Source organism: Thiomicrorhabdus sediminis (assembly GCF_005885815.1).
GTDB lineage: Bacteria > Pseudomonadota > Gammaproteobacteria > Thiomicrospirales > Thiomicrospiraceae > Thiomicrorhabdus > Thiomicrorhabdus sediminis.
On the sequence record NZ_CP040602.1, the window covers coordinates 2,133,845 to 2,249,187 of the forward strand.

Here is a 115,343-nt window from a genome sequence, read left to right on the forward strand (position 1 = left end):
ACATCCGTGCCGTCGGCACCAATACCTTACGTAATGCCAAAAACAGTCGCGAGTTCCTGCATCAGGCAAAACAAGTGCTGGGTCACAGTGTGCAGATTATTTCCGGTCAGGAAGAAGCGCGCTTGATCTATCTCGGCGTCATGCTCGGTTTGCCTAGCGATAACGAGCAACGCCTGGTCATGGATATCGGTGGAGGCAGTACCGAGTATATTATCGGCAAAGAACTGGAAAACAGTCACTTGACCAGTACCGAAATGGGCTGCGTGAGCATTACCGAAGCATTTTTTGCCAATGATAGAATCACCGATGAGGCTTTTCATCAAGCGGTGGCCCATTGCCGTCAAATTCTTAGACCGCACCGCCGCACCTTGGAAAAAAAGGGCTGGGACAATGCCATCGGCTCTTCCGGTTCGATCAAATCGATTGGTCAAATTCTGGAAATCAACAGCTGGACCGAAAGCGGCATCAACCTGCAAGGCATGCACGAACTGAGCAAGGCATTAATTAAAGCCGGTTCATCGCGTGACGCGAAAATCGCGGGTCTTAAAGAAGAACGCCGTCCGGTACTGATTGGCGGGCTGGCGATTTTGGTTGCCACTTTCATTGAATTGAATATCGGCCAGATGCAGGTATCGCAAAATGCGTTACGTGAAGGCCTGCTGGCCGATACTTTTGGACGACTCAATAAATCCGATGCGCGCGATGCCAGTGTAATCGCCATGCAAAAATGGATGAAAGTCGATATTGAACAGGCGCAAGCGGTCGCCAAAACGGCTAAATCGCTGTTTAAACAAGCGCGTGATACTTGGCAGTTACGCTCGGATAGTTTCGATATCAAACGTCTGCTTAAGTGGACTTGTTTATTGCATGAGGTCGGCGTGGCAATCAGTTTTAAGCGCTCACGCCATCATAGCGCTTATATTATCGAGCAAGCCGACATGGCCGGATTCAACCAGCAGGAAAAGCTGATTTTAAGCACCTTGGCACTTAACCAACGCGGTAAATACAATGCCGATTCGATTGCCGATATTGATGAATCGGTGCAGTCGTTAATGCCTTATCTGATTATTCTGTTACGTTTGGCGGTACGCATTCACCGTGGACGCGACCTGGAAGATGTCGATCCATTGTTACGCATTGAAGACGACAACCAACTTTATTTGCAGTTTGCCGAAAACTGGCTCGATGAACACCCCTTGACCCGTCTCGATTTAGAAAGCGAAGCCAAATTGCTGGAACGCCTCGGCTGCCAGTTGCATATCAGTTAAGGCTTAATACACATCCAATTGCAGGCGGCGCTCTTTACGCAGTTGCTGCCAATAATCTTGCGCCTCATCCGGTGCCTTCTGACCCTGCTCGACAATTATCTGCAGCAATGCATTTTTCACCTCTTCCGCCATCACATTCTGATTGCCGCAGATATACAGGTGCGCTCCCTGTTCAAGCAACTGCCAAACGCTTGACGCCTGCTCTAGCAGACGGTGCTGAACATAGATTTTTTCTTTTTGGTCACGGGAAAAGGCAAGGCTGGCTTGCAATACACCTTGTTGTTGCCAAGCCTCGAGCTGCTCACAAAATAAACAGTGATCCTGTTTAGACACCTCTCCAAAAAACAGCCACGATAAACCGACATTTTCGCCCTGTTGCTGCTGCCAAGCACGCTGCTGCATAAAACCGATAAAGGGTGCCAAACCGGTGCCGGCGCCAATCATCATAATCGGCGTTGCGCTCTGCTCCGGTAATTTGAAAGTCGGATTGGCTTTGACCTCCACTTCAAGAATGTCTCCGGCCTTTAATTGTGCAAGATAATTCGAGGCCACACCGAAACGCTCTCGGCCATTGGTCTGGTAATGTACTGCACGATATAAAATGGCTATTTCGGTGTCACCCTTATCCGCCAAACAGGCACTGGCAATCGAATAGTAACGCGGTGCCAAGGGCGCCAGCAACTGCAAGAATTCGATACCTTGTTTTGCCAAGTTCGGAAACAGGTCAAGCAAATCGAGAATATCTTTGCCATAGGCAAAATCGATCATTGCCTGTCTATCGGCCCAGTCGCCCAAAGAATATTGACGCTGCACTTTACTTAAAATCGCCGGATTAAGCTGGGTGATTTCTAAATACTCGCTTAAAGCCTGCTGACTGCTGACTCGCCCGGCACGACGCAGTTCAATAGTTTCATCGCCATCTAGATTGAGACGTGCTAACAGTCGCTTGATTAAGGGTGTTGGATTTTTAACCGCAACGGTCAGCCAATCACCGGGCTCATATTGCAATGGCGTCGCGGCATCGGCAGATTCAAGTCTTAAGTAATAAACCGTTTTCAGATCAGAATTTGGCGTCAGACATTTTTGATCAACCACAACGACTTGCATAAAAGGAGCCTCAACCCGATAAAAAGAAATTTACAAATAGCGATTTTTAGCGCAATTGTATCATGCGCGACTGGGCGAAAAGAGCGAAGAAAAAGACTAAAGATAGCGGCTTAAGGGGATAAAAGCCGCCATACCTAAAGGATGGGGGGGTGTTAAAGGATTCGATTATCTGATATAGGTTTCGATAAATACCGTTAACCAAGGTGCTGTCGCCAAGATCGTGACCGCAGACATTAAACCGGCAATCAGACCGATACCGACCTGTGGCAGAAGATTGTTCTGCTGAATCTCGATATTGGAAACCTGACGCTCTACCGAAGAAAACAGATCAAGCTGTTTTTTCAACAAGCCATTCAAAGTACGAATCTGCTTAAATAATAGTTGCTGTTCTTTTTCTACCGCCAATCGTGATTTACGGTTCTTTTCATCCAGCTCATTCATCTGCTTCGCCAATTGACCGATAGAAGCATCCATCTGCTGAACGAGGCTTTGCACAGCACTCTTATCTTCTTTTAACCATTCGAAATCCGGCGTGATCATATCCATCATCGCATCGTCATCGTCGTACTTATTCTGCTGACGATTGTTGCGGTTACGACGCATGGCCTGCTCCAACAACACACTTTTTGAGCCTAATGGTTCCACTTCTCTTAAATCAATTGGCATAACGATTCCCTATCCTGTGTCTGTCATCGCCGCTCAACGGCAGCTGTCATTTTTTTGTCAATAATTCTTGTATAATGCGCCTATTATTTAATCGCTTGGCACTTTATCCGTTCTCATGCAGAAACCGTGCCAAACTAAAACAAAACTCTTCAAGCTATTGTGAAAACAGCCGAAATGAATGGTGTTTTCGCAAAATTGAGTCAAGTTCATAAAGTCATCAAACAAACAGGAAAGGCAATGAAATATATAGGCGCACACGTTTCAGCGGCAGGTGGCGTGGAAAACGCTCCGATTCGCGCTCACGAAATCGGCGCAACCGCCTTCGCTCTGTTTACCAAAAACCAACGTCAATGGGTTGCCAAACCTCTTAGCGAAAAAAGCATTGATGAATTCAAAGCCAACTGCGAAAAATTCGGCTACAGCGCCAAACAGATTTTGCCTCATGACAGTTATCTGATTAATCTCGGCCACCCGGATATCGATAAACGGCAAAAATCACTCGATGCTTTTATCGATGAATTGCAGCGCTGCGAACAATTGGGGATCGACCGTTTGAATTTTCATCCCGGTAGCCATCTGCGCGAAATCTCCGAAGAACACTGTTTGGATTTGATTGCCGAATCGGTCAATTTCGCGCTTGAGCAAACACAAGGCGTCTGCGCCGTGCTTGAAAATACCGCCGGTCAAGGTTCGAATCTGGGTTATCGCCATGAACAACTTGCCCATATTATTGATAAGGTCGAAGACAAAAGCCGCATTGGCGTCTGTATCGATACCTGCCATGCATTTGCCGCCGGGTACGATCTGAAAAACGACTATCAGGGATTTATGCAAGATCTGATTGACGTGGTCGGTTTGCAATACTTGAAAGGCATGCACCTCAACGACTCCAAAGCCAAACTCGGGCAGCGTCTCGATCGACACCATAGCTTGGGTCAAGGTGAGATCGGCTGGGATATGTTTGAACAACTGATGAAGGACCCGCGTATCGATGAAATTCCGATGACCTTGGAAACCATTGAACCTGCCATCTGGCCTGAAGAGATCGCACAACTCAAAGCCTGGGCCGGGCAGAGCCGGTAAAAGCCAATTATTTTCACCCACGTAAGTTTTTAAGCTCGCTTTTAGATACTTGCGTGATTATTTTTGAATAGAGTAAGATAAACGCTCAATCACAAAGTACATAGATTCAATGAACAAACATCAATTTATTGAATTCGTTATGCAAACCGGCGTTCTAAAGCTGGGCGAATTCACGCTTAAATCCGGACGAATCAGTCCTTATTTTTTCAATGCTGGCCTGTTTAATACCGGTGGACAACTGGCGACCTTGGCAAAGGGTTACGCCGGGGCGATTGCCGACGCTAAATTCGATTTCGATGTTTTGTTCGGTCCTGCTTATAAAGGCATTCCGCTAGCGGCAACCACGAGTGTTTCGTTGGCGCAAGACTTCAATATCGATAAACCTTATGCGTTCAACCGTAAAGAAGCCAAAGACCATGGCGAAGGCGGAAATATCGTCGGCCACGCACTTGAAGGCGATGTATTGATTATTGATGATGTCATTACCGCAGGTACCGCTATCCGTGAAGCGATGGATATTATCAAAGCCAATGGTGCTCGTCCCGCCGGTGTTGTTATCGCACTGGATCGCATGGAAAAGGGGCAATCTGATTTATCCGCGATTCAGGAAGTCGAACAAGAGTTTGGCATTCCGGTTATGAGCATTATCACCCTCAACGATATTATTGATTATCTGGCCGCAAAAAACGACGAACAGAGTCAGCAGTATCTGGATGCTATGAAAGCCTACCGTGCCGAGTACGGTATCGCTTAATCTAAATTGCGGAGAATAATGGATGGCCGGGCGACTTCGAGAGTTAATGCTGTTAAGACACGCCAAATCGGATTGGAAATCCGATAGCGAAGATGACATCTCGCGCCCACTTTCCGATAAGGGAAAAAAACATGCCAGCAAACTCGGTAAATGGTTATTCCAAAACCAATTGATGCCGGATTTGATTCTTGCTTCTCCTGCGATTCGCGCCCAACAGACCTTAAAACGCATCTGCAATGAATGTAGCGCCAGCGCCATTATTGTCGACAGTCTCTATAACGCAGATATCAGTCAGCTTAGACAAGTCCTTGCCGATGCGCCTTTTGCCGAGCGCATTATGCTGGTCGGACATAACCCCGGTTTGGAAGAGCTATTCAATCTACTGGTTTCCGAGCAGCAACCGGTGGAGCACGTTCAATTGTTCCCGACCTGCGCCATGGCACACTTTATTATGCCTAGCGACTGGTCACATCTGGAAGCCGGTGACGGCAAACTCCAGCAATTCATTACTCCCAAACAACTTAAAAACGCCTAACCTAGCCATTCAATGGGCGAATTCTGCAAAAAACTTTATTTTTTGCCTAAATTGGCCTAATTTCCTACTCATTTGATTAGCTTTTAGGCATAAATCCCTATTTTTTAAAAAAATATCGTGATATATTTTCTGTGAATAATTATTCATTCCTCCTAAATACAAAGGATACTTTCATGAAAACTAAACTACTTCCGCTTGCTGCGGTGATTGCTTTAGCTGCAGCGTCTAATGCACAAGCACACTCATCAGTAGATGCCAAGGGTGACATCATGGCTGAAGGCACCAGTGCCTATGTTGTCGATTCTTGGGGTCGTATTGTGCGTGACTCATCTAACCGTTGTGTACGCTCTATTGACTGGTCAAAAGAAACCGCTATCGCAGCTTGCGAAGGTTGGGCTGAACCAAAGCCTGAGCCAGTAGCAGCGCCTGCGCCAGCGCCAGCCCCAGCGCCAGAACCGGCTCCAGCCCCAGTAGTTGAAAAGCCTATGGCTCCAGCTAAGTTTGTCGGTCACTTTGATTTCGATCTAGCAGACCTTAAGGCTGCTGAAGTTCCTGAGCTAGATAACTTTGCCGCTTATTTGAATGAAGTTTCTGATGCCAAAGTTTCTATCGTCGGTCACACCGATTCTGTCGGTAGTTCGGCTTATAACCAGAAACTTTCTGAAAAACGTGCGCAAGATGTTGCTGACTACCTTGCTGGTAAAGGCATCGCTGCAGATCGTATGATGGTTTCAGGTATGGGTGAATCTTCACCTATCGCTGATAACTCAACAAAAGCAGGACGCGCTGAAAACCGTCGTGTTGAAGTGGAAATCGTTGAGTAAACCTCAAAAACGCCACTGTCAAAAATACCCGCCTTGTGCGGGTATTTTTTTATCCCCATCCACCAAACCGTCTTAGGGGTTGCAGTAAGGGCAGTTCCCCGGGTCGGCCAAACCGTTACCTTTTTCTGTTGGTTTTTCTTCTTGATAATCACATTTGACGCATCCATAGGTAACCGATTTCACTTCATGGGTAGGCGTATGACACCATGAGCAGGGCAATCCGGTATTGAACTTAATTCTCCCCCAACCTGGATTCTGACAATCGGGGCATAGGCTATTCAACTTATTCGCTAATACAACGCCAAGCTCAGCGATATTCTGCATTCTTGTCGGGTTCATATGCGCTCTCATATCCGTCTCGACCTGAACGCTCTTTTTACCGGAAAATCGCTGCAGTTCAAAAAAAGCCGCTTCCAGATCGACAAGCGCCCGAATTCCTTTGAAGATCGAACCTGCAGATTGTCTTGGCGATGGCCTGAGTATTAAACCATGCGATGGAAATAATGCCTTGTCGGCAAATCGATGCAGCGCTTCGATTGACGACACTTTCTGCATCGCATAATTGGTTTTGTAAAAAACCTCTTTCTGAATCACATGCAGATTTCTCGTTCTATCAATGAAATAGAGCATTTCCTCATTAATCGCCATGCTTCCCATTAGCGGATGACTGCCGAAACTGCCCTCGCTGGCGATCGCATAATCCACCTCCGTTCCGTCAAAAGCCAATGCGCATTTGCGTTTTGCGGTATCGCTCATCGAACCGGTTCGTTCTATTTCTCCGCAAAAAGTTCCCAAGCTATCTGTATCGACATCCCATTCAAGCAGATTCGCTCCAAGAACCTCTCTAAAAGGCTTTGCCAAAGCTTGTGCTTTTTGATGTTTGCTAGGCAGCACTATCTGCCTGTTTGCATAAAGTGACAACGACCCTTTTACACTGTCTTTCATAGTTGAGCTCCATATCAACCACACCACCCGATGGGAAATTACATTTTGGCATCCAGCAAATCGACATGCTCTAATAAATAATCAATGAAGGTTTGTGCCAATACGGACACCTCCTTATCTTGCAGTCGGACGATATACCAATGGCGCTTGATTGGAAAACCTTCCACGTCGAGGATGCATAGTTCGTTTTGATTAGCATCAATATTGACACTACTTTTCGACAGCAAGGACAACCCCATTCCTCCGGCAACAGCCTGCTTAATGGCTTCATTACTGCCTAACTCCATACGTACGTTAAGCTGCAAATTCAACTCATTGAATAATTTCTCCACCAACAGTCGGGTACCGGAGCCCTGTTCTCGCAAAATAAACGGTTCATTTTCCAACGCCGAGACGGGGATATTCTTTTGCTGAGCCAATGGATGGCCGCTTGGTGCGATAATCACCAGGGTATTTTTAATGAACGGTTCAGCGCTGACATCCTCAGTATCAGGCGGCACCCCCATAATGTAGATATCATCCTGGTTATGTTGCAACCTCTCCAGGACGCGGTTACGATTCAATACCTCTAAACTGACATCAATACCGGGATACTCTTGGCAAAACATTCCCAGGATTTTCGGCAGAAAGTATTTCACCGTGGTAACCGTAGAGATTTTTAATTTGCCTTGTTTAAGGCCTTTTATATTGGCGATCTTCTGCTCAAAAAACTCCCAACTGCTGATCCAGTCTATACAGGTTTTTTGCAGTTCCTGTCCCGCTTCGGTGAGATAAAGCTTTTTACCAATGATTTCAATCAATGGTAGTCCAATCTCTTCTTGCAACAACTTAATTTGTTTGGAAACGGTTGGCTGGCTGACACACATCTCTTCTGCTGCACGGGTAATGCTCAAAAGACGTGCCACCGCTTCAAATGTCTGTAATTGTCTTAAGGTTACTCGCCTCATACCGATCATCCTCAACCTATATTAATAGCCTAATGGCTATGATTGTCATCATAATATTTCATTTTTATCTATCTAACAACCATTCTAGAATAGGCTCCGTCACCTTAGAAGGTGGTTAACCAAGACACTTAAGGAGCAAACCTATGCAACAACAACATTCGGTTACAAGAAACATCAGTATATCCCGCTGCATCAAAACGGCTACCTATTACAAAAACTTAAGGACAAATCAATGCCTGACCTAAAGGCTGCTTTTTAAAAAGATAAATGAGGACCTGTTTATGGACTTTTCACTGTTAAACAATTTGATTGACCCTGCGATTTTGTTTTTCTTCTTTGGATTACTGGCCGCCAGCGTACGTTCCAATTTGGAAATCCCGGCTCCGATCGCTAAGTTCTTTTCTTTATACCTGTTAATCGCTATCGGTTTCAAAGGCGGTGTCGCGCTGTCAACCAGCGGTTTCACTTCCACGGCAATGATCGGTATTGGTGCCGCATTGCTGATGGCATTGCTGGTGCCTGCCTATAGCTTTCTGATTTTGCGCAACCGCACCAATCCATATAACGCCGCCGCTATTGCCGCGACTTATGGCTCAATCAGCGCGGTGACCTTTATCGCTGCACAACAATACTTGACTAAAAATGAGGTCGATTTCGGCGGCTACATGACCGTTGCCATGGTATTGATGGAGTCTCCGGCAATTATCATGGCGGTGTTGTTGGCCACACTGGTTAGAAAAAAAGAGACCTTCAATCCAGCTCACTCGGTAGGTGCGGCGGCAGTCAGCCAGAACAAACCAATCTCTTTGAAAGAAGTTCTACACGAAGCATTTACAGACGGCGCGCACCTGTTGCTTATCGGTAGTTTGGTCATCGGTTTTATCACAGGACCTGCCGGTAAAGAGATGATGGCACCTTTCACCTCGGAAATCTTCAAAGGTATCTTGGCCTTCTTCTTACTTGAAATGGGATTATTGGTTGCCCGTCAGTTACGCCAATCGAAAGACCTGGACAAGACCCTGGTGAGCTTTGCCTTGATCATGCCAATGGTAAATGCAGGCGTGGCGGTCACTTTGGCTTACACCTTAGGCATGTCGCAAGGTGATACATTGCTATTAGCCGTATTGGCTGCAAGTGGATCCTATATCGTTGTACCGGCTATCTGTCGTTATGCGATACCAGAGGCGAAACCCGGCGTGTATTTCAGCATGTCATTAGCCTTTACTTTCCCATTCAATATTGTGGTTGGTATTCCACTTTATTACACGATTATCGATGTACTTTGGAATTAACCATAAAAAGGAGATTGACATTATGAAACCCGTAAAGCGCGTGGAATTCATCATCGATTCGTTAATGGTAGAAACACTACTCGAGTCACTCTCTGAGATTAACATCACCAGCTACACCGTGATCCGAGAAGCCTATGGCAGCGGAGAACGCGGCGTGCGTGGCGGCGATATTTTCAGCGGAGCCTTTGACAACAGCTATGTGTTGATTGCCTGCACAGAGGACGAATCCAAACAGATTATTGAAACCGTACGACCGGTACTGAAGAACCTAGGAGGCATGTGCTTAGTATCTGATGCTCAATGGGTACTGCATTAATCAAGGCATGGATACTTAACTCAAAAAACAAGAACAGCCGTTACAAGCGCAACGCTTGTAACGGCTGTTTGTTAAGGCATCTATCCAAGCCAGGCTTTAAGAATTAAGGATATCCCAACCAAAAAGGTGACCACTTCAAAAGCACGCTTGACCAACTGATTGCCTTTAACGATTGCCAAATGCGCGCCTAAATAACCGCCTATTAAGGAACCGACGATAAGCGCCGGCAACCAGGACCACTCTATCGATCCTAAAATACCCAAGGTAACGGCTCCAGAACCGTTCCAGAAAATACCGACCAGAATCAATGTATAACCCACTGCGGTTTTGTAATCCAAGCCAAACCAGCGAATCAACCATAAGGTGACAAACAGTCCAGTACCGGAAGTTAAGGAACCGTTTAAAGCGCCTATTACAAACAAGACACCACCCCCGATCAGGTAACCGTTAAGATCACGATGACTGTCATGGCTGATTTGCCCTAATTCGGGTTTACGCCAGGAATAAATCGCCAATAACAACGTCAAAACCCCCAGTAAAAACTGGGAAATACGATCATCAACCTGCAAGATAATGCTTGCCCCGAGCACAACGCCGGGCAAACCGCACAACAGAATAAAAGCTGAAAAACGCCAATCGAACTGACCGGTTTTCAGATGGCGCAAGGTCGCCCCCAAACCGAGAAACACACTGGCCACCTTATGGGTGGCTAAAGCCACGCCAAAAGGCAAGCCCAGAAACAACAAAGCTGGCAGCTGCAGCAAACCCGCCCCACCACCGGCCAGTGCGGAAAAGAAATTTGCCGTTAACGAGATAATAAACAGCAGTATCTGGTCAAACCATGCCATTTACCCGATGCCTACTCGCTATCCGTCACAGGCATCGATTTAATATACACATCGTGTTTGCTGTACGGAATCTCGATATCGCGCTCGGCAAAGCCTTTATAGATTGCCGTATTCAAACTATCGACAACACGCCCTCGAATCTCCGGGTCATCGATCCAAACCAGCAGCTCCAAATCCAAACCGGAAGCACCAAACCGTCTAAAACGCACTCTTGGCTCCGGATCAAGGCAGATTTCCGCCTCTTCAGCGGCAATTTCCAACAATGCCTGTTTGGCGCGATCTATATCGGTTTGGTAAGAAACACTGACCGCAACACGGGTTCTCGATTTGATATGCCGACCGGAAGATTCATTAATAATCTTGCCGTTGGCGATAATCGCATTGGGCACATTGATCTCTAGATCGTCACGCGTCAGAATTCTCGTCGAACGAAGACCGATATGAGTCACCATCCCTCTTTCACCGCTATCAATGACAATATAGTCGCCAATTTTGTAGGGCGAGTCGGCAAGGATGAAGACGCCGGACAACAAGTTGGAAATGGTATCTTTGGCGGCAAAACCGACCGCAATACCAATCACCCCTGCCGAGGCCAGCCAGGCGGTCATATCAATATTCCAGCTGATAAACAACAAGTACATGGCAAGCAAAACAATAATTACCGATGCCCCGTTTTCAAATAACGGCAAGGTCTGCACGCGAATGAAGGCCCCTTCTTTGGCATTCACACTCAAGTGTTTCAGCGCAAAACGGGTACTGCGGAAAACAAACTGCCCCCAGATAACGATATCGATACTTTGCAAAATCTTCGGCGTCAACCCGATTAAGAATTCGGACAAGGCAAACAGGTTAATCGCCTGATGGATTGCCAACAAAACAATGGAAAGACTGATCGGTAAGCGAATCGCTTGAAAAACAAATGCCAGAATCGGGCGTTGCCTGGCTGTCGCTCCCCAAAGCAAGGTCCACTTAATGGTTTGACTGACAACAAACGCAATCAACACCGCGGCGATAATCAGCAAAACCGCATCCAACCATAGGCTTTCCGGTAAAGTGATCCAACTTCGAATTAATTCAATCATAATGCTTACCTAGCTGAATTAAAGACGGTCTAACATCCGTCACATCCATTCATAAAAAAGCCAGTGGCAAGTCGACACTTGAAACCACTGGCACTGTTTTCATCTTATCTCTAAAGCACTAGTCTTCAGTTTTATGTAAATGCACATCCATTTGCGGATAAGGAATGCTGATGCCTTGCTCATCAAAAGCCAGCTTCACTTTTTCATTCATATCCCAATACACTTTCCAGTAATCGCCAGAGTTAACCCAAGGACGGACAACAAAGTTAACACTGCTATCGCCAAGTTCGGATAAAGCAACCACCGGCTCCGGATCTTTAAGGATACGTTCATCTGCAGCGATCAGGTCTAACAGGATCTGTTTGGCTTTGCGTAGATCATCGTCATAGCCGATACCGAAAACCATGTCGACACGACGGGTATCACGCGCCGAATAGTTGGTAATTGGCCCGCCATAGATGCCGCCATTCGGAACAATGACTTCCTTATTGTCACCGGTGCGCATAACCGTACTGAAAATTTGTACTTTTTCAACCACTCCTAAAATGCCGCCTGCGTCGATAAAGTCACCGCTTTTGAAGGGTTTAAACACCAGAATCATCACTCCGGCGGCAAAGTTCTGCATTGAGCCCTGCAGGGCCAAGCCAATGGCAAGACCGGCGGCACCAATCAGCGCAACCAGAGAGGTGGTATCAACACCCAGTTGATCCAATGACGCAATAATGACGAATAAGATCAACAACGCATTAACGATCGAACCGATAAAATCAATCAGCATATCGTCGATCTTCTGCGAACGCTTCAATAGCTTTTTCAGCAAATCAACTACGATATGCACCACCCAGCGACCAATGACAAAAATCGCTAACGCCATCAATACCTTAATTCCCCAAGGAACCACATAGGCATTCATTATCATTTCAGCATCCACTTTTACACCCTCTCCAATAACAATTAAAAATTATTCTGCTGTAATTAAGGTACCGACACCTTCGTCGGTAAAGACTTCCAACATCACGGCATGCTCGACTCGACCATCAATGATATGTGCCGAGTGAACACCGTTCTGAACCGCTTCCAATGCACAACCGATCTTTGGCAGCATACCACCGTAGATGGTACCGTCTTCAATTAACTCATCAACGGTTTTTGAATTCAGCCCGGTTAATAACACCCCTTCTTTATTCAACAAGCCAGGTGTATTGGTCAATAGCATTAGCTTTTCGGCATTTAATGCCTCAGCCACCTTTCCGGCGACTAAATCGGCATTGATATTGTAGGAATGACCATCATCACCAACACCGACTGGTGCGATTACCGGAATGAAGTCATCAGAAATCAACATATCCAGCACCTTGGTATTAATGGCTTTCACTTCCCCAACATGACCCAAATCGATAATTTCCGAAGCACGCTCCGGCGCATCAAAAGCCATCTGCATCTTGGTCGCCTTGATCAGGTTACCGTCTTTACCGGTTAGACCGACCGCATTTCCGCCAGCCTGATGAATCAGGTTAACAATCTGCTTATTAACCTGACCACCTAATACCATTTCGACAATATCCATGGTTTCGGTGTCGGTGACTCGCATTCCTTGAATAAACTCAGACTGTTTTCCTACACGGTTCAATAGATCACCAATTTGAGGACCACCGCCATGAACCACAACCGGGTTCATGCCGACCAATTTCATCAACACGATATCACGCGCAAATCCACGTTGCAGTTCGGTATCAGTCATCGCATTACCGCCATATTTGACAACAATGGTCTTACCGGAAAAACGTTGGATGTAAGGCAGAGCTTCGGCCAATACCGAAGCGATGTTATGTGCTTGGTCTTTGTTTAAATTCATTGTTTTTTGTGCTCTCATCGCGGTCATCTCAAAAGAGGTGGGAACTCTTAATCTCTAAAATTATTGAACTGTAACGGCATCTCTAAATCTTCCATGCCGCGCAGTAGCTGCATCACCTGTTGCAGGTCATCACGCTTTTTACCGGTGACACGAACGCTATCGCCTTGGTTGGCAGCCTGTACTTTTAACTTGGAGTCTTTAATCGCCTTAATGATTTTTTTCGCCAACGGTGCATCAAGCCCTTCACGCATCTCAATCACCTGCTTGGCACTTTTGAGCTGAACATCAGGATCCTTCACATCCATGCACTTGACATCAATGCCGCGGCGATTGGCTTTTTGAACCAAAATATCATACATCTGGTTAAGCTGAAAATCGGATTCCGTTTTCAGCGTTACCGTATTGCCATTTAGATCGAAGCCGGAATCGGTTCCTTTAAAATCATAGCGGGTGGTGACTTCCTTATTAGCCTGATCAACTGCGTTCTGCAACTCATGCTTATCCAATTCAGAAACAATATCAAATGACGGCATATAAACTCCTCAACTTGCCTAGAACCCAACAATAGCGACATTTTTCCACCAATCGGCAGACAACATTTTGCCAAGCCCTATTCATACAGTACTTAGTTAAATTTTAATGCCAGCCATTTTACCACCTAGCTTCGCTAAGTTTCTAATTATGAATGTAAATAAATGCGCCCGGACAAGGCTTTGTTGTTTTATTTAGGCAAAGATCATCCGCGCGGCTTTTTCAATTTGCACAAGTCTCGGTAGAATAGTCACTATTCGATTCATTACGCTATAAGTTGTCAGCAATGCCATTTCACACCCCTATCGCCGAACACGCCAAACAGATCGCCCCTTTTCGGGTTATGAAGATTCTCGGTCAGGCTCGCAACCTGCAGCAGCAAGGCAGAGAAGTCATTCACCTAGAAGTCGGCGAGCCCGATTTTGCATCTCTTGACTGCCTTAACCACGCTGCCAATGAGGCCTTGGAACAGGGTTTAAGCCACTACACTCCCAGCCTTGGCCTACCTGAATTACGTCATAAGCTGGCCGACTTCTATAGCCATTTTTACAAGGCCTCTGTCAGCAGCAACAATATTATGCTTACACCCGGGGCTTCAGGTGCCTTGCAGGTCGTGCTCAGCGCAATATTGGATGCCGACGATAAGGTATTGATGGCCGATCCGACCTATCCGTGCAACCGTCAATTTGTCAGACTGCTTAATGCCAAGGTTTTATCGGTGGATGTTTCACATGAAACGCGCTTTCAACTCACGCTGAAGCTGGTTCAACAGGCCTGGCAAAAGGGCATTAAAGCGGTCATGATTGCCAGCCCCGCTAATCCGACCGGCACCGTGATAGAACAAGCAGAACTGGTTAAGATCGCCCGCTTCCTTGGCGAAAAACAAGCTTATCTTATTGTCGATGAGATCTATCAAGGGCTGGTCTATAATCGTCCCCCAGAAAGCATTCTCGCCAATCAAAACCTGCCAGAGAACATTATCGTAATCAATTCTTTTTCCAAGTATTTCGGCATGACCGGATGGCGTTTGGGTTGGTGTATCGCGCCAGATAAATTGATGCCGGTATTGGAGAGGCTGGCCCAAAACATTTATCTGGCAGCTCCAACTCCGGCGCAATATGCGGCCTTAAGAGTACTGGAAAAGGACGCCTTGCAAGCACTCGAAAAACGCCGCCTGATTTTCCTGCAACGTCGAGACACATTGATCGACGCATTAGAGGCGATCGGCCAAAAAATAGATTGCCACCCGGATGGCGCCTTCTACCTATACTGGAACATTTCCGCTTTCAGCAATAACAGTGAAGCTTTCTGCCAGGCGCTGCTTGAACAAACAGGCGTAGCCATCACTCCCGGTACGGATTTCAGCGATGCACAAGGCAAACACTATGTTCGCATCGCCTATACCAAAGAATGTCAAATCTTGATTCGAGCGGTAGAATTGATTGCACAATTCATTCAAGGATTGAAGACCCAAGCTTAAACTCAAATCCATCAGATTGAATAATGCTATAACCCTATAGTATGCATGCGTATTGCCAAGCACGGAAAACTGTGGTGATATAAAGCGAATGCAGGATATTGCGTGATGAATAATATTTTTTTCTTACTGCACTAGCAAAATATTACAGGCCAAATTTTGCAACTAATGGGCAATTCAATAGTCATGAACCGACAACAACTTTCAAAAACATACTGGATAAACCACTTAAATCTAGCCATGACTGCATTGGCTCTATATGCCTGTATGAGCCTGTTACCGGCATCAGCTACAGAAGCGGTCTTTAAGGCCGCGGTGCCGAAACACTTTCCACCACAATATTCGACACAACTAAATGGTGAACCGACCGGTTTTGCCATCGATGTGCTCAACGCTGTCGCGGCTCGTGCCAATATCAAAATCGACTATCAAACCTATGAAAGCTGGCCACAGGTAATGGCCGCCATCGATAATAATGAGGTCGATTTAATCCCTAATTTAGGCATTACCGACGCGCGAACACCACGCTATCTGTTCACCGATCCGATCGAAGCCTTTCCTATTGTCATTTTCGTTCGCGACACCAATAGCAAAAAAATCAAGAATATTGCCGATCTTGCTTACCATACGGTTGGTTTAGTCGCCGGAAACGTTGCCAAGAACCACTTAAAAGACAATGACAGCTTAACCAAGATCACCTATCCAAATGTACGCTTGGCCTTATTTGCTTTGCTTTCCGGTGAAGTCGATGCGGTAATCTATCCAAAACAGGCCTTTATAGGCATGGCGAATATCATCGGTGTGGATAATAAAATTAAAATTGCCGGAGAGCCCATTCTGGAGGTAAAGCGCGCCATAGCGACACGCAAAGACCATACAAAACTGATCAGCGTTCTCAATAGTCAACTCTCTTCTTTTATCGAGTCCAAAGAATTTGAAGAAATCTACTATAAATGGCACGGCAAGCCGAAACCTTACTGGAATATGGAACGTGTCAGCCTGCTGGTTATTGGCAGCTTGTTGGTAATCTTTATTTTTGTCGGTTTATGGCGTTATTTCTCGTTAAGTAAACTCAATAGCCGTCTGCGCGAAACCATTCGTCAGCGAGAAAAGGTAGAATCGGCCTTAACGGCAACACAGAATTTGCAACGCACCTTGCTTGATAACCTACCGGATCTGGTCTGGTTAAAAGACGGCAACGGCTTTTACCTCGACTGTAACACTCAATTTGAAAAGCTCATCGGCAAACGCCGTGAACAGATTATCGGTCACTCGGACTTTCAATTGGTATCCCACCAAGCCGCTCAGAACATGCGTACAGAAGACCTGAAATCGATTGCCAAAGGTTCGGCAATCACCAATGAAGAACATGTTGTCTACGCCGATGGAAGCGAAGTTGAGATCGAAACCATTAAGGCGCCTTTGTTTGACTATCAAGGAGACTTAATCGGTGTTTTAGGCGTTGGCCGCGATATCACCGAGCGTAAACATTATGAGGAACAGGTCACCCGTCAGGCACACTTCGATAACTTGACCAACCTGCCTAACCGCTTCCTGATTCTGGATCGTCTCTCTCAGATGATATTGGATGCAAAACGCGAAAATAAAATGGTCGGTACCATGTTTGTCGACCTGGATGATTTTAAAAAGGTCAATGATATCCTTGGTCATGATACCGGCGACGCCATTCTGCTTGAAGCCTCCAAACGTCTTTGCAGCACAATTCGCCAGGGCGATTCGGTAGGCCGCATCGGGAGCGATGAGTTTGTCCTTATTTTCGGCGGTCTGAGTGATGAGATTGGCCTGCAAATCATTGCCGAAAAACTGCTCTCCCGTTTTAAAGAGCCGTTTACCATCAAGGATCGAAAACTGGTGATTACCGCAAGTATCGGCATTTCACTTTACCCCAATGATACCGCCACCCCCGCTGACCTGCTGCGCAATGCCGATGCGGCGATGCTTTACGCTAAAAACGAAGGTCGCAATACTTACGCCTTCTTTACCAAGTCGATGAATGCTGGCGTGACTCGTCGTCTGCAGCTTGAAGAGCACCTTTACAATGCCATTAGCAATGACGAAATGCAGGTATTTTATCAGCCCAAAATCAACCTCAGTACACGACGCATTGTCGGCGCAGAAGCTTTGATTCGTTGGAGTAACGAGCAACTCGGCGCTATCTCGCCGGCCGAGTTTATTCCGCTGGCTGAGCAGACAGGAGTCATTAGCGAGATCGGTAAGTTTGTGATTAGCCACGCCTTGCAAACCGTCAGTGGCTGGCAAAAGCTTTATGATGAAACCTTCAATATTGCAATCAACCTGTCACCAAGACAGTTTAAAGACAATGGTCTGGTGCAGTTTATTGAACAAACCATGACCGCCCACCATATCAACGGCAGCACCATGGAGATGGAGATTACCGAAGGTGTGTTAATGAATGCCGGCCGACAGGTAAGCAATACTTTAACAAGTCTGAACGAGTTAGGGATCAAGTTATCTTTGGATGATTTCGGAACCGGTTATTCATCATTAAGTTATCTGCGCCACTACCCGTTTGATATCTTAAAAATTGATCGCAGCTTTATTAACGATATCAATAGCGACAGCGAAGACTATGCTCTCGTCCACGCCACTATCGACATGGCCCAAGCACTGAGCTTGACCGTAGTCGCCGAAGGCATTGAAACCGAAGAACAGTTGAGTGCTTTACAAGAGATGCAATGTCCGCTTGGACAGGGTTATCTGTTTGGCAAACCGATGCCCGCCAACGAGTTTGAAGCCTTGCTCAAGCAACAGTCAGAGCAAAACTAAGCATTCAGCCCTGACCATAACTCACTAGGTTAACGGCTGCCGGTCGAACCGAAGCCGCTTTGACCACGTTGCGTCGCCTCACCGAATTCGCTCACCTCGGTAAAGACTGGCTGCAATACCGGCACAATCACCATCTGCGCAATACGCTCACCAATCTCGACAGTATAGGCTGCTGAACCACGATTCCACATGGAGACCATTAAAGGCCCCTGATAATCGGAGTCAATCAAACCAACCAAATTACCCAAAACCATGCCATGTTTGTGACCAAGCCCGGAACGCGGCAACAACATCGCCGCCAAGCCCGGATCATCCAAGTGAATCGCCATACCGGTTGGAATCAAGACCGTTTGTCCCGGCTCGATAGTCATGGCTTCATCAATACAAGCTCTTAAATCCAATCCGGCCGAACCCGGGGTACCATAATGCGGCATTTCGATTTCATTGCCTAAGCGTTTATCCAAAATTTTATATTCAACTTGAATGGTCACGGAGTTTCCTTTAGTAACAGTTAACGATCTTAACGATTGCTTGATAAGATTTTATTCAACAGCACTTATTATGCAACCAATCACGACAAATGCACAGCGATACAGGAAAAACCTGAACGAAGGGCTTAAAAGGCTTCTGAGAAGGGGTTATATAAGACAAAGTACGCTTTATTTCTCAAGCGGCTGTCAATGTGCCAAAATATCCGCGTAAATACTAAGAATCACTCTTTAAAGGATACTCAATGGAGACCATCAATAGCATTTTGTCCACCGCCAGTAGTTGGGCATGGGGACCGGTCATGCTGGTATTGTTACTCGGTACCGGTGTTTATTTGACCATTAGGCTGAAATTTCTGCCTCTACGTCACCTGTTCTACGCTTTTTCTTTGATGTGGAAAGGCCGCGAATCTAAAAAAGAAGGGGATGTCAGTCCTTTCGCCGCCTTAATGACCGCGATGGCGGCTACGGTAGGTACCGGTAATATCGCCGGGGTGGCCGCAGCGCTATTTATCGGTGGTCCTGGTGCAATTTTCTGGATGTGGATTACCGCACTGGTCGGTATGGCAACCAAATACAGTGAAGCGCTGCTGGCGGTAAAATACCGTGAAGTGGATGAAGACGAACGCCATGTGGGCGGACCTATGTACTACATCAAAAACGGTATGGGAGAAAAATGGAAGCCGCTGGCCTTTGCTTTTGCCCTGTTCGGTACTATCGCCGCTTTCGGTATCGGCAATATGGTACAGGCCAATGCCGTCGCCGGTGCGCTAGAGACCGCCTTTGATATCGACAATAAAGTCACGGCTATCGGCTTGGTTATCCTCGTTGGTTTGGTTCTATTTGGTGGCATCAAGCGCATCTCGACAACCGCCTCCTTCTTGGTGCCGATTATGGCGGTACTCTATATCGTCGTTTCACTTTATATTCTTGTCTTACACATTGATGCCTTACCTAACGCCTTAATCACCATTGTCGAAAGTGCCTTTACCGGCCATGCCGCAGCGGGAGGCTTTGCCGGTGCGAGCATTATCCTAGCAATTCAGTTCGGTGTCGCTCGCGGGGTATTCTCCAATGAAGCCGGTCTGGGTACCGCACCTATCGCACATGCGGCCGCTAAAACCGACAATGCGGTTCAGCAGGGGCATATCGCCATGCTGGGAACATTTATCGATACTATTATCATCTGTACCATGACGGCCTTGGTAATTATGGTGACAGGTGTCTGGACAAGCGGTGAAACCGGTTCTCCATTGACCGCTTTGGCTTTCAGTACCGGTCTGGATTCTGATATTGGCGCCATGATTGTGGCTGTCGGTCTTGCGGTGTTTGCCTTTACCACCTTGATCGGTTGGAGTTACTACGGTGAACGTTGTGCCGAATATATTGCCGGTACCCAAGTCATTGGCGGTTACCGTGTGCTATGGATTGCCGCGATTTTTGCCGGTGCGGTTTTGTCGGATTACTTCAATACCGTATTGATTCTTGCCGATGTACTCAATGCCTTAATGGCGATTCCTAACCTGATTGCGTTGTTGGTGTTATCTCCGGTCATTATTAAAATGACTCAGGATTACCTTGATAATCAGCGTTAAATAAAAAGGCGGTGCATGGTATGTCATGCACCGCCTTTATCTTTTTTGTCTTTTATCTTCTGCCTTCTGCGCCTGGTCAGGCAAACTGCAAAAAACCATCTATAGCCTTAATTATTACCGGCAATAAACGCCAATAAGGCCAATGCCTGATCTTGCTTATCCGACAGAGGATTTTCCTCGACTTTATTGTTGGTAATGAAGGTCAACTGATTATCCTGCGCTTCAAACCCCAAACTCTCTCCAACCAGATTGGCACAAATCATGTCCAGGTTCTTACGTGCTAATTTATCCTTGGCATAGCCAATCAGATTATTGGTTTCGGCAGCAAAACCGACCACAAACGGTTTGTCTTTTTGCGCCGCGACCCACTGGATAATATCCGGGTTTTTCACCAGCTCGAGGGTTAATTCATCGACTCCATCCTGCTTTTTTATTTTCTCGTTGGCAGCTTCTTTGACGCGATAATCGGCAACCGCGGCGGCACCGATAAAACAATCCTGCTGCTGATAATGCTCTTTCACTGCGGCAAACATCTGTTCGGCACTGCGCACATCGACACGCTCGATATCCGGCGAACTCTTTAAGCTTACCGGCCCGGCAATCAAAGTGACCTGCGCCCCGGCTTTAGCGGCGGCTTCAGCAATGGCAAAGCCCATTTTTCCAGAACTGCGGTTGCCGATAAAACGCACCGGATCGATCGCTTCATGTGTCGGCCCGGCGGTAATCAATAATTTGCGCCCTTGCCAATAGTTGTTGAGCTTTTGCTGTCTTGTCGCATTCGCCGAGACCTTTGCCAACACCTCTTGACTGGCATTGAAAATCTGTTGCGGTTCCGGCAGACGGCCTTCACCGACTTCACCACAGGCCTGTTCGCCAGAACCGGGTGCCATAATCTGCAACCCTCGAGCCTTCAGCAGTTCAATATTCTCTTGAGTTGCGGCATTGGCCCACATCAAGCGGTTCATTGCCGGAGCAACCAATAGCGGACGATCACTGGCTAAAACCAATGTACTCAACAAGTCATCGGCACGGCCATGACATAAACGTGCCAAGGTTTCGGCCGAAGCCGGCGCTATAACAATAATATCCGCCCAACGCGCCAGCTCGATATGCCCCATACCGGCTTCCTGATTGGCATCGAATAAAGAGTCTCGCACCGGATTACCGGATAAGGCTTGGAAAGACAAGGGTTGAATAAACTCCTTGGCACCAGAGGTCATCACCACCTGCACCTCAAACCCTGCTTTTATGTATAAGCGGGTCAGTTCCAATGCTTTATAAGCGGCAATGCCACCGGTAACGCCAAGCAGTACTTTCATCTCTATTCGCTCAATAAATTATCAAAGTCGGCAAATGCGGTCGGGCGGCCTCGTTCGTTTAAGGCCACACCAATCACGTAGGCTTTCAACATCAATTTATCATCAGCCTTGCGGTAGATATTCTGCACAAATCCATACTTTACGCGAGATTCGCGCTTTAGCTCGACGGTGATATAGAAATCATCACCCGGCTGCAACGAATCTTTGTAATCGAGCTCGGCACGGATCACCATTAAATGAATCTTTTGTTTCGCCAAGGCGACAAAATCAATTTGATGATTCGTCAAAAATTCATGACGGCTATGTTCCAGATAATTTTGGTATACGGCGTTATTCACCACGCCTTGAATATCACATTCGTAATCGCGAACCCTTAAATCAACTCGAAACATTTGCCTTACTGCGCCTTTGTACTTAGTATAGAAGCTTAAAAATAGAGCAACATCTTATCAAATTCTTGAAATAAAAGGCGATATTTGGAGGTTGCAATGTCGATCCGAGACTGGCATCAAAATGACCGACCTCGCGAAAAACTATTGCAGTTTGGCGCAGAGTACCTCAGCGACAGTGAACTGCTGGCGATTTTTCTGCGTGTCGGTGTCAAAGGCTTAAGTGCGGTGGATTTGGCTGAACAATTATTAGGCGAATTTGGCAACCTGCATAACTTATTAAAGGCCGATGAAAAACAATTTTGTCAGGCCAAAGGTTTAGGCTCTGCCAAATATGCACAACTGCAAGCGGTACTGGAGATGTCACGGCGCCATTTTGAATCGGCACTGAAACAGACTGACAGTTTTTCCGAACCGGAATTGGCCGCCCAATATCTACAGCATCAATTGGCCAATCTTCAGCGGGAGAATTTCGGGCTTTTGCTACTCAATCAACAACATCAACTAATCCGATTGAGCATATTATTCGAAGGCACTTTAAATCAAGCTGAAGTGCATAGCCGAGAAGTCGTTAAAACCGCTTTGACGTATAATGCAGCGGCGGTCATCCTCACCCACAATCACCCATCCGGGGATCCGACACCGAGTCAATCCGATATAGAATTAACCCGTCATTTGAGCCAAGCGCTGAAACTGGTGGAAATCCGTACGTTGGATCATATTATTATCGGCAATCACGGACGCTGGCATTCGATGGCAGAGCACCAACAAATGCCCGATTAATTGCCCACAAAAGCAAATCGCCTAGGCCAAGGCTCAACAAAAGCCGCTAAGACCATAAATATCAACGATTAATCCGTTTTCGCCAAGATAAAATAAAACCGCAATAAACTTGCAATCGCGTCGGAATTTATGCATAATTCCGCTTCTTGTTTTTCTTGCTATGCAAATAGCTGGATTAATATAGAAATATTCGAATATTTTTATTTTGTTTGCCGACCGATTCAGGTTTGCAATTTGTTTTAGAGGGATTGTGAAATGTCTAGAGTATGCCAAGTTACTGGAAAGCGTCCAGTTGTAGGTAACAATGTTTCTCACTCTCACCGTAAAACTCGTCGTCGTTTCTTACCAAACTTGCATTCGCACCGTTTTTGGTCAGAAGCTGAAAGCCGTTTTGTAAAACTTCGCGTATCTTCTGCAGGTATGCGCATTATCGACAAGAACGGAATTGACGCTGTGATCGCAGATATGCGTTCACGTGGTGAGAAGGTCTAAGGAGACTAACCATGCGCGATAAAATTAAATTACAGTCTACAGAGTCTGCTTATTTTTATACTACGGATAAGAATAAAAAGAACATGGCTGGGAAATTCGAGATCAAGAAGTTCGACCCTGTCGTTCGTAAACATGTCTTGTTCAAAGAAGCCAAAATCAAATAAATCTTATCCAGATGGTTTGATACTAACCCGGTTCAAAAGACCGGGTTTTTTTATGCCTAAAAGAATCTTTTGGCGAATGAATTAGCCAAAAGCCTTACCGTATAAAACCTGCTTGGCAAATCTCATTGCTGGCGGAATTTTCTCAACAGTCGGAACAATCGATTTCTGTTCGAAATTGCGTTTTGCTTCATAAGCGGCGGCGCAGTCAACAAACGCCATAATTTCGCTGCCATCTTTTAAGACCACATAACATTGACCGTTATGTTCTACATTGTAGTGTGACATGTGCACCTCCCGGCAACTGTGATCAGTCGCGCTCTTGTATCTATTTGAGTTGCATGCCTTACACCTGAAAAGCGACCTTATAATTGTGAATATTTTCCCTTGGTGGTTTGCTTTCTGGCAAAGGTATTATTGTTCTGTTACTAACGTTATCGGCCAAATAACAAATTCATGAGCCTATTGCAAATCGCACAACACATTTGAGACCGGCGTTTATACGCCTTATTTTTAAAGCATTATCAATGCCATAAGCCTATTCAAGGCTGATGTCTTGAAACGCTAAAGCTTACTCAACAAAGCATAATTTCTATACAATACAGAGCTTATTAACAGCTATACCCGTAATCGAATCATGCCTGAATTACCAGAAGTCGAAACCACCCGCCAAGGCATTCGCCCTAATGCCGAAAAACAAACCATTGAGAAGATCATTATTCGCAATGGCAAACTGCGTTGGCCGGTTCCTGAAAAAATTGCCACCCTGCTCAAAGATACCACCATCGACAATATCGGTCGTCGCGGAAAATACCTGTTATTGCAAACCCCAAAAGGCACCTTGCTGATTCATTTGGGTATGTCGGGCAACCTACGCATTCTGCCACAGGGCAGCCCGGTGCAAAAACACGATCATGTCGACATAGTTTTGAAAAACGGCTTTGTCATCCGCTTAAACGACCCACGCCGTTTTGGTTCCGTGCTCTGGCACGATATCAACGAGGGGGGTGTCAGTGAACATAAATTGCTTAGCAAACTCGGTCCAGAACCTTTATCGGATGAGTTCAATAGCGATTATTTCTATCAACTGTCGCGCCAGCGCAAAATGAGCATTAAAAGCTTTGTCATGAACAGTAATATTGTCGTTGGCGCCGGTAATATCTATGCCAATGAATCGCTGTTTCTGAGTGGAATTCATCCCGAGAAATTGGCCGGCAAGCTGACTAAAAAACAGTGCGAAACCTTGGTTAACAATATTAAACAGGTTTTGGCCGCTGCTATTGAACAAGGCGGCACCACGCTGAAAGATTTTTTATCGCCATCTGGTAAACCCGGCTATTTTGTGCAAAAACTCAATGTCTACGGCAGGGATGGCGCAAGCTGCCCCCAGTGCGGCGCCACCATCGAACGCATTATACAAAACCAAAGAGCGAGCTTTTTCTGCCGTAAATGCCAGAAAAAATAGCCATGACACCTTTCGCTTTGCAACAGAATTGATATGATGAAAAGCAAAGCACTTTCCGCATACGGAGGCTGTCATGCAACCCAAACAGACGCAATTCTGGCATCATCTCAACCCTGATGAGTTGCAAATACGGTTGCAAAGCAATTATCAACACGGTCTGGATAGCAAAAGCGTCCTCAATCGCCAGCAGGAATATGGCGCCAACCAATTAACCCTTAAACAGCATCAAAGCCCGCTGATGCTGTTTCTGCTGCAATTCCATCAACCCCTTGTCTATATATTACTGCTCGCCGCAATTGTCACCTTTTTATTACAGGAATGGGTCAATAGCAGTGTCATTTTCGGCGTCATTCTGGTTAATGCCATTGTCGGTTTCATTCAAGAAAGCAAAGCCCTGCAAGCCATCGATGCTTTAAGTAAACACATGCAAGGCAGCGCCACCGTATTACGTGACGGTAAAAAAATCAGCGTAAATTCATCTCAACTGGTGCCTGGCGATGTGGTGTTACTGCAATCGGGTCAAAAAGTGCCGGCCGATATTCGTTTACTGCATTGTCGCAACCTGCAAATCGATGAATCCTCCTTGACCGGCGAATCCGTTGCGGTAAACAAACAGCAAATGACGCTCGCGGAGAACACTTTGCTAGCAGATCGCAGCAATATGGCCTACTTTTCTACGCTAGTCACCTATGGCACCGGCAAAGGGGTTGTCGTCAATATCGGCGATACGACCGAAATCGGCAAAATCAATCGACTGGTTGCCGAAGCACCGACATTAATGACCCCGCTTACCCATAAGATTTCGCTTTTCAGCCAACGTCTGCTAAAGATTATTTTACTGTTGGCGGCTTTGACGCTTGTCGCCGGTTGGCTAAGAGGGGATTCTCTCAGTGAGACCTTTATGGCATCGGTCGCCCTAGCGGTGGGAGCCATTCCCGAAGGCTTGCCTGCGGCCATTTCGATTATGCTTGCTATCGGGGTCAGCAAGATGGCGAAACATCATGCCATTATCCGTAGAATGCCGGCCACCGAGGCTTTAGGCAGCACTACCGTGATCTGCTCCGATAAAACCGGTACCCTGACACAAAATAAAATGACAGTTCAGCAACTCTATGCCGGCGACATCAATTACCAGTTAACCGGCAGCGGCTATGACGACAACGGCGAGATATTACCTGCGGAAAACTTGCCGAGCAATGAAGATAACCCTCTACAGAATCAAGCGCTATTAGAAACCCTCAAAGCCGGGCTTTTATGTAATGACACCCAGCTACTGCGCAACGCGGAAACCACCCTGGTGGAAGGCGACCCTACCGAAGCGGCCTTATTGATTTCAGCCGCCAAGGCAGGCTTTGATAGAACCTATTTACAGCAATCCTATCCGAGACTGGATAGCTTGGCTTTTGAATCCCAAACGCGCTATATGGCAAGCTTGCATCACTCTGCAGAAATTCAGCCAGCGCAAAATACCATCTATATCAAAGGCTCGGTGGAAAGCATTTTAAAGCGCTGCAAATATGCCCTGGATGCGGACAATCAATGGGTCGCATTGGATAGCGAAAAGATTCTCGACAATATCGATCACATGGCAAAAAAAGGTTTGCGGATACTGGCTTTTGCCAAAAAACATATTGCGCCGGAGATTACCCATTTAACCCATGAGTCAATCGATAACGATCTGATTTTTCTTGGCCTGCAAGCGATGATGGACCCACCCAGACCCGAGGCGATTACTGCAATACAAGCCTGCCAGCAAGCCGGTATTGAAGTCAAGATGATTACCGGAGACCATCTGATTACCGCCACAGCCATCGCCCGCCAAATTGGTCTGGTTGGTGCCAGCCAAAGCAAACAAGAGCATTATGCCTACAGCGGAAAGGATTTGGCCGAACTCAATGACGAAGAACTGCGCGCTGCCGCGCGATATTCATCGGTCTTCGCCCGCGTCATGCCGGAACAGAAGCTACGTCTTGTCGAAGCCTTGCAAGCCGATGGCCACGTGGTGGCTATGACCGGTGATGGTGTTAATGACGCCCCCGCACTCAAACAGGCCGATATCGGTATTGCCATGGGACAAGGAGGCACCGAAGTCGCTCAGGAAGCGGCCGACATGATTCTCACCGATGATAATTTCGCCACCATTGAAGCCGCTGTAGAAGAAGGACGCAATGTGTTTGACAATCTGGTCAAGTTCATTACTTGGACGCTACCGACCAATGCCGGGGAAGGCTTGGTGATTATGACGGCCATCGCACTCAATATCACCCTGCCGATTACGCCGGTGCAAATCCTGTGGATAAATATGACAACGGCATTGCTGCTTGGCATGATGCTCGCCTTTGAAAATAAAGAGCCCGGCATTATGAGCCGCAAACCGCGTAAGCCCAACGCGCCGATTATCAATGGCGAACTGTTTTTACGTATTATCACTGTAAGCGCCCTGATACTGATTTGCGCCTATGCTCTGTTTTACTGGGCCTTGTCCCATCAATACCCGATTGAAGTGGCAAGAACCTTGGCGGTGAATATGTTTGTTTTTGCCGAACTTTTCTATCTGTTCAACTGCCGTTCTTTACGGTATTCGATATTCCGTATCGGCTTTTTCTCCAACCCTTGGCTGCTGCTAGGAGTAGTGTTAATGATACTGGTACAGCTATTCTTTACCTACCACCCGATTATGAATCATCTGTTTGGCAGCTCACCTTTGAATCTTTTGCAATGGCTGGCGATTTTGCTGGCAAGCTTGATGATCTATGCAATTGTCGAGTTGGAAAAACGTTACCGTTATCAACGTGAAGGCTTAGGCCAGCCTTGAACAAGCATAAATGGTGTTAAACCGAAAAGATCAGTTGAGGATTGAGACTGATTTCAATGCGGCAATCCAATGCTGGCCAGGCTCTAACTGCAGTTTTTGCTGTGAACGCTTGGTCAATAGACACAAAAGCGGCCAAAGAGTATTTTCCAGGCGCAGTTTCAGCAACAAACTGTAATCATTATGCTCATCAATGCTTTCGATCATTACCGGCAGGTGATTCAACATCGAACTTTGCTGCGGTTGTTGCGCCATTAAACTGACCTGTTCAGCGGCAATCACGACTCGTACCGTTTGACCGACCGCCTCTTTGATATGCGGAATATAAAGCGTTTGCTCAGCGATCTGCAGCTCGGTCAGACCATCATCACAATGCTTGGTTACCTGTGCGGCCAATACCGCACGTGGTTGCTGGTTTTGATAGAGCGGGGTTCCGGCACGATTCAAGGCTTGTTCAATCGGCTCGATCTGGGTAATCGACCCGTCCTGCATAAATACCACTGTATCGGCAAGACGTTCGACCTCTTCAGGCGAATGGGTGATATAAACAATGGGAATATTCAACTCATCTCGAAGTCGTTCCAGATAAGGCATAATGGCGCGTTTGGCAAACAGGTCTAAAGCCGCCATAGGCTCGTCCATCAACAAAACCTTGGGCTGTGCCAACAAGGTTCGGGCAATCGCAACCCTTTGTCGCTCGCCACCGGATAAAGTTTGAACGCTGCGCGTCAATAGTTCCTGCAAACCCAACCAATCGACCACCTCACCGAAATGAATCTGGCATTCACGGTTTTTCGGCACGCGTTTTAAACCGTATTTAAGATTATCCAAAACATTCAAATGAGCGAAAAGGCTCGCTTCTTGAAAAACATAACCGAGCTGACGTTTATGAGTAGGTAACGAAGTCTGCTCATGGTGCCAAACCTCATCGACAAACTTCAGTCGGCCTTCAACTTCATTTTCAAAGCCCGCCAAGGCACGTAAAAAACTGGTTTTTCCGCTACCGGAATGACCGAAGATCGCGGTAAGCCCCTGCGAAGGAATAATAAACTCACCGGTATCCAGCACAAACTGGCCTCTGCGTAGTTTTAAGTTGCCCGCTAAACTCATGCCAGCTTTTTCTCTATTCGGCGATTGAGCCCGTAAACGACAATCAACACCAATAAACTGACCAGTAACAGAATCAGCGACAAGCCATGTGCCTGAGTATATTCCATCGCCTCGACATGATCATATACGGCAATTGAAGCCACCTGAGTCACCCCCGGAATATTGCCGCCAATCATCAGAACAACGCCAAACTCCCCCACCGTATGGGCAAACGTTAAGGTTGCGGCAACCAGATAATGACGACGGCACAAAGGCAGGGTGACACTGAAAAAACGGTCAACAGGCCCCGCTCCCAAAGTCGCGGCGACCTCAGACGGACGACTGCCCAATTGCTCAAATCCTTGCATTAAAGGTTGCACGGTAAAGGGCAGTGAATAGATTACCGAACCGATTACGATTCCCAAAAACGAGAAGGTCAAAGCATTAAAGCCGAACGCACTCCATAAAGAACCAATCGCGCCGTCGGGCGACATCGCCAGCAACAGATAAAAACCCAAGACAGTCGGCGGCAATACCAGAGGCAGAGCCACCAGCGCCTCAAACACGGCTTTTTTCGATCCGCTTATTCTTGCCAGCCAGAGCGCCAAAGGCGTGCCGATAATCAATAGCACAAGCGTGGTATAAAAAGCCACTTGCAAGGTAATCCAGAGAGCTTGAAAATCCTGATCAGTCAATAACATCTAGTGCGATCCATTAAAGGTTATCAACCACAGCATAACCATATTCTTCGATCAATCCTTGCATTCTCGGCGACTTGAAAAAACTCAAAAACTGCTCTACTTCAGCACTTTTACGCCCTTTCAAAACGACTGCCTGCTGTAACAGCGGCGGATACAATTTACTATCGATATCGAATACGTCACCATGGGTGACATGCTCAGGATTGACGACATAGGATTTGGCGACCAGACCAAGCTGTGCACTACCGGTCATCACATAATGAAAGGTCTTACCGATATTGGAACCTTGCACCAGTTTACCCTGCCGCTTAAGCTTGTCATAAAGGCCGTAATGCTTCAGGACTTCAATCGCGGCGACGCCGTATGGCGCCGTTTTAGGGTTGGCAATGGCGACAAAGCGCAAATTCTCATTGCTGAGATCAAAATTCGTTAAATCGGCACGCACTCTAGCCGGGTTCGGCGACCAAAGCACCAGTTGACCTTTAACATAATCAAAACGCGTACCCGGCTCGGTTAAACCTTTTTGCTCAAGCATTTTGGGGCGTTTCTGGTCGGCGGAAAAAAACAGATCAAACGGAGCACCACGCTGAATTTGTGCCGCCAGCATACCGGTCGCTCCGGAAGACAGATGCACTTCAATGCCGGTTTCATAGGTGAATTCACTGCTAATGGCGCGCAAAGTCGCCAGAAAATTGGCGGCAACGGCAATGTGGATGCTCTTTTCTTCAACGGCATTGGCCTGCGGACTGATAAAAGACAGTGTCGCCAACACGATAAAAAACATTGTCTTAATGCTTGCCAATTTAACTAAACGATAGCTGTTAAGGCGAGCTTTAAGACTCTTTAATTGCAAACCGCGTTTCATTATCTTCTACCTATAATTCAACTTTATAAAAATTTAATCGGTCTAATCGGCAACGGCCAATAATACCTGATTGGCATTGACCAATGCACAACTCGCTTTGCCTACCTGCAGCTCCAGTTCAGCTACACTTTGATTGCTAACTTGGGCACAGATTTTCTGTCCTTGTGACAAGCCGATCATGACTTCGCTATTGACCGCTCCTTGATCAATCTGCTCAACTTCCCCGCAAAATTGGTTGCCGGCACTGATCTGTATTTTGCCATCATTTTGCGGAGGATTCATCAATATGACCCAGCTGGCTTTTATCAGCGCGAACACACTGCTGCCTTGGACAATCTGTAATCGCTCCAAACTATCCAAGGTAATCTGCGCTCTGACCTCCAAACCGTCGGCGACCCGAACCAACACCTCTGCGTTCACAGCCCCCTGCTCAATTGCAGTCACGGTGCCATAAAACAGATTTCTGGCACTGGTACGCATCGACAGTTTTTTCATCAGTTCAAGCTGTCCCATCATTTCTGGCGACATCTCCTCTAATCGATGCAGCCATTTCTGCATCTGCTCATTGAACAGCTGATAAGCATTAAGCAAGGCACGGCCTTTTTCGCTCAGCAGCATGCCTCCTCCGCCAGAACCGCCTTTTTGCTTAATCACCAGCTCCTCACCGGCCAGCTGGTTCATCGCATCGACCGCCTGCCAAGCGCCTTTATAACTCATACTACAGGCCTTAGCGGCTGCATTTAATGAACCCAGCGCATCGATCTTGCCCAACAGCTCCAAACGGCGCTGACCTGACTGCGAATGTTTTGAGCCCATAATAAAGCTCTGCACCAACTGCTCAGAGGGCGATAATTGTGAAGTCATAAGCAAGCGTTATTACCTTAAGTACATATAGCTTTCATTATAGGGATTTAGCCGGTTCAGTCAATATCCCTCGCCGTTATACACTTGCCTTCCCATGGTTAGCTCAGTACCATGATTGGCGCAACCAACGAAGGTCATGACAATGAATACAACCAGCCATATCGAAAAACTCATTTCCGCCTTGGGCGGACTGCTTGCTATTCTCGCTATTCTTTTGATTAGCCAAACCTTTCTCGGTTTAGACAACAGCTGGGCGATTGTCGCTTCAATGGGCGCTTCGGCCGTACTTTTATTTGCCGTGCCTAAAGGCCCTTTATCACAACCTTGGCCGGTTTTTGGCGGACACATGATATCGGCACTGATCGGCGTGAGCTGCGCGCTTTTGATTGACGATAAAATTATCGCCGCATCGATTGCGGCAGGCCTCAGCATTGCCGCCATGTATTATCTGGATTGCATTCACCCTCCGGGCGGCGCTACCGCATTAACCGCGGTATTCGGCGGCGCCGCAATCAGCGATATCGGATATCAATTCCTCATCACCCCGGTGTTATTGAATATAGTGGTGATTCTATTGATTGCTATCGCCTTCAATAATCTATTCCATTGGCGCCGTTATCCGAACAGCTGGCATAACCGAACCGAGCCAGAAGACAACCTCCCGCTACCAAGCCAGCACTTCTCTCATGAAGACTTTCTTGCCGCCCTGAAAGAGATCGATACCTTTGTTGATGTCAATGAAGCCGAACTGCAGCGCATCTTTAACCTAGCCAGTATTCACGCCAACAGACAGCCGTTAAACGCCGCTGACATCAAACTTGGCGGCATCTACAGCAATGGTCAATTCGGTAAACATTGGAGCATGCGTCAGATTATCGATGAATCGGCCGATGACAATAATCAAAACGACTATGTGATTTTTCGCCAGATCGCCGGTACAGAGCCGAAACGCACCGACTGCGTGACACGACAAGAGTTCGCCAACTGGGCACTTTATGAAATGGAAGAAAACAACGGCCAGTGGCAGCGCAAAACAGTCAGGGATTAGTCAAAGATTACGCTAGTCTGCCAATCAAAAATTGATTATGATACAGGCATGAAACAGGTCAAACTCACACTTATTATCTGCTTAGCCACATTGATTGTCGCTATAAGCGGCTGCGATAAATCCGTTGATGACAGTGTCACACTGTGGCCGGTCAATAATGAGTGCAACCTGCATCGGCACACTTGTACCAATCAGTATCAAGGCGCCGAAGTCTCATTGAAAATCAGCCCGCACCCGATTCCGATAGCACGTCCCTTAGGCATAGAGGTCTACACCAAGAACCTGGAAGTCAGTAATATTCAAATCGATATTTCCGGTAAAAGCATGTATATGGGTTATAACCGAGTGCCTTTGACCTTGGCAAAAACACAGCAGAACAATGAAGTGCAACGCTATATAGGGACATCAATGCTGGCGTTTTGCACCACACAGAAAATGCTCTGGCAGATTACTTTGATTATCGACCAGCCGAATGGCAAGCAGATCCAGATTCCTTATAATCTGGAAACCATCAACCGACTTTAAGCGCCAACTAACAAAAGAGGTTAAGCCCTGTTTTGATACTTCTGCGCCAAAGCTTCGCCAACCGCCGGGTGAACAAATTCACTGACATCTCCGCCCAAAGCACAGATTTCACGCACCAAAGAAGAAGAGATAAACGCATATTGCTCAGCCGGAGTCATAAACATGGTCTCCACTTCCGGAGCCAATTTGCGGTTCATTGACGCCAGTTGAAACTCATATTCAAAGTCGGAAACCGCTCTTAAACCTCGCAACAACACATTGCCTTCAATCTGCCTAACAAAATCCACCAACAAGCCTTCAAAACCGATTACCTCGACATTGGGTAAATGCTGCGTGACCTGCTTTGCCAGAGCAACCCGTTCTTCCAGACTGAATAACGAATTCTTATTACGGTTGTCCGCCACTGCGATCACCAGCCGTTCATAAAAACGTGCCGCGCGTTCAATCAAGTCATAATGACCACTGGTAATTGGATCAAAGGTTCCCGGATAAACCGCCGTAATTGCCATAGTATTCCTTAGAAAATCGTTATAAGCGTTGCATTAAAGCGCTGTAATATTGAATCTGTATTGCAGGTATTTTACGGTAACCGCCCTAAAATGCACAACAAAGCAGGTAAAAGCCCGCAAAAGTTATTTAGCGGCACACTCATCAAATGCGAATAAACCGAATTTGACCTGTGAGGTTTTCTTTTCTCTATGGCAGTACCAGCCATCGACTAATCGCGGCCACGGCAAGTCGTTTTCCTGTTCAAGATAAAGCCAGCCATCGGCTTTAATCAATTGCTTGGCGAATAACAGATCGATACTCTGCTGCATTAAGCCCTGATGAAAAGGCGGGTCGATAAAAACGATATCAAATGGCGGCTCTGTACAGCCCTGCAACCATTGCAGACTGTCGGCCTGAACAACCGTGGCCTTGGTTGCTGGCTGATTGACGTTTAAGGTTTTTAAATTGGTTTGCAGTTGTTTCGCATTGGCACCATTTAATTCCAATAAAGTGGCTTGCGCAGCACCTCGGGACAGGGCTTCAAATGACAAGGCTCCGGAACCTGCGAACATATCCAGACAGCGGCTGCCGGCAATATCGAACTGTAACCAGTTAAACAGGGTTTCCCTTACTCTATCCGAAGTCGGCCTCAAGCCTTCGGCATCAAGTACCGGTAATTTGCGGCCACGCCAGTCACCACCAATGATGCGCACCTCACCGCCGCCGCGCAGAGGGGAGCGGCCTTGGTTTTGTTTTGCCGAATTTCGATGTGCTTTACCGGATTTGCCAGCCATAGAAAAAACCTAAATATTCAGGATTCCAATAGACGGACAGATTGTTTTGAAAGGTCGATTTTTTTCGCTTTATAAAGTCGGCCTAGCGCCTTTTTATAACGCGCCTTACTGACACGGAAACGTTGGAAGATTTCTTCCGGACTGGAAGCATCCGTTAAACTGGAAACGCCATCATTTGCACGCAGATCTGCAATAATCTTATCCGCCAGATCATCATGCGCTTGCGCCCCGCTAGGCTGTAACGTCAGATTGATTTTACGGTCATCACGGATGCCTTTGATATAGCCGTTCAACTGCTGACCGATCTTCAATGGCTGGATCAGATCACTATGATGCAACAAGCCCAAATGAGTACCGTCAATCACTGCGGTAAAGCCCATTTTACTTTGTGAGACAATCAACAAGGTAACCGCTTGCCCGGCTTTAAAGTTTTTACTCTGCTCAGACAAATAAAGGCTTAATTTACTGGAAGCGGCGATGCGTCCGCTTTTATCCAGATACAGATAGACGCAGTAGCGACGCCCCTGCTCCATCGGCACACGCTGCTCGGCATAGGGTACGAACAGGTCTTTTGGCATGCCCCAATTCATAAAGGCACCGGTACGATTGACATCGACCACTTTCAAACAAGCCACTTGACCCAACTGCGCCAAAGGTTTGTCGGTAGTGGCCACCAAACGATCCTGAGAATCGAGGTAAACGAATACTTCTATCTCATCTCCAATCGCTACGCCAGCAGGAACATAACGTTTCGGTAGCAAGATCTCACCCAAATTAGCACCATCAAGGTAGAGTCCAAACTCAACCTCCTTAACAACTTCAAGGGTGTTCAAGTATCCAATATGTGCCATTGAGAAGCCTTTATCATTCGCAGTTCGTTAATAACAGGCATTTTAAGCAAAAACCGTTAAGGATGTAGAAGAATATCAATTCTTGATTGAAAACAAATAATTGCCTCCTCTAACAAGGTCGAATGTAATACCATAGAAACCATGTCATGCCATCCGCTAGTCATCGAGACCCAAACGCCCACTGAATTGAGAGCTTTTCAAAGGAGACAATTTCGGTGAATCATTATCAGTTAAACCATGAACAGCTTTTAACCCTTGGTGAAGTGGTCAACCTCACTTCCATCGAAGTGTTCATCTTCAAAAAATCCGATCTGAAATTCGTTTACCTCAACCAGGGCGCTCTCAATAAAATCCAATACAGCATGGATGAAATCTGTCAAATGACGCCTCTAGACATCAAGCATGACCTAGAGCCGGAAGCCTTTAGGCGAATTTTACAGCAAGCCGAAGACAACGGAAAGACAGGCTTATTATTCGAAACCCGGCACTATCCTAAAAATGCCCCGTGCTACCCTGTCGAAGTTAAAATTCAACTGTTGTCATGGGAGAATCAGCCCGCCTACGTTGTCTTTTCAATGGATATTTCATCACGCAAAAAACTGGAAAACGAATTGCGTGAAAGCGAACAAAAATTTAAACAAATCGCCCAATCCATCGAAGCGGGTATTTTTATTTATACCGATTACTATGAATACGCCAACCCTGCCTTTGAAAAGATTACCGACTACCGGGAAAGTGAGCTTAAGACCATGCACCCGTGGGAAGGTCTGGATATTGACCTACAGAAACAACTCAAACCAATTATCAAACGGCGTCTAAGCGGGGAAAGCTTTCCCAAAAACTATCAGAAAATACAATTCACGACCAAAAACGGTGTTAAAAAAACACTGCGCGTGAATACCCAGACGATTCTTTTTCAAGGCCGTTTCGCCGGGCTTGGCACCGTGATTGACATCACGGACTTGCATGAAACCAAAGAAAAACTGCAACTGTTCTCACATGTGGTTGAACAAACCGAAGACTTCATTCGCATCACGGATCCAGACGGGATTATCACCTACGCCAATCCGGCTTTTTACCGTTTTACGGGCTATCATGAAAATGAGCTAATCGGTGAGAATAACCGCCTTTTCAAATCGGGAAAGATGCCCGCGGAGTTTTACCAAAAACTTTGGCAAACAATCACCAGCGGAAAAAGCTTTAAGGGAACCTTTATCAACTGTAAAAAAGACGGCGAGATCTTTTATGAACAGCAAACCATCACTCCTCTGACCAATTCAAAAGGCACCATCACCTATTTTGTCTCCACCGGCAAAGACATTACCGACAGAGTGCAACTCGAACAACGCAACGAACTGCTGGCCAAAACCGATAAACTGACCGGAGCGAGCAATCGTCACCGCGGAGATGAGTTTTTAGCTAACGCCACCGACTATGCTCATATCAATGATAGTCCGCTATCGGTTTTGCTGTTTGACATAGATTTTTTCAAAAACATTAATGATGAATATGGCCATCAAGCCGGTGACAAGGTGTTGGTGCATATCTCCGACTTAATGAACCGTGAACTGAGACAAACCGACCTGTTTGTGCGCTGGGGTGGCGAAGAGTTTTTGGTGATCGCCACCCATACGGATATCGATAAAGCCACTCTTCTGGCAGAGAGAATACGCCAGAAAATCGATGGCGACCACTATAAAAATTTCAGTCATCTGACAGTCAGTTGCGGTGTCACCCAGCTTAAAAAAAACGAGAATACTGAACATTTGATACAAAGGGTAGACAAGGCGCTCTATCAAGCCAAGGAACTAGGCAGAAACACAGTGGTTACCATGGCGTAACCACTGTGTTTGTCAGCTTGACCGCTAGGATTGACCGACGGTAAGAGTCGTCAGATTTTCCGGTTTCACATGACGCTGCCAAGCCTCCAGAACCTGTTCTTTAGTCACCTTCTGTATTTGCGCCGGCATCCATTCAAGATAATCCAATGGCAAATTATAGAAACCGATCAGACTCAAATAACCCAACACCTTGGCGTTGCTGTCCATGCGAAGTGGAAAACCGCCAACCAAATTGTCCTTAATCGCTTGCAACTTTTCTACAGAGAAGTCTTGTAAAAAGCCTTTGAGCGTCTGTTTTACGACCTCATCGGCTTCTTTTGCCGAAGCGTTTTTAGTCGATAAACCGATAATAAACGGGCCCTGAACCTTCATCGGCGCAAAATAACTGTATACGCTATAGACCAAACCACGCTTTTCGCGCACCTCTTCCATTAACAGTGAACCAAAGCCGCTGCCGCCCAACAGATGATTACCGACAAATAAAGGCACATAATCCGCATCACCACGTTTGATTCCGACCTGCGTCAAGGCATAGTAAGTCTGGGTCGATTGAAATGGGATTGCCACCGTCTGTGCTGATGCAGGCTTCACCTCGGCCAAAGGCGCTGGCTTTTCACCCTGAGGTAACGCACCCGTCAACTGTTCGGCAATAGCTTCGGCCTTAGCACGGGAGATATTACCCACCATTGCCACCAAGGCATTCGAAGCCACATAGTAATCTTTATAGAACTGCTCTACCGCCGACAAGCTAAGCTTATCGACACTCTCTAAGGTTCCCGTTTTCGGATGCCCATAAGGATGATCGCCGTACAAGGTTGCCCACAACTTATTATTCAGCACCATTTGCGGCTGCGATTTTTGGCGTTGCAGACCGATTTTAAGTCGTTCAAGCTCGCGTGAGAAAATGGACTCGCTAAAAGTCGAATCATGCAAGACCTGGCTAAACAGTTGCAATGCCTTGGGCATAATCTGCCCACGGGTAAGGGTGCGCAATTGCAAGGAGGCTTTATCTCGGCTCACATCGGAACTCAGTTGCGCTCCCAGATTGGTTATCTGCTCGGATAACTGCTGCTCATTTAAATCTGAGGTTTGCATACCCACCAGGGTCGACGTCATGGATGCCAGGCCGGCGAAATCGCCATCGCGTGCCGAACCGGCATCAAAACTGACTTCAATATCCAGCATCGGCAACTCTTGGGCTTGCACAAACATGACCTTGGCTCCGTTTTTGGTATGCCAGGTTTGAATCTCGATATTAGCCATAACCGGTGCCGTAAAAACAGACAACAACATCGCCAGCAAGACCCACAGGCGGTTTGGCTTTTGAATTAACAGCTTGAACATTAGTGAAATCCTCCTTTTGGCATATTGCTGGTCTGTTGAGGATCCTCTCCATTTGGTAGCAGTGTCGCCATCGTCATTTTATCCTGTTGCAGATATTTCTTCGCCACCGCCTGAATCTGTTCAGGGGTGACTTTGCGCAGGTTTTCCGTCCAGTGCTCTAAAGTATCAACCGCTAAACCGACACTGACTAAAGAGCCGATGATATTCGCCTGAGCCTGAATCGAATCCTGATGATAGATATACTGGGCCTCGGCCTGAGCCAATACGCGTTGCAATTCTTGATCACTCACCGGCTCGTTTTGCAAGGTTTCAATCTCTTTCCAAATTGCCTTTTCCACCTGCTCGGGTTTCACTTCCGCCGAAGGCACGGCATGGAAAGTGAAAAGTGTTTGTAGTCGATCGGTAGGACTGAAACCGGCACCGACAGAGGCGACAATTTTCTGGTCACGCAATAGGTTCTTGCTCAAACGGGAAGCTTCATCACCATCAAGAATCGCACTGAGCACCTCCAGAGCAAACACTTCTTCTCGCTCTTTATCATCTTTTGCAGTGACTAAAGTCGGCGCATGAAAGCCCATTAGCATATAGCTGGTTTTGGTGGGTGCTTTCAACAACAGGCGGCGCTCGCCTTGTTGCTCTTGTTCGATTTGCGGTTTCACTGGCGTAATCTCTTCTGCTTGGTAGCGGCCATAATATTTTTTTGCCAGCTCCAGCACCTCTTCGGCTTTAACATCACCGACCACAACCAAGGTGGCATTGTTCGGTGCATACCATTGCTTATACCAGTGACGTGCATCGTCTGCCGTCCAATTACGAATATCACTCATCCAACCAATTACCGGATGATGAGCCGGACTATTGACAAAAGCAGCCGCATTAAACTGCTCATAAAGTTTACCGATCGGCTTGTCTTCGGTACGCCAACGGCGCTCCTCGGTAACCACATCCCGCTCTTTGATAAACTCCTCATCGGTCAACACCACATTACGCATACGGTCGCTCTCCAAACGCATGACCTCTTCCAGATGTTGCTTACCTAACATCTGGTAATAAGCAGTGTAATCACTTGAGGTAAAGGCGTTTTCCTGGCCTCCCATCTGCGCGACACGCTTGGAAAACTCACCCGGCGCCAACGTCTTGGTACCTTTGAACATCATATGTTCTAACATATGGGAAATACCGGTTTTACCATTGTGCTCATAATTCGAACCGACGCGATACCATACCTGATGCACCACCACCGGCGCTCGATGGACTTCCTTAACCACGACCTTCATCTGATTATCGAGCGTGAATTCACTGACTTTTGCCCACGCCGGCGCCACACTTATTGATAACAACAGACACGCTAGAGATACCGATTTTTTTAGCATTTTTTTGTAACCCTTGTTTAGATTTCCATCCAATATTGAATGCCTTGTGCATTAGCCCCAATCAAAAAAGCTTTGATTGCAAAATCAATAGTTTTCATTGCATTGCAAACTCAGCTAAAGCCCAACTGGATAACGAATTGTTTTATAATATGCCACTAGGTTTATTTCAAGCCAATCGCTGATTGATAAACGCACAGTCGGACCAGAACACGAAGATTTAGGAAACCTCAATGTTTAGCTTTTTTAGCCGCAAAAAACAACAAGAAAATCAAGATACCACAACCGAAGAAAATCTGACCAGCGAAGAGTCTGAAAAAAGTAGTACTGTTGATTCACAGGATACAACTGAACAGACAACGGCAAATAGCGAAGCCGAAGACAACCAATTACAGGCGCTAAAGAGCAGCGAAGCAAAAACGGATCAACCGCCAATTGAACCAGCCGTTGCTGAAGAATCGAGCCAAGATAATAGCGAAAAATCCGAAACCGAAGTTACCGTGGCTACCGAGCCTCAAGAGTCACCCGCTGCAGAGAAAAAAGCCGGCTTTTTCACCCGCCTGAAACAAGGGCTTAGCAAAACACGACAGAACTTTACCGACAGTCTGGCCAACCTGGTTTTAGGTCGTAAAGAAATTGATGACGACTTGCTTGATGACTTGGAAATGATTCTTCTCACCGCCGATGTCGGTGTTGAAGCGACCGATAGAATTATCCAGAATCTGACAGATCAGGTCTCACGTAAGGAATTGAAGGATCCGCAAGCGTTGATGGATTCTTTAAAACAGCAGCTCGAATCGATTATCGAGCCGATGTCGGTGGCTTTGGATGTGGATGCTCATCTGGCAAAAAAGCCAGGACCGTTTGTGATTCTAATGGTCGGTATCAACGGTGTCGGTAAAACCACCACCATCGGCAAACTGGCGAAAAAATTCCAGCTTGAGGGCAAATCGGTAATGCTGGCAGCGGGTGATACTTTCCGCGCCGCCGCGGTTGAGCAATTGCAAACCTGGGGGGAACGCAATCAGGTTCCAGTCATTGCACAAAAAACCGGTGCCGATTCGGCGGCAGTCATTTTCGATGCGATCCAGTCGGCTAAGGCTAAGGGTATCGATGTCTTGATCGCCGATACCGCAGGTCGCCTGCACACTCAGTCCAACCTGATGGAAGAGTTGAAAAAGGTCAAACGCGTGATGTCTAAAGTGGATGAAACCGCACCACACGAAGTTATGCTGGTGATTGATGCCGGCACAGGACAGAATGCATTGAACCAAGCCAAACAATTCGGCGAAGCCGTTGATATCAGCGGTATTACCTTGACCAAATTGGATGGTACTGCAAAAGGTGGTATCGTATATGCACTGGCTGAACAACAGCAGATTCCTATTCGCTATATCGGCGTAGGGGAATCGATTGACGATTTACGAGAGTTTGATGCAAAAAGCTTTACTCAAGCCCTGTTCTCCCAAAGCGAATAGGCGATGCTTGGGTAGCTCATTAACGAATTGAATTTTAGCGATGCAACTGCCCGACACTGACAATATTCACCATCAATATGCCTTTAAAAAAGGCTACCGGATGGCGCTTGACGGTAAAAAACAGGCGAGTATGCCAAGCGACATTCGTCGCGACATGCAGATGCGTGATTTCTTTCAGCAAGGCTGGCAACAGGCCACTGAGGAGGCATTACTCGCCAACCAGTTGCGCCATCAGCCAGACTGGCGTAATCGTGCCATCTGGTTTGTTCTTATGATATTAGGCGGTTTGGCAACGGCCGCACATATCATTAACCGTGTGGAAACAGAACAGCATGCAAAAGCCTTGCAACAAGCCACTGAACAAAGCCAACCCTTAGCCAGCATTCCTGCAGAATCACTGGCGATACTCAATGAACAACAACGCCGTGATTTGAACCATCTCAAGTCACAAGTCTCGGAACAGCCGTTAGCTTTACAACCGATTATTGATTCAAAGATTGCGGTAGACAATATCACGCTTAGCCAGACCATTGATCAGCGCCAACCCGTCAACCCGCTGAAAAGCCCGATTCCGAAATATATTCGTGAAATCTACTGTTATACCGAGATCACTAACGCCAAGGGCCAAACCCTTTATCATCGTTGGCGCACTGACAAACAGATACTGGCTACTATCCCTTTGGAGATCGGCAGCGATAACTATCGTACTTGGTCATCTAAAAAAATGGCTAGCGGTTGGCAGGGACAATGGTATGTAGAAGTGCTCGATAGTCAGCAAAACGTGATAGCACGAACCGAATTTACATATGGATTAACCACGGAGAAACAACCATGATTTATCGTTATGCGTCGCTACTGGTCACTGCTTTAATAGCCCTGATTATTAGCGGCTGTAGCTCAACACCTCCGCCGAAAAACACCTACGATAATTTATGCTCTATCTATTACCACGATTCGGAATGGAAACACGCCGCACAACGTGCTTATAAACGTTGGGGTGTACCCCCTTATGTCTCCATGGCGATTATCCATCAGGAATCACGTTTCAAGCCGCATGCACAGCCTGAGCGTGAATATGCACTGGGATTGATTCCATTGCCGCGTGCATCTTCTGCCTATGGTTATTCGCAAGCCAAAGATGGCACCTGGGGGGATTATATGCGCTCCACCGGTAATTCCGGCGCTTCACGCTCAGACATCTACGATACATTGGATTTTATCGGCTGGTATAACTATCAGACCCATAAGCAGCTAGGCATTTCGCGCAAGGATACCTTTAAACTGTACCTTGCCTATCATGAGGGTCGTACCGGTTATAAACGCCGCACCTATTTAGGCAAGAAATGGCTTTTGAATGTTGCCAAAAAAGTATCCAACCGCGCACGTATGTATAGCAAGCAATATCAGAAATGCGCCTAATTGATTAACCCTGCCTTCAAGCTTAAACAAATAAACCATAGTCCATAAAAAAAGCCGAGAACTGATAACAGAACTCGGCTTTTTTTATTGATGATAAAGGCTCGTGTTAGCCTTTATAACGCTCGAATACCAATGAAGCGTTAGTACCACCGAAACCGAAACTATTACTCATAATACGGTTTAATCCAGCATTATCGATACGCTCTGTAACGATCGGCATACCTTCGCAACGCTCATCCAAATTGTCGATATTGATAGATGGCGCGATAAAGTCATTTTCCAGCATCAATAAGCTATAGATAAATTCATGCACACCGGCCGCACCTAGAGAGTGACCAGACATCGATTTTGTCGAGCTGATTTTTGGAATCTTATCGCCAAAAACTTCGGCAATCGCAGCTGCTTCTTTGGTGTCACCCACCGGAGTAGAAGTACCGTGTGGATTGATGTAATCAACATCACCATCAACGGTGCTCAATGCCATCTGCATACAACGTACAGCACCTTCACCAGATGGCGCAACCATATCGTAACCGTCAGAGTTGGCACCATAACCTGTGATTTCCGCATAGATTTTTGCACCACGCGCCAAGGCATGCTCTAGTTCTTCAACGACTACCATACCGCCACCACCAGCGATAACAAAACCGTCACGGTCTGCATCATAGGCACGAGACGCTTTTTCTGGATTGTCATTGTTCTTAGTAGACAAAGCACCCATGGCATCAAACATTACCGACATGGTCCAATGCAGTTCTTCACCACCACCGGCAAAGACCACATCCTGCTTACCAAGCTGAATCTGTTCTACCGCGGTACCGATACAGTGTGCAGAAGTCGAACAAGCTGAACTGATTGAATAGTTCAAACCTTTGATTTTGAATGGTGTTGCCAAACACGCGGAAACGGTTGACCCCATGGTACGAGTAACCATATAAGGCCCAATACGCTTAACGCCTTTTTCACGAGCGATTTCTACCGCTTGGGTAGAGTTCGAGTTAGATCCACCACCCGAACCGGCGACCAAACCTGTACGAGGGTTTGAAATCTGGTCTTCGCTTAAACCAGAATCCTCAACCGCCTGTTGCATGGCTATATATGAATAGGCCGCAGCGTCGCCCATAAAACGCAACTGCTTACGGTCAATATGGTCTTTGAAGTCCAAGTTTTTAACTGCACCATGTACCTGAGAACGCATACCGTTTTCAGCATACTCTGGAGCAAATACAATCCCTGACTTTCCGTCTTTTAGAGACTGAGTAACTTCATCTTTATTGTTCCCGATACTGGAAACAATCCCCATTCCGGTAATAACGACTCTTTTCATATTAAAAACTGTCCGTATTCGTGAATAGTCCAACTTTAAGATCGGTTGCACTATAGATTTCTCGACCGTCAACTAGTAGTTTAGCATCAGCCATACCCATATAAAGCTTACGCTTGATGACGCGCTTCATATCAATAACGTATTCAACTTTTTTTGCAGTCGGTAGTACCTGTCCATAGAACTTCACTTCACCTGAACCCAAAGCACGGCCACGACCAGGACCACCGGTCCAACCCAGGAAGAAACCAACTAGCTGCCACATAGCATCCAAGCCCAAACAACCAGGCATGACAGGATCTTCATTAAAGTGACATTCGAAGAACCAAAGATCCGGAGTAATATCTAGCTCTGCACGGATCTCACCTTTACCATAAGCACCACCTTCTTCCGAAATGTGAGTTATGCGATCCATCATAAGCATTGGGGGTAAAGGTAATTGAGCATTACCAGGGCCAAATAGCTCACCGCGACCACTCTGTAAAAGTTCTTCTTTTGTATAACTAGATTGTTGTTCCATTAGGTCTACCAGGTTTAAATAATTAAATTTTCTGCATTATAACAGTTCAGCGTAAATCAGTGTATATTCAACCGCTAAAACAGATACAAAAAAGCCCGTAATTCCATTTGAAATTACGGGCTTTCGAAATATGGTGCCGACAGAGAGACTTGAACTCCCAACCTACTGATTACAAATCAGTTGCACTACCAATTGTGCTATGTCGGCTTGATGTGGCGTATTATAAGGGAGAATTAAAATGAGTCAACACCTTTTTCATACTTTTTTTACCGATTCTTCGACATTAACCATACCCTGTAAAACCAGGTCGGGAACATAGTCAAAATCATAGTCCAAAAGGTTACCGAATTGGACCGCTTCACCACCGGTTAGAACCAGTTTGAACTGTGTTGCAAACTGCGCATTCAAATCAACAATTAATTGATTCAAAAAAGCCGCTGTCATATAAAGCGTGCCACCAAGGATGGCAGAATGGGTATTAGTTGCCAAGCCTTCAAAAGGACTCTCATTATCTTCACTAATGGCACGCTCGCTATAATCGGCCAAATCAGCGGTACTCAACGATAGTGATTGACGCATGGTGGCCAAACCGGGAACAATGAACCCACCCTTATGCTGTGATTCAATCACCGCGTCTATGGTTAAGGCTGTCCCGGCATCAATAATCAGGCAAGGCTCTTTATAAATACCTAGCGCACCCTGCATGGCAAACCAACGATCGACCCCAAGTTGACTGAAATCATCATAGCCATTCACCAATCCACAACACTGTTTTTGCGTGCTTAAGACGATTGGAAAAACTTGGAATTGTTCCTGGATAAGCAATTTAAGCGCATCAACAGCATCAGCCTTGCCGACATTGGAGATATAGACTTCATCAGGTACACCTTGCGCCTTAAAGGCAGCTAATTCATCCTTTAGCACCTCAGTCATTACAAGCGGTTCAAAACACTGATAATCACCGTCAATGACCGATGCCCACTTCAGATAACTGTTACCGATGTCCAAAAACAACTTATACATTTCTACGCTCTAACTAGCTAATAAATTAGCCGCTATGATACAGAAAACCATGTTTGAAAGCACCACAATTAAACTTAATAAAACCCTATAGATAACAATTCCGGGTAGTTATAAGCGGGCAGGATTGAATAACAAAGGAAGAAAATAGAGATCTGATAAATAGCGGCCAAAAAAAAACCGCGAACCCTCAATTGGGAACGCGGTTTTTTAGGATATAAGCTTGGCAATGACCTACTCTCACATGGGACCTCCCACACTACCATCGGCGCTGAGACGTTTCACTACTGAGTTCGGTAAGGGATCAGGTGGTTCCATCTCGCTATTGTCACCAAGCAATTTGGTGTTATGTGCAGAGCGATCTACACATAAAATTCTTGGAATAGAGTTGTTTAGGTTTGTATCCGAGTTTTAATCAAGGTATACCACAACATCGTCTTGTTCAATTAACAAGTCACTTTTGAGTTGTATAGTTAAGCCTCACGGGTAATTAGTACAAGTTAGCTTCATACATTACTGCACTTCCACATCTTGCCTATCAACGTCATAGTCTCTAACGGCCCTTCAGAAGACTTAAAGTCTAGGGAAAACTTATCTTGAGGCAGGTTTCCCGCTTAGATGCTTTCAGCGGTTATCCTTTCCGAACATAGCTACCCGGCAATGCAATTGGCATCACAACCGGAACACCAGGGGTTCGTCCACTCCGGTCCTCTCGTACTAGGAGCAGCCCCTCTCAATTTTCCAACGCCCACGGCAGATAGGGACCGAACTGTCTCACGACGTTCTAAACCCAGCTCGCGTACCACTTTAAATGGCGAACAGCCATACCCTTGGGACCGACTTCAGCCCCAGGATGTGATGAGCCGACATCGAGGTGCCAAACACCGCCGTCGATATGAACTCTTGGGCGGTATCAGCCTGTTATCCCCGGAGTACCTTTTATCCGTTGAGCGATGGCCCTTCCACACAGAACCACCGGATCACTAGAACCTGCTTTCGCACCTGCTCGACGTGTCTGTCTCGCAGTCAAGCACCCTTTTACTCTTGCGCTCATTGCACGATGTCCGACCGTGCTGAGGGTACCTTCGCGCTCCTCCGTTACTCTTTAGGAGGAGACCGCCCCAGTCAAACTACCCACCATACACTGTCCCTGAGCAGGATTCACTGCCCGAGGTTAGAACCTCAATAATATCAGGGTGGTATTTCAAGGATGGCTCCACTGCAACTGGCGTCACAGTTTCAAAGCCTCCCACCTATCCTACACAGATAGTATCAAAGTCCAGTGCAAAGCTGTAGTAAAGGTTCACGGGGTCTTTCCGTCTAGCCGCGGGTACGCAGCATCTTAACTGCGATTTCAATTTCGCTGAGTCTCGGCTGGAGACAGTGTGGCCATCATTACGCCATTCGTGCAGGTCGGAACTTACCCGACAAGGAATTTCGCTACCTTAGGACCGTTATAGTTACGGCCGCCGTTTACCGGGGCTTCGATCAAGAGCTTCGCTAATGCTAACCCCATCAATTAACCTTCCGGCACCGGGCAGGCGTCACACCCTATACTTCATCTTTCGATTTTGCAGAGTGCTATGTTTTTAGTAAACAGTTGCAGCCACCAGTTTATTGCAACCTCCAGACGCTTACGGAGCAAGTCCTTCACGTTAGGAGGCGTACCTTCTCCCGAAGTTACGGTACCATTTTGCCTAGTTCCTTCAGCCGAGTTCTCTCAAGCGCCTTAGAATTCTCATCCTGACCACCTGTGTTGGTTTGGGGTACGATTATTTATTACCTGAAGCTTAGAAGCTTTTCTTGGAAGCATGGCATCAATCACTTCGTCCAAAAGAGGACTCGTCATCAATTCTCAGCATAAAGTATCCCGGATTTGCCTAAGATACATGCCTACAATCTTAAACTTGGACAACCATCGCCAAGCTGATCTAGCCTACTCCGTCCCTCCATCGCAGTAATAAATAGTGCAGGAATATTAACCTGCTTCCCATCGACTACGCTTCTCAGCCTCGCCTTAGGGGTCGACTAACCCTACGTCGATTAACGTTGCGTAGGAAACCTTGGTCTTTCGGCGAGGGAGCTTTTCACTCCCTTTATCGCTACTCATGTCAGCATTCGCACTTCTGATACCTCCAGGACACTTTACAATGCCCCTTCGCAGGCTTACAGAACGCTCCTCTACCATGCGTGTAAACACGCATCCGCATCTTCGGTATATTACTTAGCCCCGTTAAATCTTCGGCGCAGGCCGACTCGATCAGTGAGCTATTACGCTTTCTTTAAAGGGTGGCTGCTTCTAAGCCAACCTCCTGACTGTCTAAGCCTTCCCACATCCTTTCCCACTTAGTAATATTTAGGGACCTTAGATGGCGGTCTGGGTTGTTTCCCTCTTGACTACGGACGTTAGCACCCGCAGTCTGTCTCCCATGATTGCACTTGCTGGTATTCGGAGTTTGCAATGGGCTGCTAACCCTTGACGGGCCGCTAGACCATAACAGTGCTCTACCCCCAGCAGTGAGACATGAGGCTCTACCTAAATAGATTTCGAGGAGAAACCAGCTATCTCCGGGCTTGATTAGCCTTTCACTCCGATCCACAACTCATCCCCGCATTTTTCAACATACGTGGGTTCGGTCCTCCAGTACCTGTTACGGCACCTTCAACCTGGCCATGGATAGATCGCCCGGTTTCGGGTCTACACCATGCAACTAGACGCCCATTTAAGACTCGGTTTCCCTACGGCTCCCCTATTCGGTTAACCTCGCTACATAATGTAAGTCGCTGACCCATTATACAAAAGGTACGCAGTCACATAACAAGTATGCTCCTACTGCTTGTACGTACACGGTTTCAGGTTCTATTTCACTCCCCTTCAGGGGTTCTTTTCGCCTTTCCCTCACGGTACTGGTTCACTATCGGTCGGTAGAGAGTATTTAGCCTTGGAGGGTGGTCCCCCCATGTTCAGACAGAATTTCACGTGTTCCGTCCTACTCGATTTCACCAATAAAAGATTTTCGTATACGGGACTATCACCCTGTATCGTTAGACTTTCCAGACTATTCTACTAATCCAATATCAGCTTAAGGGCTGGTCCCCGTTCGCTCGCCGCTACTTAGGGAATCTCGGTTGATTTCTTTTCCTCCGGGTACTTAGATGTTTCAGTTCTCCGGGTTAGCCACCTCATAAGAGGTTATCCATAAAGGATGGGTTTTCCCATTCGGAAATCTCTGGGTCAAAGGTTATTTGCCACCTCACCAGAGCTTATCGCAGGCTATCACGTCCTTCATCGCCTTCTACCGCCTAGGCATCCACCGTGTACGCTTAGTCACTTAACTATACAACTCAAAAATAACCTTGACCTTTTGTGTTGTTCATAAGAACAATCAAAGCCTATTGAACTGTGTTTGAAGTTTGCAGTCGCAAGCTTCACGCAACTAAAAGTTTCGCTGTCATGATATACGCTTGAGTAAATCTCAAATATATATACTTACCTAAACTTTCTAACTCATTCGAGTTAGAAAGCTTTGTGTAATGAGAGTCTTGGAAGGGATCTCTCATTACTGTCTATGTCACAAAGTCGGCTGTGACATAAACCTCTATTCCAAATTTTTAAAGAACTTTTCAGTTAAATCGTTACCAATGTAACTGTTAATAAACTCTGTTTTACAGAACTCATTAAGAGTTAAATTGGTGGAGCTATGCGGGATCGAACCGCAGACCTCCTGCGTGCAAGGCAGGCGCTCTCCCAGCTGAGCTATAGCCCCATTATTGGTGGGTCTGGGTGGATTTGAACCACCGACCTCACCCTTATCAGGGGTGCGCTCTAACCAACTGAGCTACAGACCCAGGTCGTTCACTATCTTTCATGTAATTCAGAGACAATTTATGTGAAAACTCACTTAAGCTCGCAGATGCTTTTTCTTAAAGGAGGTGATCCAGCCCCAGCTTCCGCTAGGGCTACCTTGTTACGACTTCACCCCAGTCATGAACCACAAAGTGGTAAGCGCCCTCCCGAAGGTTAAGCTACCTACTTCTTTTGCAATCCACTCCCATGGTGTGACGGGCGGTGTGTACAAGGCCCGGGAACGTATTCACCGCAACATTCTGATTTGCGATTACTAGCGATTCCGACTTCATGGAGTCGAGTTGCAGACTCCAATCCGGACTACGAGAGGTTTTTTGAGATTCGCGCACTGTCGCCAGTTGGCTGCTCTTTGTACCTCCCATTGTAGCACGTGTGTAGCCCATCCCATAAGGGCCATGATGACTTGACGTCGTCCCCGCCTTCCTCCGGTTTATCACCGGCAGTCTCTTTAGAGTTCTCAACTGAATGGTAGCAACTAAAGATAAGGGTTGCGCTCGTTGCGGGACTTAACCCAACATCTCACGACACGAGCTGACGACAGCCATGCAGCACCTGTCACAGAGTTCCCGAAGGCACGAATCCATCTCTGGAAACTTCTCTGGATGTCAAGGGATGGTAAGGTTCTTCGCGTTGCATCGAATTAAACCACATGCTCCACCGCTTGTGCGGGCCCCCGTCAATTCCTTTGAGTTTTAATCTTGCGACCGTACTCCCCAGGCGGTCAACTTATCGCGTTAGCTGCGTTACTAACCTTTTTAATAAGGCCAACAACTAGTTGACATCGTTTACGGCGTGGACTACCGGGGTATCTAATCCCGTTCGCTACCCACGCTTTCGCACCTCAGCGTCAGTTTTAAGCCAGGAAGTCGCCTTCGCCACTGATGTTCCTCCAGATATCTACGCATTTCACTGCTACACCTGGAATTCCACTTCCCTCTCTTAAACTCTAGAGTGCCAGTATCAGATGCAATTCCAAGGTTGAGCCCTGGCTTTCACAACTGACTTAACATTCGCCTACGCGCGCTTTACGCCCAGTAATTCCGAATAACGCTTGCACCCTCTGTATTACCGCGGCTGCTGGCACAGAGTTAGCCGGTGCTTCTTTAAAGTTAACGTCAAATAATGCAGGTATTAACTACACTACCTTCCTCACAATTGAAAGTGCTTTACAACCTCGGGCCTTCTTCACACACGCGGTATGCTGCATCAAGGTTTCCCTCATTGTGCAATATTCCCACTGCTGCCTCCCGTAGAGTCTGGGCCGTGTCTCAGTCCCAGTGTGCTGATCATCCTCTCAAACCAGCTAGAGATCGCGGGCTTGGTGAGCCATTACCTCACCAACTACCTAATCTCACCTGGGCTCATCCTATAGCGAAACCTTTCAAGAAGAGGGCTCCTTACTCCGTAGAGCATATTCGGTATTAGCATACGTTTCCATATGTTGTCCCCAACTATAGGGTAGATTCCCAGGCATTACTCACCCGTCCGCCACTCGACGCCTAGAGAGCAAGCTCTCTATCGTTTCCGTCCGACTTGCATGTGTTAAGCCTACCGCCAGCGTTCATTCTGAGCCAGGATCAAACTCTTCAGTTTAATCTTGCTGATATATTTAAACTCCATCTCTGGATTTATAAACACTCGAAATTGACTAGGTACATGTTTTACCATTGTACATAGTTGTCGAGATATTTTAGTGCGTCCACTCACTTAAGGAGTTTCCACATAAATTATCTCTGAATTACCTGATTTTTAAAGAACTTAGGTCTCTTCGACAACCCTGAAAAATAAATCGCTTTTCGTTGTCGGTAAGCCGCTCATTATAAGCAATTAGAAGCTTTGGTGTCAACAATTATTTTCAACTTTTTTTAATTTATTTCAAACCGAAAATAATCAAAACAAGCATCAACCAAACAATCCGTTAACTACTTCTAAATCTTTTTAAAGAGCTTTCCGATCTAGCCGCTTAATCTTTCTCAAGCGCCCCGTTCGGAACAGGTGCGTATTCTAGGGATTTCTCAAATTAACGCAACCCTTTTTTGCATCTTTTTTTACTTTTTTTCGCTTTTTTTACAGTGCCGTTTTTACACCCAGTTAACACACACTTTATGCAACAGTTATCCACAGATTTATTCACATAACGTCAATAACGACGCTACAAACACGCTATTCCACAATATTAAACGGCTGAAAACAAAAAACGGCGCAAGCGCCGTTTTTACTTTTAATATATATGCGTTCTATATATAACATATAGACCCTTACAAAATATCTACATTATATATATGGTCATTAAGCGCCAATCGTGACACGTGCAAACTTGCGTTTACCTACTTGATAGACCGCTGTTGTACCTGCCGGCATTAACTGACGACTGTCATCAACCTTTTCACCATTGATTTTTACCGCGCCCTGCTTGGTCATACGGTGACCGTCGGAAGTTGATCCAACCAGGCCAGCTTCTTTCAAGAGGTTCGCCAGCGGCATCTCTTCAGCAAAACTGTACTCAGGCATTTCATCCGGAATCGCATTTTTGGAGAATTTGGTTTCAAAATCCTTCAATGCATTCTGCGCTGCTTCCGCACTATGGAAACGCTCGATCAACTCTAATGCCAGTTTGACTTTAATATTACGAGGGTTTTCACCGTCTTTCACCGCCGCTTTATATTCAGCGATCGTTTCCAGCGATTCAAAACTTAGCAATTCATAGTAACGCCACATCAGTTCATCAGAAACCGACATCACCTTACCAAACATATCATTTGGCTCGTCTTTAATACCAATATAGTTACCCAAAGACTTGGACATTTTCTGCACACCGTCCAAACCTTCCAGAATCGGCATAGTCAAAGTACACTGCTGCGGCTTGCCATAATGGCCCTGCAAAGTACGCCCCATTAACAGGTTGAACTTTTGGTCCGTACCACCCAGCTCGATATCCGCTTCCATCGCCACCGAATCATAACCCTGTACCAACGGGTACAGGAATTCATGAATGGCAATAGGTGTATTTGATGCATAACGATCACCGAAGTCGTTACGTTCCAACATACGCGCAACCGTCGTTGTCCCCGCTAACTGAATCATATCGGCGGCAGTCAATTGCCCCATCCACTCGGAATTGAACATCACCTTAGTTTTTGCCGGATCGAGGATTTTGAAGACCTGCTCTTTATATGTCTCGGCATTTTTCAAGACTTCGTCTTTAGTTAAAGGCGGGCGTGTGGCGCTTTTACCGGTTGGATCACCGATCATCGCGGTAAAGTCACCGATCAGAAACATAACCTCATGACCCAAATCCTGGAACTGCTTAAGCTTATTGATAAGTACAGTATGACCCAGATGCAAATCCGGCGCTGTCGGATCGAAACCGGCTTTAACCTTTAGCGGACGACCACTTTCCAGCTTTTCGATTAACTCTTTTTCCACCAAAATTTCTTCGGCACCACGCTTGATCACGGCTAACTGTTCTTGTACTGACTTCATAACTTTATTCTTACTTAATTCATTTAAATTCGTTGAGGCATTAACCGCACAAGACCGTGTCGGTATTTAACGCCAGCTGACCGGTCAATTGGCTGACCGAGTTCAAATTATTCTGTGTTAGGTATTTGGCGATACCTTTATTTACTTTTTTGACCAATAACGGGTCTTTGGCGATAGCGGTACCAATTGCCACCATTGATGCACCGGCAAGGAAAAATTCGATGGCATCTTCGGCACTGGCGATACCGCCAAGACCGATGATCGGAATATCATACTGCTTGGCAACCTGATAAACCTGATGCACCTTCAATAAAGCCACCGGCTTGATTGCAGGCCCCGACAAACCACCTTGGTTGTTACCCAAAGTCGGCTTACGACTATGGATATCGATCTGCATTCCCATCAAGGTATTCACCGCCGATAACGCATCGGCACCGGCATCGATGACACGACGTGCCCCTTCGGCGATATCGGTCTGATTAGGTGATAACTTCACTATCAATGGCTTGGTTGTATTGGCACGACACGCCTCAACAACACGCGCCGCCATCTCCGGATCATTACCGAAGGCGGCACCTCCTTTTTTGACGTTCGGACATGAGATATTTACCTCAATCGCCGGCAAGTCGGTTTGATCGAACAAACGCACCACCTCGGCATACTCTTCAATCGAAGAACCCGATACATTGATAATAAAGCGTGATTCGCTCAAATCTAATTTTGGCAGATAATCTTTAATGACCGCCTGCGCACCGGGGTTTTGCAAGCCAACCGAATTCATCAAACCACAAGGGGTTTCCATCACTCGCTCGGGCTTATTCCCCAGTTTTGGCTCAAGGGTAGTGCCTTTTAAAAACACCGCGCCAACATCTCTATTGGAAAAGCCGGAAACACACTGGTATTCTATGCCATAACCAGCATTCCCCGAAGCCATGGCCACCGGAGAATTAAAGTGTATACCACAAATATTTACTGATAAATCAACCACAGAATCACCTATATGCTACATATTATTCTTTACGAACCTGAAATCCCGCAAAATACCGGGGCACTGATTCGTTTAAGCGCCAACATGGGCGCTCATCTTCACTTAATCCATCCCATCATGTTTGATTTAAGTGAGAAAAAAGTTCGTCGTGCCGGCCTGGATTATGGCGAGCTGGCCAATGTGCATGAACACGAAAACCTGCAAACCTGTTTGGATAACATCCAACCGAACCGAGTGTTTGCCCTGACCACCAAAACCACGCGCTATTATAATGAACCGAAGTTTGAAGATAACGATGCGTTCTTGTTCGGCCCGGAAAGCCGCGGCCTGCCAATGGAAGTCATTGAAAGCTTTCCATTTGAACAACGACTGACCATTCCAATGGTGCCGGGTGGCCGCAGTTTGAATCTGGCTAATGCCGTATCGGTAATGGCCTATGAAGCCTGGCGACAGCTAGACTTCAATATGGAACTGTAATCACTCCTGCAACGCTTCGGCTTTGCCGGAGCGTGACATCAATGCCTGCACAGCCTGTAAAGGCGTAATCTTCTCTTCCACCAACAGGTAAACCTGTTGCATGATCGGCAATTCCACATTCAGGCTATCCGCCAACTGCTTAACGGTTCTCACCGCCTTAACGCCCTCTACCACCTGCCCGATCTCCTCCATTACCTGTTCGGCGGAAAGATCGCCGCGCGCCAAACCAAAACCAAAACGGCGGTTACGCGACAGATCATCGGTGCAAGTCAATACCAAGTCACCCAGACCGGCCAAACCCATAATGGTTTCGGTCTGCCCACCTAAGGCCTGACTAAAACGCATCATCTCGACCATTCCGCGAGATACCAAAGCAGCACGCGCATTGGCACCCATATTCAGGCCATCACTGACGCCGGTGGCGATTGCCATAATATTCTTATAGGCACCACCGACTTCAACACCGACCATATCGGACTGGGTATACATACGGAAATTTTCACCGTGAAACAAATCCGCCCAATACTGCGCTTCATCCTCTTGATTAGACGCACTAACCATTGCCGTCGGCAGACCTTTGGCCACTTCTTCGGCAAAGGTCGGGCCCGACAACACCGTCATGCGCACCTGCTCACCCAGAACTTCCTGCGCCACCTCATGCAACAGCTTTTTGCTCTGCGGTTCAAACCCCTTGGTCGCCCAAGCCAAATGGACTTGTGCAGCAATTAAACTCTTGATCTGCTCAAGCGTTGCGCGAAAAGCGTGGCTCGGTACAACACACAACACGGCTTGCGCTTGATCAAGCACCGCCTCGATATCAGAGCTGACCGTTAGGTTTTCAGGCAGGGCGATATTTGGCAAATAACGTGAATTTTCACGTTCGGCATTCAGCTTGGCGGCCTGCTCGGCATTATGAGACCAAAGCGCCACCTGATGACCCACCTTGGCAAGATGGATCGCCAAGGCCGTACCCCAGGCACCCGCTCCTAAAACACCTACTTTTGCTACCGTCACTTGCTCTGTGGCCAAGACAATGCCTTCAATTACTGCTTATTCTGTTCAGCCTGCGCTTGAACATTTTTCACATGCTCAGCATACATCGCTTCAAAATTCACCGGCTCCAACAACAACTGAGGGAAACCACCGCGAGTGACTAGATCAGAGACCGTCTCACGCGCATATGGAAACAATACGGTTGGACACTGCACACCCAGCATATAAGCCAATTCGTTATCATTGAAACCGCTCAAAGTGAAAATACCCGCCTGCTCTACTTCACATAGAAATGCCGTATTATCTTCCACCTTAGTGGTTGCAGTCACGCGCACCACAACATGGTAAACATCATCTTCCAACTGCTTGCTTTCAACGTTTAGATCCATATTCAAACGTGGCTGAAATTCAGAAGTAAAAATCGCCGGTGCGTTTGGCGATTCGAACGAGATATCTTTAGTGTAAACTTTTTGAATAACAAATGACTGTTGCGGAGCTTCCGACATGAGGTTTCCTTAATTCTTTAATTTTCTGGCGCTTAGCAACAAGCGCCAAAGATTTGAGTATTGCAGACAGTTACGCCTGTAGTAGCGGATCAATTTCACCGCGCTTGTCGGCAGCTGACAAATCGTCAAAACCGCCGATATGTTGATCACCGATATACACCTGTGGCACGGTATTACGTCCGGATTTTGCTTCCATATCCGCCCATTTCTGTGAATCGTTACCCACATCAATAATCTGGTATGCAACACCTTTTCCATCAAATAGACGCTTCGCCATCATGCAATAAGGGCAGGACGAGGTTGCATAAATTACTACGTTTGGCATAGAAACTTCCTTTTTCTCTACTTGTTGTGTCGTGACCGGCGTTGATTGCGACGTTCTTTTAGCGCGTTTTACTTTTTGCGGTTTTTTTTAGACTTATTGGTCCCTACCGGTAACCCCGCATTTTTCCAGGCATTGATACCACCGGACAAATTGAACACCTGGGTGTACCCGGCCTTAACCAATTGACCAGCGGCACGTGCAGAACGTGCACCAGACAGACAGTAAACCAATACCGGGGCATCCTTATCCTTGGGCAACTGGCCCAGTTTACCGTTTAATTCGCTAACCGAGATATTGGTCGCATTGGCAATAGCACCTTCTTTAAATTCATTAGCGCTACGCACATCCAATACATAAGCCTCATCGTTGTATAGACGAATCGCTTCAGCGGTATTGACGCTTTTATAGCCAGACAACTTATCACCAAAGTAGCTGTATGCCAGCATCATAATAATCATCGCAACAGCTAAAAATAACGGCCACTGCTCTTGAAAGAATTCATTAAACATTCATATTCCCTTGGTAAGCTTATTATCAAACCTAATGATTTTAACAGCGAAACTCTATACAATAAACAGAATTGACTAAATTTTTACAGGGTAAAAACAACAAATGCCTAGCAAAGAAAAAACTGCAAAATCGCCACAACGTCCTACAGGTTTAATTATCCTTGACGGTTGGGGGCATCGTGAAGAAGTTGAACACAACGCCATTGCGCAAGCCAATACCCCAAACTGGGACAAGCTGGTAGCCAATAGCCCAAAGACCTTAATCGACACCTCAGGTATGTCGGTTGGCCTACCGACAGGACAGATGGGGAACTCGGAAGTGGGTCACACCAACCTGGGTGCCGGTCGTATTGTCTATCAGGAATTGACTCGTATTCAAAAGGATATCGATGAAGGTCGCTTTTTCAACAACCACGCTTTATTGAACGCGATTGACAAGGCCAATCAGCGCGGTCGTCATGTACACATCCTCGGTCTTTTATCGGACGGTGGCGTGCATTCGCACATCGACCATATCAAAGCGGCAGTAAAACTGTCGGTTGAACGCGGCGTTAAGACTTGGGTTCACGTTTTTGCCGACGGCCGTGATACGGCACCACAAAGTGCCAAGCAATATGTTGAAGAGCTGGAAAACTACATGGCCGAAATCGGCGGCGGTCGCATCGCCTCGATCACCGGTCGCTTCTTTGCGATGGACCGTGACAACCGTTGGGACCGTATCGAAAAAGCCTATAACAACGTTTGCTGTGCACAAGCGAACTTTGAAGCCAACAGCGCTCAAGAAGCGATTGATATGGCTTATGCCCGTGAAGAGACAGATGAATTCATCCAGCCGACCACCATTTTGAAGAAAAGTGGCAAAAAACCGCGCATTAAAGACGGCGACTCGGTTATCTTCATGAACTACCGTGCCGACCGTGCGCGTCAAATCACCAGCTCGTTCATTATGGATGACTTCGGTGACTTCCATCGTTGTGCCAAGCCGATCCTGTCAAGCTTTGTCACGCTCACCGAATACAACAAGAATTTCGAGAAATTCGGTGCCAGCATCGCTTATCGCCCAACCAACCTGAAAAACACTTTCGGTGAAGTGATTTCAAACCTGGGCATGAAGCAACTGCGCATTGCCGAAACCGAAAAATACGCGCACGTCACTTTCTTCCTCAACGGAGGTATCGAAGCGCCTTACCAAGGTGAAGACCGTATTTTGGTGCCATCACCAAAAGTTCGCACCTACGACATGCAACCTGAAATGAGTGTCGAAGAAGTTGCCGATAAGCTATGCGAAGCGATTCGCTCCGGTGAATACGATACATTCATCTGTAATATCGCCAACCCGGACATGGTCGGCCACACAGGTATTATGGAAGCCTGCATCAAGGCGGTCGAAGCGGTTGATACAGCCCTGGGTCGCGTTCTTGATGCGTTGCAAGAAGTTAACGGTCAGGCAATCATCACTGCAGACCACGGTAATATCGAAATGCTGGTTGACCCGGAAACAGGAAAACCTCTGACTTCACACACTACTTGCCCGGTTCCACTGGTCTACTTCGGTAAACGCGAATGTGAACTGCGTAGCGGCGGTAGCTTACCGGATGTTATGCCGACCATGCTTGATCTAATGAACATCAAGCAACCGGAAGAAATGACCGGCCAGACGCTTTGTAAATAAAACATTGCCTTTCACAGCATGGGCTCAACGCAGAGCCCATGCTGAACAAGCTTTTTCAAAATGACCGCTTATCGGTCATTTTTAGTATTTGCCAATCAACAAATTGACAGCAAATTTAATAGCCTGCAACCGCGGCTAAGCATTGATTTATAGCGTCAAAATAAAGTATAATCCCTCGCTATTTTTATAAATTTGAACGCGCAAAAAAGACACAAATTCCAGATATTTCAAAGGGTTAAATAATTTTTTCGAGATATTATCCCTGCCAAAAAACAATATTTGGAAATGAACGACAAACAGGAAACTGACTATGAATCCACTACAATCGCACAACGCCCTGAATTTAGGCGGCCTATACTCTCCGGAGTTTGAAAAGGAGAACTGTGGTTTTGGTTTGATTGCCAATATGGACGACAAGCCTAGCCACTGGCTGGTTGAAACGGCAATTGAATCCTTGGCAAACATGACCCACCGAGGTGGTGTTGCTGCCGACTGTTGTACAGGTGACGGTTGTGGTCTTTTGATCAAAAAGCCAATGGACTTCTTAGCCTCTGTAGCCAACGAAAGCGGTATTAGCTTAGGTTCTATCTATGCTGCCGGTATGGTTTTCCTAAACCAGGATGCCACCAAAGCCGAGTTGGCTCGTCAAACATTGGAAAGCAACCTTAGTGCTAACGGCCTAACCGTTGCCGGCTGGCGTAAAGTACCGGTACGTTCTGAAGTGCTGGGTGCGCAAGCTGCAGGCATGGAGCCTTTGATTGAGCAGGTATTTGTTAATGCCGCCGAAGGCATGGAAGAAGCCGAGTTCAACCGCATTCTGTTTACAGCGCGTCGTAAAACAGAAATGGCGATTGAACCTGCAGATGGTACTTTCTACATTGCGTCTTTGAATAGTCAGTTATTGTCCTATAAAGGTCTGGTCATGCCTAAAGAGCTTCCTGAGTTCTATCTTGACCTGAAAAACCCTGCATTTGCGTCGTCATCGATCTCATACCATCAGCGTTTCTCAACCAACACCACACCACAGTGGCGTCTGGCCCAGCCATTCCGCTTCCTGGCACACAACGGTGAGTTGAACACTATCCGCGGTAACCGTAACTGGGCCTTGGCACGCCAGAAAAAATTCGCCACCCCGCTACTTCCTGAACTAGGCGAGCTGAAGCCGCTGGTTTCTCAGGAAGGTTCGGATTCGAACTCATTGGATAATATGATCGAAATCCTAATGATGGGTGACATGCATATTTTCCAGGCATTGCGCCTGTTGGTGCCACCGGCTTGGCAGAATATCCCAAGCATGGATGCTGACAAAAAAGCCTTCCTGGAATACAACTCCATGCACATGGAGCCATGGGATGGCCCGGCCGGTATGGTTCTTAACACAGGTAAGTACGCGATTTGTGGTGTGGACCGTAACGGTCTACGCCCGACACGTTATGTCATCACTAAAGACCGTCATATCACTTTTGCATCAGAAATCGGTGTTTATAACTACGCGCCGGAAGACGTGGTCGAAAAAGGCCGCTTGAAGCCAGGCCAGATGATCGCGGTAGACTTGGAAAACGGCACTCTGGTCAAGCCGGATGAGATCGATAACCAGCTAAAATCAGCCAACCCATACCGTGAGTGGATGGATTCAGGCTATATGCATATCGAAGAGACCCTGAACCAAGACGAAAAAACGCTTGATTGGGATAGCCTGACATCAGAAACCTACCAGAAATATTTCCAGGTAACCTTCGAAGAGCGCGATGCGGTTATCCGCGTCTTGGCTGAAGACGGTCAGGAAGCGACGGTATCGATGGGTGACGATGCGCCTTTACCGGTGTTCTCACACAAGCCGCGTTCAGTATTCGATTACTTCCGCCAGATGTTCGCGCAGGTAACTAACCCGCCGATCGACCCGCTACGTGAAAATATCGTAATGTCATTGAACACCTGTTTCGGTCGCGAACTGAACATGTTCGAAGCGGGTCCTGAGCACGCCAAACGCTTGGAAGTTCGTTCTCCGGTACTTAGCCCGTCAATGATGCAACAGCTAATGGACTTCGATGCGCCAGGTTATGACAACGTTAAGATTTCCCTGCACTATGACCATGAAGAAAAAGGTCTAGAACAGGCGATCAAAGACGTCTGTGCTTTGGCAGCCGCAGAAGTTCAAGCCGGCAAGACCATTCTGGTACTATCTGATCTGGATATCGAAAACGGTAAGACCACGATTCCGGCAGCGATGGCGACCGGTGCGGTTCACCACCACTTGATTACCGAAGGTCTGCGTACCGAAGCGAACATCGTGGTAGAAACCGCGACAGCACGTGACCCTCACCACTTTGCGGTATTGTTCGGTTACGGTGCAACAGCGGTTTATCCATATATGGCCTACCAAGCCATTGAAGATATGCGCCGTTCTAACGAACTGGATGCGGAAACTCCTGTTAACACTTACATCAAAAACTACCGTAAGGGTATCAACAAAGGTCTGTTCAAGATCCTATCGAAGATGGGTATCTCGACCATTACCTCTTACCGTGGTTCACAGCTGTTTGAAGCCGTGGGTCTAAGCTCTGATATCGTTGACCTATGTTTCAAAGGCACACCAAGCCGTATCCAAGGTACTAAATACGAGCACTTGGAGCTGGATCAGCGTCGTTTGGCGTGGGAAGCGTTTAACCCACGTAAGCCTCTACAGCAAGGTGGTCTATTCAAGTATGTTCACGGTGGTGAATACCACGCTTTCAACCCGGAAGTGGTTAACAGCATCCGTGAAGCGGTACAAAAAGACGATCAGGCTTCATACAACAAATTCCGTGACCTGGTAAACAACCGTCCGGCCATGACGGTACGTGATCTGTTCACCTTTAAAGACGACATCAAAGGTATCGACATCTCTGAAGTCGAACCGGTTGAATCAATCTATAAGCGTTTCGATTCGGCAGGTATCTCTTTGGGTGCTTTATCACCGGAAGCGCACGAATCGCTGGCGACGGCGATGAACCGCCTAGGTGCACGTTCTAACTCGGGTGAAGGGGCGGAAGATCCTTCTCGCTACGGCACAGAGAAAATGTCTAAGATCAAGCAGATCGCATCAGGTCGTTTCGGTGTTACCGCACACTATCTGCGTAATGCCGAAGTGCTACAGATCAAAGTTGCTCAGGGCGCCAAGCCGGGTGAAGGCGGACAGCTACCGGGTCACAAAGTTGATGTGACCATCGCTAAATTACGTCACTCGGTACCGGGTGTAACTCTGATTTCACCGCCTCCGCACCACGATATTTACTCGATCGAAGATTTGGCACAGCTAATCTACGATCTAAAACAGATCAACCCTAATGCGTTGGTATCGGTGAAACTGGTTGCCGAGCCGGGCGTGGGGACAATCGCCGCCGGTGTTGCCAAGGCTTACGCTGACTTAATCACTATCTCCGGTTATGACGGTGGTACCGGTGCATCGCCGATGACTTCGGTTAAATATGCCGGTAACCCGTTTGAGATGGGGCTGGCGGAAGCGCATCAGGTACTTCGTGCCAACGACCTACGTGGTCAGGTAATCGTACAGGCCGATGGTGGTCTGAAAACCGGTTTGGATGTTATCAAAGCCGCCATCCTGGGTGCGGAATCATTCGGTTTCGGTATCGTACCGATGATCGCGCTAGGTTGTAAATACCTACGAATCTGTCACTTGAATACTTGTGCGGTAGGTGTTGCAACACAGGATAAGCGCCTGCGTAAAGAGCACTATATCGGTATGCCGGAAATGGTGATGAACTACTTCAAGTTCGTTGCCGAAGAAACACGTGAGTGGATGGCGAAATTGGGTGTGAGCACACTAGGTGAGTTGGTCGGTCGCGTCGATCTACTGAAGATGATCGACGAGCCGCTAACCGAGAAACAGAAAAACATCGATCTTTCGGCGTTCATCACCGATGCAGGTGTACCGGCGGATAAACCGCACACGGTACAGGTAGATCGCAACAACCCGTGGGACCACGGTGACATCGCTGAAGAGATGGTTAAAGAAACCCTACCGGCCATCGAAGCCAAAGCCGGTGGTACTTTCGAATTCAACCTAGTCAACACAGGCCGTTCTATCGGTGCGCGTGTTGCCGGTGAAATCGCCGACCGTTACGGCAACAACGGCATGAAAAACCAGCCGATCACCTTGAAACTAACCGGTATCGCCGGTCAGTCGTTCGGTGTATTCAACGTTGACGGTCTGAACCTGCACCTGGAAGGTGATGCCAACGATTACGTCGGTAAAGGTATGGCCGGTGGTGAAATCGTCATCCGTCCACCAGCCGGTTCGACATTCGATGCAAAAAACACGCCTATCGTCGGTAACACCTGTTTGTACGGTGCGACAGGCGGTAAGTTGCTAGCCAACGGTACCGGTGGTGAGCGTTTCGGTGTGCGTAACTCCGGTGCGGTCGCGGTGGTTGAAGGCTTAGGCGACCACGGTTGTGAATATATGACCGGTGGTACCGTTGTCAGCCTTGGTGAAGTCGGTGTTAACTTCGGTGCCGGTATGTCAGGTGGTATGGCGTTCATCCTGGATGAAGGCAAGAACCTGCCGGATCGCCTGAACCCGGAGATGGTTGAAGCGATTCGCATCGATACGGAAAACACTGAAGAATACCGTGTTTATCTGAAATCGTTGATTACAGAATATGTTGAAAAGACAAACAGCCCATGGGGTCAGACAATTCTGGATAATTTCAGCACTTATATCGGACAGTTCTGGTTAGTTAAGTCGCGCTCTATCGATATCGAAGCGCTATTCGATCTATTTGCCAAAGACGCTGACTAGGAAGGAATTTAAAAATGCCAAATGTAAGACAATTTTTAGAACTAAACCGCCAGCTTCCTGAAAAGAAAGCGGCCAACGAGCGTAACAAAGAGTTTGCCGAAATCTATTCGGAATTCAAACTGGAAGACGCCATGGCACAGGCCGACCGTTGTTTGCACTGTGGTAACCCATACTGCGAATACGCTTGCCCGGTTCACAACTATATTCCGAACTGGCTGAAGCTGGTGGCCGAAGGCAATATCATGGAAGCGGTTGAGATCTCTCACAAGACCAACTCGCTACCGGAAATGTGTGGTCGTATCTGTCCGCAAGACCGTCTATGTGAACAGGCTTGTACGCTTGAAGACACCAACTTCGGTGCGGTCACCATCGGTCAGGTGGAAAAATACATCACCGATACGGCGTTCGCGCAAGGTTGGAAGCCGGATCTATCAAACGTTGTCATGACCGACAAAAAAGTCGCGATTATCGGTGGCGGCCCTGCCGGTATCGCTGCGGCTGACGTGCTAGCGCGTAACGGTGTTAAAGCCGTGGTATACGAAAAGCAGCCGGAGATCGGCGGTCTTTTGACTTTCGGTATTCCACAGTTCAAATTGGATAAAGACATCGTTGTGCGTCGTCGTGAGATTCTGGAAAGCATGGGCATCGAGTTCCACTGCAATACAGAAATCGGTAAAGACGTGCAGTTCCAGGACCTGCTGGACAACCACGATGCGGTATTCCTGGGTATGGGTACCTACAAGCCAATGGCCGGTCGTTTCCCGGGTGAAGACCTGCCGGGTGTTCATAAAGCGTTGGATTTCCTAATCGGTAACGTCAAAAAAGAACTAGGCATGGCAAACGATCCAGAACCTTATATCAGCATGGCTGGTAAAAAGGTTGTGGTTCTAGGTGGAGGGGACACCACGATGGACTGTACCCGTACTTCTATCCGCCAAGGTGCCGAAGACGTTTACTGTGTTTACCGTCGTGACGAAGCCAATATGCCGGGTTCACGCGCCGAAGTACAAAACGCCAAGGAAGAAGGTGTTCAGTTCAAGTTCAATCTGGCTCCGGTAGAAGTGATCGGTAACGGTAAGGTTGAAGGTATCAAGGTAGCCGAAACACGCATGGGTGAGCCGGATGCATCGGGTCGTCGTCGTGCCGAGATCGTTGAAGGTTCCGAGCAAACTATCGAATGTGATGCGGTTATCGTTGCCTTCGGTTTCCAGCCAAACCCACCAGCATGGTTTGCAGACTTCGCTATCAATGTTAACGATTGGAACGGCGTGGTCGCCTCTAAAGACAGCCTATACCCATTCCAGACAACGAATCCGAAAGTATTCGCCGGTGGTGATATGGTTCGTGGTTCAAGTTTGGTGGTAGAAGCGATTGCCGAAGGGCGTTCAGCAGCAGAAGGGATTTTGGATTTCCTAGAAGTTTAAAATTCGTTTAAGATTCCCTTAACAATCTGCCTTAAAGAAACCCGCAAGGAAATTATTCCTTAGCGGGTTTTTTATTGCCCTAAATAACGGCATAATCCTGAATATTTATTAGTATATGTAATATTCTGTATAATCATAGAAAACTTTATTACCAATTTAATGACTAACACTAGCTAAGTTTTAAGTCGATAAACGGAGATAAGATGGAAATATTAGATTGGGCTGCAATTCTCGGAGCCCTTGCTTGGACACCTCACGTCTTTTCGGTTATAAAAAACGCAGTAACAAAACCAGTCATTCGGGTAATCACCAAACGTGACGGGGAGATTGGCTTTACAGTTCTTGGCCCAATTTTCAATATTCGAATTGCCTTCTCTGTCGAAAATCGAGACATAGTCGTATCAGGTCTAAAAATTAAACTGGTACACGAAAGCGGCGAAGAAAAAATATTTGAATGGCAAGGTATTCGTCAGCAGGTTTTAAAAATGACCGCTCCAGATGGAAGTGTTTTGCCATACGAAAAAGAACAATCTGTATTAGCGATTAAATTAAACCAAAAAGAAATTGAAGAGCGATCTATAGAGTGCCAAGAAACCCTTTATTTGAATAATAAGTACGATCTTGAGTTAGCAGCAGTAAAAAAACTCTCATACTTAAAACAACAAGAAAAATATGAGCCTAAAGAGTTCATTGCGTGTCAAGAAATGACAGACCTTTACAGCTTTATAAAGCAATCATTTTCTTGGAAGACTGGAAGGTATACTGCAACAATTGAATTACATTCACCAGAGGAATTTAAACTCGTAGACAACCAATATGAGTTCATCCTCACTCCAATTGATATTGAACGACTCGAAAAAAACAAACAAAATATCGAACTTGATTACAAAAATAACTTCGTTCCACAAAATGATAAAGAATTCAAAAAAGTAGACTGGAACTGGTGTAATCCCACACTAAAAAAGCTTACAAATTAAACTCAAAATAATCGAAGAGTCTGAGTAAACTTAAATGCAGCGGTTGCGAAGCCTTTTTAATTATTTTACTTTGCCTTAATTTCATTTAATAGGCTTCACCCTACTTTGTTGCTTGTCCAACAAAGTAGGCAAAAAAAGACACCCTGTTACATAAATAGGCAGGTTCTAAACTTGTTCACTGAAATTCTCGAACTCGCGCCGCAAGCTTCGCTCAAACATGCGAGAATTTTTCATCGTTCACTACGTTAAGAACTCTGCTCTATTTATTCCAAAGGGACTTTTGGCGTCAAAGTCATTTTTCTTAGGTGGTTAAATATCACGCACCTAACTCAAAACCTACGATTAAATAAGCGACGTTGAATCAAAATAACGTGCGCGGAACGGGCCCCCTTTTGTAAGCTCTTGTGATTTCAATTAGCGAAGGATGCGGTTAAGAATTCCCGCATGTTTGAGCGCAGCGAGTTCGGGAATTCCAGCAGACGAGCTTAGTGAAATAAAGGGCGTCATCAGGGTGCCCTTTTTGTGGTTACTATTTTTGGGCAAGCAAAAATAGTAACGTGAAGCCCAATATAGAAATCCAAAGATATAACGATGTCTATAAGGGCTTCGCAACCATCTAAACCAAATCATTACCCCTTAAACAAAGCTCAACACCTAAAATTCAAAAAAATAATTGGGGTCAGTGAAATGCTAACCAGTTTACATAAAGACAGTTGAGCAAAAAACATCTGATGATAGTTAAATCAGTGCTGACAATTTTTGGCAAAAATCTGTATCATCCCCATTTTTCTTCAGCACATAAAATTTACTCCGAATTTCCCTGCTAAATGTCTTAGGATATTTTGTGAGTAAGCTTAATTACGAGATAAGAAATGGAAAACCAACTTCTTTTTGCCTTTAGTGTGTTCATGGGCTTTTTCGCCATTATGAACCCGGTGGCGATTGTGCCGATATTCTTGAGTTTGACGCGCAGTGAAGACAGCCATACTACCCGCTTTATTGCGGTGCGCTCGCTGATGCTGGCGTTTATTATCGTTGCGGTATTTTCGATTACCGGTAACTTTATCTTTACCATTTTCGGTTTGACGGTATCGGCGTTTCAGATCACCGGGGGCTTGATTCTGTTTGTCATTGGTATGCAGATGTTGCAAGGCTCGCAATCAAGCGTGCAGAACCCAAGCGAGAAAGACCGCAAACAATCACGCGAAGCCGCCTTGGGAATTGCCATTTCTCCGTTGGCGATGCCGATTTTGGCCGGACCGGGTACCATTACCACGGCGATGAGTTTTTCCGCAGGTGGCGATATATTGCCGGTGCTTATCACCATTGCGATGTTCGCGGTCATGTGTGTCATCACCTATTTCTTGTTTATCTACGGCGAGAAATTCATCACCTACATCGGTGCCAGCGCCTTGGGTGTGATCACCCGTATGATGGGGATGATTCTGGCAGTAATCGGTACACAAATGGTCGTGAGCGGTATCCAGGGCGCCTTCAATCTTTAAGCTGCGCCAAACTTCAAAATAGAGCTTTATTATCGATGTTCGCGATGGGCAAGCAAGCCATTCGCGAGCAAAAGATCTTTTTCCGGCAAAATCCGCTATAATAAAATCATCTTTATTAACAGTCACTTGCAAGGAACGATCATGAAAACAGCTCGGTTTTTCTTGTTCGCTAGCGTCACGCTAATGCTCTCTGCCTGCGGCACTGAAAATAAAAACGAACTCAAGGTCACCGCCACGGCCTATACCTCAACCCACTCCCAAACCGATAAGACACCGTTTCTCGCTGCCTGGAACAATGAACTCGAACCGGGCATGAAAGCGATTGCGGTCTCACGCGATTTATTGCAACATGGCTTAACAAACGGCAGCAAGGTGACTATCTCCGGCTTACCGGGCGAATATATCGTGCTCGATAAGATGCATAAACGCTGGGAAAAGAAAATCGATATCTATATGGGCTTGGATCATCAGGCCGCTAAAGAATGGGGCAAGCAAGAAGTCACCATCAGCTGGATCGCCGCAAACCAATAGTCGTCACAAATAGCCAAAACCAATTTATCTCAACCGGTTTCTGTACAGATTATCAATCCAATAACTTCTCTTGAATGGTTTCGCTCTCAACATAGGGTAAATACTGAGTTAACAACTGCTGATAAATCCCCTCTTGCTTCAGCTGCTTCAAAACCTTAGCCAAACCCTCCGCCAACGCCTTATGTTTGACATGAACATAGGGGTAAGCAAACTCTTCAACCAGAATCCCCACTTGCTGCAAAGTCTTATATTTCTCTTGAGCTAAATTAGGCGAGATACGAGATTGCAAATCAATATATAGATCCACTCGTCCTGCCAACAATTGATCCAGACTGAACTGAACCTCGGAATTGGAAACGATGCTGCTCTTTGGCAAGACCTTGTTTAACTCTCGCTCTGTGCGTAAAGAGCCGATTAAATGAGCAACATAAAGATTGCTGTCTTGTAAGCTCTGCCAGCTGTCGACATGAAACTCATCATTGTTAGCAATAGCGACAACACGATTGATAAACACTGGCTCGTCGACACGAACCATATTGGCATAGGTTTCACCATAGGCGAAAATTCGGTTGGGTTCACCGTCCACTTCACCATTATTGGCCATAAGTGAACTGCGCTTTAAGGGCAACTGCTTAATCGAAAATTCATAACCTAATCGAGTAAAAGCCTGAAGATATAACTGGTAAAAAAAGCGGTATAAAGGCGCCGAATCCGGGGACATGGGAAACCCCATAACGAAGCTTTTTTTGGCTTGTGCTAAAGAAGGAGCCGATGATAACTCAATCGTCTGAAATTGATTGACTGGCTGTGACATGGCCGCAACGGGGCCGCTACATAAGGCAATAAAAATGATTCGATTAAAAGCCACGCCGGCCAATCGATTAAAACACCGATTGAAGCTAAATCTTTTCAAAAAAAACATAAATATGGCCGGGGCTTGTTTCAATCTACTATTAGGGCCATCATAACCTCAACAGAGATAAAATTCAGCCCTTGGCAAACACTTATGCAACAAATATTTCTAGCAAGAAATATCGACACTTATCCAGCAATAATACGTTTTATCGGTGCTTATTCATCTGAGAAAACCCGGACATTCCAATCCTTTGCGAGCCCGTCTTCGGCAAGACAATAGTTCTGAAAAAAATCGACGATATAGTCTTTTTGGCAGTGCAGCTCGAAATCGGCCATTGAAGCCCAGATTTCGTTAAACACTATCGGGAAACCGGTTCCCTCGGCAAAAGAGCTGGCAACCTGCCGGGTGACTCGGTATTGAATACAGCCGTCTTCTCTTAAGGTTTGCGGCTCTAGCGAACGTAGCACTTCAAACAGGGCTTGTTCCTGACCGGCTTTAGGCAAAAATTCGGCAATACAGTAAACTTTGGATGACATCCTATTCCTTATTGATTAAGTCCATCATTGTGTTGTTGGATAAATTCGATTAGCTTTTCCAGCGGCAAGGGCCTGCTATAGTAGAAACCTTGGATTTCATCACAACCTATTTTTTTGAGAAGCGCGCACTGCGCTTGTGTCTCAACCCCTTCGGCGAGCACTTTCAAGCCCAAATTATGCCCCATTTCGATAATACTTGCAGTAATCGCATAATCATCATTACCGTCTTCCAATTCACGAATAAAGGATTGGTCGATTTTCAAGCGGCTTGCGGGTAACGATTTTAAATAACTCAATGATGAATAGGCGATACCAAAATCGTCAATCGAGACCGTCATTCTTTCTTGCTGAAATCGGCTCAGGGTTTGAATCGCTTCTTGCGGTGAGCGCATCACCGCGCTTTCGGTGAGCTCCAAGTCGATTTTTTCGGCTTTGACACCGGTGCGATGCAACAATGCCAATAGATGATCAAGCAGGGAGGGCTCTTCAAATTGTCTGGCAGACAAATTGATACTCATGCTATGCAGGTCGATACCCTTTAATTGCAAAGTTTTCAGGTCGATCAATGCCTGCTCAAAAATCCAATACCCCAAAGGCACAATCAACCCGGTGTGCTCGGCGATAGGAATGAAATCGGCGGGACTCAAGCTGCCCAGCTCCTTGTCCTGCCAACGAACCAAAGCCTCGACCCCGCAGATCTGTTCGGTCTGTATATTGATTTTTGGCTGATATTCCAAATAAAAGCCTTTTTGTTCGTTGATGGCGCGGCGCAGGCTATTCTCGATACGCAGTCGAGCTTGTGATAACGACAACAGATTCTGTTGAAATAGTAGATAACGGTTGCGCCCTTGGATTTTGGCCTCGTTCATCGCGGTTTCGGCTTCGCGCGCCAATAATATAAAATCATCACTCGGCTCGACTTTAAAGGCGATACCGACACTACAGGTCAAAATCACCTGTTCATCTTCAAGTTCAATCGGCTCGGCAAGAGTCGCCAGTAATTTTTGCGCCAGCCTTTCCACCGTCTCTTTGTCAGGATAATTCATTATCGCTACGGTGAAGTGGTCACCGCCAAAGCGCGAGACAATGTTTTGATGCCGCGCTGCAATCTGCTTGATACGTGTCGAGACCTGCTGCAATACCAAATCTCCGGTGGAATGACCAAAAGATTCGTTAATGGCTTTGAAACCGTCTAAACCGATTGCCAGTACGGCAAGCCTTTTCTGCTTCCATTCCGGCTCTTTGGTATAGATTTCACCTAACTCTGCAAACATGGTGCGGTTGGGAAAACCGGTCAAGGAATCGAAATGTGACAACTTATAGATAGTCTCTTCCGAAGATTGCTGCAATTCATCAATCAGCTGCATATTCTGCTGGCGCAACTTGACCGTATCGAACGCCAATAAGGTGATAAAAATCAGTGCTAACACCAGTACAATACGGGTGGTCAGCTCAACCGGGAGGAAAAAAGCGCCCAGACAACCGATGGCGGCAAATCCAAAAAAACGCATCTTATTGATATAGAGAAAGTCGGAAATATAGGCGAAATAAAGCAGCGCATAGATCATCGCCACCCTGATTTGAAAATCACTGCTTTGGTTTTCTATAAAAAGCGGCACGATAATCAGTACCAGCAAAGCGATGCTTTTCAAATAAAACAGCATCACCTCCAAAGCATCGATGGATTTACAAAAACCGACCACCCCGAAGCCAAACAAGGGCACAAGAAACAGCGATATGGCAAGAATCAAGTCGCTCTCGAGATTCTGCCATAGGGAAAACACGGAAAAAATAAGAATAAGGACTACCGAAAACTTGATCCGCAACATCACGGTTTTTCGATAATTCTCGGTACTGTAGCCATGATGAGGCAAAACTCTAAATTGACTATTATTCTCCACAGATGACCTCATCACTGATAACCTATATTTTTAAGACATAAGCGCCGTAATTACTTTCACATATTAATCAACGATTTGCAATCGACTACCGTTTTCAACCCAAACCGAATTGAAACACCAAGCAACCCGTGCTCTACTCAGTGTAGGGTCAGCAAACCTGAATGTTAAATCAGAATATCTGATATGGGCGCAAAATTATGCGCGCAGGCTCCCTCATTCAATATAATGACGTTAAGATTTTTAGTTAAACCGCAAACCCCGATACCCGTCATTTATGCTCAGCACCCTAACCATCCTATTTCCGGTATTTGCTTTGATAGGCGCCGGCTATGCAAGCCGCAAGGCCGGTATTTTCGGCGCAAATGCGGCCGGTGAGCTAAGCCGATTTGTGATCTGGCTGGCACTGCCGGCACTGCTATTCGAAATTATGGCTAAAAGTGACTGGCAAAAGCTGTTTCAGGCGGATTTCATCATGGCCTATACGCTAGGCACCTTTGCGGTGTTTTTTCTGGTTTTGCTGTGGCGCTTGAAAAAAGGGGTCGATTTAGCCGCCGCAAGCATTGATAGTGTCGCCGCCTCTTATGCCAATACTGGTTATATCGGTTTTCCTCTGATGTTTCTGGTATTTGGTGCAGCCAGTGAAATACCTACCGCCATTGCCAGTATTATCGTTGTCTCGATTCTATTCGGATTTGCTTTGATACTGATTGAAACGGTGATACACGCTTCTTTGGCTTGGCACTTACGCGCACTCAATGTCTTCAAATCGGTTTTTAAGAATCCATTGGTGCTTGCCCCGATTGGCGGTGCCCTATTTGCCGCCACCCCCTATTCTCTGCCAAGCGGCGTGGATACCTTTTTGGGCTTACTGGCGGACGCGGCCAGTCCTTGCGCATTAATCAGTCTTGGGCTGTTTTTAGCCAATGCTTCGGCCGACCAAAGCGCAACACTGAGCCAAGCCCGTAAGACGGCTTTGAGCTTGACCGCAGCCAAACTGATAGTGCAACCACTATTAATGGCGGTGTTAGTGTTTTATCTGTTTGAGATACCGACCGAATTGGCGATGATGGCGGTATTTCTCGCTGCCCTGCCGACAGGTACAGGCCCTTATATGCTTGCCGAGTTTTACCGGAAGGATGCCTTGATTACCGCGCAGACCATTTTGTTATCGACCGTTTTATCTTTGCTGACGCTATCGCTTCTGCTCAATTTTTCACCGATTCCTTTAACCTGAAAAAATGGCAACAATTCAATGTTGCTTACAGCCAAAATAGTTTTTTAATCAGCTCAGTTATGTAATACTGCAAATTCTTCCTTATTAAATGCGGGGGAATGCGATGATTAAAGCAACTGTAAACGGTCGTAACGTCGAGCTTGAACAAGGCGCTACCTTATTGGACGCCGCGCGTCTTGCCGAAGTGCATATTCCAACCCTGTGCTATTACCCTCGCTTGCCAACCCATGCGGTTTGCCGTATGTGCCTGGTTGAGGTCAGCAGTGCGCCCAAACCTCAACCGGCTTGTAAAACCCAAGTCAAGGACGGCGATATTATCGTCACCGATTCGGCCAAACTGGAAGAGTTTCGCAAGACCGATATGCAATGGCTGCTGGCTCGCCACCCCAATGATTGTATTCGCTGTGAAGTCAACGGCTCCTGCCAGTTCCAAAACCTGGTCAGTGAATATCAACTGGAAGATGTCTGGCCGAAACTGCCGCGTGGCTCGATTCAGCACCCCGAACACCGCTTGACCGACCACACCTCGCCAAGCATCTGGCGAGACCTCTCCAAATGTGTCGAATGCGGACTTTGTGCCGAAGCCTGTGGCGATGCCGGACAAAATTTGCATATTATCGGGTTTGCCGAACGCAGTTCAGGACGGATTCCGGTGACCGTATTCGATCAAGAACTTTCCCAAACCGATTGTATCTCATGCGGCCAATGCACTCTGGTCTGCCCGGTGGGCGCTTTGATCGAAACGCCGCACTGGCATGATGTGATCCATACTCTAGATAGCCACCGCCGCGTCTCCGCGGTGCAGGTCGCACCAGCGACACGCGTTGCGATCGGTGAAGAGTTTGGCATGAAACCCGGTACTATCAGCACCGGTCGGATGATTAACGCCTTACGTCAACTCGGCTTCGATTATGTCTTTGATACCAACTTTGCCGCAGATTTGACCATTATGGAAGAAGGCACCGAATTATTGGCCCGCCTCAAAGAACACAAAAACCTGCCTTTATTCACCTCGTGTTGTCCCGGCTGGATTAACTGGGTGGAAATCCATCGTCCGGATATCCTGCCTCATCTCAGCACCACCAAATCACCCCAACAGATGCATGGCGCCCTAACCAAGCGTGGCGCTTTTGCGAAAAGCTTGGGCGCTGGTTTTGCTGAAGGCGAGGATGAACCCTATGTGGTCAGCGTCATGCCTTGTACCGCAAAAAAAGACGAAGCGCAGCGCCCTGGCGTTTCCGAGGATGTCGATCATGTGCTCACCACACGTGAATTGGCTCGTATGATTAAAGCCCGCGGCATCAAGTTCAATGCGCTTGAGGAAGATGGCGAATTTGATAATCCTCTGGGTGAAAGTACCGGTGCTGCGCAAATCTTCGGCGCCTCCGGCGGCGTTATGGAAGCGGTTGTCAGAACCGCCGCACACTTTATTGGTGAAGAAGATTCGTTACCCATGGATTGGCATCAATTGCGCGGCGTCCATCAAGGCATTAAAACCGCCGAGATCTCAGGCGTCGGCAAGGTTGCCATCTGTAACGGCATTGCCGCCGCACAACGACTGCTGGCAGATGAAAGCTGGCGCGACGAGTTCATCGCCATAGAAGTCATGGCTTGCGTCGGCGGCTGCCTGGGTGGCGGCGGCGAACCCAAATCGATGGATCCTCAAGTACTGCAAAAACGCATGCAGGCAATTTATCAGATTGATCAGAATTCACCACGACGCCGCTCTTATGAAAACCGCGACGTTCAAACCCTCTATGCCACCGAGCTTGACCAGCCCAATTCAGCCAAGGCGCATAAACTATTACACACCCACTATGCGCCAAGGCATTCGAAACGCTTGTTGTTGATGCAGTTTCTCGACAGTGTCGACCGTCGTGATAGCTCACGTATTGAGCAGCTGTTTCACCCGCAAGCCATTTGGTCAACGGCCTCGCCTTTTGGTGAAGTCAAAGGCATTGAAAATATCAAACGATTGATTTCCGAAAAATTGCCACCAAGGCAATTCGCGGCCATGTTTGCCCGCCATCAAATGCGTTCTGCCGCAGATAGTGAAGACCTAACCGTTATAACCCCGCTAGGAGAGACCTGTCGTTTCCACGTGGAACTGACAGAAACCGATGCCGGAACTGGAGGCAGACCATTAATAAAACGTCTGCAAAGAGAAGTCCTGTAGTGCCAGATTGACATTAAGCTGACTTCACACACGCTGTACTAAGGAAGCGAATATGAAAAAAGTATTAGTCATTGGTGCCAGCGGCTTTGTCGGCAGTCATGCTTTACAGGCGATTGCCGCCGACAACTCCATCGAAGTCATTGCCGCTTGCCGCAACCCACAAAGATTACCACCTGGGTTTACGGGTAAAATCAGCGCCGGAGATATCAATGACAAGGCTTATCTGCACTCACTGTTTGATGGCGTTGACACCGTCTGCAATGCTTTTGCATGGACCTCTTTATATGGTCATGCCCCAGAATCCGAACAACTTTTTCTGTCACCTACATTACATATGATCGATTTGGCCGTTAAGGCCGGGGTCACACGATTTATCAATGTCAGTACCACCAGCGCGGCAGCTCCGGACCGGTCGAACGATGCAATGAACGACGGTATTCGCAGGGATTTCTGGCCTCATTTGAACAATGTCATCCGCATTGAGAACTATTTGAGAGAAAAGGCCACAGGTTCATTCACCGTCATCAATTTGCGTTTAGGACTGTTTGCCGGTCAACGTTATGCCTTGGGGTTGTTACCGATTTTGATACCACGCTTGAAAACACACTTGGTACCTTGGGTGGCTCATGGACAAACCAGCATGCCAATCACCGATGGACGAGATATCGGTCAGGCTTTTTACCGAGCCGTAGTGACCGAGGGCATATCGGGCTACGAGTCATTTAATATCACTGGTCCGGAAATACCCACGGTTCGAGAGGTTATTGAATACCTGCATAGCAAAGGTCACCCTAAACCCCATTTCAATGTTTCCTTTTCCATGGCTTATCTATTTGGTTGGCTAATGGAAAAATTGAACCCTATTGTACCCTGGCAACCCTTGGTGACCCGAAGCATTATTCACTTACTGGAAGAGGTCAATGTCGACAACCACAAGGCTACTGACATACTTGGTTATCAACCGCAACACCACTGGCAAGAAGCAATCGATGTACAATTAAGCGAGATGCAGCACAAGCAACAAGCCAATATGAGTATGGCCAAACCCATAAATTAGCACCGACTTGGCATCAAATAATACTGTTTTCATCCTCAAATTGCCGAATGAAATGTGGAATCGGCTCGAATCAAACCCGCCGAAAAAATAAAAATCCCCAACCCGATCTGGACAGGTTGAGGATTATCTAGCTTAATCAAATTGATTCAGGTTATTTAAGAGTGATCACTTCGGAGCCTTTTTCTCCGGTATTGTCTGATAACTGAACCGTTACCTTATCACCTTTATCGGCCTTAACCTTGACCGCCATATAAGGGTTGGCCGAAACCGCACCTGACCATTGGGCATCAACGGTTTTCTCACCATTTACCAGCACTTCCACCATATCGATAAATTTCGCTGGATACGGCTTACCGGTTTTCTTATTCATACGCGCACCGGATTCCATCTCATGCTTAATCAAAGCTTTGATTTCAGCTACGCCATTGACTGATTTACCACGCATTCTGATTTTAATACTCATCATCTTGTCCTCTACAGAATTCTTAATCTAAAGTTTTGGCTTTTTAAATAGTTACGTTTTAAAAAGAGAGATTTTATTCAGTGTCTAGGCGCTTAAGAAACCGAATCGGAATGTATATCGATACATGAGAATCGGAAGTCGCAAGGCAACAACGACACTGGATCAAAGATCCTTTTTAAATTTAACTAGCCGCCGCAGCCACCAATCGTGACTTTAACTTCTTGTTTCGCTTGATAGAGTTTGCCACCGGCTTTGACCACCGCCATGACATCCATGGTTTGTCCCATCTTGATACGAGTCGAGACATAACCTTCGGCACCGGCGGCAAATCGGTATTCACAAACCAACGGCTGCGGGTTCTTGCTGGCAAGAATCGCAATCGACTCCACGCCTTCAAGTGCCGAAGCATCAACCGTCACCGGGGTTACCGCACCATTTTCTGCAATTGCCGGCGCCTTTAATTGAATATCGCCCGACTCTGCAACACTGCTGCTACCAAAAATTCCTTTCAATGCCTCATCACTGGTCTTCGCACTGAAAGCCTGTTTGTTCCAATCCGCTAATACGGTTGTTGGAGTTAGTAAACCTGCATTCACCGCAATCAATGCAGAACCGGTTGCTAATCCGTGTTTTAAAAATGATCTACGTTTCATGATCGTTAGCTCCTTTTAGAAAATTACTGGTGAGGAATTAAACCCTTCGTTTGTAGCACCTGTTTGATTATCAATATAAGCAAGGGCTAATATCCTTGACTCCAGATTATTCATTTCCATAGATAAGGCAAGCAAAATAATTTGCCACATTTTTATCCCATCAAAACTTCAAAACACTTAAAACAGATATTTTTATACTTACTTATCAACAGGTTATAACAAAAACCAAACCTCCATTAGAAAAACTAGCGTATAAACTATTGCCAGAGTTGCTCCAAACAATCAGTACTTGCCTCAATACTTATCACAAGATTGAAAAGCATGGATTTGCTTGCACGGATGGGTAAATAGCCGTAAAGTTCTTGCCAATTGGAGTCAAAATCACAAGTAAAGGAATGCTATGCGACAGGTGGTGATTACGGGTGGAAATAAAGGCATCGGCCTTGCTTTAAGCAAAATGTATCTTGATCAGGGAGACTTTGTCCATATCATTGCCCGCGATTTCAGCAATCAGGCCGGGTTCGATTACCAGAACCACCCTAATGTTAAGCTTCATCCTTTCGACCTCAGCCACATTGAGCAGTTAGAAGCCTTAACCAACCGATTCGATAATATCGATGTGCTCATTAATAATGCCGGGCTTTTGCAGCCGATTACCTATGAAAACTATCCCCGCGAACGCCGTGACTACGCCTTGAACCTGAATATCATCGCCCCGGTTGAGCTGACCCGTTTATTGGAACCGGCTCTCAGGGCCAAGTCAGCCTATACTCCAAGAGTGGTCAATAACGCCTCGATTGCCGGACAGATTGGTCATCCCGATATTTGGTACGGTATTGCCAAGGCGGGCTTAATCAATGCAACCAAAGCTTATTCGAAAGCCTTTAGAGGTGACATTATTATCAATGCGGTCGCGCCTAGCCCGGTGGAAACCGATTTACTGGCGAGTATTCCCGAACATCGACAAAAAGCGTTTTTGCAAAACACCATTAGCGGCCGTTTTGCCTCGGCCGAGGAAGTCGCTCAGGCGATGTTCTGGCTAGGTACGGAATGCCCTGAATACATCAATGGAATCTGCATCGACATCAATAACGGTTCCTTGCCAAGATAATGTCTCAAAGCATCTGCACCAAGATACGCATAACAGCTTAAACCATTAATTTATATACGGTTTTTCTTGATTGCAAAACACTACAAAAAGTAAAAAAATTCTGCGGATTTGATAAAACATCAATTATGATATCTTTATGAAGTCTGCAAATATCCCCAATATGCCGCCAAAAATTGAGTCCATCAATAAGAAGCCTCTGTATCTATTGGCGCTGATTCTTTTAACGACCTATTTGCTGGTTTCATTTGTCCTTTATGACAAAATCCGCCAATCAACGATTGAAAACAAGCTTAATGATTTAAGCCATCATCTACTCTACCAAAAAGCCTTACGTAGCTATATCAGCAACAATGTCAAACCGGTAATCTACGATTATATGCATCAAGGTCTGCTTTCATCGGACTACTTTGAAAAACGTGTCTTATCTTCGGCCTATATCTCAGAGCAGGTTTTCCGTATTTATCAGAACCTGCTTATTGAGAACCAATTACCCGAGTGGCAATACCGGATAGCCGCCAGTAATGCGATGAATCCGAAAAACCAGGCAAGCCAAACCGAGTTGGAATTGATAGAGCGTTTCAACCAGGAGCCTAATTTAAAGCAGATCCAGAATATTGATAGCATCAATGGCAAAGAAGCGCTTCATGTCATATTGCCTTTGGCAAAAACACAATCTTCATGCTTATATTGTCATGGTGATCCGAAACAGGCTCCGCAAGATTTGATCGAACAATATGGCAGTGAACGCGGCTTTTTTGAACCGGTCGGTAAAATTCGCGGTTTTATTTCCTATAAGATCGACTTGGATAATGCCTTAAAGACCTCCAAACAAGCTTTTCTCACCGTCAATACAATCATCTTGCTAACCTCTATTCTGATTTTCGTGCTGGTCAGCCTGATCTACAACTCGGAGCAGAAGAGAAAATTGCTCAACAACAAATTACAACGTGAAACACATTATATTGCTCATCATGACTTTTTGACCGGATTGAAAAACCGTCATAGCCTGAATTTGACTCTGCCGCAAAAACTCATCGAGTATCAAGAATCCGACAATAAAAAAGCCATTTGGGCGATAATGATCGATATCGATCACTTTAAGAAGATCAATGACAGCTACGGTCATGATATCGGCGATCGGGCTTTGCAGGAACTTGGCAAAATTCTGAAAAGGGTCGCCAAATTCTATATCAACGCCGATGTCTATCGTTTAGGCGGTGAGGAATTTCTTATCGTGCTAGAAGGCACTGAAGATTCGATCAAACAGCTTTATCACCGCATCCAAGAGCTACTCGATAAAATCACAATCGATCAGTGTGAACAAGACATAAAAGTTTCTGCCGGGGCGACAGCATACCGTCGGCAAGAACAGCAATACGATTTTCTTAAGCGTGCCGACAACGCGCTTTACAGCGCCAAGCAGCAAGGGCGTAACTGCATGGTCATCGATTGATCCGTTAATTGGGATTGAGGTGGCTGCAACTAACTGATTTCAATTTCATTCAACAGACGTTTTGAATCTTTGCCCTGCTTACGATATTCATAAATGTTCTGCGCGGTGGTTTCGGCAATATGGCTCAAAGCTTCCTCGGTAAAGTAGGCTTGATGTCCGGTCACCAATACGTTGGGAAAGGTCAATAAACGCTCGAATTCGTCATCATAGATAATCTCGCAGGAGTGGTCCTCAAAAAACAACGCGCCTTCGCGTTCAAAAACATCCATACCCAAGTAGCCGATTTTCTTAGACTTGAGGCCTTCTATCAGCGCTTTGGAATCCATCAAGGCACCGCGTCCGGTATTGATCAACATGACCCCCTTTTTCATCGTCGCAATGCTCTGATCATTAATCAAATGTGTCGATTCAGGGGTTAGGGGGCAATGCAGAGTGATGATATCGGCATTTTCGAAAAGGGTGTTCAATTCGACTTGCTTGATCCCCAACTCTTTACAGGCCTCGCAGGAATAGGGATCATAAATCAAAACATGGCAACCAAACGCCTTGAGCATTTTACCTACCAAGCGACCGATTCGACCGGCACCGACAATTCCGACTGTTTTACCGTGCATATCGAAACCCAGCAGCCCTTTCAAAGCGAAGTTGCCATCACGCACACGGTTATAGGCTTTATGAAACTTTCGGTTCAATGCCAACATCAGACCAATCGTATGTTCTGCGACCGCATAAGGGGAGTAGGCAGGAACTCGAACCACACGCAGACCTAAACGCTTGGCCTCGGCCAAATCGACATTATTGAATCCGGCACAACGCAAAGCGATTAGCTCTACGCCATAGTCATTGAGTTGTTGCAGAATCGGCGCGCTTAAATCGTCATTGACAAACGCGGTGATTACTTTGGCTTGCTTGGCATAGACTACGGTATTGGCATCCAAAGGCACTTCCAGGTATTTCGCATGGATGGTTTCATCGAAAACCCGACACAAGGCCTGCTCGTCATACTCTTTACAGCTGAAGGAGACAACGTGGGTAACGGTATTATCAGACATCATTTCTTCCTTTAGTGCCAGCGAAGTTTAAGTGCTTAGCGCTAAAGTTATGATGCCAAAATTTCGACCAAATCTGAACCATTATATTTGACCGCGCAGTTTCGGCCATGTTGTTTGGCCAGATACATACCGTCGTCGGCAGCTTTATATAACCGGTCAAAATCGGCACGTGTTGCCACCTGACTAGAACTGATTCCCATCGATACGGTGACAAAAGGATGCTCGCTTTCGTTGGCGCTACGCAGGTTTAAATTTTCAATCTCTTTGACCAGTCCAACAAGCCATTTTTCGATATTATCGCTGTCGCGACCGCTGACCAGCCCGCCGAACTCTTCTCCCCCCAATCGAAACACCAGGTCGTTCTCGCGTTTGACATAGTCTTTAATGGTCTTGCCCACCAACTGTAACGCCTCGTCTCCCTGTTGATGACCATAGGTGTCGTTGTAGAATTTAAAATCATCGATATCCAGTAAAAAGAAGGTCATCTGTTTTTCTTGGTTTTGACTCTGCAGCACAAAATCATCAATCACCTCATTGAAGTAATGGCGGTTATACAACCCCGTCAAGGCATCGGTACGCGACATATTGCGCAGCTCCTGCATGCACAATTGCTGCGCATTGCGGCGATGATTTTCACGTTTGGCACTGATGCATCGACTGAACTCGACCAAAAACGCGACACCGGCAGAAATCAGTGAAATCAGCAGCAAACGGACAATATCATCATAATGCCATTCACCACCATACCAGCGCCCCACTCCTTGAAAAGCAATCGGCATGATCAGAACCAGCCAAATGGCAAAATACAGCACTCCGGCACGGTTACCGTTAAGCAGAAATAAAATAAAAGGGATTAACGGCGCCAGAAAAATCAAATCGTATTGATAGGAACTATAACCAAGTAACATGGCATAACCGCATACGGTGATCACCGCGGTGATGTGTCCGATCATGACTAGGTTTTGCTTTTTGCGCAACAGCAGCATCAAACCGATAAAGACAAAAAAGGCGATAATATGCATGACAAAGCCGTAAGATCCGGGGGAGGTAAACAAGTTCAGCGTTGCTAAAAACGCATTCAATAGCACACCCACCAACAATAAGGCATTTGCCAATAATAGCCTTGAATAACGACGTGGATCCTCAATACTGGTATCCAATGCCCTTGCCCAGATAGGTTTGGCTGTTTCTAAATCCGCTGACTCTTTCATTCCCGAAATCCAATACGCTTACAGTTGATGGCGATTAAACAAATTCGTTCAGTTAATAATGAACATGAACAGACTTAATCGGCACAAGTACGTAAAAGTTTAGCCTTAAAATAATTAAATACGCATTTTAACCTATCAAAAATAAATCGCAATTAAAACTTGGAGACCAAAATAACCCTCCATTGCATTTCAGCAGACATAAAAAAACCGCCGCTTATCTTGTGATAGGCGACGGCTTTAAACCAACTGTTTTTATTGTCGACCCAGGCCTTATAAAGCTCTGGCACGTAAATAAGTCTGTTCGGAAATTTCCGTCCATTTAATCACTTGTTCTTTAAACGCCTTTTGTGAGGCCCAAGCGCGCTTAGACAAATCATCCTTGGCAGCTTCTTCTTCAATGACTTCCATCGAGATCTTTTTCAACTCTTTTAAAACATCATCCGGGAAGTGGCGTAATTCAACATTATGCTCGGTAATCAATGTATGCAGAGCCTGCTGGTTACGTGCGGTATATTCCGACAACATATCGGCGTTGGCAACCTTGATGGCATTACGCACGATACTCTGCAGGTCCGCTGGCAATCCGTTAAATGCTTCGGCATTGATCATACATTCCATGGTGGTACCCGGCTCCTGCCAGCCTGGAGTGTAGTAATACTTGGCCACCTTATGGAAACCAAACGCCAAGTCATTGTATGGGCCAACCCATTCGGTGGCGTCAATCGCCCCCGATTGCATGGATGGGAACAGCTCGCCACCAGGAAGAGTTACCGGAATACCGCCGGCACGTTTCAAGACTTCGCCACCCAAGCCCGGCATACGCATTTTCAAACCTTCCAAATCGGCCAAGGAATTGATTTCCTTATTGAACCAGCCACCCATCTGAGTGCCTGAGTTTCCGCCCGGATTTGGAATCAGACCAAATGGTTTATAGGCTTCTTCCCAAAGTTCAAGACCACCGCCATAAAACAACCAGGCATTCATTTCATCTGCCGTCAGACCAAAAGGTACCGAAGAGAAAAACGAGGCCGAAGGAATCTTACCTTTCCAGTAGTAAGCCCCGGCATGCCCTAATTGCGCATTGCCCTGTGATACCGCATCAAACACCTCAAAAGCACCCACCAGTTCACCGGCACCATAGACCTTGACATTGATACGTCCACCGCTCATTTCGGTAATCAACTTAGCGATATTATTGGCGCAAGTACCTAGTCCAGGAAAGTTCTTCGGCCAGGTGGTGACCATTTTCCATTCATAGCTTTTTTGAGGTTCGACATTGACGGTTTTTGCCGACTCTTCATTACCACAAGCCGTCAAAGCCGTTGCCGCAGTCGCCCCCGCTACAGCGCCGAGAAAATCTCTACGTTTCATACTAAAACTCCTTTATTAAATTTGGCTCCATTTTAGCAAAATCCCATTTATCTGCTATATTTTCTAAATTGTTGATATACGTCATGTTACCCAGTAAGAAAATCTGCTAACCTAAACCGGGTGAAATATCACACCCCCCTCGACAATATGAATAAAAAAACACATTGATTAAACCTTGCGGTCATTCGGGAGCACATGATGAAACTTACCCCTAAGCTGTTAAGCAGTTTTTTGTTAGTTGGCCTGACACCCCTGTTTATTTTCGCCATAGTTTCCATTCAACAAGCCGATAGAGGCCTCAAACAACTGGCAGAAGGCCAGCTGGCATCCATTCGTGATGGTCAAAAAGCCTCTATCGAGCGTTACTTCGACAATGTCGCCAGTCAGGTTTATACCTTGGCCGATACTCAGGTTATTTTACAAGCGATGTTCTACCTGCCTAATCAGGTCAATAGCTATCAGGCTCTGGCGAAAGAGCAAAACCTCGAAAATGTGCGCGCGCAATTATCGCAAAGCTACCTAAAGCTGGATTCGGCAAAAAACCTCAACCAACAAAACTATGCCGAAAAGCTCGACGATGTCGCCTTGATGATGCAGCAGGACTACCTGCTTAATAACCCGAATAATGAAACCGAATTCTGGAAACTGAATAAAGGAACCAGCCAATCGCCTTATCACGCTATCCACGCCTCGATGCAGCCGGTGGTGAAAAACTTTATCGATAACGCTAAATTCAAAGACCTTTATCTAATCGATTACAAAAGCGGGCGTATTTTATATAGCGTCAATAAAAAGGCCGATTTCGGTCTATTACTGCCATCCAGCCCACTGGCTGAAAGCGGTCTGGATCAGGCTTATCAGCAGGCGAAAAACCTAAACTATCATGAAATGGCATTGATCGACTTTGCTCCTTATAAAGCCGTTGGAAATCAGGTAAGAGCCTTTGCCGCCACACCGATCTTTTTCAATAACCAACCTCTAGGCGTTTTGGTGGTACAACTGGATAACAGTGCCTTAGAACAAATCACCTCCGATCAAAGCGCCGGCGACTCGAGTCGTGACAGTTTTATTGTCGGTAGCGATTACCTGATGCGTACCGCTTCCAGAAAGGATGCCGCTCACCAGGTGGCCGAATCCTTCACCAACCCAGCTAGTGGTGCCGCGAATTATGCCGCCGTCAATCAGGCGCTAAAAGACAATGCCGGGGTCGACATGATGGCGAGCTTTAATCAGACACAAGTAATGAGTGCCTATACACCGCTGGATATTTACGGTTTGAAATGGGCGCTAATTGCTGAACTCGATAGAGATGAAGCCCTTGCCAGCAGCCACAGCTTGCAAATGACCGCATGGCTGGTTTTTGTCATTGCCGTTTTATTGATTGTCTTGCTGGCGGTTCTGATTGTACGCACCATCACTCAGCCAATTCATAAACTGGTACAGACCATTCAGCAAATCGAATTAAGCAGTGATTTCAATATTCGTCATCAGGTACAAGGTCAAGATGAAATTGCGCAAGCAGGTATTGCCATCAATAATTTAATGGGCAAACTGGACAACTCTTTTGGAGAGATCAAACAGATTATGCAAGCGATCGGTGACGGGGATTTCACACAACGCGTCAATGCCGAACTCAACGGTGACCTGGATGAACTGAAACAGGCGGTCAATGCCTCGGCGCAAAGCGTTCAGTTCACCATGAACGAATTATCAAAAGTGATGCAAGGAATCGCACTGGGTGATTTCTCGGTACGTTTGGATGAACAAGTGCGCGGCGAACTGAAACATCAGGTCGATACCGCCTTAAGCCAAATGGACAATGCGATTCACAGCATCAGTGAAGCCATGGAATGCTCCGCCAAAGGGGTGTTCTCACGTCGCGTTGAAGGTGAACTGCAAGGTCAGATGCAAAACCTGCAGAACTCGGTCAATGCTTCGCTATCGGAAATACAGTCGGCGATTGATGAAATCACTAATTCCGCCAAGGCGATGGCCGAAGGTAATCTGACCCAGATGATCGAAGACCAATATGAAGGAGAACTGGAAGAACTGAAGCAGGCATTGAACAGTTCCATCCAACATTTGGGCAATATGGTGTTATCGATTCGTGAAGCTTCGAATATCGTTTCCAATGATGCCAACGAGATCTCTAGCGGCAGTATTGAACTCAACCAGCGTACCCAACAACAGGCCGAATCGCTGGAAAAAACCGCTACCGCTATGGAACAGATGACCGCATCGGTGCAAAACACCTCGCAAAACGCACAACGCGCTCACGAACTGGCACAAAATGCGAGCACGACCACCCAACAGGGGGTGCAGATTATGCAGCAGACCATGAAAGCGATGCATGATATTGAGCAGGCAAGCGGCAAAATCAATGAAATCATCACCATGATTGATGGTGTCGCTTTCCAGACCAATCTTTTGGCATTAAACGCCGCGGTGGAGGCGGCTCGCGCCGGTGAAGCCGGTCGTGGTTTTGCCGTGGTCGCCGGTGAAGTGCGTAATCTGGCAGGGCGCTCCGCCGATGCGGCAAACGAGATCAAACAACTGATTGAAAACACGGTAAAAGAGATTCAGGGGGGAACCCAACTGGTGAATCAATCCAATGAGTCGCTGGAACAGATTCATCTGGCGATTGAGGAGGTCAATAACATTGTTGCCGAAATCAGCGCCGCCAGCTTGGAACAAGCCGATGGCATCACTCAGGTCAATAGCAGTATCACCGATATGGATCAAACCACGCAGAACAATGCGCATCTGGTGGAAACCCTATCGCAAAATGCAATTCAGGTGAACAGCGAAGCCCAAGAGCTTGAATCCACCGTGGCCGGTTTTGAAATTGATAGTCAAAAACGTCTTAAGTAAATTTAAAATCTGAAAAACAAAAAAGCGCCATTTAGGCGCTTTTTTTATGGATTAAGCAAGAGTGATTACATATCCGCTCGCGGATTAAACGCCATCTGTTCCGCCATTTTTTCGTAAAGTTCACGGTCGGCTTCACTGCTGACTGGCGGGGTATGAATTTGCACAATCACATACTGGTTGCCCGGATCGACACCCAGGCCGCGGCCTTTTATACGCAATTTAGCACCGGATTGTGTGCCTTCGGCAATCGCCATTTTGATTTTACCTTTCAAGGTCGGGATCTCGACCTTGGCACCCAAAGCGGCTTCCCAAGGCGTAACCGGCAAATCCAGATAGACATCCTTGCCTTCGACACGATAATGCGGATGTTTTTCCAGATTGACCTGAATAATCACATCACCATTCGGTCCGCCATTAAATCCGCTGAAACCTTTGCCCTTAACACGGATTTTCTGATCCTGAGTCACTCCGGCCGGGATACGAATCTTGAGCGGTTTGGTATCATAGGAATAACTCGCCGAATTCGGATTACCGGTTTGGATGTTAATGGTACGTTCAGTGCCTTCGACCGCTTCGCTCAAAGACACCATGACATTGACGGTCTGGTCTTCGCCTTTTTGCGGGCGTGCTTGTCTCTGGCCGCCGAAACCGCCACCGGCACCACCAAAACCGCCGCCGAACATATCACCGAAGATATCGCCGAAATCACCACCCTGAAAACCGCCAAAACCTCCGCCACCACCAAAACCGCCATGCTGCTGGTAATCGGAACCGAACTGGTCATACATCGAGCGTTTTTCCGCATCACTCAAGGTCTCATAGGCTTCACTAATCTCCTTGAACCTGGCTTCATCTCCTGTCGGTTTGTCTGGGTGATACTTGGCCGCCATCTTACGATAGGCTTTTTTAATTTCGGCATCACTCGCGGTACGAGAAACACCCAAAGTTGCATAATAATCTTTACTCATAAAGCATCTGATCTCATAAATTTTCTGACTGCCTTTAAGATATGGGCTAAAGTAGTTTTTTCAAGTTAGATGATGCAAATAATCCAGCACCCATCAGCAGTCTTTTTGCGGCACAGAATACAAAAAAGCCTGTAATAAATACAGGCTTTTAAGTAATTAACAACAAAAACTTTGCTTAGAAATCCATTTTCATTGTCAATTTGAAGTTGCGCCCACTATTTAGGGTATAACCTTTGTAGGTATTTAAGAAATCAATGTAAGCCGTGTCAAACAAGTTTTCGACCGCTGCCGACACCTTTAAGTTTTGCTTGTCCAGCTTAACTTGCGCCTGATAGCTTAAACCATAAACCGCATAAGCCCGAGTACTTGAAGTGCCAACTTTGACAGATGAATCAAACTGAGAGAAAGGCTCATAGGCTCCAGCCGCATTCTTTGCATCCACCAACTTAACATTCAAACTCCATTTCTGTTGTTCTAGATTTTGCCAATGCTTTGGTTGGTAATGAATGGCTACACGTGCATTATTCGCTGGAATCAAAGGCAGAATTCGATTCTGCTTAGTATCTTCCCCACGAATAATTTCTATACCTAAATCAGCGGACCAAGTTGAATCAAACTGATGGTTCAAACTAAACTCGGCACCAAAAATACGGGCATCAGTTTGCTGCGCCTGCATTTCTGGCAAAGTACCTGAAGGCTGAGTTCCTTCAGCAAAACGCGTTGCCAAATCATCTTCATCTAAGGCACCGTTCGATTCAATTTCCGCTTCGCTGTAACGATAGAATCCAGTATTTGCCAAGTAAATATAGTTCTTGATACTGTTGTTGTATAGAGTCGCTACCATCTGCGTTTTATCCGACTGGAAACGAAGCGATAGGTCAGCGTTCAAAGATGTTTCAGCATCCAGATCAGGGTTTCCAAGTTGAAAAGCCTGTACGCCACCATGCTCACCACCTGCATAGAGTTCAAAGATACTCGGTGCTCTGAAGCCTTGACCTAGATTGGCGGCTACACTCCAGTTACCGTCTAAACGATAGTTTGCGCCGAATGAACCTGTCAAAACCCCGAAGTCACGTTCATTATTTGTTTCATCGAAAAAACCTAAATGCTCGAAATGCTCATTCTGAGCATTGATAGGAGCCTCAACTGAGTGAGTATCATAGCGAGCACCAAATTGAACTAACCAGTTATCCATTTCGGTTTCTTCAAACAAGTAAATCGCCTTTTTATCAACATTTGCTGTTGGCGTTAAATGCCCTGAACGTAAAATTTGATCTTTATCGGTTAATTCAACCCCTAACTCACCTTCAAAGCCGCCAATTTTAGGGTGCTCAAAAGCCAACTTATAGTCGTTTCGCCTAACCAATACATCTAAATAATGATCTTCACCCTTTTCTTGAGCCATCGTTTCAAACGGCAGATCATGGGTCGCTTCACGCTGATTCCGAATATGGCTCCAGCTCGGCTTTATCACCCAATCACTATCGGTAAAAAATTCTGCCTTGAATTGCATCTCATCATTCTGCAATTTTTGACCGGCAGCAACCGCTTCATATTCGGATGCAGTATTATCGGCCTCAATACCTAAATAATTCTGTAGTGAGTGCCAGTGATTAAATCTCAACTCAACCAAACCCCAGTCTTGCTGGTAACCCATTCCCAGTGTCGCAGCACGGTTTTTAAAATTGGTATTAAGCACTTCACCTACAAATAATGGATCATAGCTTTTGACACTGCTTGGCGTTGCGCCTTGTGAAGAGCTGACCGTAGGTACATGAAAATTATCCGCCTCTCGAATAGATGCTCCTGCATGAACCGCAAATCTGTCCGACCCCATACCGATCTTGGTTCCAATCATTTTTTCCTGATTGTTTGTATTGTATTCAGCAGCCACTTCTCCTTCAGAGTGCTGCCCATAAGGCAAACTTGACTGCATCACATTGACAACCCCCGCCAAAGCCTCGGAACCAAATAACACGCTTTGAGGACCACGAATCACTTCAATACGCTCAGCAAGGTACGGATCCATATTTGGATTATGGCGATTACCATAAGCCTGATAGTCGGTCGTCTGACCATTGGATAATACCTTGACGCGATTTCCTGTCATCCCTCGAATAACCGGTTTACCTGACTGACTCCCACTTGATAAGTTATTCACACCCGTAATAGGCTCTAGCATGTCAGCCAAAGAACCACTTTCTTTCGCTGACTTATCATTGTCGGTTAAAACATTAATTTGTGAAGGCACATCAAAAGTACCATGTTGGTTAATCGGTGATGCGGTTAAGGTCACCGGAGCCAGTTCTGAGGCCTGTTCTGCAGAAGCATGCTGAGCCAAACCATAGGCGGCAAGCAACACCGCTAAGTTTAATTTCGTTAATTTCATTGTCTTTTTCCTAAAATAAATCAACACAACCCCCTAGCGCGTAAACACTATGGGTCAAAAAAATTGTCAGTGGATTTAGTTAGAAAGCTGGCGGAGCTCTGCCAAAGAAGTGGTCGACATGACTTTTATGAAAAAGAGGTACAAGCTGTTCTAAATAGGCATCGGATGCTGTCTGCGACAGATCCGCAAAACTTGCATGAGTTGTCGGGCTGAAGGGTTGCGCCAGATTCTCAAAAATGTCACAACTGGCTTCATGCTCATGGAAATGATGAATTTCGGCATGAACAATCCCCTCTGTTTGTGCGAACAGGAACATCGCCAGAAAAATGAACGCGAATCTACTTACAAGTATGCGCCAATTAACACAATGATTTAAAAAGTTATTTTTCATAAAACCGACAATTGAGTTCCCAACCCGCTCATTATAAATAAAAACCGGTATTTATTGATTAAAAATAACTTCAGGAACACTGCCAAAATAGAAATCATAAAAAATCAGTATAAATTGGATAGAATGGATAGTAATTCAATCATTCAGTTTAAAGGTAGGGTTTCATGGCTGTTTCTGAATATGCGGGTCAAAAAGCACCACTTTCGTTACTTGAAAACATTCCCTTTCTGGTGAGTAATTACTACCACCTCAAACCCGATATCAACGATCCCGCACAACAAGTCAGTTTCGGCACATCGGGTCATCGCGGTTGCGCCAATAAACACACCTTTAACGACACCCATATCGCCGCCATCTGCCAGGCAATTGTCGAGTATCGCCATCTTAACAATATTATCGGCCCGCTGTTTATGGGTATGGATACCCACGCCCTGTCAGAGGCCGCGCACAGTACCGCAATCGAAGTGTTTGCCGCCAATAAGGTTAAGCTCGTTATTCAAGGCAATGGCCGCTATACGCCGACACCGGTGATCTCCAATGCCATTCTCAGTTATAACGCAGGACGTCAGGCCGGTCTGGCCGATGGCGTCATCATCACCCCATCACATAACCCTCCTGAAGATGGTGGTTTTAAATACAATCCGCCTAATGGCGGACCTGCCGATACCGATATCACCAATTGGATTCAAGCTCGCGCCAATACGATTATCAAAGATGGTTCGACAGCGGTTCAGCGCATCGATTTAGATGATGCTTTGGCATCGGAATTTGTCAATGCGCAGGACTTGATCAGCCCTTATGTCGATAATCTCGACAAGGTCATCAATATGCAGGCGATTAAAGATGCCAATCTCAAACTCGCGGTTGACCCGATGGGTGGCGCGGCTATTGATTTCTGGCAACCGATTGCCGACAAATACGGTTTGAATATCGATATCGTCAACCCGCGTGTTGATGCCACCTTTTCATTTATGAGTGTCGACAAAGACGGCAAAATCCGTATGGATTGTTCCTCTCCTTATGCGATGGCAGGATTGATTAAACTTAAAGACAAATACGATTTGGCTTTCGGTAACGATCCCGATGTCGACCGCCACGGCATTGTCACCCGATCGATGGGTTTGATGAATCCAAACCATTATCTGGCGGTGGCGATTGACTATCTGTTTACCCATAGAGAAAACTGGCCGACTCAGGCCGCTGTGGGGAAAACATTGGTTTCCAGCTCGATGATCGACCGTGTCGCCAAAGCCAATGGCCTTAACCTGTGTGAAGTACCGGTTGGTTTTAAATGGTTTGTCGATGGCCTACAGACCGGCGAATTCGGTTTTGGCGGCGAAGAATCTGCCGGCGCCTCTTTCTTGCGTTTGGATGGCAATCCTTGGAGTACCGATAAAGACGGGATTATTCTCAACCTGCTCGCCGCGGAAATCCTTGCTGTCACCGGTAAGGATCCGGGCGAACATTATCATGCCTTGACGCAAAAATATGGCTCACCGGTGTATACACGTATTGACGCGCCGGCAAACCGTGAACAAAAAGCGATTTTAAGTAACCTCAATGCCGACATGGTCAAAGCCGACACCTTAGCCGGAGAAGCGATTATCGACAAACTCACCCATGCGCCGGGCAATCATGCTGCCATCGGCGGGCTCAAAATCACCACCGAAAACGGCTGGTTCGCGGCTCGCCCATCCGGCACCGAGGACATCTATAAAATCTATGCCGAAAGCTTCTTGGGGGAAGAACATTTGACAAAAATCCTAGAAGAAGCACAGCAGATTGTCAGTGAAGCTTTGAACGGCTGATTTAATTCTCGTTACCAACAGGTAAATGCCGCCAATTCCCAGCGGCATTTTTTATGTCTGCCGCAGACCCCACTTTCAAAAAACCATCATCCAGTTGTCACAGCTGCGTCATATTCTCTATTGATAATCGATACTGAGTTATTAGCGTTATCATCATAGGTATAAGCAGCCATGTTAAATAAGACATTAGACATTGAATCGATTTTGGCGGCAAAGTTTCCCAAACTGAGTCAAAAGAAAAGCGGACAATTGACCATTAAGGTCATTAAGGCATTAAGCCATGAAGAAGAAATCAATGCCTTTATCGAACAGAACCGGCACCTACGCGGTTTTGCCTTTTTGGATGCGGTATTGCGCTATTTCAATTTCAGTTATAAAACCAGTGCCCAAGCGATTGAGCGCATTCCGTCACAAGGTCGAGTGGTGATTATCGCCAATCATCCTATCGGCTCTTTGGACGGTTTGGCGCTATTGAAAATGGTGCGCAGCGTTCGTGCCGATGTGCGCATCGTCGCCAATGACCTGCTTAACACCATTCAACCCTTACAATCCTTGTTTTTGGGTGTTGATAGCTTCAATAAGAACCGTTCACACAAAACCCTGTTCAAGAATATGCGTGAAGCACTGCAAAACGACGAAGCTTTGATTATCTTTCCAGCCGGTGAAGTCTCACGTATTGCCGCCAATGGCGTACGCGACGCTAAATGGCAAAACGGTTTTATTAAACTGGCGCAAAAGACCCGGTCACCGATTCTGCCAATCTATATTGATGCGCAGAATTCATCGCTGTTTTATGCCTTATCCGCACTCTATAAACCCTTAGGCACGATGATGCTGGTCAAAGAGATGTTCAATAAAAGCCATCAGCAAATCGAGTTCTATATAGGCAAACCGGTTCCCTACAAAGAATACTCTCAGTTTGACGACCTCAAAGCACTCAATAAACGCTTTAAAAAGCATTTATACCGTTTGCCGAAGGAGTCGAAATCGGCGAAAAAAGGCAAGCAAGAGCTGTTTCAATGTGAACAGACCATCGCTCACCCGGTTAACAGCAAAGCCCTGAAAAAGGAGCTGAAAAAATCTCAACTACTTGGCACAACCCAAGATCATAAAGCGATCTACCTTTTCGACAATCACGATGATTCGGTGGTGATGCAGGAAATCGGCCGCTTGCGCGAATTGACCTTTCGAACGGTTGAAGAAGGCACAGGTGAAGCCAGCGATGTCGATGCCTATGATAGCCGTTACCGCCACTTGGTATTGTGGGATGAAGAAGAGCTGGAAATCGTCGGCGCCTACCGTTTGGGGATCTGCGCCGACCTGACCGATAACGGTAACAATTTTGATGCGCTTTATACCAGCACCCTGTTTCACCTAAAAGAGGAAATGGCCGGTTATCTGCCTTATGCCATCGAGCTGGGGCGCAGCTTTGTCCAGCCTAAATACTGGGGCAAACGCAGCCTTGATTACCTTTGGTACGGCATTGGCGCCTATGTGGCACAAAACCCGCATATTCGCTATCTGTTCGGGCCGGTTTCATTGAGTGACGCCTATCCGCAAAACGCCAAAGAATTGATTATTGAGTTTTACCAGCGCCAATTCGGTTCCAAGCAGGATTTGGCAAAAGCATTACGTCCGGTGAAAATCAGTCAAACGAACCAAATGATTGGTGAAACGCTCTTTAGCGCTGACTACAGGCACAGCTATAAAAAACTCAATAGTTTACTTGAGTTAGACGGCGTTAAGGTGCCGCCACTATTTAAACAATATGCGGAAGTGTGTGACGACAAGGGCTGCCGTTTTATCGATTTCAGTATCGATCCTGATTTCGGCAACTGTATCGATGCTTTGATACTGGTCGATTTACAAAAACTGACCACCAAAAAACGCGCTCGTTATATCGACATCAATATCGAAAAAATCGCCACCAGCGCGGCTTAGCGATTAGCGATTAGCGACCAGTCTCAATTCCGGCCATGTCAGGCTTTGCCTTTCTTGCTATTGATCAAGCAATCAAGACAGAGGCGCTGGCGCGCATCGAAAATCTGACGCCCGGCCAGCTCGACGGCAATCAGGGTTCCCAAACCGGTTGAGGTGGCGATCAACAGCATAATCATAATTTGATATTTGACCGCTTCAATCGGATCGATTCCGGCAAGGATCTGTCCAGTCATCATCCCCGGCAAGGAGATGATTCCGGCGGCCACCAGCATATTGATCACCGGAATCATCGCTGCATGCAAACTCTGCTGTTTGACGAAATGCAGCGACTGTTTCGCCGTTCGACCTAGTGCAAGCTGTGCTTCAATCGCCTCTTTAAGCTGTTTGCTATTACGTGTCAAGGTATCCAGTCCCAGACCGATCGCGGTCATGCTATTACCTAACAACATGCCCAGCAATGGAATGAAATACTGCGCCTGATACCAAGGATCGGGTTGGATCACCAGAGTCAAGACACCTACCAGTAAGGTCAGACTGGTCATCGATAAAGCCATCAAACCGATCAGTAAGCTTCGCGATTTCTTAAAACGGTACTGTTGGCGTTTACTGACTTCATAGCCTGCGGCAATAAGCATAATCAAACCGACCAGCAAGACCCAGACAATCTGCTCGGAATAAAATACCCAACTTAACCAGACTCCCATAAACAAAAGCTGGGCAATCATGCGCAAAGTCGACCACCAAAGCTGCTTGACTTCGGAAAAGCCGTTCATCCACAGCAAGACACCGAGCATGAACACCAAAAACGATAGGCTGGCTAAATCAATATAACTGATGGATATCATGGTCTAGCCTCTGTTAAACATAATCGGCAAGTGAAATGATCGCATCGTCATCGGCCAAACGCCGACACTGCTGCTGGTCATGCGACACCCACAAGATGGCTCTGTCTTCCGAATCATCGGCTTGAATATAATCGATCAACAAAGCCTCGATTTGCGCGGTGGTGGTCGCATCCAAATTAGCGGTGATTTCATCGAGTAACAATACCTGCGGTTGGTATTGCAGGCCGCGCAATAACGCCAAGCGTTGCTTTTCACCGCTGGAACACTGTTCCGGATGGGCATCGAGCAGTTTTATCGATAACCCCACCGACTTTAATTCTTCCGCACTGGGTCTTTGTTGAAAATGCTCGGCAATACTATCGGCCCACCAGGCACTATGGGCGGCAAAATACATCACCTTTTGGCGCCACTGCGGAGCACCGGTTTGTTGCTGTTTCAGCTTGCTCGGTTTTAATAGGCTGATATCGGCCTGATGCACAATCAAATCCGACAACGCTTTGAGAATCAGAGACTTGCCGGATCCAGATGGGCCAACCAACATACTGATCTTGCCGACCGGCAAGCTGAAATCGAGCGGTCGTTGCATTTGACCCATCTGTAGATTTGCCACCGATAACAACGTTGTACGCAATGAATCCGCCAATGCCAATCTCCCAACTAATTTGTTTATGGTCTCGACTTATAAAGCCTGTAAATTGGCGTAAGCCAATACCAGCCACTTACTGCCGGCATGTTTAAAATTAACCTGAATGCGCGCATGGTCGCCACTGCCTTCGGTGGCCAGCACCGTGCCTTCACCAAATTTTTGATGAAATACCGGCTGCCCGGTATTAAAACCGGTTTCATTCAAATTCGCCGCCCCCCAGTCATCGGTCTGCGCATAACTATCGGCAAAACCGCTTGAAAAACCACTGGTGACGGAACCGGCCAGACGCACATGCTCAAGACAATCTTGCGGAATCTCTTTGATAAAGCGCGATGGCGCCGGAAAGAACTCTTTACCATGCAAACGGCGTCGACTCGCATAGGTGATCATCAAACGCTGTTCGGCACGGGTAATGCCGACATAGGCAAGGCGACGCTCTTCTTCGAGACGCAAAGCATCTTCATAAGACTGCTGGGACGGAAACAAGCCTTCTTCGACACCGATCATAAAGACCAATGGAAACTCCAGACCTTTAGCGGCGTGCATGGTCATCAATTGTACCGATGATTCCCATTCATCCGCTTGCTGTTCACCCGCTTCTAATGCCGCCTGGGCTAGAAATTCACTGAGTGGATTGTCATACTGCGGCTGTAATAACGTTTGCAAATTGGCATCATCGGTGTCGTCACTCAAAGACTCGGCAAAGGCTTGCGCCTCGGATTGCATATCCGGCGTCTGCTGCTGTTGCATCGATTTAAACTGGCTCGCGGCATTAATCAATTCATCAATGTTTTCCAGACGGCCTTGGCCTTGTTCCGATTTATCTTTTTCAAAGTGTGCCTGTAAGCCGGATTGCGAAACCACCTTGATGACCTGATCCTGCAAATCCATCTCTTCCGTCTGCTCGGCCATCGCATCAATCAAATCCAAAAACTGCTGCACCGCGGTTTTGGCTCTTGCGCTCAGTCTGTTATCGACCATCAATTGAGCCGCTTGCCAGAGTGAAATCTGCTGCTCTTTGGCGACCTGACGAATACTGTCGGCGGTTTTTTGGCCGATGCCTCGCGGCGGGTGGTTATAGGCCCGTTCAAAGGCGGCATCGTCATCACGGTTCAATAATAATCTCAAATAACCTAAAACATCCTTGATTTCGGCACGGTCATAGAAACGCAACCCGCCATAAACACGATACGGAATCTGTGCTTGCATCAATGCTTGTTCCAGAATTCGCGACTGCGCATTGGAGCGATAGAGAATCGCTATCTCATTCCGCGCGCCGCCGTTTTCACACCAATGCTCAATCTGGTTACAGACATAACGCGCTTCGTCCATTTCATTGAAAGCTTCATAGACCTTGATTGGCTCTCCAGCATCACCGGCACTCCAAAGTTCCTTGCCCATTCGTGAACTGTTATTGGCGATCAAGCCGTTTGCCGCTTTCAAAATCGTTTCGGTGGAACGATAGTTCTGCTCCAGACGTACCATTTTGACATTGGCGAAATCTTCACCGAACTGGCGGATATTCTCCACCTTGGCGCCACGCCAGCCGTAAATCGACTGATCGTCATCACCGACCACAAACAGCTTGCCGCTGCCACCGGCCAACACGCGCAACCAGGCATATTGCAGGCTATTGGTATCTTGAAACTCATCGACCAGAATATGTTTGAAACGCGCCTGATAATGCGCCAACACTATCGGATTTTTTAACCACAATTCATGAGCACGCAATAACAGCTCGGCAAAATCGACCAGACCGGAGCGCTGACACTGTTCTTCATAGGCCTTATAGACTTCGACCATTTTGGCGACAAACGGGTTGTGACCGATATCGATATGATGCGGACGGCGGCCTTCTTCTTTTTCACCATTAATAAAAGCTTGGATCTGTTTATGCGGCCACTGCGCCTCATCCATCTCCATCGCTTTTAAAAGACGCTTGATCACGCGCTTTTGATCATCCGAATCGAGAATTTGGAAATCCTGCGGCAGATTGACCTCTTTATAATGCTGACGCAGCACTCGGTAAGCGATACCGTGAAAAGTTCCCATGGTCAAACCATTTGCCTGAGCGCCGATAAGCTGCTCGATACGACCACGCATCTCATTGGCGGCCTTATTGGTAAAGGTTACCGCCAAAACATTATAAGGCGAATAACCCATTACCTGAGTCAACCAGGCAATGCGATGCACCAGCACACGGGTTTTACCACTGCCGGCGCCGGCAAGAATCAAGGCATGCGTATCCTCGGCGGTCACCGCATCGCGCTGTGCATCGTTAAGGTCGTTAATAATGTGTGAAATATCCATAATGAAAACTGTTTTTTTACTTCTGTCAGGCACTAAATTTATTAGCCATATCCTACGCTAAATCGTGGCAAAATTGGCGTAAATCTAGCTTTCAGAGCAGCCAATTTTGTCGTTTGAAAACCGTTAAAGTTGGTCGCTTAGAAAAAGATTGCTTTTTTACGACATTTAACGCATTATTTATTCAAAAATAGGCTTGATATTTAAATTGCGATAATGTAATAATTAGCCTATCAATGAGTTACAAAGACATTTTGATTCTAAAACGCAGGTCAAACGCCTGTCGTCACATCAAATAAAAAAATCCATATACCTCACTTGTCCATTTTCTCAGTAAAGTATTTAGACAATACTGGTATATGTGTATATATAATAAAAACAGTTAGGAGAAATCATGATTTCAACAAGTGATTCAAATTTTGAAGCTGAAGTTTTACAGTCGGACATTCCTGTGCTAGTGGATTTTTGGGCAGAATGGTGTGGACCTTGTAAAATGATTGCGCCAATTTTGGAAGACATCACCAGTGAATATGAAGGTCGTGTAAAAGTCGCAAAATTAAATATCGACGAAAACCCTTCTACACCTCCTAAGTATGGTGTTCGTGGTATCCCGACATTAATGTTGTTCAAAAACGGTGAAGTTGATGCCACTCAAGTTGGTGCGCTATCTAAGTCTCAGTTAACCGCATTCTTAGACGATAACCTATAATTTTTTGGGGCGCAGCCAAAAGCAGGCGCCCCGCAAAACACCCCGTCTTGAAACAATCATTCAGTTTTTAACAAAACCCAGTCTAACCATTGAATTTATTTTCTTTAATTCAAGCCTACATTTTAGTAAGTAACCTTTATGCATCTACTCGATTTAAAAAAACAATCTGCAGCCAAGCTTCTTGATTTAGCTTCCAGTATGGGGCTAGACAACCTTGCACGTCTGCGTAAACAAGACATTATCTTCGCTATTTTAAAAGCGCACTCTAAACAGGGTGAAGACATTTATGGCGAAGGTGTATTGGAAATCCTGCCTGACGGCTTCGGTTTCTTGCGTTCTTCCGACGGCTCCTATCTTGCCGGACCGGATGATCTTTATGTTTCACCTAGCCAGATCCGTCGTTTCGGTTTGCGCACCGGTGATACCATTCAAGGTAAAATCCGTCCGCCAAAAGAAGGCGAACGTTATTTCGCGTTATTGAAAGTTGAGAAGATCAACTTTGAAGACCCTGAAGTGGCGCGTAAAAAGATTGCTTTTGAGAACTTGACGCCTCTACATGCGCAAGATCGTTTGAAAATGGAACTGGGTAACGGCAGCACCGAAGATATTACTGCACGTATTATCGACATCGCCTCGCCATTCGGTAAAGGTCAACGTGGTTTGATCGTGGCGCCGCCAAAATCCGGTAAAACCGTGATTTTGCAGCAGATGGCACAGTCAATTGCGGAAAACTATCCGGAAGCGCACTTAATCGTATTGCTAATCGATGAGCGTCCGGAAGAAGTGACCGAAATGGAACGTACCGTTAAGGGTGAAGTGATTTCATCGACCTTCGACGAGCCGGCGGCACGTCACGTTCAGGTTGCTGAAATGGTGATCGAAAAAGCCAAACGCCTGACCGAGCACAAGAAAGATGTCATTATCCTGTTAGACTCGATTACCCGTCTGGCACGTGCTTACAATACGGTAACGCCTGCATCCGGTAAGATTCTATCAGGAGGTGTTGATGCCAACGCGCTGCACCGTCCTAAGCGTTTCTTCGGTGCTGCACGTAATATCGAAGAAGGTGGTTCCTTGACCATTATTGCGACCGCTCTGGTTGAAACCGGTTCCAAAATGGATGAGGTTATCTTCGAAGAATTCAAAGGTACCGGTAATATGGAACTGCACTTGTCGCGTAATATTGCCGAGAAGCGCACCTTCCCAGCGATTAACCTGACCAAGTCCGGTACTCGTAAGGAAGAGCTGTTAATGCCGCCTGATGAATTACAGAACGTTTGGATTTTACGTCGTTTCCTAGGCGCGATGAACGAAATCGAAGCGATTGAAACCCTGATTGACCAGATGAAAGTATCGAAAACCAATGATGCTTTGTTTGAAGCAATGAAACGCTAAATAAACCGTTTCGGTTTTTATTTAAAATAACAACGCATTAGCGAGACTCGTTAATTTGCAAAAAAGGCAAAAAGCTACTTGCAATTTGACGAGTTATTCATATAATGCACCTCTTTTAGAAAATTAATTTATTAATTGGACCGTCATCATGAAAGCAGATATTCATCCAGAGTACAAAGAAGTAGTTTTCCAGGATATTTCAACTGGTGAAACATTCCTAACTCGCTCTACAATTGAAAAGACTTCTGGCGACACAATCACTCTAGACGGTAAAGACTACCCACTAGTTCGTGTTGAAGTTTCTAGCGCTTCTCACCCATTCTTCACAGGTAAGCAAACTCTTGTGGATACAGAAGGGCGCGTTGAGAAATTCAAGCAGAAGTACGCTCGTCGTTAATCAGACCCCTGATTACTCAAAAAAAGCGCTACAGGTTCGGCCTCTAGCGCTTTTTTTATATCTAAAATCTTCACAATTTGGCTTGGCAATTGCTTAACTTAAACGTTAGTTAAGCATCCAGATTAATCAATCCGTGCCAAACAACCATAAACCCATTACAATCGAGACTATGAAACGACACGCTGTTAAGTTATTTATTTTACTGACGTTAGTCCTTAGCCAGCATGCAAAAGCGGCAACGGAGGATAGCTGTCGTGCCGACAAAATAGATCTGTGGGCCAAAGCCGAGTACGCCTTAAGCGGCGATACCATCGTCATCCAAAACAAACGTGTCCGTTTAATCGGTTTATATGCACCGCAAAAAGAGCGCAAACAGAAATTCCATACCCCGGGCGAACCGTTGGCGGATCAGGCACAACTGCATTTGAACAAGCTACTGGCGAATAATGATTTGCAGGTCGGCATACAATACGACACTACCAAGGTCGATAATCGTTACCGCCAACTGGTACATCTGTTTTTCAAAGACGGCACCAGTGTGCAGCAAAAAATGCTCGAAAGTGGCTTTGCCATCAACCGCACCCAATATAACAACCTAAAATATGCCGACTGTTATTACCAAGCCGAGAAAACCGCACGCCAAGGCGAATATCAATTATGGGATCTATTGGCGAAAAACCCCGAACGCCATTTTCCTCTTGCCGAAAGTGCTGATTTAACGAAGGATGACGAAGGTTATCGTATTATCCGCGGCAAAATCGTCAAGGTCGATAAAAGTGCCACCAACTATATCCTCAATATGGATACCACTGGCATCCGTGTGGCGAAAAAGCATTGGCAAAATTTCGACTACAAGCAACTGCAATCCCTACTTGGCCAAACCATTGAAGTCAGAGGTTATACCTATCTCTATAAAGGCTCGATGTATATGATGATCGAGCACCCTTATGCAATCGATGTCCTAAGCCCGATTGGCCAGTTTAAGCGCTGATTCTGCAAAATCTTTTTAACAACATTCATCTAGCTTGGCACTCGCTATGGCGTAAACTTGCTTTAGCCCTACTTTCCGCTAAAATAAGCGTCTGTTTTCCAGCGTTATCAAGGGCATCTTGCCCCTACAAAATAAACAAAAAGGGCCGAACCATGGCAGAACTACAAAACGATCGCTTTTTACGCGCTTTATTAAAACAACCTGTTGACCGCACACCGGTTTGGATGATGCGTCAAGCAGGGCGTTATCTGCCAGAATACCGTGCAACTCGCAAACAGGCCGGCTCTTTTATGGATCTATGCCGCAATAAGGAGCTGGCTTGCGAAGTGACCCTGCAGCCATTGGAGCGCTACCCACTGGATGCTGCGATTCTGTTCTCTGATATTTTGACTATTCCTGATGCGATGGGATTAGGTCTTCGTTTTGCCACAGGCGAAGGACCAATCTTCGATAACCCGGTTCGCAGCTTGGCCGATGCCAAAAAACTCTATGTACCGGATATGGCGTCAGATTTGGGTTATGTAATGGATGCCGTAAGCACTATCCGTACAAACCTGAACGGTCGCGTGCCGCTAATCGGTTTCTCGGGCAGCCCGTGGACTTTGGCGACCTATATGGTTGAAGGCGGATCAAGTAAGACCTATTCGATCATCAAAGCGATGATGTACGATGAGCCTGCCACCCTTCACCACATCCTTGATGTATTGGCCGATTCGGTCATCGCCTACCTGAACGCGCAAATCCAAGCCGGTGCGCAAGCGGTGCAGATTTTCGACACCTGGGGCGGCGTCTTGACACCTCGTGACTATAAAGAGTTCTCGCTGAACTATATGCACAAGATTGTCGATGGTCTGATTCGTGAATATGACGGTCGTAAGGTACCGGTAATATTGTTCACCAAAGGTGGAGGTCAATGGCTTGAAGCCATGGCCGAAACCGGCTGTGATGCTTTAGGTTTGGACTGGACCACAGACATTGATGTTGCCCGCGCTCGTGTTGGCGATAAGGTCGCATTGCAAGGTAATATGGATCCTAGCATTTTGTATGCATCGCCGGAACGCATCCGTCAAGAGGTGGCGACCATTCTGGAGAAATTCGGCAAGGGTTCAGGCCACGTATTCAACTTAGGTCACGGTATCCACCCGGAGGTCAATCCGGAACATGCCGGAGCCTTTATCCGTGCGGTCACCGAACTGAGTGGTAAATATCACCAGTAGTGGGATAATCGAGACAAATAAAAAAAGCCCGCTTTATGCGGGCTTTTTTGTTCAAACGATGACTTAACCTAATTTGATACTTTCGGCAAAATGCATTGATTGCACATACATTTCGGAAAGCATATTTGGCGTCAGGCCTTGCGGTAAATCAAAACCGGTTTGCCCCTGCTCCATTGCACGCACCGTTTTCAATGCCAAACCGAGTTCACCCTGTTCCGCCAACAAAGCCTTGCAAATCGATTCATCTAAATGCAATTTCTCAAGCAATGTCTTCATCTCTGTATCCATAACCGCATCCAGGCAGGAAAACAGTCCAACGGTGAAAAAACTCTCTTTGGCATGACGGGAAACTTTCTCGCCGTACAACTCACAGAACTTAGCATGCAATAAGGAGGTTTTCAACAACTCAAGCGGCTTGTCATCGACTCCGGCCAGAACCAACATACTCGCCCAGCTTTTCAAACGGTTGAGGCCAAAACGCAGAACCGCATCATGAATCGAATGGATATGCACATTCTCACTGCCAGTATCGGCAACAAACTTTAACAACTTCTGGCTTAATGCCACATCTCTACCGACAATATCGGAAAGTTTATGCATATCCACTTCAGGATCATAAACGTTCGATAGTAGCTCCAACACGGTTAACTTAGCAGTAGGTAAACGACGTCCGGCAATAATTTGCGGCTTAGCGAAGAAATAGCCTTGGAAATAATCGAAACCGAGTTTAGCGCAATATTCGAATTGCTCGCGGGTTTCGACTTTTTCGGCCAATAATTTAATGCCCTGAGCACGCAGACGCTTGCTGTGTTCAATTAGCTGCTTTGGACCAACCTCATGGATTTCCACCTTGATGATATCGGCAAAACGCTCTAACGGCAGCAGTTCCGGGTTGAAGACATAGTCGTCAAGCGCAATCAAAAAACCTTTTTGCTTAAGCTTTTCCAGCGATTCAATCAACACCGGAGTCACCTTAACGTCTTCAAGTACCTCAATGACCACCTTGTCTTTGGGAAAGAACGACTGGTTTTCACGCAGCAATAAACCTTCGGTAAAGTTAATAAAACCGCGGTGTCTGCCAACCAGATCCTTAATGCCAAACTCACCAAAAGCGTTCATCATCACTTCCGCTGAAGCGGTGTCGCCACCTAGGATCTGCGCACTATTGTTATGCGCATCGCCACGGAACAGCAACTCATAGCCGATGACATTCATTTTTCTGTTGAAAATAGGCTGACGGCCAAGATAGATATCAATGTATTGATTCATTTAAAACCTGGTTAGACAGTCACTTAGACTTTTTTGAATTCATCAGGCATATCGATATCCTGATCATCAAACAGGAATTTCTGCATCTCTTCCATTAAAAAGCTGCGTGCTTTCGGGTCTAGACTGGATAAACGATATTCGTTAATCAAAATCGTCTGCTGGGCTAACCACTGTTTCCACGCCTCTTTAGAGATCGAATCAAATACCTTTTGACCTAATTCACCTGGAAATGGCGGAAAATCCAGACCTTCCAGTTTTTCGCCCATTTTTACGCAATCAACTAATCTACTCATTCTATTACTCCATAAGCCCGGGGCTTTTCATCACTATAGTGCCTGTAAGGCACACCAATCATCCAAAACCTTACTGATTGGTGCCGGTAACGCATAGTCACCGGATGCCACCTGATGCGCGCTTAACCAGCGCTTATCTTTTGTTTCATCAGGTTTTTCCGTGCCAAAAGCATGCAAGGGTTCAGCCACTTTTTGCAATTCAGAGTCATATTGCTCTGTTGTCAGTGCCAAGTTTAGATACATTGGCCGTATCTGCAAATGATAGTGCGAAAAGCTATGTTTTAAGTTAGGCCATTCTACCAAACTCTCAAAGCCTAGTCCTCGGCTTTGTAAGAATTCCTGCAGTGCAAATTCACTTTCAAATTCCGGCAAACTCCAGAGACCGCCCCATATGCCATTTTGCGGCCTTTTTTCCAACAATAACTGCTGCTGCTCATTAACAAAAACCAACATGCAGGCCTGTTTGCTCGGCTTGCTTTTTTGTGGCTTTCTGTAAGGGTAATCGGAGACTTTATCAAGTTCATAAGCCTTGCAATGCTTGGCTACCGGACAAGCCTGACAATCGGGTTTGCTACGTTTACACAGTGTCGCCCCCAAATCCATAATCGCCTGGGTATAATCATCGAAACGCCGCTCCGGCGTCAACTTGTCGGCCAGCTGCCACATCGCCTGCTCGATTCGGCGCTCTCCAGGCCAACCGTCAATAGCAAAAAATCGCGACAATACACGCTTCACATTACCATCCAAAATGGCAAAACGCTGCCCGAGCGCAATCGATAAAATCGCCCCCGCGGTGGAACGTCCAATCCCCGGCAAGGCCACAATCTGTTCAAATTCCGTAGGGAATTCGCCTTGATATTGCTCGACAATCCATTGCGCGCTCTTATGCAAATTACGGCCCCGCGCGTAATAGCCAAGCCCGGCCCAATGTGCGAGAACTTCTTCCTGATCGGCCTGTGCCAAGTCCGCAATGGTCGGGAAACGCTGCATAAACTTCTGGTAATACGGAATCACCGTGACGACCTGAGTCTGTTGTAGCATGATTTCGGAAACCCAAACACGGTAAGGATTGATTGCCTTCTGCCAAGGTAAATCATGGCGACCGAATTGATCAAACCAGGCCAATAAGTTAGCCGAAAACTCATTCGCTTGAAATTCATCAACCGATTCAAAGGGTAATGCAACATGTGCAGGCGAATTTTGCTTTGCCATAATCAAAAATCTTGCTGGGAAAAGATTGCAACCAAAAAACAGTGGGCGAACACCCAGCCGTATTGATTTTTTTAAATTAGGCTATACTATACGCATTCAAAATTAACTCAAGTGATTCATAGATTTATTTCTGTCTTGCATAGAGCACAACAGATCTTATGAGTCGACAACCAGACAGTAAGCATAACTATGACCGATACCCATTCTGAACAGCCTGAAAACCAGAGCAATGGCGAAAAAATCCAACACCGTATTAAAAGTTTTGTACTGCGTCAGGGACGCCTTTCCGCCGCGCAGAAAAAAGCATTAGATACTCAATGGCCTAAATTCGGTTTAGAAGTCGGCGAACAAAAACTCGATTTGACCGAAGTGTTCGGTCGTCAGGCACCGACCATTGTCGAGATCGGTTTTGGCATGGGAACCAGTTTGGCGGCGATGGCTGAAGCCAATCCTGAACAGAACTATATCGGTATTGAGGTACATCGTCCGGGTGTAGGCGCTTTGCTAAAACTGGTCGAGGAAAAAGGTCTGACCAATATTCGCGTCTTTAACCATGATGCGATTGAAGTGTTGGAAAAATCGATTCCACAGGACGCCTTGGCCGGTGTTTATCTGTTTTTCCCTGATCCATGGCATAAAAAACGCCATCACAAACGACGAATAGTGCAGCCGCTGTTCGCGCAGACCATTGCCAAACACCTGCAGCTTGGTGGCCAGTTTCATATGGCAACCGACTGGGAAGATTATGCTCATCATATGATGGAGGTGATGAGTGCGGCTGAAAATTATCGCAATATCAGCGGCAAAGGTGAATTTACGCCGCGTCCTGATTATCGCCCGCTAACCAAATTCGAACAGCGAGGACACCGCTTGGGTCATGGTGTTTGGGATTTGATTTTCGAACGAGTATAAACCCCGTTTAACACATCCTCAAGACTGACCGGACTGCGCCAGATTGATAGACCATTTTGGCGCTGCCACCGGCCCGGCAAACAAGAGTTTGATTTGCGACCCTTGCAGTAAAGCGGTTAGCAGATTGCTGGCCTGCAGCGTCAATAACAACTGCCCTTCAATCTGCTCTTCAAACAGATTCCAACTGAAATAACCGTTACCCTGAAAACGTTCGCTTTGCGCACTAAAACGTTTCGGCGCATAGATGCCCTGCTGCCAACTTCCCTGAATATCAATCCGACTGAATTCTGTATATGCCTGTTTGGCCAAATTGGCAGTATGCAAAACGATTTCACCACCGAGCAAACCGTTCACATCCATGCCATAGACTTTGGCCTGAGTTAAGCGGTTATTCCAAAGACCATTCAGATTTTGCTGCCATTGCGCCGGTTTAATACCTTGGGTGCGCCAGTAAAAACGGCTATCGAGCACACCGTCCAAGGATTTATTGCTCGGCAAAAAAGCGCCTAGCGATAACTTTTCTGCACCACCCTGCCAACTAAGTTGTTGTGTTTTACCATTAAAGGCAAACTGCGATGTCAACTTACCTTGCGCAAATTCAATATCTAATGGTGCAATTTCAAGCCGCTTGTCTTTAACATGAATCTCGGCATTGATTTGCTTGATGCCGACATTCGCGACGCGAACATCAGCCAGTTGCAACTTTCCCAGCAGCTTATCCCCTCTATCGGGCTTGTCCAACTGCTGCTTCAGCGCTTGGGAAATCAGCGCCAATAAGGCCTGATCGATATGATTGAACTGTGCTCCCTGCTCAGTTTTTGCCGGATGCTGCGCCAAAGCATTGCTATCCAGAGCGCTAATCTGTAAATCAAATGTGCTTTGGCCAGTCGCTTGTAAAGCCCAGCTGATCTTGCCGCTGAGTTTGGCATCTGCCTTATCTTGTTGCTTTAATTGCAGATCGATTTTATCCAATTTCAACCATTGACCGTCCCAAGACCAGGAAAATTTGCCAGCGGTATTTTTTAAAGCCTGCGGTGCAACCCCTTCCGGCATAGGCAGACCTAAACTGTCCAACCAGCGAGGAATATCGATTGATTCGGCGCTGAATTCACCCTTATAGGAAGGGTTGGCGCCATATTCGCCCTGAAAACTGGTTTCGACTTCGGCATTGAGCCCCTTGAGCTGTGCTTTATGGACATAAAGCTGCTGGTGCCTAAAATCGACCATCAGGTTTTTACCGCTGGTCGCCAAACGGATATCCGGACGATTATCTTCTCTTGGCAGCTGCAAACGGAACACCCCGTTCCAATCACTTAGATACAGTTGGCTATAATCATCGGATAATGCCAGCTTGGCATTGACCTCGAATTCAAAAGTACGCGGTGACTCACTGTGTTCGTAAATAAAATGGCTGTTAATGCGAAACGGCTCATGCGGCAAGACATCAAACGCCAATAAATCGACCTGCTTCAGGCTGATTTCAAAATCATCGACCTGATTGATAAAACGAACCTGCGCATCCTGAACACTAAAATTTTCCAGTACCCATTTTTCATTGCTCGCGCTCACCGGTGCCGTTGCCTTCTGCGCTGGTGCATTGGCCACCTCAACCAGCATATTTGCTTGCTGGCCTGTGATCATCGCCGGTTGCAGCCGGGCAAGACCAACACGCTTATCCAAGCTGGCGAATAACGGCATATCCTGCCAGTTATTATCGTTTTCTCTTTTGATAAAGGTGATTGACGGCTCTATCAACTCAAGGCTTTTAATATTTAAGTTCTGCTCTAAAAACAGATCCGGTAAAGACAGCTCTAACTGTGCTTCTTTGATGGTTAACAGGTTGGGTTGTTCGAAACCCTGAGGGTTTTTTAACGTCATTTGCCCAATGGAAAGCATAAAGGGCAGCACCGATACCTCAATATCTCCGTCGATAACGAATTCTCGCTGAGTAAGCTCAGCGATCTCTTTTTCAATCTGCGGTTTATATTGATTAAAGTCCATCAGCTTAACCGCTCCGGCAAAGGCTAGGAACAACAATATCGGAATGGTAATCAACAAGGTCAACAGGCGGCGGGTCCATTTAAAGCGGCGCTTAGGACAAGCCACCGTTTGGCATTGCGCCTGACTCGCATCGACTTGAGATGCGTTTTTGTTCTCTGTTCGGGTTTCACTGTGTTTTGTAGCCATACAAGCAATCCGTTCCTGCTCATGTTAATTCTGCTGATTGTCTTATAATCATAAAGGATTTCATGATAAGACAAACTCTATTGTCAGATTATCGGTGATTTAGCGCCTTGAATCAGCGCAGGAAGCTTGAGATAGTCTGGCAGACTAGTGAAAGCGGCGTCAACTCAAGAAGCCGGTAAAAAGGCTTCAACTACATTATTAAGGTAGTTGCGGCCACGCTCCGTCAGCTTCAACCAGTGATTATCAATTGCAATCAACTGCTGCGCTTGTAAGCTTGTCAAAGTCGTTTCAATCAAACTTAGACTGAGTCCGGTACGCTGTTCAAATAAGGCCAAATCAAAACCGTCCTGCAGTCTTAATGCATTGAGCATAAATTCGAAACTGACGTCAGCGCCCTGCAGCCAAGTGGTTCGTCCAGGCTCGGCTGTCTGCATCTCGGCAATGTAACCACCCGGTGATGCCGGCATCTGCGTACGGAAAATGCGACCTTCAGGTGCCATGGTGATCTTGCCGTGAGCGCCAGCGCCAAGACCGATATAGTCACCGAATTGCCAGTAGTTGAGATTATGGCGCGACTCTTTATTAGCCTGTGCATAAGCCGAGACTTCATAATGATGATAACCGGATTTGGCCAATAGCTCCTGACAAGCCAACTGCATATCCCAAGCCAAATCATCATCAGGCAGTTGCGGCGGGTGACGATAGAACGGCGTATTCGGTTCCAGCGTCAATTGATAATGCGACAAATGCGGCGGGGCGAACTCCAACGCTTGCTCCACATCCTCGAGCGCCTGTTGCAGACTCTGCTGCGGCAAAGCAAACATCAGGTCGAGGTTGAAATTGCCAAAGCCGGCATTTTTTGCGGCGGCAATCGCTCTTTTGGCTTCTTCGCTGCTGTGAATGCGACCCAGCGCCTTTAATTTATCATTGGCAAAACTCTGGATTCCCATCGACAAACGGTTGATACCGGCATCGAAAAACCCGGCGAATTTTTCATAATCCACCGTGCCCGGGTTGGCCTCCAAGGTGATCTCAATATCCGGTGAAAAACCCAACAGGGCTCGCGCTTGTGACATAAAACGCTGTAAGCCGGCTTGTGAAATCAAACTCGGAGTACCACCACCGAAAAAAATCGATTTGATCGGACGCCCCCAAATCTGCGGCAGCATCAATTCCAACTGCTTCAACATCGCATCGATATAGGCCGCTTCGTCAATCTCAGCCTTAAGGGTATGTGAATTAAAATCACAATATGGGCATTTTTGAATACACCAAGGGTAATGCACATAAAGGCTGAGAGGTAAGGGTTGATTAAATTTCACAATATATAACCATCTGTTTTGTATTGATTTAATTTTTTAGGGTAAGTATTATGACTAAGAAGCTCTATGACAGAGAGGAGGAATCCTGTGAAAGCTTTTCGTTTGGTCCTACTTAATCTTGTTGGCTTCGGCCTGCTGTTTAACCCTGCAGTCAGCTATGCGCAAAACGACTCCAAAGCCGTTAATGCCAGAGCAATTCTGCTTAACCCGGTCATCGGCAAGATTCACCCAGACCAACCTAAAACGGTTAATTTCCGGGTATTAACCGGGCCGGCAAAAAACTGTATTCTATCGGCAAAAGCCCATTTGGATCCGCATCGTCTGCGCCATATCTACCAACTCAGCAACAATATTTGCCAAATCGATGGACAAAACATCTTGCTCGGTGGTGTCGTCAGAGGTCAGCATAATATTGTCGGCACCATGGCAAACAGCGGTATGGGACGCCGTTATTTAATCTCCAATAAGGGCGTTGAAGTCACTCTTTCGGTAAAGTAAGTCAAGCTCCACGGCGCAACTGCATGACTAGCGCGTTCAAAGCCTGAGCGCGGTGACTGACACGGTTTTTCTGCTCTTTATCGAGTTCTGCGGCGGTTTTATTGAACTCTTCGAGCCAAAAAATCGGATCATAACCAAAGCCGCCATCACCGCGTTTTTCACGCAGGATTTCACCATACCAACGCCCTAAACCGATTACCGGTGTCGGATCGTCGGCATGCTCGACATAGACCATGGCACAGTAATAGCTCGCTTGACGTTGATGATCATCAACCTGAGTCAATTCATCCAATAGCTTTTGCAGATTGGTTTCATCATCCGCATCCGCGCCATGAATATCCTGTGAATAACGTGCCGAATAGATGCCAGGCATACCACGCAGCGCCGACACTTCGATACCGGAATCATCGGCAATCGCCGGCAAGCCGGTTTTCCGTGCGGCAAAACGCGCCTTTTGAATGGCGTTTTCAATAAAACTTAAGCCGGTCTCTTCCGCTTCATCCTGAAAAAACTCGGCTTGCGCTTTTACCTGCCAACCATGCGGCTGCAGAATATCGGCCATTTCACGAATTTTACCGGCATTGCCGGTAGCTAACACCACAGTCTGCATAACAAACAATCCTTTATCTATGAGCTTATGCCATCACCGCTTTTTGCGCCGCGACCAGCTCTTCAATACCTTTTTTACCAAGTGCCAACATCGCATTAAGCTCTTCCATACTATAAGGTTCGGCTTCGGCAGTTCCCTGCACCTCGATAAAACGGCCGTCTTCGGTCATTACCAGATTCATGTCGGTTTCCGCAGTTGAATCTTCTGCATAGTCCAAATCCAACACCGGCATTCCCTGATAAACACCGACCGAAATAGAAGCGACATTCTGAATAATTGGCGATTCAGCCAAAAGCCCTTGCCCGATTAACTTTTCAATAGCAATCTGCAAAGCCACAAAACCACCGGTAATCGATGCGGTACGTGTGCCGCCATCGGCCTGAATCACATCGCAATCGACAAAAATGGTACGCTCACCCAGTTTTTTCAGATTTACCGCAGCGCGCAATGACCGACCAATCAGACGCTGAATCTCTTGGGTTCTGCCGCTCTGTTTTCCGGCAGAAGCTTCACGGCGCATACGCGAACCGGTCGAACGCGGCAACATGCCGTATTCAGCGGTTACCCATCCTTGTTGTTTACCGCGCAGAAAAGGCGGCACCGTCTCTTCCACGGTCGCATTACAAATAACCTTGGTATTACCAAATGAAATCAAAACCGACCCTTCGGCATGCATGGTAAAGTCCTGGGTAATCGACACTTCTCTTAATTGATCCGCTTGACGTTCACTGGGACGAATAACCGTTGTCTTGTCATTCATAATGGATTCCTTTTGAAAACTGATAAAATTAGCGGCATTATAAACGATATGCCTTAAAGATTAAGGCTGTCTGAATATCAATAACTTATGGCTGGCCAAACTGATGAGGAGATCGTCATGACGATTAGCGAACCTTCACCGCATCTCTACAATGTTCACAGTATGACGGCATTCGCCCGCTTCCAATCGAACGCAGACTTTGGCCGTTTCAGCTGGGAGATTCGTTCCGTCAACCAGCGCTACCTGGAAGTGAACTGTAAGTTACCGGATAATTTCCGTCATCTGGAACCCTTGATCCGCGAACAGATTAAAGCGCATATCAACCGAGGTAAACTGGATATCAGCCTCAGTTTCGAAGTTCAGCAAAACAACGACAGCCTGACGGTGAATCCCGATGTGCTTGACCCGTTAGGTCAAGCCATCGAGAGGGTGCAACAACTCCTGCCCAACGCCAATCAACTCAATCCGCTGGAAATCTTACGCTGGCCCGGCTTATTAATCAGCCAGGAACAGCATCCGCAACAGGAGGCTATTGAGCAGAAGCTGCTCGAAGGTCTGGATAAAACCATTAATGTATTATTGCGTAACCGTGCACGAGAAGGCCAAGCACTGGCTCATATTATTGAAGACCGCTGTCAACAGATCGCCCAGCAACTCAATTTATTGGAACCTCAGCTGGAAGAATTTGTCACTCTACACAGCGACAAGCTGCGCCAGAAAATCGCCGAATTGACCGATACGATTGATGAAAATCGTTTTCACCAGGAAGTCGCCATTCTTGCCCAAAAGGCCGATATCACCGAAGAGATCGACCGACTTAGAACCCATATCAAAGAAGTGCTGCATATTTTGCAAAGACTACCGGTTGGCGGCGAACCCCGTAAACCGATTGGTCGCCGACTCGATTTCTTAATGCAAGAACTTAACCGCGAGGCGAATACATTAGGCTCTAAAGCGACCCATATTGAAATCTCACAAACCAGCGTTGAACTGAAAGTCTTGATCGAACAGATGCGTGAGCAGATCCAGAACATCGAGTAAAGCTTCACAGCAAGCTGAACAAGGTCGTTTTTTTGCAAAAAAACCGCAAAGTTGATGCAAATCAAGCCAAAAGCGTGAAATCCGTTGAAATTTTTACTCAATCTGAGTATAGTTCGAATTATTGAAAAAACTATCATTTTAGCTGAGGCAAAAATTATGAGTAACCTAACAAAAATGTTGCTAACTATCGTAGTAACAGTTGTAGTTCCTTTATTGGTTCTTCTAGGCATCTGGTCTGGTGTTTTACCAGAATCACTTCAGGTTGCCATCGGTATCGCAGGTGTTATCCTTGCAATCACTTTCATCGTTGGTGGAAACTTAATGTTGATGTGGGGTGACATCAAGTCAGGTCGTTACTCCAAGAAGTAATTGTCTCCAGGACTGTCCCCATTTAGAAAAACCCAGCTTATGCTGGGTTTTTTGTTTTTTGTCGATAATAAAACCGTTACGTCACCATGAAAGCAATCTGAAACATTGCAATAGGCACGGTGTCACCGCTCATTAATTCAAGCTATAATACGTAACAAAATGTTTTTATAAACAGTTTTCATCCACCGAATTTGTAATTTTGGCTTTGACCACATAGGCAGTGATAAATGAGCGAACTTGAGAAAGACGCAAAACCAACAGAGCAATCCGCCGAAGCACCGCTTCCGTCAGAAAAGAAATCTCGTCAAACGTCCTCAACGATGCGCTTTATTAAATGGTTTATGGCCATCAATTTTTTAATTGGTGCTCTACTGATTCCGTTAGCTGCCGCGACCTATTACTACTTGACCATCTACCCGACCCTGCCGGATGCGACCGAACTTAAGGATGTCAGCTACCAGGTTCCGCTGAAAATCGTCACAGCTGATGGCCAACTGATCAGTGAAATCGGCACCAAGAAACGTATGCCGATCACTTATGCGGAAATTCCAGAGCGCATGACTCAAGCAATTATCTCTTCAGAGGATGAGAGTTTTTTTGAACATGGCGGGGTCGACTACAAAGGTCTGGCACGTGCGGTTTATGAATTGGTAACGACCGGTGAAAAAAAGTCCGGTGGTTCGACAATCACCATGCAGGTGGCGCGAAACTTCTTCTTAACACGTGAGAAATCTTATTTACGTAAACTCAATGAAATCATCTTGTCTTACAAGATTGAAAATGAGCTGAGTAAAGAAGAGATTCTTGCCCTCTATCTCAACAAAATTTTCTTAGGCTACCGTTCTTACGGTGTCGCGGCTGCGGCGCAAACCTATTATGGCCGTCCCTTGGCGGAATTAACGCTTGACGAATACGCGATGATTGCCGGCCTGCCGAAAGCGCCATCGGCTTACAACCCTATCGCCAACCCGGAAAGAGCCAAACTGCGTCGTAACTATGTATTGCGTCGTATGCATGAGCTTAACTTTATCAGCGAAGAAGAAATGCTTGCCGCCCAAGCGATTGAAGTCCATGCCGAAAAACATGCCTCTTATATCGATATCGAGGCAGGTTATGTCGCTGAAATGGCGCGTAGTTTTGCCATGGAGAACTTCGGTGAAGAAGCCTTACAAAACGGTCTGACCATTGTTACCACGATTGACAGTCGATTACAGGCGCAAGCCAATCAGGCGATTCGTCACGGTCTGCAACGTTATGAACGTCGTCATGGTTTCCGCGGACCAATCCAACAACTGGATTTGAATCAGTTCACCGATGATGAAGAGCTGTTTGATGCCTTAAAAGACTTTAGGAACTACGGAGATCTAAAAGTTGCCGTGGTCACCGATATTGCCAAACAATATGCCGAAATCACCATTGAAGACGGCGAACGCAATCAATTGACGTTTGATACCATGAGCTGGGCTGCGCCTTATATCACCGTTAACAGTACCGGTAAAGCGCCTAAAACCGTGAGTGACGTTTTACAAACCGGTGATGTGGTCTATGTGCAAAAACTGGATGACAAATGGCATCTGGCACAAGACCCGGCTGTGGAATCGGCACTGGTCTCACTGGATTCCCATAATGGTCGTATTAAGGCTTTAGTCGGTGGTTATGACTACTTTAAGAGTAAGTTTAACCGCGTTACCCAGGCTCGCCGTCAGGTTGGTTCGAATATCAAGCCGTTCCTTTATTCGACCGCTCTAGATAACGGCATGACCGCTGCCAATACCATCAATGATGCGCCAGTGGTTTTCCATGACCGCAACCTTGAGGATATTTGGCGTCCGGAAAACTATTCCGGTCGATTCTACGGCCCGACGCGCCTGCGCAAAGCTTTGGCTTTCTCTCGCAACCTGGTTTCAATCCGTCTGTTACAGCATCTTGGCATCAGCACCTTTGCCGATTACCTACAGCGTTTCGGTTTCCCGCAGGATGAAATCAACCTGCACCGCGACCTGTCATTGGCATTGGGTAGCGTACAATTCACCCCTCTCGAAGTCGCTCGTGGTTATGCCACCTTCTCCAATACAGGCTATCTGATCGAGCCTTATCTGATTGAAGAGGTCAGAGACTTTAATGGTGACTTGCTGTTTAAGGCTGAACCCAAACGTGCCTGTTTACATAACCAATGTATTGAAGGCGACAACCTGAATGCACCAAGAGTGATTGAAGAACGTAACGCCTATATCATGACCAGCATTATGCAGGATGTGATTCGCATTGGTTCCGGTAGAAAGGCGCGCGCTTTACAACGTGAAGATATTGCCGGTAAAACCGGTACCACTAACGAGCAAAAAGACGCCTGGTTCTCCGGCTTCAATGGCAATATTGTTACCACTGTATGGACCGGTTTCGACACCCCATCGACCCTGGGTAGAAGTGAAGTCGGTGGGCGCGCATCCTTGCCTATCTGGATGGAGTATATGGAATTGGCATTAAAAGCTTACCCGAATATTCCGTTTATGCAGCCGGAAGGGCTGGTGAATATTCAGATTGATAAGGATACAGGTCAAGCGGTACCGGTTGGTACACCGGGAGCCGTTGAAGAGATCTTTAGAGAAGAAAACGCACCGGAAATTCCAAGCGTCAGTCAGAAAAAAATCGAAGAAATTACCGAAGACCTATTTGAATAGATAACAAACAAGGAGCCGCTATGGATTGGCAAGCATTTTCTGAATACCTCAGCAATCAACTCAACCAACCAATCCATATCGAAACGGCTCATTCGGTTGCCGGCGGAGATATCCATCAAGCCTACCAACTGCATTGTCACGACAAAAATCTGTTCTTAAAGCTCAATCAAGCTCACCTGCTACCTCTGTTTGCCTGTGAAGCACATGGCTTAGCGGCGATTCAACGCAGCTTAACCATGCGCTGCCCTAAAGTGCTCGGTTATGGCGAATACAACAACCAAGCCTGGCTGTTAATGGAGCACCTGGAGTTGACTCATCAGGGCGATGACTTCGAGCGCGGTCGCTCCTTGGCACATATGCATCATACGGTGAATCGGGATGCTCAACCCTTTGGCTGGTTTGAAGACAACTATATCGGTCATAGCGCACAAAACAACGCATGGCATAGTGACTGGACTGATTTTTACGGCTCGCAACGACTCAAACCTCAACTCGAATTGGCACAACTGCGTGGTGCCGGTAAAGAGCTTTTTGACTTAGGTCACCAGTTGATTGCACACCTCGACTATTGGTTTAGCGATTATCAGCCCGAAGCTTCGCTTCTCCATGGTGACCTGTGGGGTGGCAATAGCGCTTTTATCAAAGACAAAAATGGGAATGAACCGGTTATTTTTGATCCCGCTTGTTACTATGGCGACCGCGAAACGGACTTGGCCATGACCGAACTGTTTGGCGGCTTCAGCCGCGATTTTTATGACGGTTATCAAAGCGTTTTTCCAATTGATGCTGGCTATCAACAA

99 protein-coding genes, 3 tRNA genes and 3 rRNA genes (2 of these 105 running past the window's edge) are annotated in these 115,343 nt (G+C 46.5%); 47 read left to right on the forward strand and 58 right to left on the reverse strand.

Annotation, left to right across the window (positions count from 1 at the left end; translation table 11 throughout):
- On the forward strand, positions 1 to 1,268 hold the 3' portion of the coding sequence (gene ppx / locus FE785_RS09690) for an exopolyphosphatase (RefSeq protein WP_138565554.1). 265 nt of this gene lie to the left of the window's left edge; only the last 1,268 of its 1,533 coding nucleotides appear in the window; its start codon lies beyond the left edge, outside the window; it ends in the stop codon at positions 1,266 to 1,268.
- Positions 1,269 to 1,271: 3 nt separating this feature from the next.
- Here the strand turns inward: ppx and FE785_RS09695 are convergent, their stop codons facing one another.
- Complete coding sequence (locus FE785_RS09695) at positions 1,272 to 2,375, reverse strand: flavodoxin domain-containing protein (RefSeq protein ID WP_138565555.1); 1,104 nt, start codon at positions 2,373 to 2,375, stop codon at positions 1,272 to 1,274.
- Positions 2,376 to 2,540: 165 nt separating this feature from the next.
- Complete coding sequence (locus FE785_RS09700; protein ID WP_138565556.1) at positions 2,541 to 3,041, reverse strand: hypothetical protein; 501 nt, start codon at positions 3,039 to 3,041, stop codon at positions 2,541 to 2,543.
- A gap of 237 nt (positions 3,042 to 3,278) precedes the next feature.
- Between FE785_RS09700 and nfo the strand changes: the two genes are divergently transcribed.
- The 4 genes from nfo to FE785_RS10960 all read left to right on the forward strand — a co-directional run bounded on the left by nfo (position 3,279) and on the right by FE785_RS10960 (position 6,237).
- Entirely contained in the window at positions 3,279 to 4,124 is an 846-nt protein-coding gene (gene nfo / locus FE785_RS09705) for a deoxyribonuclease IV (protein WP_138565557.1), read from the forward strand.
- Positions 4,125 to 4,233: 109 nt separating this feature from the next.
- Positions 4,234 to 4,878: an orotate phosphoribosyltransferase gene (gene pyrE, locus FE785_RS09710; protein ID WP_138565558.1), complete on the forward strand. Its 645-nt coding sequence runs from the start codon at positions 4,234 to 4,236 to the stop codon at positions 4,876 to 4,878.
- A 22-nt stretch (positions 4,879 to 4,900) separates the two neighbouring features.
- A complete protein-coding gene (locus FE785_RS09715) occupies positions 4,901 to 5,413 on the forward strand; it encodes a SixA phosphatase family protein (RefSeq protein WP_138565559.1) in 513 nt (170 codons plus the stop codon).
- A 173-nt stretch (positions 5,414 to 5,586) separates the two neighbouring features.
- Entirely contained in the window at positions 5,587 to 6,237 is a 651-nt protein-coding gene (locus FE785_RS10960; protein WP_202978302.1) for an OmpA family protein, read from the forward strand.
- 72 nt (positions 6,238 to 6,309) lie between these two features.
- Here FE785_RS10960 and FE785_RS09725 read toward each other — a convergent pair whose 3' ends face one another.
- The gene (locus tag FE785_RS09725; protein WP_138565560.1) at positions 6,310 to 7,182 is read right to left on the reverse strand and encodes a DUF6671 family protein; all 873 of its coding nucleotides are present in this window, start codon (positions 7,180 to 7,182) and stop codon (positions 6,310 to 6,312) included.
- A gap of 38 nt (positions 7,183 to 7,220) precedes the next feature.
- Positions 7,221 to 8,129, reverse strand: a complete 909-nt coding sequence (locus tag FE785_RS09730; protein ID WP_138565561.1) for a LysR family transcriptional regulator — start codon at positions 8,127 to 8,129, stop codon at positions 7,221 to 7,223.
- A 281-nt stretch (positions 8,130 to 8,410) separates the two neighbouring features.
- Here FE785_RS09730 and FE785_RS09735 point away from each other — a divergent pair, with 281 nt between their 5' ends.
- Together FE785_RS09735 and FE785_RS09740 are read left to right on the forward strand one after the other, a co-directional pair.
- Positions 8,411 to 9,421 carry a sodium-dependent bicarbonate transport family permease gene (locus FE785_RS09735; RefSeq protein WP_138565562.1) on the forward strand — a complete coding sequence of 337 codons (1,011 nt, stop codon included), beginning with the start codon at positions 8,411 to 8,413 and terminating at the stop codon, positions 9,419 to 9,421.
- 22 nt (positions 9,422 to 9,443) lie between these two features.
- A complete protein-coding gene (locus tag FE785_RS09740) occupies positions 9,444 to 9,737 on the forward strand; it encodes a P-II family nitrogen regulator (RefSeq protein WP_138565563.1) in 294 nt (97 codons plus the stop codon).
- An 80-nt stretch (positions 9,738 to 9,817) separates the two neighbouring features.
- On the opposite strand, the gene FE785_RS09745 is transcribed toward FE785_RS09740, so the two are convergent.
- The 5 genes from FE785_RS09745 to FE785_RS09765 form a co-directional block, all read right to left on the reverse strand.
- Positions 9,818 to 10,585 (reverse strand): sulfite exporter TauE/SafE family protein, encoded by a 768-nt coding sequence (locus FE785_RS09745; RefSeq protein WP_138565564.1) that lies wholly within the window; start codon positions 10,583 to 10,585, stop codon positions 9,818 to 9,820.
- A gap of 11 nt (positions 10,586 to 10,596) precedes the next feature.
- Positions 10,597 to 11,667 carry a mechanosensitive ion channel family protein gene (locus FE785_RS09750; RefSeq protein ID WP_138565565.1) on the reverse strand — a complete coding sequence of 357 codons (1,071 nt, stop codon included), beginning with the start codon at positions 11,665 to 11,667 and terminating at the stop codon, positions 10,597 to 10,599.
- 118 nt (positions 11,668 to 11,785) lie between these two features.
- Positions 11,786 to 12,598: a mechanosensitive ion channel family protein gene (locus FE785_RS09755; RefSeq protein ID WP_476756197.1), complete on the reverse strand. Its 813-nt coding sequence runs from the start codon at positions 12,596 to 12,598 to the stop codon at positions 11,786 to 11,788.
- Between the two features lie 30 nt (positions 12,599 to 12,628).
- Positions 12,629 to 13,540, reverse strand: a complete 912-nt coding sequence (gene argB / locus FE785_RS09760) for an acetylglutamate kinase (RefSeq protein ID WP_138565566.1) — start codon at positions 13,538 to 13,540, stop codon at positions 12,629 to 12,631.
- A gap of 29 nt (positions 13,541 to 13,569) precedes the next feature.
- Positions 13,570 to 14,055: a YajQ family cyclic di-GMP-binding protein gene (locus FE785_RS09765; RefSeq protein ID WP_138565567.1), complete on the reverse strand. Its 486-nt coding sequence runs from the start codon at positions 14,053 to 14,055 to the stop codon at positions 13,570 to 13,572.
- 284 nt (positions 14,056 to 14,339) lie between these two features.
- Between FE785_RS09765 and FE785_RS09770 the strand changes: the two genes are divergently transcribed.
- Together FE785_RS09770 and FE785_RS09775 are read left to right on the forward strand one after the other, a co-directional pair.
- On the forward strand, positions 14,340 to 15,533 hold the full coding sequence (locus tag FE785_RS09770; RefSeq protein ID WP_202978303.1) for an aminotransferase class I/II-fold pyridoxal phosphate-dependent enzyme: 1,194 nt from the start codon (positions 14,340 to 14,342) through the stop codon (positions 15,531 to 15,533).
- A 183-nt stretch (positions 15,534 to 15,716) separates the two neighbouring features.
- On the forward strand, positions 15,717 to 18,338 hold the full coding sequence (locus tag FE785_RS09775) for an EAL domain-containing protein (RefSeq protein WP_168188956.1): 2,622 nt from the start codon (positions 15,717 to 15,719) through the stop codon (positions 18,336 to 18,338).
- Between the two features lie 29 nt (positions 18,339 to 18,367).
- On the opposite strand, the gene dut is transcribed toward FE785_RS09775, so the two are convergent.
- Positions 18,368 to 18,829 carry a dUTP diphosphatase gene (gene dut / locus FE785_RS09780; RefSeq protein ID WP_138565569.1) on the reverse strand — a complete coding sequence of 154 codons (462 nt, stop codon included), beginning with the start codon at positions 18,827 to 18,829 and terminating at the stop codon, positions 18,368 to 18,370.
- A 242-nt stretch (positions 18,830 to 19,071) separates the two neighbouring features.
- On the opposite strand from dut, the gene FE785_RS09785 reads away from it, so the two are divergent.
- Positions 19,072 to 20,421: an alanine/glycine:cation symporter family protein gene (locus FE785_RS09785; RefSeq protein ID WP_138565570.1), complete on the forward strand. Its 1,350-nt coding sequence runs from the start codon at positions 19,072 to 19,074 to the stop codon at positions 20,419 to 20,421.
- Between the two features lie 107 nt (positions 20,422 to 20,528).
- On the opposite strand, the gene coaBC is transcribed toward FE785_RS09785, so the two are convergent.
- Entirely contained in the window at positions 20,529 to 21,740 is a 1,212-nt protein-coding gene (coaBC, locus tag FE785_RS09790; protein ID WP_138565571.1) for a bifunctional phosphopantothenoylcysteine decarboxylase/phosphopantothenate--cysteine ligase CoaBC, read from the reverse strand.
- A gap of 2 nt (positions 21,741 to 21,742) precedes the next feature.
- Positions 21,743 to 22,132 (reverse strand): acyl-CoA thioesterase, encoded by a 390-nt coding sequence (locus tag FE785_RS09795; protein WP_138565572.1) that lies wholly within the window; start codon positions 22,130 to 22,132, stop codon positions 21,743 to 21,745.
- A 96-nt stretch (positions 22,133 to 22,228) separates the two neighbouring features.
- On the opposite strand from FE785_RS09795, the gene radC reads away from it, so the two are divergent.
- The 3 genes from radC to rpmG all read left to right on the forward strand — a co-directional run bounded on the left by radC (position 22,229) and on the right by rpmG (position 23,568).
- Positions 22,229 to 22,912: a RadC family protein gene (gene radC, locus FE785_RS09800; RefSeq protein WP_138565573.1), complete on the forward strand. Its 684-nt coding sequence runs from the start codon at positions 22,229 to 22,231 to the stop codon at positions 22,910 to 22,912.
- Positions 22,913 to 23,167: 255 nt separating this feature from the next.
- Positions 23,168 to 23,404 (forward strand): 50S ribosomal protein L28, encoded by a 237-nt coding sequence (gene rpmB, locus FE785_RS09805; protein WP_138565574.1) that lies wholly within the window; start codon positions 23,168 to 23,170, stop codon positions 23,402 to 23,404.
- Between the two features lie 11 nt (positions 23,405 to 23,415).
- Positions 23,416 to 23,568 carry a 50S ribosomal protein L33 gene (gene rpmG, locus FE785_RS09810; protein ID WP_138565575.1) on the forward strand — a complete coding sequence of 51 codons (153 nt, stop codon included), beginning with the start codon at positions 23,416 to 23,418 and terminating at the stop codon, positions 23,566 to 23,568.
- Positions 23,569 to 23,649: 81 nt separating this feature from the next.
- On the opposite strand, the gene FE785_RS09815 is transcribed toward rpmG, so the two are convergent.
- Entirely contained in the window at positions 23,650 to 23,853 is a 204-nt protein-coding gene (locus FE785_RS09815; protein ID WP_138565576.1) for a hypothetical protein, read from the reverse strand.
- A 349-nt stretch (positions 23,854 to 24,202) separates the two neighbouring features.
- Here FE785_RS09815 and mutM point away from each other — a divergent pair, with 349 nt between their 5' ends.
- The gene (mutM, locus tag FE785_RS09820) at positions 24,203 to 25,030 is read left to right on the forward strand and encodes a bifunctional DNA-formamidopyrimidine glycosylase/DNA-(apurinic or apyrimidinic site) lyase (RefSeq protein ID WP_138565577.1); all 828 of its coding nucleotides are present in this window, start codon (positions 24,203 to 24,205) and stop codon (positions 25,028 to 25,030) included.
- A 73-nt stretch (positions 25,031 to 25,103) separates the two neighbouring features.
- A complete protein-coding gene (locus FE785_RS09825; RefSeq protein ID WP_138565578.1) occupies positions 25,104 to 27,845 on the forward strand; it encodes a cation-transporting P-type ATPase in 2,742 nt (913 codons plus the stop codon).
- Between the two features lie 30 nt (positions 27,846 to 27,875).
- Here FE785_RS09825 and modC read toward each other — a convergent pair whose 3' ends face one another.
- From modC to FE785_RS09845, 4 genes are read right to left on the reverse strand one after another with little or no spacing between them, the layout of a single operon-like run.
- A complete protein-coding gene (modC, locus tag FE785_RS09830) occupies positions 27,876 to 28,952 on the reverse strand; it encodes a molybdenum ABC transporter ATP-binding protein (RefSeq protein WP_138565579.1) in 1,077 nt (358 codons plus the stop codon).
- Positions 28,949 to 29,632 carry a molybdate ABC transporter permease subunit gene (modB, locus tag FE785_RS09835; RefSeq protein ID WP_138565580.1) on the reverse strand — a complete coding sequence of 228 codons (684 nt, stop codon included), beginning with the start codon at positions 29,630 to 29,632 and terminating at the stop codon, positions 28,949 to 28,951. The genes modC and modB overlap by 4 nt, the downstream gene beginning before the upstream one ends.
- Positions 29,633 to 29,645: 13 nt before the next feature.
- The gene (modA, locus tag FE785_RS09840; protein WP_138565581.1) at positions 29,646 to 30,497 is read right to left on the reverse strand and encodes a molybdate ABC transporter substrate-binding protein; all 852 of its coding nucleotides are present in this window, start codon (positions 30,495 to 30,497) and stop codon (positions 29,646 to 29,648) included.
- A 42-nt stretch (positions 30,498 to 30,539) separates the two neighbouring features.
- On the reverse strand, positions 30,540 to 31,361 hold the full coding sequence (locus FE785_RS09845) for a TOBE domain-containing protein (RefSeq protein ID WP_138565582.1): 822 nt from the start codon (positions 31,359 to 31,361) through the stop codon (positions 30,540 to 30,542).
- 136 nt (positions 31,362 to 31,497) lie between these two features.
- On the opposite strand from FE785_RS09845, the gene FE785_RS09850 reads away from it, so the two are divergent.
- Entirely contained in the window at positions 31,498 to 32,409 is a 912-nt protein-coding gene (locus FE785_RS09850) for an HPP family protein (RefSeq protein WP_138565583.1), read from the forward strand.
- 48 nt (positions 32,410 to 32,457) lie between these two features.
- Positions 32,458 to 32,934 carry a hypothetical protein gene (locus tag FE785_RS09855; protein WP_138565584.1) on the forward strand — a complete coding sequence of 159 codons (477 nt, stop codon included), beginning with the start codon at positions 32,458 to 32,460 and terminating at the stop codon, positions 32,932 to 32,934.
- Between the two features lie 20 nt (positions 32,935 to 32,954).
- On the opposite strand, the gene coaD is transcribed toward FE785_RS09855, so the two are convergent.
- From coaD to FE785_RS09870, 3 genes are all read right to left on the reverse strand, one after another.
- A complete protein-coding gene (coaD, locus tag FE785_RS09860; protein ID WP_138565585.1) occupies positions 32,955 to 33,443 on the reverse strand; it encodes a pantetheine-phosphate adenylyltransferase in 489 nt (162 codons plus the stop codon).
- 123 nt (positions 33,444 to 33,566) lie between these two features.
- Positions 33,567 to 34,217: a 16S rRNA (guanine(966)-N(2))-methyltransferase RsmD gene (gene rsmD / locus FE785_RS09865; RefSeq protein ID WP_138565586.1), complete on the reverse strand. Its 651-nt coding sequence runs from the start codon at positions 34,215 to 34,217 to the stop codon at positions 33,567 to 33,569.
- A gap of 17 nt (positions 34,218 to 34,234) precedes the next feature.
- Positions 34,235 to 35,068: a CvfB family protein gene (locus FE785_RS09870; RefSeq protein ID WP_138565587.1), complete on the reverse strand. Its 834-nt coding sequence runs from the start codon at positions 35,066 to 35,068 to the stop codon at positions 34,235 to 34,237.
- A gap of 215 nt (positions 35,069 to 35,283) precedes the next feature.
- Here FE785_RS09870 and FE785_RS09875 point away from each other — a divergent pair, with 215 nt between their 5' ends.
- Positions 35,284 to 36,909: a sensor domain-containing diguanylate cyclase gene (locus FE785_RS09875; protein ID WP_138565588.1), complete on the forward strand. Its 1,626-nt coding sequence runs from the start codon at positions 35,284 to 35,286 to the stop codon at positions 36,907 to 36,909.
- 24 nt (positions 36,910 to 36,933) lie between these two features.
- Here FE785_RS09875 and FE785_RS09880 read toward each other — a convergent pair whose 3' ends face one another.
- Entirely contained in the window at positions 36,934 to 38,253 is a 1,320-nt protein-coding gene (locus tag FE785_RS09880) for a M16 family metallopeptidase (protein WP_138565589.1), read from the reverse strand.
- Positions 38,253 to 39,626, reverse strand: coding sequence for a M16 family metallopeptidase (locus tag FE785_RS09885; RefSeq protein ID WP_138565590.1), 1,374 nt, complete (start codon positions 39,624 to 39,626; stop codon positions 38,253 to 38,255). The genes FE785_RS09880 and FE785_RS09885 overlap by 1 nt, the downstream gene beginning before the upstream one ends.
- A gap of 230 nt (positions 39,627 to 39,856) precedes the next feature.
- On the opposite strand from FE785_RS09885, the gene ftsY reads away from it, so the two are divergent.
- From ftsY to FE785_RS09900, 3 genes are read left to right on the forward strand one after another with little or no spacing between them, the layout of a single operon-like run.
- Positions 39,857 to 41,101: a signal recognition particle-docking protein FtsY gene (ftsY, locus tag FE785_RS09890; RefSeq protein ID WP_138565591.1), complete on the forward strand. Its 1,245-nt coding sequence runs from the start codon at positions 39,857 to 39,859 to the stop codon at positions 41,099 to 41,101.
- Positions 41,102 to 41,141: 40 nt separating this feature from the next.
- On the forward strand, positions 41,142 to 41,936 hold the full coding sequence (locus FE785_RS09895; protein WP_138565592.1) for a DUF2914 domain-containing protein: 795 nt from the start codon (positions 41,142 to 41,144) through the stop codon (positions 41,934 to 41,936).
- Positions 41,933 to 42,520 (forward strand): transglycosylase SLT domain-containing protein, encoded by a 588-nt coding sequence (locus FE785_RS09900; protein ID WP_138565593.1) that lies wholly within the window; start codon positions 41,933 to 41,935, stop codon positions 42,518 to 42,520. Before FE785_RS09895 ends, FE785_RS09900 begins: the two co-directional genes overlap by 4 nt.
- Positions 42,521 to 42,626: 106 nt before the next feature.
- Here FE785_RS09900 and fabB read toward each other — a convergent pair whose 3' ends face one another.
- The 11 genes from fabB to FE785_RS09955 form a co-directional block, all read right to left on the reverse strand.
- Positions 42,627 to 43,847: a beta-ketoacyl-ACP synthase I gene (fabB, locus tag FE785_RS09905; RefSeq protein WP_138565594.1), complete on the reverse strand. Its 1,221-nt coding sequence runs from the start codon at positions 43,845 to 43,847 to the stop codon at positions 42,627 to 42,629.
- A gap of 1 nt (position 43,848) precedes the next feature.
- A complete protein-coding gene (gene fabA, locus FE785_RS09910) occupies positions 43,849 to 44,364 on the reverse strand; it encodes a 3-hydroxyacyl-[acyl-carrier-protein] dehydratase FabA (RefSeq protein WP_138565595.1) in 516 nt (171 codons plus the stop codon).
- A gap of 131 nt (positions 44,365 to 44,495) precedes the next feature.
- Positions 44,496 to 44,571: transfer RNA gene (locus FE785_RS09915), tRNA-Thr, on the reverse strand.
- A gap of 48 nt (positions 44,572 to 44,619) precedes the next feature.
- Positions 44,620 to 45,387 (reverse strand): type III pantothenate kinase, encoded by a 768-nt coding sequence (locus FE785_RS09920; RefSeq protein ID WP_138565596.1) that lies wholly within the window; start codon positions 45,385 to 45,387, stop codon positions 44,620 to 44,622.
- A gap of 218 nt (positions 45,388 to 45,605) precedes the next feature.
- A 5S ribosomal RNA gene (gene rrf / locus FE785_RS09925) occupies positions 45,606 to 45,720 on the reverse strand.
- 133 nt (positions 45,721 to 45,853) lie between these two features.
- A 23S ribosomal RNA gene (locus FE785_RS09930) occupies positions 45,854 to 48,722 on the reverse strand.
- A gap of 353 nt (positions 48,723 to 49,075) precedes the next feature.
- Positions 49,076 to 49,151, reverse strand: a tRNA-Ala gene (locus FE785_RS09935).
- 5 nt (positions 49,152 to 49,156) lie between these two features.
- Positions 49,157 to 49,233 (reverse strand) — tRNA-Ile (locus FE785_RS09940).
- Positions 49,234 to 49,310: 77 nt separating this feature from the next.
- Positions 49,311 to 50,845, reverse strand: a 16S ribosomal RNA gene (locus tag FE785_RS09945).
- The 16S, 23S and 5S rRNA genes sit together here with 2 tRNA genes alongside, the layout of an rRNA operon.
- A 696-nt stretch (positions 50,846 to 51,541) precedes the next feature.
- Positions 51,542 to 52,735: a tyrosine--tRNA ligase gene (gene tyrS, locus FE785_RS09950; RefSeq protein ID WP_138565597.1), complete on the reverse strand. Its 1,194-nt coding sequence runs from the start codon at positions 52,733 to 52,735 to the stop codon at positions 51,542 to 51,544.
- 40 nt (positions 52,736 to 52,775) lie between these two features.
- Entirely contained in the window at positions 52,776 to 53,723 is a 948-nt protein-coding gene (locus tag FE785_RS09955) for a dihydroorotate dehydrogenase (protein WP_138565598.1), read from the reverse strand.
- Positions 53,724 to 53,735: 12 nt separating this feature from the next.
- Here FE785_RS09955 and FE785_RS09960 point away from each other — a divergent pair, with 12 nt between their 5' ends.
- A complete protein-coding gene (locus tag FE785_RS09960) occupies positions 53,736 to 54,200 on the forward strand; it encodes a tRNA (cytidine(34)-2'-O)-methyltransferase (RefSeq protein WP_138565599.1) in 465 nt (154 codons plus the stop codon).
- Here the strand turns inward: FE785_RS09960 and FE785_RS09965 are convergent, their stop codons facing one another.
- From FE785_RS09965 to FE785_RS09980, 4 genes are all read right to left on the reverse strand, one after another.
- Entirely contained in the window at positions 54,201 to 55,229 is a 1,029-nt protein-coding gene (locus FE785_RS09965) for an NAD(P)H-dependent glycerol-3-phosphate dehydrogenase (RefSeq protein ID WP_338065093.1), read from the reverse strand.
- A gap of 14 nt (positions 55,230 to 55,243) precedes the next feature.
- Complete coding sequence (gene secB / locus FE785_RS09970) at positions 55,244 to 55,699, reverse strand: protein-export chaperone SecB (RefSeq protein ID WP_138565601.1); 456 nt, start codon at positions 55,697 to 55,699, stop codon at positions 55,244 to 55,246.
- Between the two features lie 70 nt (positions 55,700 to 55,769).
- Entirely contained in the window at positions 55,770 to 56,024 is a 255-nt protein-coding gene (gene grxC, locus FE785_RS09975; RefSeq protein WP_138565602.1) for a glutaredoxin 3, read from the reverse strand.
- Between the two features lie 68 nt (positions 56,025 to 56,092).
- Entirely contained in the window at positions 56,093 to 56,533 is a 441-nt protein-coding gene (locus tag FE785_RS09980; RefSeq protein ID WP_138565603.1) for a rhodanese-like domain-containing protein, read from the reverse strand.
- 103 nt (positions 56,534 to 56,636) lie between these two features.
- On the opposite strand from FE785_RS09980, the gene gpmI reads away from it, so the two are divergent.
- From gpmI to FE785_RS10010, 6 genes are all read left to right on the forward strand, one after another.
- Positions 56,637 to 58,205, forward strand: coding sequence for a 2,3-bisphosphoglycerate-independent phosphoglycerate mutase (gene gpmI / locus FE785_RS09985; RefSeq protein ID WP_138565604.1), 1,569 nt, complete (start codon positions 56,637 to 56,639; stop codon positions 58,203 to 58,205).
- Positions 58,206 to 58,515: 310 nt separating this feature from the next.
- Entirely contained in the window at positions 58,516 to 63,006 is a 4,491-nt protein-coding gene (gene gltB / locus FE785_RS09990; RefSeq protein WP_138565605.1) for a glutamate synthase large subunit, read from the forward strand.
- Positions 63,007 to 63,020: 14 nt separating this feature from the next.
- A complete protein-coding gene (locus FE785_RS09995; RefSeq protein ID WP_138565606.1) occupies positions 63,021 to 64,430 on the forward strand; it encodes an FAD-dependent oxidoreductase in 1,410 nt (469 codons plus the stop codon).
- A gap of 203 nt (positions 64,431 to 64,633) precedes the next feature.
- Positions 64,634 to 65,407: a hypothetical protein gene (locus FE785_RS10000; protein WP_138565607.1), complete on the forward strand. Its 774-nt coding sequence runs from the start codon at positions 64,634 to 64,636 to the stop codon at positions 65,405 to 65,407.
- Between the two features lie 872 nt (positions 65,408 to 66,279).
- Positions 66,280 to 66,912: a MarC family protein gene (locus tag FE785_RS10005; protein WP_138565608.1), complete on the forward strand. Its 633-nt coding sequence runs from the start codon at positions 66,280 to 66,282 to the stop codon at positions 66,910 to 66,912.
- Between the two features lie 141 nt (positions 66,913 to 67,053).
- Positions 67,054 to 67,443, forward strand: a complete 390-nt coding sequence (locus FE785_RS10010; protein WP_138565609.1) for a 3D domain-containing protein — start codon at positions 67,054 to 67,056, stop codon at positions 67,441 to 67,443.
- A 52-nt stretch (positions 67,444 to 67,495) separates the two neighbouring features.
- Here FE785_RS10010 and FE785_RS10015 read toward each other — a convergent pair whose 3' ends face one another.
- The 3 genes from FE785_RS10015 to FE785_RS10025 form a co-directional block, all read right to left on the reverse strand.
- A complete protein-coding gene (locus tag FE785_RS10015; RefSeq protein ID WP_168188957.1) occupies positions 67,496 to 68,257 on the reverse strand; it encodes a substrate-binding periplasmic protein in 762 nt (253 codons plus the stop codon).
- A 257-nt stretch (positions 68,258 to 68,514) separates the two neighbouring features.
- Positions 68,515 to 68,835, reverse strand: coding sequence for a putative quinol monooxygenase (locus FE785_RS10020; protein WP_138565611.1), 321 nt, complete (start codon positions 68,833 to 68,835; stop codon positions 68,515 to 68,517).
- An 8-nt stretch (positions 68,836 to 68,843) separates the two neighbouring features.
- A complete protein-coding gene (locus FE785_RS10025) occupies positions 68,844 to 70,736 on the reverse strand; it encodes an EAL domain-containing protein (protein ID WP_168188958.1) in 1,893 nt (630 codons plus the stop codon).
- A gap of 274 nt (positions 70,737 to 71,010) precedes the next feature.
- Between FE785_RS10025 and FE785_RS10030 the strand changes: the two genes are divergently transcribed.
- The 3 genes from FE785_RS10030 to FE785_RS10040 all read left to right on the forward strand — a co-directional run bounded on the left by FE785_RS10030 (position 71,011) and on the right by FE785_RS10040 (position 75,203).
- Positions 71,011 to 71,970, forward strand: coding sequence for an AEC family transporter (locus FE785_RS10030; RefSeq protein WP_138565613.1), 960 nt, complete (start codon positions 71,011 to 71,013; stop codon positions 71,968 to 71,970).
- A 103-nt stretch (positions 71,971 to 72,073) separates the two neighbouring features.
- Positions 72,074 to 74,146 carry a [FeFe] hydrogenase, group A gene (locus FE785_RS10035; protein WP_138565614.1) on the forward strand — a complete coding sequence of 691 codons (2,073 nt, stop codon included), beginning with the start codon at positions 72,074 to 72,076 and terminating at the stop codon, positions 74,144 to 74,146.
- A gap of 52 nt (positions 74,147 to 74,198) precedes the next feature.
- Positions 74,199 to 75,203: an NAD-dependent epimerase/dehydratase family protein gene (locus FE785_RS10040; RefSeq protein WP_138565615.1), complete on the forward strand. Its 1,005-nt coding sequence runs from the start codon at positions 74,199 to 74,201 to the stop codon at positions 75,201 to 75,203.
- Between the two features lie 151 nt (positions 75,204 to 75,354).
- On the opposite strand, the gene soxZ is transcribed toward FE785_RS10040, so the two are convergent.
- A complete protein-coding gene (soxZ, locus tag FE785_RS10045; RefSeq protein WP_238696265.1) occupies positions 75,355 to 75,669 on the reverse strand; it encodes a thiosulfate oxidation carrier complex protein SoxZ in 315 nt (104 codons plus the stop codon).
- A 182-nt stretch (positions 75,670 to 75,851) separates the two neighbouring features.
- Positions 75,852 to 76,319 (reverse strand): thiosulfate oxidation carrier protein SoxY, encoded by a 468-nt coding sequence (gene soxY / locus FE785_RS10050; protein ID WP_138565616.1) that lies wholly within the window; start codon positions 76,317 to 76,319, stop codon positions 75,852 to 75,854.
- Positions 76,320 to 76,719: 400 nt separating this feature from the next.
- Here soxY and FE785_RS10055 point away from each other — a divergent pair, with 400 nt between their 5' ends.
- The gene (locus tag FE785_RS10055; protein WP_138565617.1) at positions 76,720 to 77,430 is read left to right on the forward strand and encodes an SDR family NAD(P)-dependent oxidoreductase; all 711 of its coding nucleotides are present in this window, start codon (positions 76,720 to 76,722) and stop codon (positions 77,428 to 77,430) included.
- Positions 77,431 to 77,566: 136 nt separating this feature from the next.
- Positions 77,567 to 78,883, forward strand: coding sequence for a diguanylate cyclase domain-containing protein (locus FE785_RS10060; RefSeq protein WP_138565618.1), 1,317 nt, complete (start codon positions 77,567 to 77,569; stop codon positions 78,881 to 78,883).
- 29 nt (positions 78,884 to 78,912) lie between these two features.
- Here the strand turns inward: FE785_RS10060 and FE785_RS10065 are convergent, their stop codons facing one another.
- The 3 genes from FE785_RS10065 to FE785_RS10075 form a co-directional block, all read right to left on the reverse strand.
- On the reverse strand, positions 78,913 to 79,938 hold the full coding sequence (locus FE785_RS10065) for a 2-hydroxyacid dehydrogenase (protein WP_275115346.1): 1,026 nt from the start codon (positions 79,936 to 79,938) through the stop codon (positions 78,913 to 78,915).
- A 44-nt stretch (positions 79,939 to 79,982) separates the two neighbouring features.
- On the reverse strand, positions 79,983 to 81,146 hold the full coding sequence (locus FE785_RS10070) for a GGDEF domain-containing protein (RefSeq protein ID WP_138565619.1): 1,164 nt from the start codon (positions 81,144 to 81,146) through the stop codon (positions 79,983 to 79,985).
- Positions 81,147 to 81,416: 270 nt separating this feature from the next.
- Complete coding sequence (locus FE785_RS10075) at positions 81,417 to 82,517, reverse strand: TRAP transporter substrate-binding protein (RefSeq protein WP_138565620.1); 1,101 nt, start codon at positions 82,515 to 82,517, stop codon at positions 81,417 to 81,419.
- A 195-nt stretch (positions 82,518 to 82,712) separates the two neighbouring features.
- On the opposite strand from FE785_RS10075, the gene FE785_RS10080 reads away from it, so the two are divergent.
- Entirely contained in the window at positions 82,713 to 85,388 is a 2,676-nt protein-coding gene (locus FE785_RS10080; RefSeq protein WP_138565621.1) for a methyl-accepting chemotaxis protein, read from the forward strand.
- Between the two features lie 65 nt (positions 85,389 to 85,453).
- Here FE785_RS10080 and FE785_RS10085 read toward each other — a convergent pair whose 3' ends face one another.
- The 3 genes from FE785_RS10085 to FE785_RS10095 all read right to left on the reverse strand — a co-directional run bounded on the left by FE785_RS10085 (position 85,454) and on the right by FE785_RS10095 (position 89,136).
- A complete protein-coding gene (locus FE785_RS10085) occupies positions 85,454 to 86,356 on the reverse strand; it encodes a DnaJ C-terminal domain-containing protein (protein ID WP_138565622.1) in 903 nt (300 codons plus the stop codon).
- A 175-nt stretch (positions 86,357 to 86,531) separates the two neighbouring features.
- The gene (locus FE785_RS10090; protein ID WP_138565623.1) at positions 86,532 to 88,745 is read right to left on the reverse strand and encodes a TonB-dependent receptor; all 2,214 of its coding nucleotides are present in this window, start codon (positions 88,743 to 88,745) and stop codon (positions 86,532 to 86,534) included.
- A 79-nt stretch (positions 88,746 to 88,824) separates the two neighbouring features.
- Positions 88,825 to 89,136, reverse strand: coding sequence for a hypothetical protein (locus FE785_RS10095; protein WP_138565624.1), 312 nt, complete (start codon positions 89,134 to 89,136; stop codon positions 88,825 to 88,827).
- 164 nt (positions 89,137 to 89,300) lie between these two features.
- On the opposite strand from FE785_RS10095, the gene pgm reads away from it, so the two are divergent.
- Both pgm and olsF read left to right on the forward strand, forming a co-directional pair.
- Positions 89,301 to 90,944, forward strand: a complete 1,644-nt coding sequence (pgm, locus tag FE785_RS10100) for a phosphoglucomutase (alpha-D-glucose-1,6-bisphosphate-dependent) (protein ID WP_138565625.1) — start codon at positions 89,301 to 89,303, stop codon at positions 90,942 to 90,944.
- Between the two features lie 171 nt (positions 90,945 to 91,115).
- Positions 91,116 to 92,885: a bifunctional ornithine lipid synthase OlsF gene (gene olsF, locus FE785_RS10105; RefSeq protein ID WP_138565626.1), complete on the forward strand. Its 1,770-nt coding sequence runs from the start codon at positions 91,116 to 91,118 to the stop codon at positions 92,883 to 92,885.
- A gap of 38 nt (positions 92,886 to 92,923) precedes the next feature.
- On the opposite strand, the gene FE785_RS10110 is transcribed toward olsF, so the two are convergent.
- From FE785_RS10110 to uvrD, 3 genes are read right to left on the reverse strand one after another with little or no spacing between them, the layout of a single operon-like run.
- The gene (locus FE785_RS10110; RefSeq protein WP_138565627.1) at positions 92,924 to 93,730 is read right to left on the reverse strand and encodes an ABC transporter permease; all 807 of its coding nucleotides are present in this window, start codon (positions 93,728 to 93,730) and stop codon (positions 92,924 to 92,926) included.
- A gap of 13 nt (positions 93,731 to 93,743) precedes the next feature.
- A complete protein-coding gene (locus tag FE785_RS10115) occupies positions 93,744 to 94,373 on the reverse strand; it encodes an ABC transporter ATP-binding protein (protein WP_138565628.1) in 630 nt (209 codons plus the stop codon).
- A gap of 36 nt (positions 94,374 to 94,409) precedes the next feature.
- Positions 94,410 to 96,686 (reverse strand): DNA helicase II, encoded by a 2,277-nt coding sequence (uvrD, locus tag FE785_RS10120; RefSeq protein WP_138565629.1) that lies wholly within the window; start codon positions 96,684 to 96,686, stop codon positions 94,410 to 94,412.
- Between the two features lie 391 nt (positions 96,687 to 97,077).
- On the opposite strand from uvrD, the gene trxA reads away from it, so the two are divergent.
- The 5 genes from trxA (at position 97,078) to hemE (ending at position 101,392) form a co-directional block, all read left to right on the forward strand.
- On the forward strand, positions 97,078 to 97,392 hold the full coding sequence (gene trxA / locus FE785_RS10125) for a thioredoxin TrxA (RefSeq protein ID WP_138565630.1): 315 nt from the start codon (positions 97,078 to 97,080) through the stop codon (positions 97,390 to 97,392).
- Between the two features lie 138 nt (positions 97,393 to 97,530).
- Complete coding sequence (gene rho, locus FE785_RS10130; RefSeq protein WP_138565631.1) at positions 97,531 to 98,787, forward strand: transcription termination factor Rho; 1,257 nt, start codon at positions 97,531 to 97,533, stop codon at positions 98,785 to 98,787.
- 148 nt (positions 98,788 to 98,935) lie between these two features.
- Positions 98,936 to 99,184: a type B 50S ribosomal protein L31 gene (locus FE785_RS10135; RefSeq protein ID WP_138565632.1), complete on the forward strand. Its 249-nt coding sequence runs from the start codon at positions 98,936 to 98,938 to the stop codon at positions 99,182 to 99,184.
- Between the two features lie 169 nt (positions 99,185 to 99,353).
- Positions 99,354 to 100,175, forward strand: a complete 822-nt coding sequence (locus tag FE785_RS10140) for a thermonuclease family protein (protein ID WP_138565633.1) — start codon at positions 99,354 to 99,356, stop codon at positions 100,173 to 100,175.
- A 152-nt stretch (positions 100,176 to 100,327) separates the two neighbouring features.
- Positions 100,328 to 101,392, forward strand: a complete 1,065-nt coding sequence (hemE, locus tag FE785_RS10145) for a uroporphyrinogen decarboxylase (protein WP_138565634.1) — start codon at positions 100,328 to 100,330, stop codon at positions 101,390 to 101,392.
- Positions 101,393 to 101,455: 63 nt separating this feature from the next.
- Here the strand turns inward: hemE and FE785_RS10150 are convergent, their stop codons facing one another.
- From FE785_RS10150 to mutY, 3 genes are read right to left on the reverse strand one after another with little or no spacing between them, the layout of a single operon-like run.
- A complete protein-coding gene (locus FE785_RS10150) occupies positions 101,456 to 102,661 on the reverse strand; it encodes an EAL and HDOD domain-containing protein (protein WP_138565635.1) in 1,206 nt (401 codons plus the stop codon).
- A 23-nt stretch (positions 102,662 to 102,684) separates the two neighbouring features.
- Complete coding sequence (locus FE785_RS10155; protein WP_138565636.1) at positions 102,685 to 102,954, reverse strand: oxidative damage protection protein; 270 nt, start codon at positions 102,952 to 102,954, stop codon at positions 102,685 to 102,687.
- Positions 102,955 to 102,987: 33 nt separating this feature from the next.
- On the reverse strand, positions 102,988 to 104,166 hold the full coding sequence (gene mutY, locus FE785_RS10160; protein WP_138565637.1) for an A/G-specific adenine glycosylase: 1,179 nt from the start codon (positions 104,164 to 104,166) through the stop codon (positions 102,988 to 102,990).
- A gap of 189 nt (positions 104,167 to 104,355) precedes the next feature.
- Between mutY and trmB the strand changes: the two genes are divergently transcribed.
- Entirely contained in the window at positions 104,356 to 105,078 is a 723-nt protein-coding gene (trmB, locus tag FE785_RS10165) for a tRNA (guanosine(46)-N7)-methyltransferase TrmB (protein ID WP_138565638.1), read from the forward strand.
- A gap of 18 nt (positions 105,079 to 105,096) precedes the next feature.
- Here the strand turns inward: trmB and FE785_RS10170 are convergent, their stop codons facing one another.
- Positions 105,097 to 107,265 carry an AsmA family protein gene (locus FE785_RS10170; protein WP_138565639.1) on the reverse strand — a complete coding sequence of 723 codons (2,169 nt, stop codon included), beginning with the start codon at positions 107,263 to 107,265 and terminating at the stop codon, positions 105,097 to 105,099.
- Between the two features lie 164 nt (positions 107,266 to 107,429).
- On the reverse strand, positions 107,430 to 108,587 hold the full coding sequence (gene hemW, locus FE785_RS10175) for a radical SAM family heme chaperone HemW (protein ID WP_202978304.1): 1,158 nt from the start codon (positions 108,585 to 108,587) through the stop codon (positions 107,430 to 107,432).
- 87 nt (positions 108,588 to 108,674) lie between these two features.
- On the opposite strand from hemW, the gene FE785_RS10180 reads away from it, so the two are divergent.
- Positions 108,675 to 109,085 (forward strand): hypothetical protein, encoded by a 411-nt coding sequence (locus FE785_RS10180; RefSeq protein ID WP_138565641.1) that lies wholly within the window; start codon positions 108,675 to 108,677, stop codon positions 109,083 to 109,085.
- 1 nt (position 109,086) lies between these two features.
- Here FE785_RS10180 and rdgB read toward each other — a convergent pair whose 3' ends face one another.
- Both rdgB and rph read right to left on the reverse strand, forming a co-directional pair.
- Positions 109,087 to 109,695 carry an RdgB/HAM1 family non-canonical purine NTP pyrophosphatase gene (gene rdgB, locus FE785_RS10185; protein WP_138565642.1) on the reverse strand — a complete coding sequence of 203 codons (609 nt, stop codon included), beginning with the start codon at positions 109,693 to 109,695 and terminating at the stop codon, positions 109,087 to 109,089.
- Between the two features lie 25 nt (positions 109,696 to 109,720).
- Complete coding sequence (gene rph, locus FE785_RS10190) at positions 109,721 to 110,434, reverse strand: ribonuclease PH (protein ID WP_138565905.1); 714 nt, start codon at positions 110,432 to 110,434, stop codon at positions 109,721 to 109,723.
- A gap of 138 nt (positions 110,435 to 110,572) precedes the next feature.
- On the opposite strand from rph, the gene FE785_RS10195 reads away from it, so the two are divergent.
- The 4 genes from FE785_RS10195 to FE785_RS10210 form a co-directional block, all read left to right on the forward strand.
- Positions 110,573 to 111,496, forward strand: a complete 924-nt coding sequence (locus FE785_RS10195) for a YicC/YloC family endoribonuclease (protein WP_138565643.1) — start codon at positions 110,573 to 110,575, stop codon at positions 111,494 to 111,496.
- A gap of 156 nt (positions 111,497 to 111,652) precedes the next feature.
- A complete protein-coding gene (locus tag FE785_RS10200; protein ID WP_138565644.1) occupies positions 111,653 to 111,865 on the forward strand; it encodes a hypothetical protein in 213 nt (70 codons plus the stop codon).
- 227 nt (positions 111,866 to 112,092) lie between these two features.
- Positions 112,093 to 114,543, forward strand: a complete 2,451-nt coding sequence (locus tag FE785_RS10205) for a penicillin-binding protein 1A (RefSeq protein WP_168188959.1) — start codon at positions 112,093 to 112,095, stop codon at positions 114,541 to 114,543.
- Between the two features lie 20 nt (positions 114,544 to 114,563).
- Positions 114,564 to 115,343, forward strand: the 5' portion of a protein-coding gene (locus FE785_RS10210) for a fructosamine kinase family protein (RefSeq protein ID WP_138565645.1). 117 nt of this gene lie beyond the right edge of the window; only the first 780 of its 897 coding nucleotides appear in the window; its start codon is at positions 114,564 to 114,566; its stop codon lies beyond the right edge, outside the window.

Bases quoted from the DNA above. Each gene is read 5' to 3' on its own strand.
- FE785_RS09695 (WP_138565555.1), bottom strand. From the start codon at position 2,375: ATGCAAGTCGTTGTGGTTGATCAAAAATGTCTGACGCCAAATTCTGAT.
- FE785_RS09700 (WP_138565556.1), bottom strand. From the start codon at position 3,041: ATGCCAATTGATTTAAGAGAAGTGGAACCATTAGGCTCAAAAAGTGTG.
- nfo (WP_138565557.1), top strand. From the start codon at position 3,279: ATGAAATATATAGGCGCACACGTTTCAGCGGCAGGTGGCGTGGAAAAC.
- pyrE (WP_138565558.1), top strand. From the start codon at position 4,234: ATGAACAAACATCAATTTATTGAATTCGTTATGCAAACCGGCGTTCTA.
- FE785_RS09715 (WP_138565559.1), top strand. From the start codon at position 4,901: ATGGCCGGGCGACTTCGAGAGTTAATGCTGTTAAGACACGCCAAATCG.
- FE785_RS10960 (WP_202978302.1), top strand. From the start codon at position 5,587: ATGAAAACTAAACTACTTCCGCTTGCTGCGGTGATTGCTTTAGCTGCA.
- FE785_RS09725 (WP_138565560.1), bottom strand. From the start codon at position 7,182: ATGAAAGACAGTGTAAAAGGGTCGTTGTCACTTTATGCAAACAGGCAG.
- FE785_RS09730 (WP_138565561.1), bottom strand. From the start codon at position 8,129: ATGAGGCGAGTAACCTTAAGACAATTACAGACATTTGAAGCGGTGGCA.
- FE785_RS09735 (WP_138565562.1), top strand. From the start codon at position 8,411: ATGGACTTTTCACTGTTAAACAATTTGATTGACCCTGCGATTTTGTTT.
- FE785_RS09740 (WP_138565563.1), top strand. From the start codon at position 9,444: ATGAAACCCGTAAAGCGCGTGGAATTCATCATCGATTCGTTAATGGTA.
- FE785_RS09745 (WP_138565564.1), bottom strand. From the start codon at position 10,585: ATGGCATGGTTTGACCAGATACTGCTGTTTATTATCTCGTTAACGGCA.
- FE785_RS09750 (WP_138565565.1), bottom strand. From the start codon at position 11,667: ATGATTGAATTAATTCGAAGTTGGATCACTTTACCGGAAAGCCTATGG.
- argB (WP_138565566.1), bottom strand. From the start codon at position 13,540: ATGAGAGCACAAAAAACAATGAATTTAAACAAAGACCAAGCACATAAC.
- FE785_RS09765 (WP_138565567.1), bottom strand. From the start codon at position 14,055: ATGCCGTCATTTGATATTGTTTCTGAATTGGATAAGCATGAGTTGCAG.
- FE785_RS09770 (WP_202978303.1), top strand. From the start codon at position 14,340: ATGCCATTTCACACCCCTATCGCCGAACACGCCAAACAGATCGCCCCT.
- FE785_RS09775 (WP_168188956.1), top strand. From the start codon at position 15,717: ATGAACCGACAACAACTTTCAAAAACATACTGGATAAACCACTTAAAT.
- FE785_RS09785 (WP_138565570.1), top strand. From the start codon at position 19,072: ATGGAGACCATCAATAGCATTTTGTCCACCGCCAGTAGTTGGGCATGG.
- coaBC (WP_138565571.1), bottom strand. From the start codon at position 21,740: ATGAAAGTACTGCTTGGCGTTACCGGTGGCATTGCCGCTTATAAAGCA.
- FE785_RS09795 (WP_138565572.1), bottom strand. From the start codon at position 22,132: ATGTTTCGAGTTGATTTAAGGGTTCGCGATTACGAATGTGATATTCAA.
- radC (WP_138565573.1), top strand. From the start codon at position 22,229: ATGTCGATCCGAGACTGGCATCAAAATGACCGACCTCGCGAAAAACTA.
- rpmB (WP_138565574.1), top strand. From the start codon at position 23,168: ATGTCTAGAGTATGCCAAGTTACTGGAAAGCGTCCAGTTGTAGGTAAC.
- rpmG (WP_138565575.1), top strand. From the start codon at position 23,416: ATGCGCGATAAAATTAAATTACAGTCTACAGAGTCTGCTTATTTTTAT.
- FE785_RS09815 (WP_138565576.1), bottom strand. From the start codon at position 23,853: ATGTCACACTACAATGTAGAACATAACGGTCAATGTTATGTGGTCTTA.
- mutM (WP_138565577.1), top strand. From the start codon at position 24,203: ATGCCTGAATTACCAGAAGTCGAAACCACCCGCCAAGGCATTCGCCCT.
- FE785_RS09825 (WP_138565578.1), top strand. From the start codon at position 25,104: ATGCAACCCAAACAGACGCAATTCTGGCATCATCTCAACCCTGATGAG.
- modC (WP_138565579.1), bottom strand. From the start codon at position 28,952: ATGAGTTTAGCGGGCAACTTAAAACTACGCAGAGGCCAGTTTGTGCTG.
- modB (WP_138565580.1), bottom strand. From the start codon at position 29,632: ATGTTATTGACTGATCAGGATTTTCAAGCTCTCTGGATTACCTTGCAA.
- modA (WP_138565581.1), bottom strand. From the start codon at position 30,497: ATGAAACGCGGTTTGCAATTAAAGAGTCTTAAAGCTCGCCTTAACAGC.
- FE785_RS09845 (WP_138565582.1), bottom strand. From the start codon at position 31,361: ATGACTTCACAATTATCGCCCTCTGAGCAGTTGGTGCAGAGCTTTATT.
- FE785_RS09850 (WP_138565583.1), top strand. From the start codon at position 31,498: ATGACAATGAATACAACCAGCCATATCGAAAAACTCATTTCCGCCTTG.
- FE785_RS09855 (WP_138565584.1), top strand. From the start codon at position 32,458: ATGAAACAGGTCAAACTCACACTTATTATCTGCTTAGCCACATTGATT.
- coaD (WP_138565585.1), bottom strand. From the start codon at position 33,443: ATGGCAATTACGGCGGTTTATCCGGGAACCTTTGATCCAATTACCAGT.
- rsmD (WP_138565586.1), bottom strand. From the start codon at position 34,217: ATGGCTGGCAAATCCGGTAAAGCACATCGAAATTCGGCAAAACAAAAC.
- FE785_RS09870 (WP_138565587.1), bottom strand. From the start codon at position 35,068: ATGGCACATATTGGATACTTGAACACCCTTGAAGTTGTTAAGGAGGTT.
- FE785_RS09880 (WP_138565589.1), bottom strand. From the start codon at position 38,253: ATGTTCAAGCTGTTAATTCAAAAGCCAAACCGCCTGTGGGTCTTGCTG.
- FE785_RS09885 (WP_138565590.1), bottom strand. From the start codon at position 39,626: ATGCTAAAAAAATCGGTATCTCTAGCGTGTCTGTTGTTATCAATAAGT.
- ftsY (WP_138565591.1), top strand. From the start codon at position 39,857: ATGTTTAGCTTTTTTAGCCGCAAAAAACAACAAGAAAATCAAGATACC.
- FE785_RS09895 (WP_138565592.1), top strand. From the start codon at position 41,142: ATGCAACTGCCCGACACTGACAATATTCACCATCAATATGCCTTTAAA.
- FE785_RS09900 (WP_138565593.1), top strand. From the start codon at position 41,933: ATGATTTATCGTTATGCGTCGCTACTGGTCACTGCTTTAATAGCCCTG.
- fabB (WP_138565594.1), bottom strand. From the start codon at position 43,847: ATGAAAAGAGTCGTTATTACCGGAATGGGGATTGTTTCCAGTATCGGG.
- fabA (WP_138565595.1), bottom strand. From the start codon at position 44,364: ATGGAACAACAATCTAGTTATACAAAAGAAGAACTTTTACAGAGTGGT.
- FE785_RS09920 (WP_138565596.1), bottom strand. From the start codon at position 45,387: ATGTATAAGTTGTTTTTGGACATCGGTAACAGTTATCTGAAGTGGGCA.
- tyrS (WP_138565597.1), bottom strand. From the start codon at position 52,735: ATGAAGTCAGTACAAGAACAGTTAGCCGTGATCAAGCGTGGTGCCGAA.
- FE785_RS09960 (WP_138565599.1), top strand. From the start codon at position 53,736: ATGCTACATATTATTCTTTACGAACCTGAAATCCCGCAAAATACCGGG.
- secB (WP_138565601.1), bottom strand. From the start codon at position 55,699: ATGTCGGAAGCTCCGCAACAGTCATTTGTTATTCAAAAAGTTTACACT.
- grxC (WP_138565602.1), bottom strand. From the start codon at position 56,024: ATGCCAAACGTAGTAATTTATGCAACCTCGTCCTGCCCTTATTGCATG.
- FE785_RS09980 (WP_138565603.1), bottom strand. From the start codon at position 56,533: ATGTTTAATGAATTCTTTCAAGAGCAGTGGCCGTTATTTTTAGCTGTT.
- gpmI (WP_138565604.1), top strand. From the start codon at position 56,637: ATGCCTAGCAAAGAAAAAACTGCAAAATCGCCACAACGTCCTACAGGT.
- gltB (WP_138565605.1), top strand. From the start codon at position 58,516: ATGAATCCACTACAATCGCACAACGCCCTGAATTTAGGCGGCCTATAC.
- FE785_RS09995 (WP_138565606.1), top strand. From the start codon at position 63,021: ATGCCAAATGTAAGACAATTTTTAGAACTAAACCGCCAGCTTCCTGAA.
- FE785_RS10000 (WP_138565607.1), top strand. From the start codon at position 64,634: ATGGAAATATTAGATTGGGCTGCAATTCTCGGAGCCCTTGCTTGGACA.
- FE785_RS10005 (WP_138565608.1), top strand. From the start codon at position 66,280: ATGGAAAACCAACTTCTTTTTGCCTTTAGTGTGTTCATGGGCTTTTTC.
- FE785_RS10010 (WP_138565609.1), top strand. From the start codon at position 67,054: ATGAAAACAGCTCGGTTTTTCTTGTTCGCTAGCGTCACGCTAATGCTC.
- FE785_RS10015 (WP_168188957.1), bottom strand. From the start codon at position 68,257: ATGTCACAGCCAGTCAATCAATTTCAGACGATTGAGTTATCATCGGCT.
- FE785_RS10020 (WP_138565611.1), bottom strand. From the start codon at position 68,835: ATGTCATCCAAAGTTTACTGTATTGCCGAATTTTTGCCTAAAGCCGGT.
- FE785_RS10030 (WP_138565613.1), top strand. From the start codon at position 71,011: ATGCTCAGCACCCTAACCATCCTATTTCCGGTATTTGCTTTGATAGGC.
- FE785_RS10035 (WP_138565614.1), top strand. From the start codon at position 72,074: ATGATTAAAGCAACTGTAAACGGTCGTAACGTCGAGCTTGAACAAGGC.
- FE785_RS10040 (WP_138565615.1), top strand. From the start codon at position 74,199: ATGAAAAAAGTATTAGTCATTGGTGCCAGCGGCTTTGTCGGCAGTCAT.
- soxZ (WP_238696265.1), bottom strand. From the start codon at position 75,669: ATGATGAGTATTAAAATCAGAATGCGTGGTAAATCAGTCAATGGCGTA.
- soxY (WP_138565616.1), bottom strand. From the start codon at position 76,319: ATGAAACGTAGATCATTTTTAAAACACGGATTAGCAACCGGTTCTGCA.
- FE785_RS10055 (WP_138565617.1), top strand. From the start codon at position 76,720: ATGCGACAGGTGGTGATTACGGGTGGAAATAAAGGCATCGGCCTTGCT.
- FE785_RS10060 (WP_138565618.1), top strand. From the start codon at position 77,567: ATGAAGTCTGCAAATATCCCCAATATGCCGCCAAAAATTGAGTCCATC.
- FE785_RS10065 (WP_275115346.1), bottom strand. From the start codon at position 79,938: ATGATGTCTGATAATACCGTTACCCACGTTGTCTCCTTCAGCTGTAAA.
- FE785_RS10070 (WP_138565619.1), bottom strand. From the start codon at position 81,146: ATGAAAGAGTCAGCGGATTTAGAAACAGCCAAACCTATCTGGGCAAGG.
- FE785_RS10075 (WP_138565620.1), bottom strand. From the start codon at position 82,517: ATGAAACGTAGAGATTTTCTCGGCGCTGTAGCGGGGGCGACTGCGGCA.
- FE785_RS10080 (WP_138565621.1), top strand. From the start codon at position 82,713: ATGATGAAACTTACCCCTAAGCTGTTAAGCAGTTTTTTGTTAGTTGGC.
- FE785_RS10085 (WP_138565622.1), bottom strand. From the start codon at position 86,356: ATGAGTAAAGATTATTATGCAACTTTGGGTGTTTCTCGTACCGCGAGT.
- FE785_RS10090 (WP_138565623.1), bottom strand. From the start codon at position 88,745: ATGAAATTAACGAAATTAAACTTAGCGGTGTTGCTTGCCGCCTATGGT.
- FE785_RS10095 (WP_138565624.1), bottom strand. From the start codon at position 89,136: ATGAAAAATAACTTTTTAAATCATTGTGTTAATTGGCGCATACTTGTA.
- pgm (WP_138565625.1), top strand. From the start codon at position 89,301: ATGGCTGTTTCTGAATATGCGGGTCAAAAAGCACCACTTTCGTTACTT.
- olsF (WP_138565626.1), top strand. From the start codon at position 91,116: ATGTTAAATAAGACATTAGACATTGAATCGATTTTGGCGGCAAAGTTT.
- FE785_RS10110 (WP_138565627.1), bottom strand. From the start codon at position 93,730: ATGATATCCATCAGTTATATTGATTTAGCCAGCCTATCGTTTTTGGTG.
- uvrD (WP_138565629.1), bottom strand. From the start codon at position 96,686: ATGGATATTTCACACATTATTAACGACCTTAACGATGCACAGCGCGAT.
- trxA (WP_138565630.1), top strand. From the start codon at position 97,078: ATGATTTCAACAAGTGATTCAAATTTTGAAGCTGAAGTTTTACAGTCG.
- rho (WP_138565631.1), top strand. From the start codon at position 97,531: ATGCATCTACTCGATTTAAAAAAACAATCTGCAGCCAAGCTTCTTGAT.
- FE785_RS10135 (WP_138565632.1), top strand. From the start codon at position 98,936: ATGAAAGCAGATATTCATCCAGAGTACAAAGAAGTAGTTTTCCAGGAT.
- FE785_RS10140 (WP_138565633.1), top strand. From the start codon at position 99,354: ATGAAACGACACGCTGTTAAGTTATTTATTTTACTGACGTTAGTCCTT.
- hemE (WP_138565634.1), top strand. From the start codon at position 100,328: ATGGCAGAACTACAAAACGATCGCTTTTTACGCGCTTTATTAAAACAA.
- FE785_RS10150 (WP_138565635.1), bottom strand. From the start codon at position 102,661: ATGAATCAATACATTGATATCTATCTTGGCCGTCAGCCTATTTTCAAC.
- FE785_RS10155 (WP_138565636.1), bottom strand. From the start codon at position 102,954: ATGAGTAGATTAGTTGATTGCGTAAAAATGGGCGAAAAACTGGAAGGT.
- mutY (WP_138565637.1), bottom strand. From the start codon at position 104,166: ATGGCAAAGCAAAATTCGCCTGCACATGTTGCATTACCCTTTGAATCG.
- trmB (WP_138565638.1), top strand. From the start codon at position 104,356: ATGACCGATACCCATTCTGAACAGCCTGAAAACCAGAGCAATGGCGAA.
- FE785_RS10170 (WP_138565639.1), bottom strand. From the start codon at position 107,265: ATGGCTACAAAACACAGTGAAACCCGAACAGAGAACAAAAACGCATCT.
- rdgB (WP_138565642.1), bottom strand. From the start codon at position 109,695: ATGCAGACTGTGGTGTTAGCTACCGGCAATGCCGGTAAAATTCGTGAA.
- FE785_RS10195 (WP_138565643.1), top strand. From the start codon at position 110,573: ATGACGATTAGCGAACCTTCACCGCATCTCTACAATGTTCACAGTATG.
- FE785_RS10200 (WP_138565644.1), top strand. From the start codon at position 111,653: ATGAGTAACCTAACAAAAATGTTGCTAACTATCGTAGTAACAGTTGTA.
- FE785_RS10205 (WP_168188959.1), top strand. From the start codon at position 112,093: ATGAGCGAACTTGAGAAAGACGCAAAACCAACAGAGCAATCCGCCGAA.